Here is a 115,343-nt window from a genome sequence, read left to right on the forward strand (position 1 = left end):
GGCGACCACCACTGCTACTGCGGTCCGCAGCGTGTCCTTGCGTGCTCTGCTCACGGCCACTGTCCGATCGGGGTGTTGGCGACGGCGTCGAGCACTTCCGCCGACAGAGGCTCGGGAAGCGTCAGGGGCGCTCGTCCCCCTGCGGCGATCTCGACCGTCGACCGCGCCGACACCTGCACTCCGGACGGGCGAGTGACCGTCACCGATCGCGACAACAGCCCGGTGCCGTCCTCGGACGTCATCATCTGAGTGATGTCCGTGTCCAGAAACTCGACGACCGATCCGTCGGGCAGCGTTCGGAGAACCGGTAGTTGGCCGTAAAACGATGGATCGTACGGGTCCGGGGCAGTCGGAAGGGGTTGTCCGCCGGCAACCGACACCGCCAAGCGAATGGTGCCGTCCCCGACGCCCACGTCGGTGCAGATTCCCGACCCGAAACCGTCCGGGACCAATGATCCGATGGGGCGGTCCAACGCCGGCGCGCCCGGAATTGCCGCCCAACTCGCAGTGAATGCTGCGTTCGCTGCATCCACGGCCTCACGGCTCAGATCTTTCACCGTTCCGTCGCCCGGCGGATACACCGAGCAATCGACCTGGAGCACCGGGCTTTCCGCCGGAGATGGAGCCGACATCGCCAGCTCCGGTATCGAAGCAATGGCCGCAGCTTCTTGTTGCTCCAGCGGCATCGCCGGCGACGAACCGGCACTCTGATACACGCTGACGCGCGTGCCGTCCTCGCGATAGGCGGTGGCCGAGCGTGAGTAGGTCCGCACGCCGTCGATTTCGTACCATGAGTCACCACTGTCGACGACGGTTCCGTCGGCGTCGATATCGCGCCGTTCGAGAGCGCCTGCCACACATGGAGGTACGCCATCACTCGACGGCCCGACGTTGACCGAGACGAACGCCGTGACACCGTCACGCGTCAACTCCGCGTACGCGGTGGTCATAGGGTCGAACTCGCTGTCGCCGAAATCGGTGACAGGACCGAAGTTCAGCGAATTGGAGGGTGCTGCCAACTCGATCTCCACGTCGGCCGGCACTGCTGCACGCACAGCCTCGGACATCGCCGCGGCCTTGGCAGCGGTGAACCACGGGAAAGCAGGGTTGTCGTAGGTGCTGTCCCCTCCGAAGGTGGCCCGGGAGTACAACCCGCCCTCGTCGTCCGGCGGTTCGACGGTGTCGCACCCCGGGATGTCCGCGGACACGTCGACCGGCGCGCTGACGAAATCCAATTTCGTGGACGGGACGGTCTCCCCCGACGGGATGAAGCTCGCGACCACGACTCCCACCGCAACGATGGTGACGACCACCGAAATGGTCCTGATTCGATCGAGAAGCCCGCTGTCGGTCACCGTATTACAGTACCGACCAGTGCTACAGCGACACCGAGCGTGGTCCCACCACATCGCTCCCCCACGATGGCCTCCAGCGTTGCCCGACGCACGGCGCCGGAGACCTTCGCAGCACGGTGTGTCCACGCGTTTCCGTCACGGACCCTGCAAGTCCGGTTCATCGCCGGTGATCGGCTCGTACGCGAGAGTCGACACATCGCGGAGCAACTCGGACGCATCGACCATCCCGATGTTCGGGTTGGTGACGAATGCCTGGACTATCTTCTGCTCGGCCCACATAGCCGGGCTCGCCACGTTGAATCCAGGGAAAGCCAGGATGACAGCGACCGTGTCCTCGTCGACTCGCTTGCTGATAGAGATCTGCGCGCCCTTGTCCTGCGGTTCTTCGCGTTCCCACCCGAGCCGCTCCAACGCAAGCAATTGAGAAGTTGCAACCTTGGTGTTGTCCAACACCGCCAATCCCGAGGACACGTCGTCACGGAAGACGTCCCTGTCCACCTGCTCGAAAGGCTGCACCAGGTGAGCGTCAGCGAAGGCAAGTCGCCACAACTCGATCTCGACACCCATTGCGACGGGGTGGATGACGAATACGTCGTCGGCGTCATCGATGCTCGGGTCGGACCCATCCCGACGCACTGCGTTCCGTGAGGCCGAGAAAGCGAACTGGTCGCCGCTGTCGGTGGACCACACGAGCCGACCCACGATCTGCCATGCCACCGGGTGTCCGACGAGATGACGTCGAACCTGCCCGTAGGTCCACCTGCGGCCGGTGACCATGGCGCGTTCGAAGCGCTGGATCAACTCGCCGCGCGCTGCGTCGAGGTCCCGTCGCAACGTGGTGTACCGCTTGAACTCCTCAGCCGCTTCATCCGCATCGTCGGGACCTGGCCGCGGCATTCGAGCGCGCGTTTTCCCGTTGCTGTCGGTGATGGCGATCTTCAACGCATGGTCCAGCGACAACGTGAACGACCTCGACCCATAGTCGAACATCGTTGTGCCGTCGGCGTCGAGGCCCAGATCGGGAATGAGTCGGTCCGCGAGATCGGCCGGGGTGAGGGCCAGTTCGTCTGCGATCTGCCGAATCCGAGCGTCGGCTTTCGCGCGTAAAGCCGGGAACCGCAACCCCTGCGATATCGCCCAGATGTGTCCGAGCGCCGCATCGGTTCCGATTGCGGCGAGCACGTCCAACCCCGCCGCTGCTCGCCGGTGTGCGGACTGCAGCGGCCATTTCCGCACGAACGGCGCCAGACGCCGTGCAGTTTCGTCGTCTCCTACTATTCCGAGCGCGTCCAAGCACCACCGTTGCGCATCGGGACATCCAGCGCTGGACCAACGTTCGAACAGATCCCATGCAAGTGACTCGAGACTGCCGGGAGCGACGAGCGTGCGAACCACCGCAACGCCGGCATATACCTCGTCCAACTTCGACAACGCGAACATCGTGCAGATGTTCCCGACCGCCTCCGGAGGCAACGGCTCTTTCCTGTCGACTGAAGTGACAGTGGGTAGCAGAGCGGGATCCAGCCATGCGGGCAAGGTAGGTATTCGCGTCGGTAGATCGAACAGCGGGTCCGAGTCCACGAACGCGGTGACGGCAGTGGCAGCCGAGGAACCGAACTCGGTCGCTGCCGCAACCAGTGCGTCGCGGTGCCCACGCTTTGCGAGCGTGCGAAGTGCTGCGAGGGCAGCTTTCCTCGCATCACTCGATTTCCCCGATGCGGCCACGACTACGACTGGCGCTGCACTGTCGATATGCCGATCGAACCACTGCAAGGCGACCGGCCGCATGGCTTTCGAGCCGAGCCAGGTCGCCATAGTCGAAGCCACCGAAGACCCCGTCACCGGCAGCAGCACCGATGCGCTGAACGTCGGCCTGGCTACCACCACCCGGAAGACGTAATCCACTGCGTCGTCGCCGAATCGGACCAACAGCCGCCGGAGATCGGCCTCGGGGCGAAAAATCCAGCGCGGGATCGCGGCGTCGGCAAGCAGCGGTCGTAGTAGTTCTTCTGGACCGCGCGAGATCTCGTACAACTGGTAGGCGTCGGAACCTTCCGCGACGGGACGGAGAATGTCCGACCAGGTACGACGACCGAGATACATCGGGTAGTCCGGCTCAGGTTCTGCGAAGTGGTCTCGCTCGTCCTGAAGCCACGTGACGGTCAACGCATCGCGCGGAGCCTCCATGTCGAGGACGGGCATGCGGGCTTGTCTACGATCACCCGTCCACGGCGGTTCGGCAAGCAGGGTCGGCACGGGGCCCGCCTGCGGTACCGACGGCTCGTTCTCACCGCGGTCCCCGGAAAGGTCGGGGTGAAGCCGTTCGAGATCCAATTTCAGTCGCGCTGCCTTGGGTCCCGCTGTGGCACCGAGCAAACGGTGAGCGCGGAACGGCGCGGCCTCCATCGCTGCCAGGACAGCGGGCTCGACGTACTTGCGCCCGAGACGCTCGACCAGTTCGAGGAACCCGTCATCGGTGTCGAACTCGGCGAGAATCGCAGCACATCGCTTCTTGTTCTGCGAGGACAAGTTTCCGTCGAAAAGCTCTCCGACAAGTGGTTCGACGCCAGGGCCAAGATTCGCGCAGATCGCGTGCACGAGATTCATCCGCATCCCGAGACTCCACATCGCGTCGTCGCGTGTCCTGTGCGCGTCGAGTATTCGTTCGACATCACGGGCGGAAGTGACACACGCCAGCAGCGGCATGTGGTCTTGCTCGTGATACCGAGGGAGACCCGAAGCAGCAGCCAAGTCCTCCTCGACCCAGCTGGACTCGGTCGGCAGGAGGAACGAGATCGACAGGTCGCGTGAATAGCTGGCGCCTCTCAGCGTTGCCAGGACATCGACGACGCGCCGGTACTCGTCGTCCGGCAGTGCGGCGACCGCGGTCCGCACACGAGAGTGCGTGTCTCCTACGCCGAAGTTCAGCATGTCCATATCGCGGCGTTCGGTTACCCAGATCGTCAGGACGTTACCGCGAGAACTCCGCTCCGACCTCATGTCGACCCGCATACCGGCCGCGGCGACGATCACTTCGGCAGCGAACGCTGCTCCCCTGGTGACGATGACCTCGTCGACGAAAGGAACACTCTGCTTGTAGTTGGTGTGATCGATCGTGGCCCTGAACGCAAAAGCAATGGCGCGCGCTGTTGGCGCCGTGCCATGCGAATGCGCGTCGAGAAACTCCAGACCCGCTGCAGCCGAGACTGCGTCGGTATCGGGGTGGCGGATGGCGTCGCCGATACGCGTCGCATCTCCGACCAGCCCCTGCACGACCGATGACTCCCGCACCCGCACCTTGCTTCTCGCCACCGGAGTCCGGCCATGCACGGCCTCGCCGCGACGCCACCACGCTGGAGGGACTGCCCAGGGCCGTTCACCGATCGTCACGAACACACCCTAGTGTGCCAACTATCTTTATATGACCTCTCGACCGCCTGCAGCATACGTCGCCCGGAGGTACTGCTCGGCACGATCCGAGCCGATGATTCCCGGGCCCATTTTGTTCATCATGTACGAGAACGTCATTCGGGTATCCGGGTGCATGACGATGAGCGATCCGCCCCATCCTCCCCAGAAACAGATGCGCCCGTCCGGGATGTAGGGCACTGTGTCCAGTTGCGGGAGTCCGAAGCCGATACCGAATCTCAGGGGCACGCCGAGAGCGAGGTCGATTCCGTTGCTCTGCTCCTGGAAGATCAAATCGATCACGTCCGGCCCCAGCAGGCGCACGCCGTCCACTTCACCGCCCCGTGAGATCACCGACAGGATCCGGGCGACCGAACGAGCATTGCCATGGCCGTTGACCGCACCCATGTCCGCGCGTCTCCAGTCGGGCGTGTTCGCGGACGCAGCCTGAACGAGTGGGCCAAGGAATGTTCGACGCCTGATCCTCAACGGATCGGAGTACGTATCCGCGGCCGGTGGCGGCGGCGGTACGACGTCGGCGATGCGGTGCCAGTCTCTCTCATCGGCCCCGATCTGGAAGTCCGCGCCCAGTGGCCCTGCAATCTCGTCGGCGACGAACGAGCGCAACGACTTTCCGGTGACGCGTCGTATCAGCTCCCCGATCAGATGTCCCTGATCGGCGGCGTGATAGCCGGATGTAGTCCTGGAATCCCACCACGGCTCCTGAGCCGCGAGCTTCGACGTCGCCAAGTCCCAGTCGTACATGTCCTCGGTGGAGAACGGCCTATCCCACCCGGAGACGCCGGAGGTATGCGACATCAGGTGCCGTACCTCGATCCGATCCTTCCCCGCGGCCGCGAACTCCGGCCAGTACTGCGCAACAGGCGAATACGGGTCCAGCAATCCACGATCGATCAGCATCAGCGCCGCCAGGCTGGTGACGGTCTTCGTCGTCGACCAGACGTTGGTGATCGTGTCCTCGGCCCACTCCGTCGTTCGATCCACGTCGCGGTACCCGCCCCAGATATCGACGACGCGCCTGCCGTCGATGTCGACGACGACCGACGCACCGAGCTCGTCACCCGAATCGATGTTGGTGGCCAGAGCATCTCGCACACCGCTGAACTCGGCAAGGCACTGCCCGTGAACCGTCATGCGCGGGCACTTAGAAGGCGGCGAACAGCGAGTTCGACGTAGTTGTCCGCGACGTCCTCGATGCTCAGTTCACCGTCGTCGTGGAACCAGTTGCTGATTCCGTTCAGCATGTCCGTCACCGCGAACGAGGCGAGCCGCGCGTCGGGCACCGTGAATTCACCCGTGCGCATCCCCGCGGCCACCACGTCGCGCACTCGACGTTGATACTGACGGCGATAGTCCTCGACCACAGACCGATGTTCTGTTGTCAGCGAGGCCAATTCGTGCAAACCGACGATGTACTCGACGCGTCGAGAATTGAGATGCACCAGGTGTGCGCGAACCAGCGAAGACATTCGCTCGGTCGGTGTGCCCGGCGCGTCGAGCAGCGGAAGTGTCTCCTCCACCGGGACCTGCGTGACCGTCAGACAGATCGCGAACAGGATGTCTTCCTTGGACGGGAAGTGGTGATACAGGCTGGCACCCTTGATGCCCACGGCGTCGGCGATATCGCGCATTCCGACGTTCGCGTACCCGTCACGCGCGAAGATCTCGGCGGCTTTCGCCGCGATGTCCTCCTTGCGACGCCTGGTGCGGATCTGGCGAGGGACCACCACCTCCGCGTCGTCGGGCGCCGTCACACGACCTCCGTCGCAACAGTCATTTTCCGCAGCTCACGCTTGAGAATCTTGCCTTGCGCGTCGACCGGGAGCTCCTCGATGACGTGCACGGCCTTCGGCGCCTTGTACGAAGCCAGCGACGTCCGGCAGTGCTCGATCAGCGCGGCCGGATCCGGCGTCGACCCCTCTGCCGCGATGACGAACGCCGTGACGGCCTCGGACCAGTACGGATCCGGCATCCCGACGACGGCAGCACGCAGCACGTCCGGGTGCGCGTGCAGAGCGCGTTCGACTTCCTGGGACGACACGTTCATACCTCCGGATTTGATCATGTCCTTCATACGATCGTAGAAGAACAGATTTCCGTCGGCGTCGATACGCACCATGTCACCGGTGTGCACCCAGCCATCTGCGAAGACGTCGGCCGTCTTGGCCTCGTCCTTGAAGTACCCGAGCATCACCGACGGTGTCCGACAGAGCAGTTCACCGATCTCCGCCTCGTTGCCCTCCGCGTCGACCACTTTGATCTCGAGGTGCGTGACCGGCTTACCGATCCACGACGCATCGCCACCCGGAATGTCGTCGAGAGTGGTGAACCAGCCGACCGAACCCAGCTGAGACAGCTCCGACTGGCCCCAATACGTTCCCCAGATCGCCTCCGGCGCAGCCTGAGCCCACGCGGTGATGGTGTGCGGAGAGACCTGACCGCCGTAGGTGAGACAGCGTCGCACCTGCCCGACGGCGGCAGACCCGAAGCTCGCCTCCCGCGCCAGCGCCAGATAGAACGTCGGAGTCTGCGCGATGACGGAGATGTTCTCGTCGGCGATGATCTGCAGCGACCTCGTGGGATCGGCCGTCGCAGGCAGGACCAGCGTCGCCCCCATCAACGTCAACGTCGTCATCGAACCCAAGCCGGCGATGGTGTGGAACGGCATGACGAACAGCCACGTGTCCTCCGGCCCCGTCCGCAGTCCCCAACTCCACGCCGGTGCCGTCGAGATCAGGAAGTTCCGGTGCGGAATCATCACGCCCTTGGGTGCGGCCTCGGTGCCCGAGGTGTAGACGACCATCGCGACGTCGTTCTCGTCCATGTCGACGTCGGGTTCCGTGGTGGCCGTGTCCGCGGTGAGTTCGTCGTAGTGAGCCCCGAATCCGACGAGCGTCGCGGAATCCGGCTTCACCGATGCGATGACATCGAGGAACTCGGGATCGGCGACGATCACCGTCGGCTCGGCATGCTCGAGTTGGTGCTTCACCTCCGGCGCCCGGTAGAGCACGTTGATGCCCGTGAACGCGGCACCCACCTTGAGCGTGCCGTAGTACGCGACAACGACGTCGACGCTGTTGCGCGCCATCGACGCGACGCGATCACCGTGCCCGACACCGAGATCCAGAAGCAGGTTGGCGAATCGATTGGCGCGTGTATCGAGGTCCGCGTAGGTGGTGACCACACGGGCACCTGCTGCGTCGTAACTGATGAACGCCGTCTTGTCGGGCTGGGTGCGCGCGTGGCGACGAAGTTGATCGCCGATGGTCGCGCGGCCGATGGCGGATCGGTGTTGAGGGGCGGGTCCGGGCACGGTGGGCTCCTGAGATCTTTTTAGTGCGGGGAATCTCTACAGTGCGGGGGACAGATCGAACATCGGCTGCGAGAAGGTCTCCAGGGCAACGATTTCCTCGACCGGGCTGCGTGTCAGCTTCTTCGGGAAGTTCTTCTCCGGGTAGCCGACGGTGATGTGCGCGGCAGTGATGTACTCGTCCGGTATCTCCAGCATTGCGCGGACAGCTGGCTCCTCGTGGCACAGCAGCGTGGTGACGGCCGTCGCGACACCCTGATCTCGGAGCGCCAGGCACAGGTTCTGCACGGTGGGGTAGATCGATGCACCGCCGACGACGGAGAGTCGGCCGAGCTCGTGGTCCGTGGGGTGGAGCCCGTCCATCGCGGCGCAGACCACGACGATCGCGGGGACCTCGGCGAGGTGACGGGCGAAGTAGTCCGCGTCCTGCACGGTCTTCGGCAACGCACCCACCGCGACGGTGCCGCCGGTGATGCCGGCGAAGTAGGCGTCCCACATGGGTAGATACAGATCCGCGAGGGCCTGCTTGCGCGCGGCGTCACGGACGACGATCCATCGCACCGGCTGACGGTTGCCGCCCTGTGGACCGAAGCGGGCGACGTCGAACGCGCTCTTGAACACCTCGTCGGGTACCGGCTCGGTCGAGTAGCGCCGACATGTGCCGGTGGTGCGCATTGCCTCGGTGAGTTCCATGAGGAGTTCCCTTCGCCTGTCCGCTGTTAGATAGTGGTGACAGCATTGTGTGGCGCAAGCCACATTGTCAAGGGCTGAAATCCGACGTCGTGCGGCTATTGCGTCAGTTTGCCTAACTGTGGTTAGTTTGCGAGAGGCCCGTGCGACTCGTGCCCCGAAGGAGGTTCCGGTGACCGTCACAGCCCCGACTGCACTGAGAAGAGATCGGCTGGTCCGAGCACTCGACGCGGCCAACATGCCCAGTCTCGTCGCCGTGCTTTACCAACTCACCGGCGACCGCACATGGCTCCAAGACCCGTACCGCCCGACGCGCAGCCGCGGCATGGACGACAACGACGGCGGCGGATTCGCACCCGAGGTAGCCGACATCATCCGAGCCGCCGCACTGGACGCGATCACCAGCGGACGCCCCCCAGCACTACCGTCGCCCACAGGAGACGATCTGGTCGAGATGATCTCCGCCGCCGTCGGCGAATCCGTCCCACCCGAGTTCGCGGAGATGGTCGCCGAGGACATGGGGTTCACGCACGCACCTGCGCCGACGCAGACGCCGTGTGACTTCTCGGTCGTCGTGATCGGCGCCGGCGTGTCCGGCATGCTCGCCGCAATCAAGCTGCAGGAAGCCGGTATCGAGCACATCGTCCTCGAAAAGAACTCCGACGTCGGCGGCGGATGGTTCGAGAACACCTACCCCGGGGCGGGCGTGGACACCCCGAGCCACCTGTACTCGTACTCGTTCGCCCCGCGGTCCTGGTCCACGCACTTCGGCAAGCGCGACGAGGTGTGGCAGTACCTCAGTGACGTTGCGGCCGAGCATGATCTGAGGGATCGAATCAGGTTCGACACCGAGGTCGACTCCGCCGTGTATCAGCCGGACACACAATCGTGGACCGTCACCACGATGGACGGCGACACCCTGACGGCCGACATCGTCATCACCGCAACCGGCCAGCTCAATCGGCCGAAGGTGCCGAACATTCCGGGACTGGACACGTTCGACGGTCCCATCTTCCACACCGCCGAATGGCCCGACGACCTCGACCTGCAAGGCAAGCGGGTAGCCATCGTCGGCACCGGCGCCAGCGCAATGCAGGTCCTACCCGCCATCGCCGAAACCGTCGGGAATGCGACGGTGTTCCAGCGATCACCGCAATGGGTGGCGTCGAGCGACGTGTACTTCGAACCCATCGACGACGACGTCAGCTACCTCATGGAAGCCGTTCCGCTGTACCGATTGTGGTACCGAGTGCGGCTTGCCTGGAACTTCAACGACCGTGTTCATCCGTCCCTGCAGGTCGATCCCGACTGGGAGAACCCGAGCCGCTCGATCAACGCCATCAACGACGCGCACCGCCGCGTCTTCACGCGGTACGTCGAGAAGGAACTCGACGGCAGGCCGGACCTCATCGAGAAGTCTCTGCCCGACTACCCGCCCTTCGGCAAGAGGATGCTGCTCGACAACGGGTGGTACGCCGCGCTCAAACGCGACAACGTCACGTTGGTGACCGAAGGAGTCGCATCCATCGGACCGGACTCCGTCGTCGGGTCCGGCGGACACGTCGCCGAAGTCGACGTCGTGATCCTCGCAACCGGATTCGAAACTCACAAGCTGTTGAGCCCCATCGACATCCGAGGACGATCCGGCGTCTCGATCAAGGACTACTGGGGACCCGAAGACGCCCACGCACACCTCGGCATCACCGTCCCCGACTTCCCCAACCTGTTCCTCACCTGCGGACCGGGAACCGTACTCGGCCATGGCGGAAGCTACATCACCATCGCCGAATGCCAAGTGCGCTACATCGTCGACTTGCTACGCACCATGGCGGACAACAACATCGGCGCCGTCGAATGCAAACCAGAAGTGGAACAGGACTACGTCCGACGCCACGACGACGCCCACTCCCGCATGATCTGGACCCACCAGGGCATGGACAACTGGTACCGCAACGACGCCGGCCGAGTCGTCTCCACACTCCCCTGGCGCATCGTCGACTACTGGAACATGACCCGACACGCAGATCTCGACGACTTCGACGTCGAGAGCGCGAGGAGGTAGCGCGCACCGGTCCTGGTGTAACAGTTGCGCACGCGTGAGCCGGGATCCCGCCTGACGGGTACGCAATTGTTACGGCAGTCCCGGGCCGTTCGCTAGGGGTAGACCGACAGTCCCCGTCTGTGGTACCAATTTCCTATGACTTCATTCGACACGTCGAAAGGCGCATGAGCGCCCGTACGTTCACCACCTTCGGTCCCAGCGAACCGGGGTGTAGATCATGAAACTCGCAGAAGCCCTCGCAGAACGAGGCGAACTGGTACGCCACACCGAACAATTGAAGGTTCGGATTCTGGCCAACTCCCGGCATCAAGAAGGCGAAACACCTGCAGAAGATGCAGGCAGACTGCTGTCCGAGCTCAGTGCAGCGCTCGATCGGCTGGAAGTGCTGATCCGGGCGATCAATCGCACGAACAGTGCCGCACCCATCGGAGACGGAACCATCACTGATGCGTTGGCCCATCGAGATGTGTTGCGGATCAGACGCAGAGTCCTCACCGCCGCCGCCGACGCTGCGTCCGGTCAGGAACGAGAGCGCTACGGCCCGCGGCAACTGAGATCGGAGTTGACGTATGTTGCGGCACTACCAGTGGCCGAATTGCGCAGCACAGCAGACGATCTTGCTACCCGGATTCGACTGATCGATCTCACGATACAGAGCGCCAACTGGGAACACGATCTGCTGACGGACTGAGGAATTGTCAGGTAGTAGGTAGCTGTCGTTCGAAGCGAGCACGTCCCGCGGTCGGCGGCCATCCGACCACCCTCTTGCGTGACGAGCAACGCCTTGATAGACATTGCAGCTCAGTATATTTCACGCATCACGGTGTAAAGCGCACATATCATCACCGAGTGCTGGTCGAACGAAAGCGAGGGTGGGCATGGGGCCACCTGACAACAACAACGCGATCCAATCACCGGGCCTGCGTCTCCGTCATGACGCATCGACTATGACCCGCATACAGCACAGAACCAGACGACCACGCTCGAACAACGGGACGCTCGACTTGCTCGACCAGTGGCGTGGCTGCGTGGAACGCGTCGAGCGGCGCGTAGCTTTCGAGTCATCCCGTCCCACATCGAACTTCGATACTTATCCCGCCATCGTCGCGGGGCTGACCGGCTGTCCCGCATGTGACGGACCGTTCACGGGCAACGGAACCCGAGACCGCCTCGAACGGATAATGCGGGGCAACAGCCGCAAAGCCCACCGCCTCAGGGCAGCAGTCACTCACCTCGACGAAAGATACCGCGCCGCAACGGTAGAAGTCGACGCACCTGCCGGCTTGCAATGGTGGGACCGCCGCTTGCCATGGGCATGACGGCGCATCAAAAGTTTTGGAGTAACTTCATTTCGCTCGCGTCAGGATCGACAGCACATCGGCGGGGATTGCGCGGTAATACCCGAAACCGGTTGCACGTTGACAACCATCGAGCTCTAACGACACGAACGAGCTGCCAGAGCCGTCTGGACGGCGCAATTCGGTCGACGCAATGCGGTTACTTCGTCTGTCGCAGGCTGGCGCAAGGGGCGCGTTCGCCACGGATCTCACAGTCGACGCACTTTCCTCTCGGCTGAGCGTCATCGCCTGTCCGACCACCGACATAGAGGGATCGAGGGGCTGTTCGGTCGATGTGGGGACGGTGCACAACTGGAGTTTGTCCACATCGTCGATCGGCATCACCAGGGACGGCACCACAGTGCTGTCGGGTGACTGTTCGCGTTCCTCGGCGGCAGCTACGTCCTCAGGTGTTGTGTTCTCGAATTCCCATCCGTACGCACTGGCAGCGCACGTGGTGTCGTACCGGTCGGTGTAACCGGTCGGGTGGGAGGCGCGAGAGACTTCGGTGAGGTCGGCAAGAGCTTCGATCGGTGCGTTCTGAAGTCCGCACGGGCTCGCCGGCCATGCCGGTCGAAACGCCTTGCCGACGTCGTCGACGAACCACAGACCAACCGGAGGACTCATTGCATACGCACACGACGCCATCACGCCGTCGGGAAAGCGCTCCGATTTCGCAGAGAACGCAGCATCCACGGCGTCGATGTCACCTTCGAGCCGCACCGAATCCACCGTCATGAACCCAGCGTCGTCGGTGCCACGCTCACAGCGAACCACCGCAACAGGCACAAACGCAGCCGGCGGATATCCCGGAGGCGACGCATCGGACGTCAACGCCGGATCCCACGGTCCCAGACCGGTCAGGTCTGTGTAGATGTTCTCCGCCAGACAGTCCGGGGACGAGTCCACCGTTGCGGTCGGTGGTCGGTACGAGACGCTGTCGATGAACGGATTCAGACCCGATGAGCACGATGGAGACACCACCGCCAGAACAGCTGCAAGACACAGGAGAGACCTCACGCTGCTCATGATCGAAGGGTAGTCGCAGGCTTTCGTCTTGCCAGTCGTATGAGGGCGCTACAGGAGCACAATGAAAGGAAAGGAAGGACGAATACGGGTGCTCAACGACCGTTGATGTCCCAGATGTACAGCGTGGGTCCGAGGATGCTGAAGGGATTCAACAGATGCTTACGCCCCTGCGGGTCGAGCTGATACGCCGACGTCTGCCCGTGGAACGACGAGCAGCGGATGTCAGCGGTTCCGTACGGACTGATCACCGCACTGCGCTCTCCAGTCCACGCATCCAGCGACCAGGGGACCGCGAACTGGTCGCTGCATGGGTAGTCACTGAAACCCGCGTCCTGCGCCGACGCCGTCGGCGCGAAGAACACACCTAGACCTACAGTCAGTGCACCTGCGCCGAGTACAACCTTGATCCTCATACGACCTCCCGATGACGAGAACGACACGACTTCAGCTCGATCCGAACATGATCGGGAACGGGTTGACACCCTTGTCGGCGAGATAACCGAACCACCACAGCCACGACCACACCGGATAGAGGAAGTCGGGGAGCCACTCGTACTGCGGAGCCGACGGACTGCCGGGACTCGCATTGGCGGGTCCGGACGTGACGACCAGGATCACTCCGATGACACATGCAACAAACGTGGCGCGCACCGTACTCATACCCACGTATCGCCCAGTCCGAATCCGTGTTACGAGCGTCGCCGAACGCGAACGCGCGCTAGGCGAACCCCCAGCGCGGTGTGATCTGGAAGGGCACGGTTGCAGAGCGCCGGATTCGGTCCACGCATGTGCTTGTGGACGATCACTGCAGCCGAACTGGATGACAACCTCGGGGCCCTCCGAACTTCACTCCATGGATGGCTCCGTCGTGCACGACCCCAACGACTCCCCAGCGTCAGTAGTACCTCGGCGAGAACCTCAAGCTATGAGGCGCGGGCATTAGTAACGCGTGAGACCCAAGATTCATTTGCGTGAATGATGTTCGGCGGCAGCTACTTATGCCCGTCACTATACTGTCGGCCCAGTCTGATAAGTCTTTTTCCATGACACCAAAAGGTTGGTACCCAGACCCCGTTGATCCAACCATCGACCGATACTGGGACGGGAATCAGTGGACAGCGTCGACGCTTCCCAAGTCGTCGAATGGCGCGCCCAGGTTCGCCGCCCCGAACCCCCAGGTGGCCCCTGCCGCAGGAACGGACAAGAAGACGACAGGGACAATTTGGAAGGTGTGCGGTGCACTCGTTGCCTTCTTTGTCGTCGTCAACGTTGTATCTGGAACTGGGGACGACGACAATAAGAACTCGAACACGGCGTCGACGCGGACCACGTCCGAACGGACAGTGCCGAGGCCTCAGCCCACGTCATCGGCGGTGAAGCCCGCAGAATCGGTTGCACCCGCACCCGCACCCGCACCCGCACCCGCACCCGCACCCGCTCGGATTGTGGCACCGGCTGCTCAGGTGTCGGGGTTAGGAAAGCCAGTGCGAGACGGAAAGTTCGAGTTCTTGGTATCCACGTGGGATCCCGCGACCGCCACGGCTCATGTGCGGGTCACAAACATTGGAGACCGACCGCAATCGTTGGCGATGTCCGTTCAATATTTGTACGACAAGCAGGGTCGCAAGTTCGAACCCGAATTCGACTGGACATCGGACCTCGCATTCGCGGATCTCAACCCAGGCCAGTCAGTGTCCGGGAACCTCACCTACATCCTCAGTGGTGCCGTGCCAGACCGCCTCGAACTGCACGATTCGATCTTCTCGGGCGGCGCCGACGTCCCCTTGGGTTGAATCAACCAGCCGCCATCGGCCGTTCGGGCGTCCCTCGGCGTGCTTGAAGAACCAGGTACGCCCCCGCCGCGACCAGGACGGAACCGACGCTGATTGCCGTCGACGTCCACTCCCATCCGCTCGGAGAGAAGACAGGCTGCATGCTCGTCAGCGGGGTGTACGCCGTCCACCCGAACTCGGCGACGATCGGGACCGCCACTGCTATCGGGGTGGTCACGGCGATCACCGACGCCGGTGGGCTCGTCGGAAGCAGTGACGCGAAAAGGAGTCCAAGGGCGACGGGCAGGATCACTACGGTGGCTGCCGATTCGATGGGGTCGAGCTGAGAATCGGCGAGAAGTCCAACCGCTGCAACCAGCGCGACCAGCAGGAAACCGACCATGGGGAGCGGACGCCGCCACCCCACCACGACGCCCACGACCAACAACGCAACGAACACTACGGCAGAAGCGAATCCCATCGACCCCGTCGTCGGAGCCGCCACGTACGCCAACGCGGCGAGCACAACAGTGCCGGTCGTCCGGGGCAAGGCGAACGCCGCGCCGACGAGCAACGGCACCACAGCGATGCCCAGAAGCCAGCGATCCTGCATCGCTCCGTCCGCACCGAGCCGGTCCACCGAGCGCACGAAGAGCCAGTACAGAACCAGGCCGACGACGGGGACCAGCACGCCCACGGTCAGCACTCGCGTCCGGTGCTGCACCCGCTCGACAACCCCCTCGACATTCGAGGAAATCAACAGAACAGCCAACACCGCAAGGGCTACGAGAATGTAGTGCCCGGATGAATCGTTGGAAAGGTACTCGGCATAGCGGACCGGGCTCGATTCGATGTGCGGCACCAACACCATGCCGGAGAGCACACCGACTACCAACGCGCACTGCATGGTTCGGCGATTACCTGCACCGGCGAGCACCGCACAACCACCGAGAATCAACCCACCCGCGATCGCCCGCAGGTTCATCTGCACGTCGAACGAACCGAAAGACACAGCCGCGAGCAGCACGACGCCGATACCCGTTGTCGCGTACACAGTTCGACGGCCGGTCGCGAACACGGCCACCACAACGGCCACGACCGCTGCCAGTGTGGCCGCCGCAGCCGCACTTCCGACGAAGACGTCGAGGCGGTCCCCTCCCGCGACGTACGCGAAGTTACGCGCCGGCGTGACCACCACCGCCCACACTGCCGTGAACGCACCGACGAAAACGGTCAGGTGAGCGAGTACGCGGGCTGTCATCGCAAGGATCTCAGGCGACCGTGAATCTGACAGTGTTCGCCAGTGGGTTCAGATATGTTGTGCTCACCGCGTTGGGCGTGACGACGACCGAGGCTCCACCGGATGGCATCGGGAACGTGACTTCACCGGTCAACGGAACGAACGCCCGGGAGTCGAAGGGAAGCAGGATAGACGGATTTCCACTTCCGGGACCATCCGAACCAGCAGCGGACAAGTAGTTCACGGAGATTGCGTTGTGGCACGGACCGGTGAAGAACGGAAGCCACGTGACCCTTACGGTGACTTGGCCAGGCCTGTCGTGCGGGGTGTGCACAGAACCGGTCAGCTGCCCGCTGCACGGGACCGAGAAATTCTCGCCCAGCGAGTACGCCACCGGTAGTGGCGTGAACTCCTGGTGATGCGCGTGCGCCACGGCCGGTACACCGACAGCCGACACCACGACTGCGCCGACAATCGCCACCGCCCTCGCCACAGCTGTTCTGATCATGAAAGCGGACACTACAGCCTGGGCAAATCCGGCACACCCCGAACTTTGCCTACGCACGCTCGACAGACGGGCAGCTCGGGACCGGCCGGACGCAACAGAACGGCCGCCGGGAAACCGGCGGCCGAGGTTTAAAAAAAAGTCGATTCAGACCGTCACAACTACGCGGCTGCGACGTCGTCCGCATCGAGAGGCGGTACAACCGTGAGGGGCCTAGCTTCGGGAGCCAGCCCGAGAATGGATTCCCACCACGCCTGCCGCTGAACGTTTTCTTTCCATACCACTACGTCGTGCTCGTCATGCATACGTTTACTTGCCCTCCGCCGTCTTCGATAGCCGTGTCGCGCAAGTGCAGGAGTGCCCCGAAGGCGGCGATACCAAACCGGACCTCCGGTCGGATGTGATGTTTCTCCCTGCCATCCAGGGGTATAGCCGGAGTGCTGATGCATTCCCAGCACGCCTTCGAAGGCGGAATAGCGACAGTCAAGTCCCGGCGTCGCAGACAACCCGATCGTTCACGCTCGATGCACTGCTGTCCTAGGGAGAATCGTGTATCTACACACCGAACAATTGATCAACGACATCGCCGTCGACGAGCCGGATCCGGCCGCTGCCAACGCCCTTCAGGAGGGCCTCGGCGGACAGTTCGGCGAAATGCGCACCATGATGCAATACCTGTTCCAGTCCATGAACTTTCGTGGAGATCCGGCATCGAAACCGTACAAGGACCTCTTGCAGGGCGTCGGTACGGAAGAGATCAGCCACGTCGAACTCATCGGCACCACCATCTCCCGTTTGCTCGACGGATCCCCCGAATACAACGGCAAGAAGACGGACCCCGTCGACAAGCCCGGCGCCAAAGGCGCTACACCCCTGAAGATTGCTCTGGACACCAGCAACATTCACCACTATCTCGTCGGCGCACAGGGCGCCCTCCCGGTCGATGCTGCAGGAAACCCGTGGTCGGGCTCCTACGTCTACAACAGCGGCAACCTCGTGCTGGATCTGCTGTACAACCTGATGTTGGAATCGACCGGCCGCCTTCAGAAATGCCGCATCTACGAAATGACCGACAACAAGACGGCCCGCTCGACGATCTCCTACCTGATCGTCCGCGACCAGGCGCACGAGAACGCGTTCGCCAAAGCATTGGAAAGCCTGGGCGTGAACTGGGGCTCGGTGCTGCCGATCCCCAAGACCAACGCGGAGCGGTTCCCCGAGGTCAAGAAACTGCTGGACAAGGGCTTGCAGAGCATCCAGTACACCTTCAGCGCCGACGACAAGAGCCAGGCGGCCAAGCTCTACCGCGGCGCCTCACCGTCGAACGACGGAACCGAATTGTCCACGGCCATCATGCCGGAAGGCGTCCCCATCAAGATCTCGCCCGAGCGGCGTGAGGAGTTCTCACCGGGCCTCGACAAGGACCTGCTGGCGCTGATCCAGGCCACCGCCGAGGTGGAGATCGCCGCAGCGAACGACCCGAAGATCAAGTAACACAACCGAATCAAGGCAGGTGGAGGCGACGCGGTGACACCGCGTCGCCCTCCACGTGTTTCCCCACCACATCACGGAGGTTCGCATGCGACCGAGACGGACCCACGACGGAGCGATCGACGCGACGCACGATCGGCAGGAGACCACACCTCTCGCCCGTGCGATCAGCGGAAAGATGTTGTTCGTCTTCATCCTCGGCGATGTGCTGGGAGCTGGCATCTACGCCCTCGTCGGCGAAATTGCGGGAGAAGTGGGCGGGGCCGTCTGGGTGCCCCTCGTCGTCGCACTGGTGATGGCGATGCTCACCGCCGCGTCCTATGCAGAACTGGTCACCAAATATCCCCGCGCCGGCGGCGCCGCTGTATTTGCTCAGCGTGCCTACAAACTCCCGATCGTGTCGTTCATGGTCGGTTTCTGCATGCTGGCAGCCGGCGTGACCAGCGCGGCCGGGCTGGCACTCGCCTTCTCCGGTGACTACCTGCAGGTCTTCGTGGGCGTTCCCACCGTGCCCGCAGCACTGGCGTTCCTGGTCATCGTCGCCCTCCTCAATGCACGCGGCATCACCGAGTCTCTCCGCGCCAACCTCGTCATGACGGTCGTCGAGGTGTCCGGTTTGGTCCTGATCATCGCGCTCGCCGGGCTGGTACTCGGGCGCGGCGACGGCGACCCATCGCGCGTTCTCGAGTTCGACGGCACCACGACGCCTGCCCTGGCGGTGCTCGGCGCAGCGCTGCTGGCGTTCTACTCGTTCGTCGGATTCGAGACCTCCGCCAACATCGCCGAGGAAGTGAAGGACGTCCGTCGGGTCTATCCGCGGGCACTCTTCGGGGCACTCGCCGCAGCCGGAGCGGTCTACGCACTGGTCGGCCTCGCCGTCACCACCGTCGTACCGCCGGAGACCCTCGCCGAGTCGAGCGGGCCGCTCCTCGAAGTGGTCGACGCCGCCGACGCCGGCATTCCCGCGTGGTTCTTCAGCCTCATCGCACTCGTCGCCGTGGCGAACGGAGCGTTGTTGACCATGATCATGGCCTCACGGCTGACCTTCGGAATGGCTCGCGACGGCCTGCTCCCCTCCGTCCTCGCCAAGGTCCTTCCCGAACGCCGCACGCCATGGACGGCAATCATCGCCACCACCGTCGTCGCAATGGGACTCTGCCTCACGGGATCGGTGGCAGCCCTGGCGGAAACCGTCGTGCTGCTGTTGCTGTTCGTGTTCGTCAGCACCAACGTCGCCGTCCTCGTCCTGCGTCGCGACGACACCGGCGAGGACCACTTCCGTGCGCCGACGATCCTGCCGATCCTCGCGCTCGTGACCTGCGTGGTGCTGGCTACCCAGCAATCCGCCGAAACCTGGCTTCGTGCAGCACTACTCCTGGGCGTGGGCGTCCTGCTGTACGTCGTTCGCCGGTTCACCACCGATTCGACGACGAAGAACGTTCCCGCCGAGCGCGGCTAGGTCAGAACCGCCGACAGCTTGGGCACCAGCAGGTCGGCGAGCTCTTCGTGCGCGAGAGGGCCGACGGACCACGCTCGACCGAAGTGACCCGTGAAGTCCTGACGCTCACCGTTGTAGGTGACCGTGTTGTCGGCCGCCAGGTTCAGGACGACGGTCCGGTCCTCCTGCACGCTGGGGAGCCGCTGAAGCAGCGGGCTCGCGTACCAGGCGTCGAACTCCGCCTGGTCGGCAGCCTGGTTGGAGATGACCAGAACATCGCCGGTCAACGAGTCCAGCAGCTCGTCGCCCAGTTCTCCGTCCTGCGGCAGCACTGCGGCGTTGGTGTTCTCCGCGAATCCGAAGGAGGACAGCAGCGCCTCGGGCTCACTGTCGACGGTGTTCATGAAACCGGTGCCACTTCCGCCTCCCCAGTACACGAGGTAGTCGACGGTCTTGCCCTCGAACTCGGGGTGCTCGGCGCGGATGTTCTCGAAGGTGGTGCTGTACTCGTCGATGAACTGCTCAGCGCGGTCGGACAGGTCCAGCGCTTCACCCAGAAGACGAAGCCGGTCTTCCCACAGCGGCGCCTCGATGCCGGCCGGTGCGCCGACGACAGGCGCGATGTCGGCCAACTGCTCGGTGTCCACAGGGTCCGCCGCCAGGGTGTCGACGACGAGGTCAGGCGTGGTGTTGGCTACCTGTTCCGCCGGATACGCGGTGTCGCCGATGGGCCAGACCGTCTCGATCTCGCCCGGGATCTTCTCCACCGCCCACGGATAGAAGTCGATCTGCTCGTCGGTGCCCACCGGCGTAACACCCAGTGCAGCAAAGAGGTCCGCGTCCCAGGAACTCGCCATCACCACACGCTCGGGACGCTCTTCGATCACCGCTGGACCGGTTGCCGTGTCCAGCGTGAGCGGATATTCGGTCTTGCCCTCGGCGGCCGGCAGCAAGGAGTCCGCAGCCGCGGCGGATTCCGTCGTCGAGCCGCTGTTCCCGGAGCACCCCGCAAGAGCGATCACGGTAATCGACGCGACCGCAACGCCACGAAGGGCAGCAGACGTCCTGGTGGAAATGTTCATCGTGGGGGATCCTCTGGACTCGACGAGCGCCACAGCGGCACCCGAGAGGGAGGTTAGACTAACCTTCCCTTCGTGTCCAGATTGTCGGAGTCAGACCTCGGGTGGCTCGTACTGGCCGTACAGCCCACGGCGCTCACCACGAAGGAACGCCTGATGCTCGGCGTCGGCGCGTGACCGAAGATCTGCGCGGTGCCGCTCCTCGAGCTCACGTCGAGCCTGGCGCTGAACCGCACTGTCCTGAATCAACCACAGCGCAACAGCCAGAATTGCAACCGCACCGAACAACACCCAGAATCGCAGTACGAGACCCAAGGCCATGACCGCCACCAGCAGCGCAGTGACCACCAGCCTGACGTCGCCCACGCTCCATCGCCACCCGCCCGCGCCGTAGCGCGAACCGTCGTCGAAGGTTCCGCTGGCCATATCACCCACGGTACCGGCGCAGACCGGCGAGCACCGCCCGATCTCCGCATCGGCTATCGATCGAGCAACTCCTCCGAGAGGTCCCACAGGCGTCGGGCGTCGTCCATGTTCGTCATCGTCTTCCACATCGGCAGAAGGGCAGCAGGGCCGCCGACGACACGGGAAGGGCCGTAGAACTCGTCACCCTGTGCGGCGACACCCGCCGCGGCGACCACCGCAGGCATCGCTGCACTGTCCACACTGCCGGCAATACCCACGCGCGCCAACGCGTCGACCACCTTCCGCGCGAGCGTGTCCCTGTCCCGACCCATTCCTGGCTGAGCGGCAAGCAAATTCGTCGGAGACACACCCGGGTGCGCGATGTTGCTGGTGATACCCCACCCGCCCTGCTTGCTGCGAGCATCGAGTTCGCGAGCGAACAGCGCGACCGCGATCTTCGACTGGCTGTATGCCTTGCCGACGTCGTAACTGCGTTCCCAGTTCGCGTCGTCCCAGTTGATTCCGCCGCTGCGAGCAGCAATGGACGTCTGGTTGGTGACCCGGGCACCGCCGTCGCGCAAGAGCGGGAGAAGCCCGCGGGTAAGCGCGAAGTGACCGAGATGATTGGTGCCCATCTGCAGTTCCAGACCGTCCTGCGTGACCTGCCTGCTCGGTGGCTGCATCACACCGGCGTTGTTGACGAGGATGTGAATCGGCCTCGCCTCGACCGTCAACTCATCGACAAGCGCTGCAACGGATTTCAGAGACGACAGATCCAGCGTCCGGATCGAGACGTTCGCCCCCGGCACGGTTGCCCGAATCTGCTCGGCAACTCGCTCGCCCTTCGCCGAATTACGCACGGGTAAGAGCACTTCGGCTCCCGCGGCAGCGAGACGCGTCGCGATGACACTGCCGATACCGTCGCTGGCGCCGGTGACGACAGCCAGCTTGCCTGTCGAGTCGAGAAGTTCGGTGCTGATCTTGCGTGCCATGATGGGCTCCCGTCGAAGTGGATGTGTGAACACCAGTTTCGGCGCATGGAACCCGTCGAACCAGGACCTATCGATCCACCTCTATCCGTTCACAGACCGGGCTCGGCGCCGACGACCGCGAGGAGCTGCAGCTTCTCGTAACTTTCACTGCCGGGGACAGCGGTGTAGACGAGCAGGCGATGCGACTGATCCGGGTCCAGCAGCGTCTGACACTGCAGCTCCAGCCTGCCGACGGAGGGGTGATCGAAACGCTTGACGTCCGGCGGACGCAGCCCCACCTCGTGGGCCGCCCACAGCCGCGCGAACTCCTCGCTCTCCAACTCCAACATCTCCACCATCGTCGCGGCAGCCGACCCAGGGCCGCGCACCGCCACCACCTCACGCAACCCCGAAACGTAGAGCCGCGACAGGAATTCGCGCTCCTCGGGTGGATACAGCTCACGAGCAGCAGGATCAGCGAACCACCGGTAACCCAGACTGCGCGACGCCCCCGTGCGCAGCGAAGCATCGCCGGTCAACGCCACACCGAGAGGAGTTTGCCGCAACGTCTCACCCAGCTCGGTGATGACCTCGGCAGGAGTGTCCTGAAGCCGATCCATGATCCGCAGCAACCCGGGGCTGACGTGTTCGCTCGCCGACCCCCGCGCCGGCGGATTGTGTCCCGCCAGACGGAAGACGTGATCACGCTCCGCCAGCGTCAAGTGCAGCCCCTGAGCGATGGACGCAATCATCTCGGCGGACGGCCGCGGACCGGTCCCTCGCTCCAACCGCGCGTAATAGTCCGTGGACATGTGGGCCAGCTCCGCCACCTCCTCACGTCGCAGCCCAGCAGTTCTCCTCCGCTGGCCACGTCGCAACCCCACGTCCTCCGGCTGCAACAACGCCCGACGGCCGACCAAGAACGCCGCCAACCCTTCGCGATCGATCATGCCCTGTTCTTACCGTCAGCAGCCGGGCATTGCCAGGACTCGCGAATCCACCCATGCAGGATGGAGGCATCGACACACCCGAGGAGAGGACACCATGGCCAAACTGAGCGCTGGAATCATTCTGTACAGAACGGTGAACGGTGAGGTCGAAGTCCTCCTCGGTCACCCGGGAGGGCCGTTCTGGGCGAGGAAGGACGCCGGCGCCTGGTCGATCATCAAGGGTGAGTACGAGGACAACGAAGATCCCTGGGCCGCAGCTCAGCGCGAATTCCTCGAGGAAACCGGCTCACCGGTGCCGGCGGGCACGGACCCGATACAGCTCACACCCGTCAAGCAGCCCAGCGGAAAAATCGTGACAGCCTTCGGCGTCGAAGGTGACCTCGACGCCGCCGGCGCGCAAAGCAACACCTTCGAGATGGAATGGCCGAAGGGATCGGGAAACTTCAAGAGTTTCCCTGAAATCGACAAGCACGAATGGTTCACCTCCGACGACGCCGAAGCCAAACTGCTCAAGGGTCACCGCCCGATTCTCACTGAGCTGCTGGGCTATTTGCCCAGCTGACACGGTATGTGCGGATTGCCTAGGAACCGATTCGCTGGAGCAGGGTGGTGGCGGCGTCGAGGACCACGTCTCGGGCGTGGGTGAGTCGGTAGTCGTACATGGTGGTGCCGCCAGGTCCTACGCCGATGCGCAGGGCGACGAGCGCGACGGTCAGCACGGGCGACACGACGACGATCGAATGTTCCTCGGCCAGTGGCTCGTTGGGTCCGACGGCTACTTCACGATAGCGATGGTGTGCATCGCTAGTGTCTGGACGAACCGATTCAGGATCGCGTGTGCCGAAGACGACCGTCAAAGCGCTGTGTGCGGCAACGTCGTTCACGGCGGCAGCGTGAACGCGGCTGAGGGACAGCGATGATCCTGTCGTCACGAGAACGATCGTCGACGGCCCCGCCGTCATCGCACTGAGCAGCAGGCCCGATCCGAGTGCGCCGATCAGAGCTTCGTCCGCACGCCGCGGCCGCGTCGCCGCACTGACGACTCCGTACGGCGTCACGGCCGCCGGGGCGCGAACGGTGACGGCGACGTCGTGCGCCTCAGGGACCACCCGAGGTGCCCCACTGCCGAACGCCGGAAGCGGCGCGGGCGGACCGAAAAGATAGCCCTGCCCCCAGCCTGCACCCATGTCCAGCGCCGTCCGCAGGTGCTCTTCCGTCTCGATGCCTTCCGCGACGATCCGCGCGCCGGTCCGATCCGCTTCCGCGGCCACCGCCGACACCACCGCCGCGGTGTGTGCGGTGGGCCTGCTCTGCACGAGCCCCATGTCGAGCTTGATCACGTCCGGTCGCAGGAACGGCAGCAACGCCAAGCTCGACGAGTCCGCGCCCACGTCGTCAACGGCGACGCGCCAGCCCAGGTGCCGCGCATGTTCGACGGCCCGGAGCAGACGAGCAGGATCACGGAGCAGGTTCCGCTCGGTGATCTCGATGACGATCGACAACCCGCGGGCCTGCGCGAGAACCGTCGACGACCGACGAGGCGGCGGAGTCTCGAGCGCGACGGGCTCGGCGTTCACGAACAACATCACGCCGTCGGGCAGGCCTGCATCGAGTGCTCCGCGCAGGGCCGTCAACCGGCATCGCCAATCGAAGTCGACGAGCACGTCGTGCGATTCCGCTGCCATCAGCAAGTCGGGTGTCGTCGACCACGGGCTACTGGGGCCGACGCGGGTGAGCGCCTCGAACCCGACGATGCCGTTGCCGTCGAGCTCGACGATCGGCTGATACACCGAACCGATGTCCACCGTGAGGGGTGACGCCGCAGCCGTGTCGTGGCGGTGGTTCAACTGCGCGCCTCCTCGTCCGAACACGACAATTCCACCCCACCCGGCCATCATCATGCCCTGCGCGGCCACCGGTCACCGCGTGCGGGCAGGACACACGACGATATGGTTCGACGTAATCGCACACTCGGATCGGACGGACACATCGATGGTCGGATCGGATCGGCACCGTCCATCGGACGAGCAGTTCCTGTTCGCCGGGCGGTATCGACTCGGCGAGGTTCTCGGCCGCGGCGGCATGGCCGAGGTGGTCACGGCCGTCGACGACGTGCTAGGCCGATCGGTGGCAGTGAAGATCTTCGCCCACGCCGGGCCGCAGGACACGTCGGGACGCATCGACGCCGAGAAGCGCACACTGGCCTCGCTCACCCACCCGAACCTCGTCGCTCTGTACGACGCGGGCGAGGCAGCAGATCCCGGCGGCGTGGTCGTTCCGTACCTGGTGATGGAACTCGTCGACGGCCCCACCCTGTCCGCATTCCGCGTCGGCCGCGCACTACCGCCGCAGGTCGTAGCACGCATCGGAGCGGAGATGGCCGCCGCGCTGACCTACATCCACAGCCGCGGCGTCGTACACCGCGACATCAAGCCCGCCAACATCCTCATCGCCCGGCCCGACGGCCCGGACGACAACCAGTTCACCAAACTCACCGACTTCGGAATCGCCCGCATCGTCGACGGCATCCGCCTGACCGACCACGGCACCACCGTCGGAACCGGGCATTACATGAGCCCCGAACAGGCAACCGGCACCGCCGCCGGACCGGCAACCGACATCTACAGCCTGGGCCTGGTCCTCATCGAATGCCTAACCGGACGCATGGCGTTCGAAGGCAGCGCCGTCGCCGCCGCGATCGCACGCTTGCACCGCGACCCGGTGGTCCCCGACGACGTCGGACCCGAGTGGGCAGCGTTGCTCACCGCCATGACGGCACGCGATCCCCAGAACCGTCCCGACGCCGCCCAACTCAGATCGCGGCTGCGGGACCTCACCCGCACCGGACCCGCAGCCGGCGCCACCGCCGCACTGGACCCGCAGTTCTTGACGGCCTCGGTGACCACCGATCAGATGGCGGTCCAGCCAGTGACCACCCGACGACGCACGTTCTGGATTCCGATCGCTGCCGCCGTGACTGCCCTCGCGGTCGCCGTTGCCGTCGGATGGGCGAGCTTCGGCAGCGACGACACCCCTGTACCCGACGCCGTGCAGACATCCCCTGCGACATCCCCTGCGACTCCCACCGAGCCGACGCCGCCCCCGACCACCGTTCCTCCGGAACTGCCGTCCACCACGCCACCGGCCGCAGTGATACCCGCACCCGCTCCCCAACCTCAGGCGCCCGTCGAACCTTCCGCGCAGAACGGCAACGGTAACGGCAACAACGGAAATGGGAACGGGAACAGCAACTCCGGAAACGGAAACTCGGGCAACGGCAACAACGGCAACAACGGGAATTCCGGCAACGGCAACAGTAACGGCAACGGCAACGCTGGAAACGGCAGGAACTGACCGATTCCTCGTCGCCTGACGAGGGTCGACCGACCCGAATACTTCGGATACCCCCCCAGGGTACTTGCATACCCCCCTGGGTATGTGTCACAGTGAGCATCGGCAGAGCATGTCGCCCCAACCCTCGCGACTCACCCCCGAGAGACAAGTGGGCCCATGTGTATACCCCCACCCGTATCAGGAGAAGTTATGGCCGAGTTCGACACCGCGCCGGCGCCCAGCCGCGTCGCCCCTGATCGAGCCCGCACCCTCGGTGCGCTCGGTCGCCTCGGAAGTGTCATGGTTGCACGCCGCCGATGGGTGTTCGGGATCTGGCTCATCGCGCTCGTCGCACTGGGTTCTGCAGCGCCGTCCGTCTTTTCGTCGCTCGCAGGTGCCGGTTGGCAGGCCAACGGGTCCGAGTCGGTTCAGGTCCGCGAACTCGCCCAGCACCATTTCGGCGGAAACTCCTCCGCCGCGGTCCAGGTCGTCGTTCACTCCGACACCGCAGCCATCGATGACCCCGCGGTGCAGCAGACACTCACCGACGTTGCGGCTGTGTTCGACGGCGACACCCGCTTCGGCGACGTCATCGCCCCACAGCCGGGGATGACCATCAGCCCCGACCGGCACACCGCGATACTCATCGCCGGCGCCAACGCAAGCACCGACGATATGGTGAAAGCCGTCGACGACGTCAAAATGCAGCTCACTGCACTGTCCGGGGACGGTATCGAGGTCTACCCCACCGGATCCTCGGCGCTCTGGTCGGACTTCAACAAAGCCAACCACGATGCGATGATTCAAGCCGAATTGTTCTCGTGGCCGGTCACATTGGCGATCATGGTGCTCGCCTTCGGCTCGCTCGTCGCCGCAGGTTTGCCACTGCTGCTCACCGTCGCCGGTCTCGTCGCCTCCGCAGGCGGATTGGTGCTCCTCAACGAGGTGACGCCCATTTCGGTATGGGCGATGAACTTCGCGATGATGTTCGCCCTCGCACTCGGTATCGACTACGCCCTGTTCATCGTCGCCCGTTTCCGCGACGCTCTACGTGCGGGCGATCCACGCGCCGCGGTCGCCGAGACCATGGACACCGCAGGCAAAGCAGTGGTCCTCTCCGGACTGACCGTGCTGGTCAGCCTCTCGGCAGTGTTGCTCGTTCCCGCGCCGGCCGTCCGCACCATGGCCGTGGGAATCATGCTCGCCGTCGGCTTCGTCCTGGTCGCGACCATGACACTGCTGCCCGCCACACTGGGCGCGCTCGGCACCAAGGTCAACTCCGCCTCGTTGCCGTTTGCCAAGCGTCAACACCATCGCTCCCCGAAATTCGCTGCATGGGGCGAACTGCTCCACAAACACCCCTGGCCCTTCGCACTCGTCTCCGTCGGCATCCTTGTTGCCCTCGCACTGCCGGTGCTGGGACTGAAGGTCGCGATGCCGTCGATCGCTGTCGTCCCCGAAGACGCACCGGTCAGGCAGGGGTACGAACTGGTGCAAGCGCAGTTCGGCAACGGCGCACCCGGTGCACTGCAGATCGTCGTCCCGACCACCGACGCAGCCACGACGGCGACCACAGCGAGCGAGGTGGACGGGATCTCGATGGTCACTCCACCTCAGCTCGCAGCGGACGACTCCGATTACGCACTACTCCAAGCTCTTCCCGACGTGGACCCCTCCGACGCTGCCATGGGCACGATCCTCGGCGACCTCCGCGCACAGCTGCCGGACTCCGCGCTCGTCGGCGGCGCACCGGCGGAGAACCTGGACCTACAACAGGCCCTGAACACCTACCTCCCGCTCGTCATCGGGATCATCCTCGTGCTCGGCTTCCTCCTGCTGCTCGTTGCTTTGCAGGCACCACTGATCGCGATCCTCGGCACCGGAGTCAGCCTTCTCTCGACCGCTGCGGCATTCGGCGTCGCGAAGTCGATATTCCAGGACGGGCACGGCGCGTCGCTACTCGGTTTCACGCCGCAGGGCTTTCTCGACGGCTGGGGACCTGTGTTCTTCTTCGCGATGATCTTCGCCATCGCCATGGACTACACCGTGTTCCTGCTCGCTACCGCCAAGGAGCATTACGAACGTTCCGGCGACCCGAAGAAGGCCCAGGTCGACGGTCTCGCTCACTCCGGACGTGTCATATTCGCCGCCGCCGCGGTCATGGTCGCAGTATTCTTCACCTTCGCGCTCTCCGATCCACTCCCACCGAAGGAGATGGGCATCATCCTCGGGGTCGCGGTTCTGCTGGACGCGTTCTTGATCAGGCTGATCCTGCTCCCGGTCCTGTTGCGGCTGAGCGGCCACGCCGCCTGGTGGTCACCCTCGTGGCTCCGCAGGGTCCTGCCGTCGATCCATTTCTCGCACTGAACACATACTCGAAAGGAATCTCAGCCATGAGCATCGCACTGTCCACCACGTTGGCCGACACCGACTTCGGCACCGTCGTCCAATCGGTCAAGGCAGCATTGTCGGACCAAGGATTCGGCGTATTGACCGAAATCGACATGCAAGCCACCTTGAAAGCCAAGCTCGGCGAAGACATGGAGCAGTACCTGATCCTCGGTGCGTGCAATCCGACACTCGCGCACCGCGCCGTCGGAGTCATGCCACAGATCGGTTTGCTCCTGCCGTGCAACGTGGTCGTCCGCGCCGACACCGCAACGCCAGGATCGGTGATCGTCGAGGCAATGAACCCGGACATCATGGTTCAGGCCACCGGCGAACCCGGGCTCGCCGATGTCGCCGCCGAAGCCACCACCAAGTTGCAAGCAGCAATCGATGCACTGGGGGCATGCCCCCGGGGGTAACCTGGGACGCACTTCGCTACACCGCACCACGAGGAGCCTCACCATGATCGGCGACGAAGACAGCATCGCACTGGTACTGAACCGCCTGCGCCGCGCCCACGGACAACTCGCCGGCGTGATCGGCATGATCGAGAACGGGCGCGACTGCAAAGATGTCGTCACCCAACTTGCCGCCGTATCCCGCGCGCTCGACAAGGCAGGCTTCAAGATCGTCGCAACGGGCCTTCGCGAGTGCATGACCGGTGAGACCGCCGACAACAGAGAGCCGATGACCGAAGCCGAACTGGAAAAACTCTTCCTCGCACTGGCCTAGATTCACGCGGGCCTTGACGCCTGATTCGACAGCAGTCAATATAGACGAATGTCGAATCAGCCCCTGCCGATCGAAGACGTCTCCGCCGGAGAATGCTGCTCACCGCTGGTTCGCGAACCGCTGACGGTCGATCGGTCGGTAGACCTGGCTCGGATGTTCAAAGCCTTGGGTGACCCGGTGCGGTTGCGCTTGCTCAGCCTGGTGGCCAGCCACGACGGCGGGGAGGCATGCGTCTGCGACATCTCGCCGCACTTCGATCTGTCGCAACCTACGATTTCCCACCACTTGAAAGTGCTTCGGGAGTGCGGCCTCCTCGACTGCGAGCGACGCGGAACCTGGGTGTACTACTGGGTGATTCCGACTGCGCTGGATGAACTGTCGACGGTCCTCGGCACAACGACGCCGGTCGCCTCGTGAGCAGCACGACCGTCGTCGGCAAGCTCTCCACGCTGGACCGGTTCCTCCCGGTCTGGATCGGCGTGGCGATGGTCGTCGGCCTGCTGTTGGGACGGTCGATTCCCGGATTGAACGACGCTTTGGCCGCTGTGTCGATCGACGGCGTCTCGCTGCCCATCGCGGTCGGCTTGCTGATCATGATGTATCCGGTGCTGGCGAAGGTGTGCTACGACCGGCTCGACACTGTCACCGGAGATCGGAAGCTTCTCGTCGGTTCGCTTGTGCTGAACTGGATCCTGGGTCCGGCGTTGATGTTCGCTCTGGCGTGGATCTTCCTGCCCGATCTGCCGGAGTACCGAACCGGACTCATCATCGTCGGCCTCGCTCGCTGCATCGCCATGGTCATCATCTGGAACGACCTCGCGTGCGGAGACCGTGAAGCCGCCGCCGTGTTGGTCGCGATCAACTCGGTGTTCCAGGTGGTCATGTTCGCCGTTCTCGGATGGTTCTACCTGTCGGTCCTGCCCGGATGGCTCGGGCTCGAGCAGACCACCATCGAGGCGTCACCGTGGCAGATCGCGAAGTCGGTGCTCATCTTCCTCGGCATCCCGTTGGTCGCGGGCTTCGCATCGCGCTACTTCGGCGAACGCGCCAAGGGCAGGGAGTGGTACGAGTCGACATTCATCCCCAGGATCGGGCCGTGGGCGCTGTACGGTTTGCTGTTCACGATCGTCGTTCTCTTTGCGCTGCAGGGTGATCGGATCACGTCACAGCCTCTCGACGTCGTACGCATCGCACTTCCGCTGTTGGTCTACTTCGCGGTGATGTGGGGCGGCGGCTACGCCCTCGGCGCCGCGATGGGCCTGGGGTATCAACGCACCACCACACTCGCATTCACCGCTGCGGGCAACAACTTCGAGCTCGCCATCGCCGTCGCGATCGCCACCTACGGCGCCACGTCCGGGCAAGCACTCGCCGGCGTGGTCGGACCACTCATCGAAGTACCGGTCCTCGTCGGACTGGTGTACGTGTCCCTGGCTCTACGCAAGCGGTTCACACCCGAAAGGACGTACCCATGACGAGCGTGCTGTTCGTATGCGTGAAGAACGGCGGCAAGTCGCAGATGGCTGCCGGACTGATGCGCAAAGCCGTCGGCGATTCCGTCGAGATCCACTCCGGCGGAACCGCGCCCGGAAGTGCCGTCAATCCGCTGTCCGCGCAGTCGTTGCTGGAAGTGGGCGTCGACCTCACCGGCGAACGCCCCAAGCCCATCGACCCCGAACTCCTCGCCCGAATGGACTACGTCGTCACTCTCGGCAGCGAGGCGAAAGTCGATGCCGTAGAAGGCCCGACGTTCGAGAACTGGGACACCGACGAGCCGTCGGAACGCGGAATCGACGGCATCGAACGCATGAGACTCGTGCGCGACGACATCGCCACCCGCGTCGACGATCTCGCCCGACGCATACTCCGTTAGGCCTCGACGAAAGGACGTCACCGTCATGTCCGCTCACCCTGTAGTCGTCATCGGAGCAGGACCCATCGGTCTTGCCGCCGCAGCTCACCTCACCGAAGCCGGCACTCCCGTCCTGGTCCTCGAACGTGGACGCTCGGCCGGTTCTGCTGTTGCACAATGGAATCACGTCAGATTATTCTCGCCGTGGTCGGAAATCGTCGACCCGGCCGCCGCACGCCTCCTCGAACCCACCGGATGGTCTGCCCCGGACGGCAAAGGCTACGCAACCGGAAGTGAGTGGGTCGAGAAGTACCTCGCACCGCTGGCCGCAGTTCTCGGCGATTCGGTGCGGTTCGGCTCCGAGGTCGTCGGCGTCGCCCGCCGGGGGCGCGACCGTGTCGTCGACGCCGGTCGTGACACCGAACCTCTCACCGTTCACATCAGAACAACCGACGGCACCGAGGAACGCCTCCTCGCCAGGGCAGTCATCGACGCATCGGGAACATGGGGAAGCCCGAATCCGCTCGGGTCCGAGGGACTCCCTGCAATCGGGGAACATGCTGCCGGCTATCGTATTTCGTATCGAGTCCCCGACCTCTCGGACGAGTCGGTACGCGGCCGCTTCGCCGGCACACACGTCGTCATCGCCGGAAGTGGTCATTCTTCGTTGACCGCGATCATCGCATTCGCCGACCTGGCCGCGGCCAACCCCGGCACGACGCTGACGTGGGCCGTGCGGCGCGCAGTCACCGAATCGGTGTTCGGCGGAGGCGAATCCGACGAACTCGCCGCACGCGGTGCGCTCGGCCTCCGCGCGAAGAAGGCCATCGACGACGGCCTTCTGCAGGTCGTGTCCGGTTTCCGGACAGAGACGATCCTGCACGACGACGGCAGACTCGCGCTCGTCGGCGACAACGGAACCCGGATCGACGGCGTCGACCACGTCGTCGCGTTGACCGGGTTCAGGCCCGACCTGAGTTGGCTGTCCGAAGTTCGTCTGGACCTCGACCCGACACTGCAGGCACCACGGTCGTTGGCGCCGTTGATCGATCCCAACGTCCACTCCTGCGGCACCGTCTACCCGCACGGCGTGGACGAGCTCACCCAACCCGAGCCAGGGTTGTACCTGGTCGGCATGAAGAGCTACGGCCGGGCGCCGACGTTCCTGGCGATGACCGGGTACGAACAGGTTCGCAGCATCGCTGCCGAACTGTCCGGCGACCCCGAGAGCGCTCGCACCGTCGAACTACGTTTGCCGGATACCGGCGTCTGCGGCGGTGCAGGGTTGTTCGACGATCCCGAAGCCGACGCCTCGGTGGTAGGCGGATGCTGCGGCACGCCGCGACCCGTCAGCGTCGGACTGGGATCAGGATCCGGTCGCTGAGTCCACGTCGGAGTCGATGTCCGGCACGGACATACCGAGATGCTCGATGTGATAGACCGCCTCGTCGAGCAGCATGGCGACGTGATTGTCGTACAGACGGTAGATGACGCTGCGGCCCGATCGCGCGCCGGTCACCAACCCCATCGCGCGGAGCAATCGGAGCTGATGGGAGACGGCGGACTGTTCCATCTCGACGGCGTCGGCGAGGTCGTTGACGCCGCTGGGCCCCTGGCGGAGCTGGGTGAGGATGCGTAGCCGACTCGGCGTCGCCAACGCCTGAAGCGTCGCTGCCACCGTCGCGGCGGATTCCGCATCCAACTGCGCCGGAGGAGTGGTGCGTCCCTCGACTCCATGTCCCATTCGACGATCATAGTTTATGTTCACATGTATAGGTCTTCATGTGATGAGGTAGCGTGACGTCATGACTTCCATCGGGACCGCCCCGTCTCCGTCGATCGACAGCCCTCGGACCGGGACCGCCACCCGCACCCGGTTGCTCGCCGTCGCCGAAGTCCGGTGGGCACTCGCCGCCACCGCACTGTTCGCGGCAGGGCTGCTCGCGCAGATCACCGGTGGGCCGACGTGGCTCTACTGGGCGCTGTACCTGGCGTGCTACGCCGTCGGCGGCTGGGAATCTGCACTCGAAGGTTTACGCGCGCTCCGCAACAAGACACTCGACGTCGACCTGCTGATGATCGTCGCCGCCATCGGAGCTGCGTCGATAGGGCAGGTGTTCGACGGGGCACTGCTCATCGTCATCTTCGCGACGTCCGGCGCGCTGGAGGCAGTCCTCACCGAGAGAACCGCGGACTCCGTCCGAAGCCTGTTGGGCCTGACGCCCGACACCGCGGTCCGGCTCGACGCCGGCGGCACTGAACACCGAATCGACGCAACGGACCTGACCGTCGGAGACATCGTCGTCGTCCGTCCCGGCGAGCGCCTCCCCGGTGACGGAACCGTCGTCGACGGTGGATCCGACATCGACCAGTCCTCGATCACCGGCGAATCCGTCCCGGCCTTCAAGACCGTCGGCGACGACGTGTTCGCCGGGACCATCAACGGCACGGGCGTGCTGCGAGTCCGAGTCGACGTCGACCCGTCGGACACCGTCATCGCGCGAATCGTCACGATGGTCGAGCGCGCATCCGAGACCAAAGCGAAGAAGCAGCTGTTCATCGAGAAGGTGGAGCAGTACTACTCGACCGGTGTCGTGGCCGCCACGGCAGCGGTGTTCACGATTCCACTACTGCTCGGCAGCGACCTGCAGTCGGCGTTGCTGCGCGCGATGACCTTCATGATCGTGGCGTCGCCGTGCGCGGTCGTCCTCGCGACCATGCCGCCCCTGCTCGCCGCGATGGCAACCGCCGGCCGCAACGGAGTCCTCGTCAAGTCGGCCGTCGTGATGGAACAGCTGCGCCTGACCGACGTCGTCGCCTTCGACAAGACCGGAACCCTCACCGAGGGAACACCTCGCGTCGAACGGGTCGACGCACTGGGCGGATTCGATCACACCGACGTCCTGCGATGGGCCGCGGCCGCCGAAGTGGGAAGCGAGCACCCGGTAGGAGTCGCAATAGTCGACCACGCCCGTAACCGCGGGCTTACGCTACCTCCGGCATCGGATTTCGAATCGACACCGGGCGTCGGCGTACGCGCACAGGTCGACGGACGGCACATCAGGGTGTCCAAACCCGATGCCTCTCACACGTCTTCGTTCCCGTCGGACATCCGAACGCACGGAACGACCGCCGCCGTCGTCACCGTCGACGACGTTCCCGCCGGAGTGATCGCTCTGGTCGACACCATACGCCCCGGGGTGGACGGCGCCGTGTCCGAGCTCGAGCGTCTGACGGGCGCCCCGTCGGTGCTGATCACCGGCGACAACCTCGGATCGGCGCAGGACATCGCCCGCCGCGCCGGAATCTCCGACGTGCGAGCCGGATTGCTGCCGGAGGGCAAGGTCGACGCCGTGCGCGGACTGCAAGCACGCGAACAGCGGGTCCTCGTCCTCGGCGACGGCATCAACGACGCACCTGCTCTCGCTGCCGCCGACACCGGGGTTGCCATGGGCCGCAAAGGGTCCGACCTGGCACTCGACACCGCCGACGCCGTCCTGGTGCGCGACGACGTCGCCGCGCTCGCCAAGGTGATCGAACTGTCGCGCCGGGCCCATCGCATCGTCGTCGCCAACCTCGTCATCGCCGGCACGTTCATCGTCGTCCTCGTGGCCTGGGACCTGATCGGAACCCTGCCCCTCCCAATCGGTGTCGCCGGGCACGAGAGCTCCACCGTCCTCGTCGCTCTCAACGGCATGAGACTTCTGTCCTCACGTGCGTGGCGAGGGACGAAACAACCTGCTTGACGGCCGAATCCGGAACTTGTCGGTGGGTCGCGGTACCTTTCCCCGCATGCAGAAGTTGGGGGACTCGAGCACCGCAGCGGAACTCTCGGACCGAGACGTCATCGCCGCCATCACCGAGCTCACCCACGCCCAGAATCAGACTGCCGCACGTAAATACGTTCTGCTCGACGAGTTCGCCCGCCGTGGCCTGAACCTGAAGACAGGGCATTCGACGCCACAGCATTACATCGCCTCGGGTACCCGTGTCACCCTCGCCAACTCGACCCGGCAGTTCGTCACTGCCAACTGGCTCAGCCGATGGCCTTCGGTTGCCGAGGCTCTCGCCACCAGCGACATCTTCGTCGACCACGTCAAGGAAATCCACGACGGCTACACCAACATCAGCGGCGCGGACTCCACGCTCTCCGAGGAAAGCCTGGCCGCAGCGGTCGCAGACCTGCTCGCGACCGCCATGGACGGCACAGCCCACCAGGTCAAGCAGCGCGCTCAGGTGTTGATGCACGCAGTCATCGACGACGCCCGCGCCCGATACGACAGCGCACTCGGACGACAAGAAGCACGCAAACAGAAAGAGCGCGAAGCCGAAGAGCAAGGACAGCCCCTGCCCGACGACGATCCTGACGACGATCCCGATCCTGATCCTGATGCCGATGTGTTGAAGAACCCTCCGCCACAACCGGTATCGGAGAACACTGCGCTCAACAAGCTCGAGCTGTTCCTCCTGGCCAACGGACGCCTTGGCTTCAAGGGGGATGTGGACAAGGTTCTCGGCGAGAAGCTCCGGTCAGCACTGTCCCCGCTCTCGCGGCCACAACCGGCACCCGACGGCACCCGCGATCCCCGCAGTGCATCGAGGCGTCAGGCCGACGGGTTGTCGCGGCTCCTCGACCTCGTCGGCGGCGGCACGCGCTCCGCCGGGCCGGGAACACCACCGGCGACGGTCAACGTCACCGTGAACCTCAGTGACCTTCTCGCCGACAGAGCCCGCTCGGCATCGCCGGACACCACAAGTGGAACAGTCACTTCCGGCGCCACACACAGGTCGCCGAAGATGGGCGACCCGGACTGGCCTTTCCAGCTCGAATGGACGGGCCCCTTGAGTCGCAGCCTCGCGCGCCTGCTCGCCTGCGACGCGAACCTCAAGCCAATCATTTTGGACAACAACGACGTTCCCCTCTCGATGGGGAAGGAAGTCCGGCTCGCCACTCCTGAGCAACGCGCAGCCGTGGCCGTCCGCGACAGATGCTGCGTCCGATGCGGCCTCCCCGCGCAGTGGTGCCAAGTGCACCACATCGTCTTCTGGGAAGACGGCGGGCCGACCGACCTCACCAATCTGGTCCTGATCTGCGGCGACTGCCACCGCCTCGTTCACAATCACGGCTGGGACATCGACATCGGCGCCGACGGCCACCCCCGCGTCATCCCACCCGCCGCCATCGACCCCGAACGAAAACCGATACCCAGCTTCCACCGACAACGACGCCCCGCTGCCTGACCGGTCAAGTTGGCCACGGCACCCAGCCGCCCCGGACCACCCGGGCAGGGGCTGGGTGCCAGAGGTGTTGGGCAAGCACCGCGGCGTCCGCGCAGAAATCGCTAGGCTGGCCAGGTGTTCTTCCTCTTCGGTTACGGCAGCAAGCAAAAACACCTCGGCGCAGGCCAGACCCGAACGTGCCCTCGGTGCAACAACACCACGCAGTGGTCGCGGATCCGGACGTACACACAGTTCACGGTGTTCTTCATCCCCATCGCGAGGTGGAGCCGCCGACAACTCGAACAGTGCAGCATCTGCGGCACCGCCGTCGAGGCCTGACCACCCAACAACCCGGATGTAACTGCGCCTTCCAGGTCAACCGTCCTCGGGCACAGGGTCACCATGCGGACCCCACTCACTCCCGGGGAGCACTTGCTCTCCTTCACCCGTGCCTGCGGCGGTACTCCGCCTCGGCTCCCGGATGGAGAGGGATCGTGCCGGTCATGACGAGAGACCGGGCGTCGAGGAACTGACTGCCGATCGCCTGGCGAGGAACCAACGCCGACGACCTGTCCAGCAGCACGCTCACCAACGCTGCGACCGTCTCGTCCGGCACATCCGGGCGGACCAGCAGCAGATTCGGGATGCCCACCGTCGTGACCTCGGGGTGCTCGCCGTACACACCCGCCGGCACCGGCACCGCCTCGTACGCCGTCCCGAATTCACTCCTCAGACCCGCGACCACCCCGCCCAGATCGAGTAACCGCACCGGCACCGGCGGATCGGCGAACGCAGGCGTCGGCAACCCACCCGCCCACATCACCGCGTCGACGTCGCCGGCGTACAACGCATCGGCCGCCGCGTTCATCGACATCTGCACCTCGCGAACAACGTCGGGCAGCCCCGCTGCATCGAGCACCCGGCGCGACACCAGCGTCGCGCCGGAGCCGGGAGCGCCGATGCTGACCGACCGTCCGCGCAGGTCGGCGACGGACTCGATCCCGGAATCGGCACGCACGGCGATCTGGAAGTAGTTCTCGTACACGCAGCCCACCGCCGTCAGATCCCGGCCCGGATGGTCGTACGCCGCGTCCGCGAGCGTCATCGCCAACTCGGCCCGCCCGGACTGCAGCGCATCGAGATTGTCGACGGAACCCTCCGTCGTCAGCGGGACGATGTCGGCTGCTCCGGCGCCCGCGGCCGCGTCGGCGAGCAGTCCGCCGAACTCCCAGAAGAAGCCGCCGATCTCACCGGCCGCGAGACGCACCCGAGGGGACGGCTCCGACGAGCACGACACCGAGGCCCCTGTCGCCGCACCGACGGCGAGAACGCCGGCAGCCCGCAGAACTGCTCTTCGCGAGAGCAGCACTGCGGGCTTGACCATGGTTCTCACCTTAAGGCGAGGTCGCTCACTGGAAGGCGCGACCCTGTTCGCGGTCAAGAACCGTCTCGGACTTGTTCCGCAGAACGAAGATGTAGACCACCAGCGACACCGCGATCACCACCGTCACGTAGAGGATGAACCACGAGACGTGGCCACCGTTCTTCGCAGCCTGGTAGATCAGCGGCGCCGTGCCACCGAACGCCGAGTTCGCCAACGCATACCCGAGGCCGACGCCCAAGGCACGCACGTGCGACGGGAACAGCTCCGCCTTCACGATCGCGTTGATGGAGGTGTAGCCGGTCAGGATGACGTAACCCACGCACACCAGCGCGAGCGACTCCACCACCGACGTCGCGGACGGCAGGTACGTGATGAGCACGTAGGTGTACAGGACACCGCCGATACCGAAGAACACGAGCAGCGGCTTGCGACCGACCTTGTCGCTGATCATTCCGCCGATCGGCTGCAGCAACATCAGGAAGATCAGGCCGAAGAGGTTGATCCACGTCCCGGTCATGCCGCGGTCCTCGTACGCCGTCTTGATCATCGACGGAGCGTTGACGCTGTACGTGTAGAACGCGATGGTGCCGCCGATCGTGACCATGAAGCACACCAGCAACGGCCGCCAATGATTCAGCACCAGCTCCTTCATCGATCCCGACGCCCGATCGGCACCACTGCGCACGGCCGCGAGCTGATCCTTCGTCAACGATTCGTCCATGCTGCGACGCAGCCAGAACACCACCACCGCAGCGACACCGCCGATGAAGAAGGCGATGCGCCAACCGAACTCCTCGATCTGCCCCCGGTCCAGGAACGCCTGCATGATCAGCAGCGTCACCTGTGCGAGCACGTGTCCACCGACGAGGGTGACGTACTGGAACGACGAGAAGAATCCCCGACGCTCCCGCGTGGCGGCCTCGGACATGTACGTCGCCGACGCGCCGTACTCGCCGCCGGTCGCGAAGCCCTGCACCAGACGGCACAGGATCAGGATGACCGCGGCCCACACACCGATGCTCTCGCGTCCCGGCGTCAGCGCGATGACCAGCGAGCACGCGGCCATCATCGAGACGCTGAACGTCAGCGCAGCACGTCGGCCGTTGCGGTCGGCGTAGCGGCCGAAGAACCACGACCCCACCGGACGCATCAGGAACGTGACGGCGAAGATCGCGTACACGTAGACGGTCGAGTTCTTGTCCGCCGAATCGAAGAACTGATTCTCGAAGTACGTCGCGAAGACGGTGTAGACGTACACGTCGTACCACTCGACGAGGTTGCCCGACGACCCGCGGAGCGTGTTGAACACCGCACGCCGAGTCGCCGCGGGAGACGAAACGGGGGCGGACCGCGGTGAGTCAGCGGTCGAGGTGGCCTCGTTGGCCATGGGCAGTCCTTCCACAGGGGGCTCGTGCTGGTCGCCGCGAGCTGTGCGGCAACCGTCGTGCCCCTACTGTGACCCCAGGCACAGCCTCCGACAAAACCGTTTCCGATTTCCTAACACTCTCTTAGGAAAGGACCGCCGGTACTGCCAGCTCGACGCGCAGACCCGATGGCACACCCGCGCTGACCTGCAAGGACCCTCCTGCTCGCTCGGTCAAGGCGTGGACGATCGACAAGCCGAGCCCGGTGCCCTCACCGCCGACCCCCGGCGCCCGATAGAACCGGTCGACCACCTTCGGCAGCTCGCTCGTGGGTACTCCCCCACCCGAGTCCGCCACCCACACCAGCACGTGACCGTCGCTCTCCCGGCACCCGATCTCGACAGACGAACCCGCGCCCGCGTACTTCGTGACGTTGCTCAGCAGCGCATCGAGAATCCTGATCATGTCGTCCTCCGGCAACGCCGCGCGGGGCACGTCGTCCGCGACGGCGAGCGAGTAAGACATCCCCGCGACAGTCAGTGTGGTCGACCAGAATTCGACGCGGCTCAGTATCGCCGCCCGGGCGTCACACCCCGTCGTCCGCGCGCCGGCCGGCGTCTCCGCAGCCGCGAGGACCAGAAGATCCTCGACGACGATGCTCAGCCGATCCACCTCCAGAGTCGTCTTCAGGTGCGCCTCGGACGCCGACTCCGGCACCCTCATACCCAGCACGTCCAGCCGAATACGCAGTGCAGCCAACGGATTACGCAACGCATGGGCAGTGTCCGCGACCAGCCGACGCTGAGCCGCGGTAGCCGCCTCCACGTCGTCGGCCATGGCGTCGAACGCACCGGACAGCTCACGCACTTCCGGCGGCCCGACGTACTCGGTCGACTCGGGCCTCGACGTCTCCTCCGCCGGCAGCTCGGCGTGGAACTTGTCACCGAACGACTGCACCCGCGACGACAACGCCGTCAACGGCCGAACCACCCAGCGCGACAACGCAGCAGCGATCACTGCCACGGACACCAGGATCAGCAGCGCACCGGCGCCGATGACCACCCACGCCACCGCCACGTCTCTACGCGCCGCATCGGTCGACGCATCGATCACCACCGCACCGTCCACCTGGGTTCCACCGCCGACGGGAGCCGCGACCAACACCTCGGACTGAGCCCACGGCGTCAAACTCGAAGGGACGTCGCCGCGTTGGTTACGTAACGCTCCCGACACGGCCTCTTGCACATCCGGCCGGTCGACGTCGATACCCGCCGACGCACGCACCACACCGCCCCGGTCGACGATGGCGAGGCCCTCGCCGTACAGAGAGTGGTAGCGCTGCACGGACTCTCGCAACCTCGGCACCCCGGACTCGTCCTCCCGCGAGGACAACTCCGCGAAGAACGTCGCTGCCGCGGCGCGGTTCTCGCCGAACCTCTGCACACGTTCCCGCCCCACCAACACCGCCAGAGGCACCGCAAGCGCGAGCACGACGACGATGGAGTAGATCATCAGCACGACCAGCACCCGGCGTCGCACGTCAGGTGTCCCAGCGGTAACCGAAGCCGCGGATGGTGACGATCGCCCCGGGGCGCCCGAGCTTGGCCCGCAGCGCAGTCATGTGAACGTCGAGCGTGCGCGAGATCGCCACGTACGCATCACCCCAGATGGCGTCCATCAACTGCTCGCGGCTCACGGCTTCGCCCCGCCGCGTCACGAGGTGCGCCAGCAGTTCGAACTCCTTGGTCGTCAGCCCGATGTCTCTGCCGTCGACCTCGACACCGCGTCCCACGAGATCGACCACGACATCGCCGAGCACCACCCGGTCCGCCGAGGACTCGGCCGCTGCACTGCGACGCCGCGCCGCGACCTCCAGCCGCGCATGCAGTTCACCGAGCCGAGCGGGCTTCACGACGTAATCGTCGGCACCGCCGCGGAGAGCCCGCACCACCGACCGCTCGTCGTCCCGCGCCGTCAACACCACCACCGGCACGGCACTGAGGGTTCGGAGCTTGCGCAGCACCTCGAGCCCGTCCATGTCCGGCAACCCCAGGTCCAGCAGCACGACGTCCATGTCGTGGTATCCGAGCAGTACATCCGCTCCCCGGCGCATCCGAACGGGCGCGTGGCCGACTTCGGTCAGCGCCTCGACCAGCGCCTCACCGACTCCGTCGTTGTCCTCCACCACCGCGATACGCATCCACCACAAGATATATCCGACGTGGGCGCAGCGGCCCGGGGACACCGAAACCGGTCACAGCGGCGGAAGCGCCTGGGGTGCCTCGGGGCCGTCGTACCGGGCGATGGGCCGGATGATCTTGCTGTCCGCGGACTGCTCGACGATGTTGGCGCACCACCCGACGATCCGGCTGCACGCGAAGGTCGGCGTGAACATCGACCTGGGTATCCCGCACAGCTCCATCAGCACGCCCGCGTAGTACTCGACGTTCGCGTAGAGCTTCCGGTCCGGTTTCAGATCCGCCAGCGCCGCGGCGATCACCTTCTCCACCTGTGCGGCTTTGTCGATCAGTTCACCTCCCAGCTGCTGCGCAGTCTCACGGAGCATCACCGACCGGGGGTCCTCGGTGCGATACACCGGGTGCCCGAACCCCATGATGCGTTCACCCGCAGTGATTTTCGACCGTGCCCAGGAATCCGCGTCCGCCAGGTCGGCAATCTGGTCCAGCCCGTCCAACGCCCGATCCGGTGCGCCTCCGTGCAGCGGTCCGGCGAACGCGCCGATCGCCGCACACACGGCGGAGGCGATGTCCGATCCCGTCGACGCGACCACCCGCGCCGTGAAGGTCGACGCGTTGAACCCGTGATCGATGGTCGCCGTCAGGTACCGGTCGACGGCCCTGGCACGAGCGTCGCTCGGAACGTCGCCGCTGATCATGAACAGCCAGTTCTGCGCCGTCGTCAGATCCTCCCGCGGTTCGATCGGCTCCTGACCCGACCGAAGGCGATGAACCGCAGCCAGAACGGTGGGCGTCACCGCACACAGGCGCAACGCCGTCGCTCGTTTGTCGGCGTCGGTGGATTCGTACAGCGGAACAGCACCGGGCAGGCCGGACAGAACCGTGCGCAGCGCCAGAAGCGGCTGCTCCGGGCCGGTCGCGGCAACCGACGCCACCGCCTCGCGCACCTCCGCCGACAGGACCCGCAGCGGCGCGACCGTACGGCTGAACTCCGCTCGCTCGGACAGGCTCGGCAGACGACCCTCCACCATCAGGAACCACGCATCCTCGAAGGTGCGGCTCTCGGCGATGTCGATCGCCGAATACTGACGGTAGTGATAGAAACCCTCGTCGCCTCGGACGTCACCGATCGACGTGGACGTGACGACGACGTTGTGCAGCCCACGCGGGGCCTCGAGAACGCTCATGACATCTCTCCTCTGCTGGTCACCCACCACGATCCGCGTTAACATTGATCGTTGTCAATGTTGATCGAGTCAATGTTCAGCACGCCGAACCGAGAGGCGAAGATGCCATCCCCCGACGGCCGAGAACTCCTCACCACCGCACAGGCCGCTGCCCGGTTGGGGGTCAAACCCGAAACCGTCTACGCCTACGTCAGCCGGGGGTTGCTGACCAGCAGTCGTCTCCCCGGCGTCAGGGGCAGCGTCTTCGACGTCGACGAAGTCGAAGCACTCGCGGGTCGAGACACCGCTCGCCGCACCGACATCGGGACGGTGGAACGGATCAGAACTCGGATCACTCTGCTGGACGACGATCACTTGTACTACCGCGGCCGCAACGCCGTCGACCTGACCGCCTACTCGTTCGAGTCGGTAGCGCACTTCGTGTGGACAGGGCAAATGGACTCGGATCGCAGGTTTCACGTCGATCCCGTTGTGGCACAGAAGTGCCGAGATGCCGCCGCGTCACTGTCGCCGGATTGCCGATTCATCGACCGTATCCGCCTCGCCGTCGACGTCGCCGCGACCCACCGTCCGATGCGTGTCGACATCAGCCCGAAATCGGTTGTATCCGAGGCCGGCCAACTGTCGGCGACCGTCGCTGCCTCTCTCACCGAAGCTGCGCCCGACACCTCCGTCGCGGAGTCGATGTGGGCTGCAGTGCGATCGGAGGCATCCGACCCTCGCGGACTGACCGTTCTACGAGCCGCCCTCGTGCTGATGCTCGACCACAGCCTGGCGGCGTCGACGCTCGCCGTTCGGGTCGCGGCCAGTACACGAGCCCACCTCTACTCGGTCGTCGCCGCGGGCCTGGGGTGCATCGACGGTCCACTGCACGGATCCGCGGCCGAGCCTGCCTACCGGTTCATTACGTCTGCGCGCGTCGACCCGATTTCGGCTCTGGCACAGCATCTTCGATCCGGCGAGCGAGTCCCCGGGTTCGGCCACGTGATCTACACCGACCGGGACCCTCGCGCCCAGGAATTGCTTCGGCTGCTCCGCGACCCGGCGAGCGGCGCGAACGCCGCCGTGATGGCAGCCGCGGACATCGTGATCGACGAGATGCGCGATCGGTTCGACACGTTCCCCAACTCCGATTTCGCGCTCGCCACCTTCACGTGCGCCTTCGATCTCCGGCCCGACACCCCGGAGGCACTGTTCGCGTTCGCCCGTATCGCCGGGTGGACCGCGCACGCCCTCGAGGAGTACGACGAACCGCCCCTTCGCTTTCGAGTGCCCGGTATCTACACTGGCATCCGGCCGGGTACCTGAACAGCTCCCGCAAGTCCTGTGTAGTTTCCGCCGAAACGGGCACACTCTCCTCGACCCAGCTTCGAACCCCAGGAGATCTCATGACGATGCCCAGCGACGCCGACGCCGCAGTGGAATCCCACGGCACCAACGACGGCCCCCGCGACCACCCGGCGGACGAGAACACTGCCGTGGGCGCACACGTCGACGACGAGAACGTGCCACACCCTCCGCGCGACGACGAGTCGACGGGCTAGTTCGACAGTCGAACTACGGAACGTAAAAGGTGGCGAACCCGGGAACCGTCGTAATGTAAGAGGAAACGGCGACCAGAGCGACCTGCCCCGGCCCGGTCCGCAGTACCGCCTCGCGCGGCGCGCCGCCCAGACCGTCGGACATGCGGGCCGCACCTGACGCCCCGGTGGAGAGGTTCACCCAGCGCACGTCGGCGACCTGATAGCACCCAGGCCTGCCGTCGGCCGGGCTGGTGACCCTGGCGACCCCCGGTTGCTCGCCGAGTACCGCTACGCAGCGGACCTCGGGCGAATCGAAGCTGCCGTTGGTGTTACCGTACGGCGCCGGGTCGATCTGAAACGGCACCGTGACCTCCGCGGACGCGACTGCAACCGGACCGAGAACCGCCCCGATCGCGACCGCCCCACACACCGTCAGTCTCCGTACGAACGTCTTCATGGGTTCGATCCTCCACCCGATGACGGCACGGCGCGCCTTATTGGACCCAAATGCCGTGCAATCCCGCGGGAACACGGATGGGCAGCTCGATCGTCGCCAGCGGCCCGTCCGCCGGGTTGTCGGCGTCCAGGATGTAGAAGCGGGATTTCAGATCCTCGGGATCGGTGCCGATCGCACCCCAGTAATCGTGCGTCTCACCCGGAATGTAGATGGGTTCGCCGATCGCCACCCCCGGAGACCACACCTCGTCGCGCCCGGAGTGCACGTCGTGGAAGAACAGTGATTCGAGGAATCCGTCGTCGACCTCGGATTTTCCGACGGTGGCGATGCGGCCGTGATCGAGCGTCAGCAACCTGTCGTCGACACGAGGGAACTCGATTCCGAACCGGTCACTGATCTGCGTACGGCTCACCGCACCGGTGACGGGATTCAGCAACGCCCGCGTCAACGCCGGGTTGTTGACGCCCGTCGGCTTCGTCAGACCACCGGGAAACAGGTGTTCGACGTAGTCGACGGTGACGGTGCCGTCGGGATTGTCGAAAGCGTTGGCGAAGTGCCACACCCAGAACGCCTCCGTGTCGATCCACCGAATCGCGCCACCGTCCCGGGGGATCAGCGCGATGCGGGTTCCTCGGTCCGGCTGCCACGACAGCAGCGCTCCACCGGTCATCGCGGCGGCGAGATCGAACGCCAACGGATTGACGAACAGCACCACGTACTTCTGCGTCAACGCCATGTCGTGAATCATGTAGGGCTTGTCGAGACCGTCGACGGGAGTCGGCGACAGCAACACCCTGCCGTCGGCGCCGACGATCGACCACGTCAGATACGGCGCCTCCAGCGAGTAGTTGAACAGGACCATCTCCCCGGTGTGCGGATCGATCTTGGGGTGCGCCGTGCTGCCGACCCGCATCGCGCCGTCACAATCCTCCTGCGCGAGCGTCGCGAGCTTCTCACGGTCCAGCAGGTACGGCCGGTCGCCTTCGGCCATCGCCAGGAGCTTGCCCGCGTGATCGACGATGTTGATGTCCGGCAGTTGACGCGTGGTGCCGGCGAGGGCATCGCCGACGACCGACGCCGGCGGCGTGTATCCGTCCATCACGCCGGACCAGATCGCCTCTCCCCGTTGCTCTTCGAGCTCGACCATCGGCGTCCGAACGAACCGATTGGTGTACGACGCTCGGCCGTCGGCGATGCCGACCCGGTGGACCATCCCGTCGCCGTCGAGGGGAAAGACGAACGATCCGATCGGGTCGAAACGCGGATTGGGTCCGTTCCGCAGGTAACTGCCCTTCAGGTCGGCCGGGATCTCGCCGACGACGTGCAGGTCGGCGACGTCCACCTCCTCGCGCTGCGGTGCGAACACACCGTTCAGGTGGGTGTGGTGGACGACGTCGACGGGCGCCGGCCGGTGCGGGTCGGTGGTGAGCGTGTCGTTCGTCATGAGGGGACTCCCGTTCGTCGGTGCGATGCTTCGATCCTGGTCTTCGGGACCGTGGAGGAACATCGGTCAGAGCACGTAGATATCCCTGCCAGTCACTCCCGGCGGCCGGCGACGAGGGCGGCGAGTTCCACTCGGGTACGCAGGCCCAGCTTGGCCAGCGCGTGCGAGACGTGCGTCTGCACGGTGCGCTGGGAGATGAACAGGCTCTGCGCGATCTCCGGGCCGCTTCGACCGCTCGCCACCATGTCCGCGATGGTCGTCTCGGTCCGGGTGAGGCTGTCCCACCCCGTCCGCGGACGCTCCCGGACGGTCCGCGGATCCAACCGCACTCCCAGCGGACGCAGGCGCATGGCGATTCGCGAGGACAACGCGGTGGCGCCCATGTTCTGGGTGATCAGCAGCGCCGTCCGTGCATGTTCACGCGCAGTCACCTTGTCTCCCGATGCCGCGAGCTCGCACGCTGCTTCCTCCCAGGCTGCGGCCTCGGCGATGACGTTGCCTTCCCGGCGAGCGCTCTCCGCGCTCCGAACGGCCTGCGCGACGACGGACTCCGAATCACCCGCGCACAGGGCCCGAGCGAGAGCGACCGGTCCGACGCTCGCCACGGGCAGTGGATCGGAGATCTCCGCGAGGGTGTCGACGATCTCCGCGGCGAACTCACCGTCGTCGGTCCGCCGAGCCAGACGAGCGCAGTCGACGGCGAACGACGGAAGCCACCCGTAGATCCCCAACTCCCTGGCGCCACCCCAATACCTGCGGGCTGCGGCCACCGCAGGCAACAACTTGCGGCCGGACTCGAGCAACGACACCCGCGTCATACCGCAGATCGGCAGTCCGAACTGATGCGGCTGTCCCGAGTTCTCGAACGCATCCAACCGCGCGAGAGCCGCCTCCACGTCGCCTCGGTACACGTCGATCTGAGCGCGGGTGCCCTCCGCGATCGACGTCCACCCCATGTCCGCCGAGCCCGCACGTTCCAACCCGGCGTCGATGTGCGCGGCCGCGTCGTCGAGACGGCCTCTCTTCATCGCGATGCCTCCGCGGGTGAAGTCCTGGTACGCCGTCATCCACGCGGCACCGCGGTCGGTCCGCAGCTGCTGAGCGCGGTCCATCAGCGCTTCCGCCGCGAAGGGCCCGTGCGCGTACAGCTCGATGAACGGCGGCCACACGTCCGCCGACGTACTGAGCTGAAACCCTGCGCCCACCGCGCCTTCCTGCTGGGACGCTTCGAGCGCCAGGTTCAGCCCACTGTCGACAGCACCGGAGAGAAACCGTCGCAGAGCCTCGGTGACCAACACGCTGACCGGTCCCTGAACGGCCCCCAGCTCCCCGCCTGGCACCGGAGTGATGCCCTCCAACAGGGAGACGTACCGCTGCGTGTCCAGCAGACCCGCGCGGGTGGCGTCGTCGACGGGCATCTGCAGCGTCGACGAGATCAACCCGAGCGCGTGCTGCGACTTTCCTTGCGCGATCGAGGTGAACAGCAGCGTCCGGTACAGCAACGGCACGACGGCGGGATCGGTCGCGTTCGACAGACCCTGCGTTGCAACCTCGGCCGACCGGGCGAGCTGGCCGCTGCGCGCCAGTGCCGTCGCCAGGTCCAGCTCGAACGACCCGGCGACGGTGGCCGTCGCAGTCCCCAACAGGTCGACGGCGACCGCGGGAACGTACTGCAATTCCTCCTGCGCCCGGCTCACCGCCGCACCGAGCACCGACTCGTCCCCGCCCGCCGCGAGCAGGTGATGCGCCACCATCTGCCGGTTGCCCGCGGCCTCGTGGTGACGCGCGACCTCCGTGTGCAGGATCGCCCGAAGCGGCGGCGCCAGACCGTCGTACGCCACGTCGGCATAGACGTCGTGCGTGAACGTCAACTCCCCGCTCGGCGACGCGTCGATCATGCCCGCGTCGATCACCGTCTGCGCCGCCCCGACCATCACCGCGGCCGACGTGTCTCCGAGGTCGGCCAGCTCGGCCAGTGTGGCAGGCCCGCCCCACACCGCGAGCTTGCGAACGAGATCACGTGAGGATGCGTCGAGCAGCGAAAGCTGTTCCGCAATAGCGGATTCCAAGCTGCTGGACGCCGACGCGTCGAGCATGCTCGGCGCGGTTGCCCTGCCGTCCTTCACGACGACGGTGCCGTGCGCACGCAGCTCCGTCAGCATCGTCAACGCGTGCATCGGGTTACCACCCGACCGCGCCAGAAGCGTCGACAGCGCGGCGTCCGGCCACGCACCGAGTACCTCGTGGGCCAGCACCTCGAGATCCGCGGCGTCCATTGCCGGCAGATTCCACTCGCGGACGGTCGGACGGGCCAGCATCCGAGTCAACAGCTCACGGGTGGGCAGGTGGCGCCGCGCGACGAGCACCACCAACGGCAGATCCTTCGCCGCCGCGGCGAGGTGGGACAACACTTCCAGGCTGCCCGCGTCCGCGTTGTGCGCATCGTCGACGACCAGCAGCTGCGGCCGAACCGCGCACAGCGAGTCGACCGCTGCATAGAGCTCGGTGTCGAACCCGGCCGGAGCCGTCGTCGGCACGGCGACGCCGATGAGAGCCGCGGCCACCGCATAGGGCTGACGCCAGGACAACTCGTCGGCCGTCGCCCACCGCGTTTCGATGCCCCGGCCGGACACGAGTCGACGCAGCGTGTACGACTTGCCACTGCCCGGCCCGGCGGTGACCACCAGCGTCCGCGGACCGATGCCGTTCATCGCCAGGTCCAGCGCGGAGTCGATCTCGTCGACGATCGACCTGCGCGCCCCGGTGGACGGCAACTTCATGCATACGACGGTAACGCCGAGGCGGCGCCGACCTCGGCGGAACGCGTCGATTCATACATATCGGATGAGTGGCAGCGAATCGTGCGTGCCTACACCGATGATCTGCCACGCCGATCGTTGGAAGCTGATCTCATCGAATTCCGCTAGTCCGACGCAGTGCTGTCGAAAGGCTCCCACCATGCACGGCAAAATGATGATCCTCGGCCTGGCGCCTTGGGCGCTCTTCGCCATCCTTACCGAGAGAATGGGTGCGAGCGCTGTCGGGATCGCCGCACTGCTGGCCTGCGTGAGTTCGCTGGCGCTGGCGTTCGTCGGCCGCAGCAAGTCCGTGGCCAGGGGCAACGGCGGCATCAAGATCATCGACGCGGCCGGCATCGTGACCTTCGGGATCATCGCGTTGCTCGGGTTCCTCGGCAACAGCGGCCTGAACGACGCCCTGGCCGACTTCGGCCGCGGCGGCGCGACGTTCGTGCTGGCCGCCGTCATGGCCGTCTCGGTCGTGACGGTGCCGTTCACCGAGCAGTACGCCCGCGACTCGGTGGACCCGCAGTACTGGGGCACCCCGCGATTCCACGAGAAGAACAAGTCCATCAGCGCGATGTGGGCGGGCGTCGTGTTCGCGATGGCCGTCTGCCACGTCATCGCCGGTGCACTGGCGTCGTCCACCGAGATGACCAACAACCACCCGGGCAATCTCCTGCTCAACTGGGTCGTTCCCATCGCGTTGATCATCTGGGCGGTCAAGCGCACCGGCAGGATCGCCGGCGATCACTCCGCGACGCCGAACAGCGCGACGCCTCAGGCCACCTGAGCGGCGCACGACAATGCCGCGCCCACCGCCCGTGTCGATTCGAGGGCAGTGAGCGCGGCAGAGTCGGTAGCTACGTCAGGCTGACGCCGATCAGGTTGTCGCTTCCGCGTCCAGCAGGGACAGGGTGCTGTTCAACTGATCTTCCGTGACCAACGGGAACTTCACTTTCTCGAGAAGCTTCTTGTCCGTCACCTTCGACCAGTCGTACGTGTGGCGCACCAGCGTCTCGTTGGGACCCTGAGACTCCAACTCCCACAGCCACTCCCACCCGGGAGGCTCGGTGCCCGCAGGCGCGGTGGTCCATGCGAGCAGCTTGTCCTTGGCGTAGCCGGTGACGTGATTGTCGGTCTGGTACTCGCCGCCCATGTGATCGCCGGCCATGTTCATCGTGAACACCTCACCGACCTTCTGGATGCGATCCGCATGATCCACCCCGCGGATGAAGCCGGAAGCATCGATCTTCTGATGCCGCTCGGGATTGGAGAGCACATCGAACACCGCGTCGACGGGAGCTTCGATGGTGCGTTCTACGGTGACCTTCGTTGTGTCGCTCATACAACTACGGTGCCCGACGATGAGGCCGCCTAAACGTTCCCCGGCCGATGGACGGCGCTGAGTAAGCAAAGGCTAACCTGAAGGTCCGCATTGTTCGACGTACAGGATCCTCATGAAGCTTCACATCACCGCAGTCACCGTCGCTGCGATCGCATCCCTCGCACTGGCCGGGTGCAGCAACTCCGACACCGCGGACGACAACGCCGCGACACCCGCAGCCGAAGGTTCGTTCCCGGTCACCGTCGACCACATGTACGGCGAGACCACAGTCGATGCACTACCGGAACGCGTCGCCACCTGGGGATTCGGCACCACCGACGCCGTCCTCGCCCTCGGCGTCGTACCCGTCGCCATTCCGTCGGCCGAATACGGTGGAGGCGACGACCTGATGTACCCGTGGGTGTCCGACGCCATCGAGGACCTCGGCGGACAGACCCCGGAACTGCTCGACAACTCCGCGTACGAACTCCCCGTCGAACAACTCCTCGCCACCGATCCGGATGTACTGATGGCACCGCACTCCGGACTCACCCAGGCCGAATACGACGCAGTGACCGCGGCAGGCATCCCCGTCGTCGCGCCACCGGAAGAACTGTGGTCGACGCCGTGGCGTGACGTCATCACCACCACCGGGGACGTCCTGGGCCGCGCCGACGAAGCCCGCGAACTCGTCGCCGACCTCGATCGACAGGTCACCGACGCCGGTGATCAGCACCCCGAATTCGACGGTCGATCCATCGCCTACGTGTCCGAGGCAGCAGACGTCTACTACCTGCTCCTGCCGACGGATCCTCGCGTCGAACTGCTCGAGAATCTCGGATTCACCACGCCCGAATCGGTGACGTCCCTCTCGAACGGTGAATCGCCGTTCTCCACCACCGTCTCGGCGGAGAACATCTCGAAGATCGACGCGGACGTCGTGTTCACCCAGGTCGACACCGACCAGGCCTTGCAGGAGTTCCTGACCTCGGACGTGTCGCGACAGATTCCGGCCGTCGCGAAGGGCGCCGTCGCCGGATTCGTCGGCCAGGAGGCCGGTTCCGCGATCGGGCCGACGGCTCTGTCCATCCCCTTCTTCCTCCCGACCCTCGTCGACGGTCTGGCCGACGCAACGGAAGTCGCCGGTAGCTGACGCAGCCGCGGGTGTACGGTTACACGCACGGTGACCCGACGCCCGTGACGCTTCGCCGCACGGTTCCCCTAGTGCGTCGGGACTGACATGAGCAAGCCAGGAGTGGAGCCCGCCGAACGACCGAAGGCTCTGCGTATATTCGTCGCAGGCTGGGTCATCCAAGACGGGTCGTTCCCACGTGCATCGGTGGGCGACGTTGTCGACGTCGCCCTCGAGCACCACTCGGCGGGCCCCGTCCGCTCGGTGCTCGACGACAAACGCAGAGCCACAGCCCGTCCCGCCTTCGGAGCCGGTCCCCGAGGGCGGGACGGAGAACTCCGGTGGTTGCACCTCGTCCACGGCGACGGCTGGAGCGGTCAGTGGTGGGCGGATCGCCCCACGAACGGGTCGGTGATGCTCGACGGGATACTCAGCGCGGTCCTCGACGACCGGGCGATCGACCGACCCGCTCGGGTGCACGGCCGAATCGAGCGAATGCACCTCGTGCACAAGCAAGTCGAGAAAATCGACAACGGCTGGCGCGGAGTCGACGGAACCGAGCGCCTCGACGAGATCGACGCCGTCCCCACGGGTGATCCTTGGTGGGAGCGCGAGCCCATCGAGAACGGCCACGTGCAGACGACAGGAATCCTCGTCGAACTCGATCTCGATATGCTCTCACCACCAACGCCTTTCGCCGCGGGAGCCGTGTCAGCCGACGGCAGCAACGTCTGGGTCATGCATGCGTCGGACCCCGTCCTGTTGCGTGTCGAGGCAGCAGGCGCCGTTTCCGCGATCACCCGGTTTCTGTTGCCGCTCACCATCGAGCCCACCGACGACCGCTGGACCCGACGCCTCCACGCCGTCCCCGGCGGGTGTTGGATCACGTCCGAACACGATGTCCACCGATGCACTGTCGTCGACGAGAACTCCGTGACCATCGACCGCTACGCAACCTCGGGCGCCTGGGCCTCGGCCATGGTCGACGGGTCCCTCTATCTGATCGACGCGTCCGGATCGCACATGATGCACAACCGTCGACACGGGGTGATCCGAACCTGGCCGAGCACGAAGGTCCAGGTCCTCGACGAGCACCACCGACGCACAGTCGATGTCGCAGAGCAGGATCGGCCCGACATGACGTTCTCCCGAGCAGATCGCGCCTTTGGCCCGCACGGAATCGAATGGCAGGTACACGAAACCGACGAGTTGCTGAAGCTCGACTTCGAGGCGGGAACGACGACGCGGATCGACCTGAACCGAGGCGTGGCCGATGGGCAGGTACGAAGCATCACCCCCAGCGCCTGGGACGACCCCGCCAACGCGGCACTCATCGCCTCCATCACGGTGCCCCGGCCGAAACGCGCGTGAACTCGGCGCCGACGTGGCACAGTGTCGTGGATGACCGACAGGCCCAGGGGGGCGCCGTGGTGGGTTGGACTGACGATCGTGGTGGCGGTACTCGCCGCTCTCGTGTGTCTGCTCGTGCTGTGGGCGTACGTACCGCCCGAACGTAACTACCTGTACTTCGCAATCGCGCAGGATGCCGCGCTCGCCGTGGCCGCGATGTGGCTGCTACTGGGCCTGATCGGGTGGGTGAAGTATCGGAGGCTACGGCTGACGGCAATCGCACCGGTGTTCGCACTGGTCACCGCCGTCCTCGTGGCGTTGTCCCTACCGTCGTCGTTCGCCTTCGCCGTGTCCGAGGGCGCGCTGACGGCGACCGCTGAGGAGTGCCCCGACGTCGACACCGCCGAACGACGGGTCGGCCTGTACCGCGTCTGGCACACGATGCCGGTCGATTCAGACGCGACAGGGCAGGGCGGCTGCATGCTGTACGTACGCGGCGGTGGCCGAGTCGACGGCGTGGGCCTGGCCTACCTCCCGCTGGGAATCCCGAACTCGTACACGCACTATGCCGGACGGCCGGACATCGAGTACTCCCACTACGAAGGTGAGTGGTACCAGTTCACGCAGGTGTTCTGAACAGCTCCGCCAGCGCCGCGTCGGCGCCCCGAAAAGCATTGGCGTCGATGAATTGACCGGCCACCGAGGCACTCTCGGAGAACTGCAGAATCTGCACGGGCTTGCCTCCCATGTCCGCCCAGCCACCGAACCTGCCGGCGCCGCGCGCCGGCGCCCAGTTGTCCCCGGGATACAACCGCGAGGCGAAGTCACGCCCGGAGACGTAATCGCTGTTCCAGACCCCTACCGGCAATCGGTCCAGAGGCGCACTGCCCATTCGCGTTTCCCAGAACCAGCGCGGAAGATACACCGGAAGGAACCGCTGGAACCCCACCGCGCGGTAGGCGTCGAACCGCCGGAGAAGATCGTCCACCGACCCGCCGTTCGTCGTGTCCTCGTAATCCACTTGCAACGGAAAATCAACTCCACCAGCGTGATTGCGCAGTGTCTCCGCTTCGGAAGCCGGGTCGGTGTTCGTTCGACAGAACACGTACCCGCCCCACCGTCCGGGAAAATGCGTCGCCATCTCCGCAGCGGCCCGCGGCCAGAACGGATCGCGATACCCGGACCCCTCGGTGACTTTGTGCGTCGCGAACACGAACCCTTCGGCCTTGGCCGCGGCAAAATCGAAGTTGCCCTGATGATTGCTGACGTCGATACCGAACAGTGTCACACCGACCACGGTGCCACACACCTACGACACGGACCCTCGAGCTCGCCCTCGCCCGAAGCTGAGTTAGGGTTCCCTGACCAAACAAGCGGAATCACGGATCGGGTGGATGAGTTCGATGAGAATCGGTGCAGCGATAGTCGGCGCGGTACTGCTCGCAGGCGTCCTGACAGGGTGTTCCAGCTCGGAAAGCGAGACGACCTCCACCGTCCCCACCGGCGAGTTCCCTGTGACGATCGAGCACGTCTTCGGGAGCACCGAAGTGCCCTCGACGCCGGAACGCATCGTCACCCTCGGGGTCTCCGACGCCGACGTCGTACTCGCCCTCGGCCAGGTTCCGGTCGGAAACAGTGGTTTCGCGTTCTACGAAACCGGGCTCGGCCCGTGGGCCCAGGAACAAGTCGGCGACGCCGAACTCACCCGCATAGAGTCGGACTCGGAACCCAATCTCGAGCAGATCGCCGAGCTCGCACCCGACCTGATTCTCGGCCTCAACGCCGGGTTCGACGAGGCGACCTACAACAAGCTCAGCGAGATCGCACCCACCGTCGCGCGGCCGGTTGGCACTGCGGCGTACGCGGTCCCTCGCGCCGCTGCGACCGAGACCATCGCCACCGCAATGGGCATGAAGGACGAGGGGGTGCGGCTCAACGAGGAGACCGACGCCCTACTCGCCGACACCGTAGCCGCGCATCCCGAGTTCGCAGGCAAGACCGGAGTCGCCGTCATGTCCTACAGCGGCGTGTACGCAGGCTTCCTCCCCGGTGACGGACGTGGCCAGTTCCTCACCTCCCTCGGTTTCGCGACGCCGCAGCCCGTGCTCGACGGCGACACCGGTGACACGTTCTACGTCGAATTCTCGGCCGAGAACACGAACATGCTCGACGCCGACGTCATGCTCGTTCTCGGACCCGACGAGAACTTCGACATCGTCGCCGAGAACCGTGCGTTCGCCAACACCACAGCCGGTCGCAACGGTGCCATCATTCCCGCCACCCTCGATCAGCGTGGCGCGATCACCTACAACTCGGTGCTGTCCATTCCCTACGCCATCGACACCCTGGTCCCCCGCATCGCGGACGCGCTTCGCTGAGTCCGGATTGACCGGTTCCACAACGGGGTAACACCCTGCATGCCGTCGCTACGACACCTGTCCCTCGCACCCCTCGCCGCCGTCGCCTGCGCACTCGCAGCCGCGGCACCGGCGTCGGCGCTCCCCGGTCCCGAGAACTTCGCCGACGTACCCGCTCGGACCTCGATCTCCTTCGAGCATTCGCCCAGCGGTCTGCGCGTGGGAACCGCCAACGAGAACGACGCCCGACCGGGCTTGTCCACGGTCAAGCTGTACCTGGCGGACTACGCACTACGCCACGGAGACGGGTCGGCCGGCGACCGCGATCTCGCGGCACGGATGATCCAATCCAGCGACGACGGCGCCGCGTCCGCACTGGACTCCAAGTACCCGAACGCGATCGACGCCACCGCCGCCGAATTCGGATTGCCGTCGACCTCCCGCGGAGGTTTCTGGGGTAGTTCCTACACCAGCACCGCGGATACCGTCCGCTTCCTGGAAGCGAAGAAAAGAACCGACCCGGCGAGCCCGATCCTGGGATGGATGAACTCGTCGAGCCCCGTCGCCACCGACGGCACCCAGCAGGACTGGGGCACAGGCGAGCTCGCCGACGTGACCGGAACCAAATGGGGCTGGGCCGACGACGCATCCAGCGTCGTCGCCTCCGCATCCATCGGTGACGGTTTCTCGGTCGCGGCCAACACTTACGGCTCGGCCGCAGCACAGACCGACGACGTCCTCGGCGCCCTCGGCGGCATCGACCTGTCCCCGGGAGTCGTAGCACCTCCCGCAGTACCCACCCTGGAGCAGTTCCTCGAAATGTTCGGGCCCTAGATCGAACCTCTCGACCGAAGTTCAGCCGCCTGCCACAGCGGGGGCCTGCACCGCACCGAAGCGGGTCGATCTACATGTGGACCCGAGGCCAACAGCGCCTATGGCCTTCGCGCGGAGTGGAATCAAGTAGGGTCGGCGACCATGCCTGCATCCGATCGGACCTGGTGGAACTGGGCGTCCGCCGTCACCACGGTGCTGGTAGCGCTCGGGTGTGGCCTCGTTCTGTGGGCCTTCACGCCTCCCAGTCCCAATGGCCTGTTCCTCGGTCTCGCGGTGGTCCCACTCGTGGTGTTCGCAGTGCTGTGGTCGGCCTTCGCCCTCATCGGCTGGTCCAAGTACCGGGCACGGGGGTGGAGTGTCGTCGCACCCGTACTCGTACTCCTCACCGTCGGCGCAGTGGCGTTGTCGCTGCCCCGGACCGTTGCATTCGCAATATCCGAGGACGCGCTGACGGAGACTGTCTCGCAATGCCGTTCCGCATCCGGGGGTCAACGAATCGGCGTCTACACCGTGGTGGCCGTCCGCCCACTGGGGACGGGGTGCCTTGTCTTCGTCGACAGCGGACTGGGCGATTCCATCGGCTTCGGCTACCTCCCCGACGGTCCCCCGGCGCCGGGCCGGCCGCTGTACGACGAGGCCATCGACTTCTACGACTGGAGCGGCGACTGGTACCGATTCGAGCAGGACTTCTGACCGGTCACTTCGGAGACCACCGCTTCCATCGCCCATCCTCGGGCATCGCGACACGTAACTCGGGAATCGGGCCACGACCCGAATTGCGCCAATTACCGCCTTCCCACACGTGCTCGACCATCGAATCGACAATGCGCTCGTAAAACTGCCCCGAGACGAGAGCGGAGAGGTACCTGTTCAGGTGGCCGATCAGATTCTCGACATCCTCTTCGCACGCATCGCACCCGCACGCGGGCAACGCAATTCGCTGTGATGCACCCACATCGAGAAGCACTCCGGGAAACGACGTGAACGAGACGATCAACGGCGCCTGATCGTCCTGCGCTGGTACGAAGTGAACGGCCTCGACCACCTGCGAACCCGCGTCACCGGCCACACGAGTGACATCGACGTCGAACCGTGTCGCCACATCGTCCGCAAATTCTTTCGCCGCAGTCACCAGCGGCGCGAACCGCTCTGGATTGGTCACCCGTCCGTACGCCTCGTCCGACACGACTCGTTACGATACGCACCGTGCGTTCACTCGTGCTGCTGCTGAGCCTCACCGGTGCTGTTGTCGGTCTTCTCCCTGCGGTTCTCGAGTTCGTTCAGCAGGCATACTTCGCCTCCGAGGTCGAGTACAACGGTGTGTACGAACCGCTGCGGGGAGTGCAGATGAGCCACGCCTCCGAGACCTCGCAGGACATCTCGTTCCGGGTTCGATCGGGGCTGTTCCTGCGACGGGCCGTCTGGTTCGCCCCTCTGACAGGTGCGGCGCTCGGGGCTGTCGCAGGGATCATCGCGTACCGATTCGGATTCCGGCTTACCAGGGGTGCCTGACGCTCCATTCTGTGGCCTCATATGCCCGGATCTGCCCGTCAGCACCGAACAATGGAGCATCAGGCCCGGCCCCGAGCCCTCAAGGGAGGCTCCTCAGCACGAGGCGGATACCGAGGACGCTGGCGAGGGGGAAGGCGGCGGCCACGAGCCACGGCGTGCTCGATCCCCACCCCGTCGATGGAGCAGCGTCGATGACTGCCCCGATGGCGACCGAACCGATCAGAACGCCGATGCCTCCGAGGGATGCCATGAAGCCGTAGTAGGCACCCAGCCTGCGCTCACCGGCCAAGCGCGGCACGATGTCACGGGCCTGCGGCATGGCGATCATCTGCCCGAGTGCGAGCAGGGCGACGAAACCTGCCGCCGGGAGCAGCCCGACGAACCCGCTGAGCCCGAGGGGAGTCGTCAGTGCCACGACCACGAACGACAGTGCCATGACTGCCAATCCGGCCGGCAACGTGACCCGGGGTGATCGTGCGCCGACCATACGGGTGATGCCCATCTGCGAGGACACCACGAACACCGCGGAGATCGCGAAGAACCACCCCAGCACTGCCTGAGATCCCCACGCCCGTTCGACCTCCAGGGGCAGCAGCAGATACAGCTGGTTGTATGCGACCAGTTGGCTGCTCATCGCGACCGCGAACAACACGAAAGTCTTGTTGCGCACCACGTCGTTCCACCCGGAGAGCCACGACTCGCCTCGGTGCTCGCCCGGTTCGTTCGGCAACCATCTCAGATGTGCTCCGATCACGCCGACGAAGATCACGGCAGCGACCGTGCAGGCAACGCGGAAGTCGACGACCAGCAGTACCGATCCGATCAGCGGGCCGGTGAACGAGCCGATCTGATTGCACACCGACAGCAGCGCGAAGGTCTCGACCCGGCTGGGCCCGTCGTCGCGCTCGCTTCTTCCCGCCTCGATGGCGATCGCGGACTCGACGGCAGGCGAGAACAATGCGGCTGCGAAGCCGATGGCCACCGTCGCCGCGACCACACCGGCCAGAGAACCTGCTACCGCCATGCCGAGGAATCCGAGCACCCGGATGCCGCATCCGACGAGGACGACAGGCTTGATACCCCATCGATCGGCGAGAGTCCCGCCGATGAAGAACAGTCCCTGCTGCGAGAACGTGCGGACGCCGAGGACCACACCGACCACCGCCGCACCGAGCCCCAGGTCGGACGTCAAGTGCACCGACAGGTACGGCAGCACCATGAAGAACCCGATGTTGAACGTCATCTGGGTCAGCACGAGAAGCCGGATCGTGGGGGTTGCCCGCGCCAACTCGGTGATGAACGACCAGCGCCATCTCGAATGTCGGCCGTCGACGCCCGCCGCCACGATCAATCCCCTCGCTCGTTCAGTAGTCCGACCACGATATGACTTCGGGGATCGGCATAGGTTAGCCTATCCGCGTTCGTCGCCTCGTACGTTCTGCGCGAGTGGATCGCGCAGACATGCCGTGTTCACTCACGCATTGTGCCGTCCCAGAAAGTGTTCATCGTGAGTGCATTGCTCAGGCGCGTCGGCGCCATGGCCGTCGTCGCTGGACTTCTCACCGCGTGCGGTGAGTCCGAGGCCGTGACCGATTCCGATGCCGTCGGCGGCAACGGCGACACGGCTTACCCACTCGTCCTCGACAACTGCGGCGAGTCCGTCACCGTCGACGCTCCCCCGCAGCGTGTGGCGTCGTTGGATCAGAATTCGACCGAGATCCTGTTGTCTCTCGGGCTGCAGGACCGCATGCTCGGCACCGCATCGTGGACCGACCCGGTGCGAGAGAACCTCGAAGCGGCGAACTCCGACGTGCCCCGTCTCGCCGACAACGCACCCACCTACGAGGTGGTGCTCGACGCCGACCCCGACTTCGTCACCGCGTCGTTCGGCCGTCACTTCAAGGAAGGCGGCGTCGCCGAGCGTGCCCGCTTCGCCGAGACCGGCGCCCAGACCTACCTGTCGCCGACGGACTGCGACAACGGCCTCAGCATCAACGGCGGCAACACCAGAACCAACCCGTTGACAGTCGACGCGCTCTACCAGGAGATCACCGAGCTCGCCGAGATCTTCGACGTGCAGGACCGCGGCGCCGCCCTGGTCACCGAACTGCAGGACCGCATGACCGCCGCGACCGCCGAACTGGCCGAGACCGGTGAGACCATGGCGTTCTGGTTCGCCGACACCAAGAGTCCCTACGTCGCCGGCGGACTCGGCTCCGCCAACCTGATCGCAACGACGGTCGGCGCCACCAACGTCTACTCCGACCTGGACGACGACTGGCCGGCCGTCGGTTGGGAGACGATGGTCGACCGCAGCCCGTCCGTGCTCGTGCTCGGCGATCTGCTTCGTGCGCGCTTCCCCGGCGACCTCCTCGCCGACAAGATCGCGTTCCTGGAATCGGACCCGGTCACCAACACCATGCAGGCCGTACAGGACAAGCGCTACATCTCTCTCCACGGAGCCGAGATGAACCCGTCCATCAGGCTCGTCGACGGTGTCGAGAAAGTCGCCGCGGGCCTGCGTGAGATGGGCCCACAGTCCTGAACACCACAGTCCTGAACACCACGGCACCTGCAGTACGTCGCGGGCTGGGTCTGCCCGCCGTTCTGGCGGGCGGCCTCGTCCTGCTCGTGGCATCGGTCGCCGTCGCGATGACGCTGGGGCCTGCGAGTGTGTCGCTGGTCAACGTCCGCGACGTCGTCACCAATCATCTGGGTCTGACCGACATACCGGTCAAGGTGTCCAAGAACGCGATCGTCTGGGAAGAACGACTGCCTCGCAGCCTCGTCGCCGCCGCATGCGGAAGCGGCCTGGGTATCTGCGGTGTCATCATGCAGTCGCTGCTGCGAAACCCGCTGGCGGACCCGTTCGTGCTCGGCATCAGCTCGGGAGCCTCGACAGGAGCTGTAGTCGTCGGCATCCTCGGAATCGGTGGTGCCGCACTGGGCCTGTCCGGTGGCGCGTTCGTCGGTGCCCTCGTCGCGTTCGGGCTCGTCCTTCTGCTCGCCCACCTGTCGGGCGGAAACAACGACCGGGTCATTCTCGCGGGTGTGGCCAGCACACAACTCTTCTCGGCGTTGACTTCGCTCGTGATCTTCGCGTTCGCCGACTCCGACGAGACCCGCGGAGTCATGTTCTGGCTGCTCGGATCACTCGAAGGCGTTCGCTGGGACGACGTGGTCCTGTGCGTCGCGGTGGTCGCCGTGGGCGTCGCCCTCTGCTTCTACTACGCCTTCGTCCTCGACGCCTTCAGCTTCGGCAACGAAGTGGCGTCATCCCTCGGCATCAACGTCCGCGCGGCGCGTACCGCACTGCTCGTCGTCACCGCGCTCATCACCGCGACGCTCGTCAGCGTCGCAGGCGCCATCGGCTTCGTCGGCCTCGTACTGCCGCACGCCGCACGGTTTCTCATCGGATCACGACACAACCGGCTGATCCCCGTGACCGCGCTGATGGGCGCGGTGTTCATGGTCTGGGTCGACGCCGTCTCCCGTGTCGCCTTCGCGCCGACGCCTCTGCCCGTCGGCGTCGGCACGGCGCTGGTGGGAGTTCCTGCATTCATCGCCATCCTGGCCAGACGGAAGAAGTCCGCATGACACTCGCAGCGTCCGACGTGCGGTGGCAGCGCGGGGGTGCTCTCGTCGTCGACGGGGTGACTCTGACACCGGCGCCCGGCGATACCGTCGGACTGATCGGCCCCAACGGATCCGGCAAATCGTCACTGCTGCAACTGATGAATGGCGCCGTCAAGCCGACGTCCGGCGTCGTCACGCTCGACGACGCGGAACTGGCCGGCATGCGTCGACGCGACATCGCGAAAGCCGTTGCCGTGGTGAGTCAGCACGCCGACACGGATTTCGACATCACCGTCGCAGACGTCGTCCGGCTCGGCCGCATCCCGCACCGTGGCGCATTCGGCGGTAATGCGTCGGCGGACCAGAAGGCAGTCGACGCTGCGTTGAAACACACCGGGTTGACCGACAAGGCGCACCGGTTGTGGCACCAACTGTCCGGTGGCGAGCGACAGCGGGCGCAGATCGCGCGCGCCCTAGCCCAGGAACCGCGCGAGCTTCTGCTCGACGAACCGACCAATCACCTCGACATCCATCACCAGCTCGAACTACTGTCCCTCGTCTCCCGGCTGCCCATCACCAGCGTCGTTGCGTTGCACGATCTCAACCTCGCAGCGATGTTCTGCACCCACATGGTGGTGCTGTCGCAGGGCAGAGTGGTCGCTGCGGGCACCCCGGCTGCGGTACTGACCGAGGATCTGATCTGGGAGGTGTATCAGGTGCGAGCCCACGTGAGCACCCACGGGCCGAACGACACGGTGTTCATCCGTTTCGACTACCGATAGGCCCCGAGCCGAACCCCGGAACACGACGCGGCCCACTACTGTGACGAGTATGCACACCTGGCTCGAGAGGCACCAGATTCCCTTGTATCTGGCTGCTTTGACGGTCGGAGCCGTGGTGGGGTCGGCGTCACCGGAGTCGGCGCCGGTGTTCGAACACGCCATCAACCCGGTCCTGATTGTGCTGTTGTACGCGACGTTCCTCGCAGTCCCGTTCGCCTCGATCGGAAAGGCGCTGAAGGACACTCGGTTTCTCGCCGCCGCGGTGCTCTTGAACTTCGTGGCGGTGCCGATCGTGGTGTTCGCTCTGACGCGGCCCGTGTCCGGCAACGAGGCGGTTCTCGTCGGGATTCTGCTGGTGCTGCTGGCGCCCTGCATCGACTACGTCATCGTGTTCAGCGGACTGGCGGGAGCCGCGTCACAGCGTCTGCTTGCCGCGGCTCCACTGTTGATGCTTCTTCAAATCGCTTTTCTGCCACTGTATCTGTGGATGTTCGTCGGCTCCGATGTGGTGTCCGCCATCGATGTGACGCCGTTCGCCGAGGCATTCTTCCTCCTCGTCGTCGTTCCTCTCGGATCGGCGGCTGTGACACAGGCGGTGGCGCGCCGGCACACGATCGGCCGGAGAATCATGGACGTCGCGGCGGCAGCGATGGTTCCGTTGATGATGGCCACCCTGCTGGTGGTGGTCGCGTCGCAGATCGATTCCGTTCGTGGCCGCGGAACGGAACTGGCCTCCGCGGTAGCCGTATTCATCGCGTTTCTCGTGGTCATGGCTTTCGTCGGTCTGGCCGCGGGACGGATCGCCCGTCAGGACGTACCGGCGACGCGTGCGCTGGTCTTCTCCGGCGCTACCCGTAACTCGCTCGTCGTGCTGCCGTTGGCGCTCGCTCTGCCGGATTCTCTGTCGGTAGCCGCGGTGGTCGTGGTGACGCAGACGTTGGTGGAGTTGGTCGGCATGGTGGCGTACGTTCGACTCGTCCCGCTACTCGTACCCTCCCGAAAGCGAGGTCGCCGTGTATGACGTGGTGATCGTCGGCAGCGGTCCGACGGGGTTGATGCTCGCCGCCGAACTGAAATCGGCCGGGGTGGACGCCCTTCTCCTGGATCGACGCTCGTCCCAGGACCTCGTGGGTTCCCGAGGCGGCGGAATACACTCCCGCACAATCGAACTACTCGATCAGCGAGGGATAGCCCAACGGTTCCTCGACGAGGGCACTACCGTACAGGTGGCGTCGTTCGCCGGCACGCGGCTGGACATCGGACAGCTACCCACCCGCCACCCGTACACCCTTGCGCTGTTCCAGAATCACATCGAGCGTTTACTGCTGGAACACGCCCTCGAACTCGGCGTGACCATCAGACGGGCCAGCGAGGTCACCTCGGTCGACTGTTCAGCCGTCGACAACGCTGCAGTCGTTCTCGATTCAGGCGAGAGACTGGACGCGCAGTACGTCGTCGGCGCCGATGGAGGCCGGAGCGTCGTACGTCGGGAGTCCGGAATCGACTTCGTCGGACCCGACGCCACCCGCAGCAGCCTGATCGCCGACGTATCCGTCACCGAAGAACTTCCCACTGCCGGGAAAATCGACGAACGCGGTGTTCACGGCCTGCACGCCATGGGCGACGGCACGGTGAGAGTAGTGCTGACCGAAAAGGAACTACAGCGAGGCACCGAGCCCTCGCTCGACGATCTCCGGCGCGGTCTCGTGGAGGTGTTCGGCACCGATTTCGGCGTTCACTCACCCACCTGGCTGTCCCGATTCACCGACGCCACGCGCCAGGCGGCGTCGTACCGGAAAGGTCGAATCCTGCTCGCCGGCGATGCCGCACACGTGCATTCGCCGACGGGAGGCCAGGGCATCGGTCTCGGACTGCAGGACGCCGTGAATCTCGGCTGGAAGCTGGCTCAGGTAGTGCGAGGCATCAGCAGCGACGCACTGCTGGACACCTACCATTCCGAACGGCACCCCGCCGGCGCACGAGCATTGAAATACACGATGGCGCAATCGCTCTTCCAGAAAGCCGACCCACGGCAAGAGGCAATGAAGGATCTGCTCGACGAGATAGTCGTCGGCGATGCAGCAACTCGTATGGCAGCGTTGATCTCCGGACTCGACGTGACCTACGAGATGGGCGTCGGACATCCGCTTCTGGGGCGGCGCATGCCGGACCTGGACCTCGTCACCGATACCGGGCCGACCAGGGTGTTCGAATTGCTGCACTCTGCCGCGCCGGTACTGCTCGAATTCTCCGGGCCGTCGGTGAACGGAGTGCGCGCGCGATGCAACGGGCCGTGGGAACTGCCCCTGATCGGCGAAGTTCCGGCGCCGACAGCCGTACTCGTGCGGCCGGACGGTTACGTCGCCTGGGTGGGAGAGGGCACCGACGACGGATTGTCCGCCGCACTGACCACCTGGTTCGGGGGAACTCTCCCCGGCTGACTCACCCGCCGGAGGCGGGCGTCAGCACCGCGTCCACCGCGAAATACAGTGTGGCGGTTTCGGTGTGCAGAACCGAATGGTCGATGGGCATCGCCCGATCCAGCGACAGGCCGGTGACGACGGTGTTGAGGAACGTCGCCTGCTGAGCCAGGTCGCCGTCGGCGCGGGCTCCCTCCTTGTCCAGGACGCCCAGCCAGTGTTCGACCCTGCGCCTGCCCTCGTCGGTGATCGCCGCGTACGAGGCGCGAAGCCGGTCGGTGGGTTCGGGTTCCACGAACGATGCCATGAAGTTCAACCACGCCTCCCGTGCCTTGTCGCCGACGAGCGGGCTCAGAATCAGACGCAGGCACTGCACCAGACGGTCCCGCGCCGGCACCGTCTCGTCGTGAATGACCTGGTCGTCCGTCGTCACCACGTCGTAGATGGTCTCGAGAACAGCATCGCGCAGGGCGCGCTGCGTCGGGAAGTGGTGCCGCAGCGACCCCATGCTCACTCCGGCGCGCGCGGCCACCGAGCGCACGCTCAGCGTCGACGCCTGATCCTCGCCGATCATCTCGCACGCCGCGATGATGATCTTCGCTCGCGTATCGAGCACCTCTGCCATCGTGTCCCTCTTTCCACTTGACTAGCACGCCGTGCTAGCACAGTGTGCTAGTGTCGGCTCATCGCTTACGACAGTACAGCGTGCTAGTGCTTCTACCAGGAAAGGAAGAGCAGTGTTCGACGAATGGAAACAGCACAGGGCCACCCGCCGGGTGCGAGTGGGCGACGGACGCGCACTACAGCGATTTCGCTGGTGGCAACTGCCCGGCCGCGCGCTGTTCTACCTGAAGCGCGAGAACACGGAGTACGCGATCGACGTCAGGCACTGGCAGAACCAGAGCTCGGGAGACGTCAAGGCAGACCTCTACCGGGACGGGCACCACCTCGCAGAATCGACACTGCCGGCGGCGTTCACCGTCGACGGCGGCATCATCGACGTCGCGATGAGCGGCTTCGGCCTCAAACGCTGCCACTTCATCGCCGACGACGGTACCGAGCATCAGCTCGTGCCGGACCCCGCGTCGGCAGAGGGGCGTCGGGCACGCCTCGACCGCCACCACCCGATCGCCAGCCGCGCCATCGGGGCGGTATCGGCAACGATGCTGATCGTCGGTGTCGTGCTGCTGCTTCTGCAGCTCGCTGACGCGTTGTCGAAGGCGCCGCCCATCGCCGATTCCCTCGGAGTCTTCACCTCACCCGTCAGCTTGCCGGTGTGGCTGAACATCACGCTCACCCTTGCCACTGCCGTCGCCAGCATCGAGCGCGGCCTTCGCCTGCGCTACCACTGGCTGCTCGACGCAGCGGCCAACTGAACCGAAAGGAAACACCATGAAAGTGATTCGCCCAGCATTGATCCTCGCGGTGTCCGGAACGGTGATCGCCGGTTGTTCGGCATCCTCCACCCCGGACACGGACGCGCACCCACCTCCCGCCACGGCCGCATACGACTGGACCGCACACAACCAACCGATCACGTGGACGGCCTGCCCCGATGACGTCGACAGCACCGGATTGCAGTGCGCCACAGTACCGGTACCTCTGGACTACGACGACCCGGACGGCGAACGAATCGACCTCACCATCTCCAAGCTCGCGTCGACGAACCCCGACGAGCGGCGCGGCTCGCTCATGCTCAATCCCGGCGGCCCCGGCGGCACCGGACTGGACCAACCCACGTTCCTCGTCGAACGCGGAATACCGCAGGAGACACTGGACACTTACGACCTCATCGGCATCGACACACGCGGAATCGGACACTCGTCGCCCATCAACTGCGGAATCACCGACGACATCCAGTACCGCGGAGCTGTTCCACCGTATGCCTACGACGACAGCGCATTCGACGAGCAGAACACCGTAGCCAGGCGCGTCGCGGAGAACTGCGCCGAGGGCGACGACGGCCGCATGAAGCACGTGACGACGGCCAACATGGCACGCGACCTCGACAGCATCCGTCAAGCACTCGGAGACGAGAAGGGCAATTTTCTCGGGTACTCCTACGGATCCGCACTCGGAGGTGCGTACGCATCGTTGTTCCCGGACAAGACCGACCGAATAGTGTTGGACAGCAACATCGGTGACACACACCTCGACCGCGACGGTATGCGTAGTTACTCCGAAGGCATGGAGGACACCTTCCCCGATTTCGCGAAGTGGGCGGCGGGGCGCAACGAGCAGTACCGATTGGGCAGTACGCCGGAGGAAGTACGGCAGACGTACTTCACCATCGCCGACAAGCTGGATCGCGAACCGGTCGAGGGACTCGACGGCCGCAGCTTCCGGCTCGGAATGTTCGTGGCGCTGTACAACCCGGCTTCGTACGACGCGACGGCACAGACATGGAGGGCAGCGCTGGACACACTCCCCTCCGAGGGCCCACCCGTCGGACACGGAGCGTCCGCATTCGACAACACCTGGTCGGTCTTCCTGGCGGTCACCTGCAACGACGTCGAATGGCCCCGTGACCCGGAGGTCTACAAGCAGGCGATCGAAGAAGACCGCGAGAGGAACCCGCTGTTCGGCGCCGCAGCCGCGAACATCATGCCGTGTGCGTACTGGCAGCTCGAGCACACCGAACCACCCGTGCCCGTGGAGGCCGACGGCCCGACGAACATCCTCGTCGCACAGCACCGACGCGACCCGGTGACACCGCTCGCCAACGGCGAACGAATCAACGAGATGTTCGGCGACCGCTCGCGACTCCTCACCGCCGACGGAAGCGGTCACGGCGTCTACGCTCTCGGGCAGAACCAGTGCGCCCAGGACGTCATCACCGACTACCTGGTCGACGGAGTCATGCCGAACGACGACGTCAGCTGCTGACTCGGGCTACGAATCCCCACGCGCGGTTCACGGACCCGACCTACGCGTCGCACCCACTGGTACCGGTGCGACGCGTAGGTCCTTGGTGCGTACGTGAATTGCGCGTCAGTATCTTCGCGCGAACCAGCATCAGAACCACCAGCGCCGCAAGCCAGCCGACCTGGGACAGCAACACTCCCACGCCCGCCTGCCCTGTCGAATCGGTGCTCGCGCTGACCGCAAATGCAGTCGTGAATCCCCCTGCGGTGCCCAGTGCAGCGGCCAACCCGCCGGCACGGACCCACCTGGACAGCCGTGCTGCGCCGAAACACACTCCGACAACCGTTGCGCCGCAGGCTACTACCTGCCACGTCGGAAACTGGTTCGGCGCGGGCAATCCGGGCCCTCGGACCTCTCCCCTGTAGTCGGCCGACCAGCTCAGCCATCCGGCGCACGCCACGAACCCACCGACGAACGCAATCGAACCGGTGCCCCACACTCCCACTCGTCCACTACCCGTCTGCCCGGCGAACCGTGCCCTCTCCGACCACAGCGCTGACCATGCCGCGCATCCGCCGATCACGGTCGGCACACCGACGAAGATCAGCACGATCGACGAGAACTGCGACCACGTGAACTCGTCTGCCATCTCACGAGTATGCATCCTGACGCAGCGTTTGACCTCGAGTGCACTCGAGCTTCTACCGTCGAGTACATGAACACGACACGAGACATGCAACCGCCGGAAAAGCAACCCATAGGATTCTGGACCGTCCGCGCAGGTGAAGCGATCCGCACCCGGACCCAGGGCGCGCTCCGCGACATCGATGTGGCACAACCCGAATGGTGGCTTCTTCACCAACTTTCGCTGCACCCGGGAGGCGTCGATCGTGATGCGACCATCGAGCTGATCGGCCACAACGACACCCCGCAGGCGATCGTCGACGCCATCGACTCCGCAACGCACAAGGGGTGGGTGACGCAAACAGACTCCAGGCTGACGTTCACCGACGCGGGCGCCGAGAAGTTCCGCGACGCCGCGGACGTCCAACGCGACCTGCACGCCGAACGGATGCAGGGGATCAGCCCGGAGGACTTCGCGACGACCATTCGCGTGCTGCAGCAGACCGTCGAGAACGTCGGCGGTGACGCCTGGCATTGGTAGCATCACCGACAGTTCGCGGCACGGAAAGTCGAGAATCCGCGCCGGGTGCGCTCCTATCGTTTCGGTCAGAACGAAGGAAGGCAGGGACGGCATGCTGGGTCGGTGGAACGATGCCCTCGGCTACATCGAGGACAACTTGGCGGGTGAGATCGACGCGACGGAACTCGCGCGGATCACGCTCACCTCGGAGTACCACTTCCGACGCGTCTTCTCGGCGCTGGCAGGCATGTCGCTGTCGCACTACATCCGAGCGCGTCGAATGACGTTGGCAACGGCGGAGATTCTCGACGGCGTCGGGGTTCTCGACGTCGCCTCCAAGTACGGATACTCGTCGTCGGACGCCTTCACTCGGGCGTTCCGCCAGATGAACGGCCTGACGCCATCGGCGGCACGCAGGCCGGGTGCAGTCCTTCGTTCGCAGCAAGCGGTGACATTTCACCTGACCATCGAAGGACGGAGCACCATGCGATACCGAATTGTCGACCTGCCGGAGTTCCACATCGTCGGTAGAAAAACGCGAATCCCCTTGAAGTATCAAGGCGAGAACACCGCGATGACGGAGTTCCACCAGAGCCTTGAACCCGGAACCGGGCAGGCGCTCACAACGGTCGCCGACGTCCCGGAGTTACCCGAGATCCTCTTCGTCAGTGACGGATTCGAGCCGGAGCGAGAAGACGGGAGCCTGTTCGATTACTACTTCGCGGTGGCGTCGACGACGCACCATCCGGAGTGGGACTCGCTCCCGGTGGCGCCGTCGAAGTGGGTGGTGTTCGAGGCGCAGGCGTCGGAGAACTTTCAGTCTGCACTGCAACAACTCTGGGCCGACGCGTTCAGCGAATGGTTCCCTTCCAACCCCTACCAAGTGGTCCCGGGGCCGGAACTGCTGACCGTCACCGAGAAGAGCGCCGACTGGACTTCGGGAACCGGCGAGCTCTGGATCCCCGTCGAGCGACGCTGAGTACCGGAGTGGCGCGGAGCTGGGTACCGGGGCGCCGCCGGCCACCTCCGTATGCCGGAAAGGCTACCGTTGCTCGGTGACCGCCTACTCCGATCGTGTCGCCGAATACGTACGCCTGCTGGACTCGATGGGCGCGGTGCACCCGTCGGATCGGCAGTTGGTCACCGAGTGGGCGACGTCGGTGTCGGGACCCATCGTCGACGTCGGCTGCGGCCCTGGGCACTGGACGGACCATCTCGCGTCCCTCGGCCACGACGTTCGGGGGATCGATCCGACGCCCGAATTCGTCGAACATGCGTCTCGCAGATATCCAGGGCGAAAGTTCGACGTCGGGGTCGCCGAGAAACTGCAGGGGCCGGTCGGCGGGATCCTGGCCTGGTACTCCCTCATCCACCACACACCGGACGAGATCTCCGCGCCGCTCCAGGAGTTCGCCCGGGTACTGGGACCAGGTGGAAGCCTGCTGATCGGGTTCTTCGAAGCGCCCGAACTGGGCCCGTTCGATCACGCGGTCACGACGGCCTATCGGTGGCCCGTACCTGCGCTGACGGACCGGCTGGGAGCGTTCGATGTCGTCGAAACGCACACCCGAACGGGCGTCGGCTGTCGACCACACGGGGCGATCGTCGCTACGGTGAAGACGTGAACACACACATGGTGTGGGGTTTCGCGATCGCCGCGGCGCTGGCGTACGTCATTCCAGGGCCCGACTGGTTCGTGGTGCTCAGACACTCGTCGCGATCACGAGCCGACGGTCTCCGCGCCGCTCTGGGCGTTCAGAGCGGGCTGATGGTCCACCTGACCGTGGCGGCGCTCGGGCTGTCCGCGGTACTGCTCGCGAGCGCCCAGGCGTTCACCGTCGTCAAGCTCCTCGGGGCCGCGTATCTCGTGTACCTCGGTGTCCAATCCCTGCGCGACGCCGTACGCGGCAGACCCGCGCCGGACACCACCGACCGATCCGGGCGGATTTGGGCTCAGGCATTCCTCGCCAACGTTCTCAACCCGAAAGCCGCCCTGTTCTTCGTTGCCGTACTGCCCCAGTTCATCGACCCGGCCGCGGGCGTGACCCTGCAGATCGTCGTGCTCGGAGTGTTGGACATTGCCCTCGGTGCACTGTGGTGGCTGCTGTTCGTCGTCATCACCGTGCACCTGCAGGGCCTTCTCCGACGCAGGCGCGCCCGGATGGCCATCGACGGCACCGCGGGCATTGCGCTCTGCGGCCTGGGCGGGGCGCTCGCCTTCACCTCCCGCCCATGACTGCGCTGTGGGTCCTGTGAGCACCGGGGTTTCATGAACTTCGTCGAGGACCTCGCCCCCCAACGACCCAGGTGTGAGGCGCATCAACTACGCCTTCGTCCCCGACGACGACCGTCGAACACCGTGGCTGCACCGCGGGAGAACCCACAACGCACGTACCCGCTACTTTCTCAGCCCGCTGCCGACGATCTATCTCGAATTCACTGTCTCCTACCCGAAACAGGAATCGACCAGGCAATGACAGTGGCGGTGCGCGACCCGATTCACGTCACGGGAACATGAAAACAGCTGTCAGTTGGCGGCTTCGTACGCCTCGACGATTTCCGCTGGAATCCGGCCGCGGTCGTTGATTTCGTAACCGCTGTCCGCGGCCCACTGCCGGATCGCACGAGTCTGTGCCGGATCACGCTTGGTGGTCGGGGCGGACACTGTGGGCGCGCTCTGTGCCGCACCGGCCGGTGCGGCCTTGCGCTTACGCCCACCGACACGAGTGGCGTAGTCGACGTAGAATTCGACCTTCTTGCGAAACTCGTTGGCGTTCTTGTTCTTCAGGTCGATCACGTAGTCGACACCGTCGAGCGAGAATTCGATGGATTCCCCTTGGCCCTCGTCGATCGACGTGCCATCGATGTCATCGATCAATTCGTAGATAACCTGCTTCGCCACGGTGCGAGGCCTTTCGTATCGAGGGATTTGTCTTCAAGGCTATCCAATAGCGAATGGAAAAGCAGAATCGGGTTAGGAATCGTTATTCGAGATGACCGCAGTGGAGACCGTTCGGTACGCCGGCGCGTGAAATGCGAAGGATTGATTCCGATGAAAATGGGGAACAAGTGTCGCGGACAAGAAGGGACCTTCACCGATGACGCTCGACCACACCGCGCACGCCGAAAACAGCACTGAACCCGAGGAGTCGATTCTCCTCGACGCACTCCCGACGAAGATCGTGCTCGACATCGTCGGCGCGACGACGCTGTTCACCGCCATCGCACTCGCTCTCGACGTGTCCGACGGGGTCCTGGTCACCGCCATGGTCGGGGCGCTCGTCGTTGCCTCACGCCTTCTACGACGGCGTGTGCCCGACGAAGTGTGAAACGGATCCCCGGTGGGTAGTACAGGGCGTATCTATCCAGCGAAGGAAGTTCCGCATGCCCACCTCACGTGAGACCACCGCCAGCTGCGACGACGTGTGGGAAGTGCTCGCCGACGGGTGGAACTACGCCACGTGGGTTGTCGGAGCCAGCCGCATCCGCGCCGTGGACGAGAAATGGCCCGCCGAGGGATCGAGAATTCACCACTCCGTCGGAGTATGGCCGGCAGTGTTGAGCGACGAGACCCGGTCTGTCGGAATGCACGAGGGACGCGAATTACAGCTCGAAGCCCGCGCACTCCCTTTCGGAAAAGCCCACATCACGCTGCGTCTTCATCCTCAGGCGTCGGGCTGCAGAATCGAAATGATCGAGCACGCCGCAACGATGCCTGCAAGCATCGTCCCTGATTCGGTTCAGCACCTGTTGGTGCACCCGCGCAATTCCGAAGCATTACGACGCCTTGCCCTGCTTGCGGAGAAAAGAAGCAACTGAGGGAGTCGGCTAGGACGGCCGGCCTCGCGACACGAATCCGCGCCGGAGGAACGACCGCGCCGTGTCCGAGATGGTTCTCTTACGCATCGGCGGACTGTCTCCGAACGCTCGGTCCTGCATTCCACGCACCGTATCCCGCAGAACCGCCGGGCCGTCTTTGCTTGCCTGCCATCCTAATTCGTTGCGAGCCCGCGCCGCGTTCAACAGCGGTGTCTCGAAAGCCAGTTCAACCCACCCGTGATGGATCGACAGCACATGCGCCGTGAAACCCACTCGAACGGCGGTCGACAGCACCCTCTTCGGGGTCGGAACTATTCGAACACCGAACGCATCCGCGACCGTATCGGCCCGAACCGGTGTCGGCGCAGCAAGATTGAACGGTCCCGACGCGCGACGCTGCAGAACCCTGACCACCGCGTCGGCGACGTCGTCGCTGTGCACAGCGGGAACGACGAAGGATCGGTCGATGGGTAGGAACGGAACGACGTCCACGATCGAGGACGGTACGAGATCCGGGAGCGCGTAGCGCAACAACGCACTTCCGAACGAACACTGACTGATCAGCCCGGGACGAAGACGAGCAACACGCATTCGAGTGGACAGACCGTCCAGAACATCCTCGGCAGCGGCCTTGTCCATGCTGTACGTCGACGCCTCGACCCCTGTTCTTGGCCAGGATTCGTCGACCTCGACGCCGTAGGCGCCGGGCGCGTAGATACCGCCGGACGACAGATGAACCAAATGTCCGACGCCTGCAGCCTCACAGGCCCGCGCCACGCGCTCGGTGCCGTCGACGTTGACTCGCCGAAGATACCGACGGTCCCGCATGGGCTGGAATGCAATGGCGAGATGAACAACCGCGTCGACCCCACTGAAAGCGTTGAGCAGGATTGTTTCGGAGTCCTCGGATGCAAGATCGACCTGAACCCAGGTGACGCCGTCGAAGGGCGGTTCCTGAGGCGGTCGCCGTCGCGACAAGCCGACGGCCTGCGCATCCGGGTACGCAGCGCGGAGAGCCCGCAGAACAGCGGTGCCCACGTTCCCGCTCGCCCCGGTCACCGCGATGCGCACAGCGGTCCTCGTATTGCGTTCACACAGCGTGGAATCCCCGGACTGGAAGAACCCAAACGCCGTGAGTGGAGACACATCGACGTATCTCCACTCACGGACGTGGACTAGCGGACGTCGAACCGATCGTTGTCCGCGACCTTGACCCAGGCCGCAACGAAATCGTCGACGAACTTCTTACCGTTGTCCGCCTGGGCGTAGACCTCGGAGATGGCGCGCAGCTGCGAGTGCGATCCGAAGTTCAGATCGATGGCGCTGGCCGTCCACCTCTGCTCACCGGTCTTGCGCGTCTTCCCGACGTAGGACCCGTCGTCCGCCTTGCTCCACTCGGTGTCCGAATCCAGCAGGTTGACGAAGAAGTCGTTGGTCAGCGCACCCGGACGATCCGTGAACACGCCGTGCTTGCTGCCACTGTGGTTGGCGCCCAGTGCACGCAGGCCGCCGACCAGAACCGTCGCCTCGGGCGCGGTCAGGTTCAGCAGGTACGCGCGATCGAGCCACAGAACTTCCTCCGGCGTCTCCTCGTCGCTCTTGTAGAAGTTGCGGAAACCGTCGGCGCGGGGCTCGAGGTATCCGAACGACTCGACGTCCGTCTGCTCCTGCGAGGCGTCGGTGCGACCCGGAGTGAACGGAACCGTCACCTCGTGCCCGGCGTCCTTGGCAGCCTTCTCGATCGCCGCGGATCCGGCCAGAACGATCAGGTCCGCAAGCGAAACCTGATGTCCGTCAGCACCGTTGAAATCGTGCTGGATCTGCTCGAGCTTCGGCAGTACCTCCGCGAGCACGGCAGGCTCCGATGCCTCCCAGCTCTTCTGCGGTTCGAGCCGAACACGTGCGCCGTTGGCGCCGCCACGGAAGTCCGTGTGGCGGAACGTGCTTGCCGACGACCATGCAACCGACACGAGCTGCTGCACCGTCAGTCCCGAGTCGAGGATCTTCGACTTGAGCGAGGCGATGTCGGCATCGTCGATCGGCTCGGACGTCGCCGCCGGAACGGGATCCTGCCACAGCTGCTCCTCGGGAACCCACGGACCGAGGTAGCGGGAGATGGGGCCGAGGTCGCGGTGCAGAAGCTTGTACCAGGCCTTCGCGAAGGCGTCGGACAGCTCCTCCGGGTGATCCAGCCAGCGTCGGGTGATCTCGGCGTAGATCGGATCCTCACGCAGCGAGATGTCGGTGACGAGCATGGTCGGTGCGCGTCCGGGACCACCGAAGGGGTCGGGGATCTCACCGGCGCCCGCGCCGTCCTTGGCCACGAACTGCCATGCGCCCGCAGGGCTCTTCTGCAGTTCCCACTCGTAGCCGTACAGGTTCTCGAGGTAACCGTTGCCCCACTTGGTCGGCGTCTTGGTCCACACGACCTCCAGACCACTGGTGACCTGATCCTCGCCCTTGCCGGTGCCGTGGCCGTTCTTCCAGCCGAGACCCTGCTGCTCGATCGGTGCGCCCTCGGGCTCCGGTCCGATCTTGTCCGCGGGACGAGCGCCGTGCGTCTTGCCGAAGCTGTGACCACCGACGATCAGCGCAGCCGTCTCCTCGTCGTTCATGGCCATGCGGCCGAACGTCTCGCGGATGTCGTGCGCGGCCTTCACCGGATCCGGCTCGCCCTCGGGCCCTTCGGGATTGACGTAGATCAGACCCATAGTGGTCGCGCCGAGCGGCTTCGCGAGCTCACGCTCACCGGTGTACCGCTTGTCGGTACCCAGCCAGCTGTCCTCGGGACCGTAGAAAACTTCCTCGGGCTCCCAGATGTCCTCACGGCCGAACGCAAAGCCGAACGTCTTGAATCCCATGGCATCCAGTGCGACGTTGCCGGCGAACACCAGCAGGTCGGCCCACGAGATCTTGTTTCCGTGCTTCTGCTTGACCGGCCACAGCAAGCGGCGAGCCTTGTCCAGGTTGGCATTGTCCGGCCAGCTGTTGAGCGGTGCGAAACGCTGCGCGCCCTGACCGCCACCACCTCGGCCGTCGAACACGCGGTACGTACCGGCCGCGTGCCAGCTCAAGCGAATGAACAGACCACCGTAGTTGCCGTAATCCGCAGGCCACCAATCCTTCGAATCGGTGAGCACAGCCGTGACGTCGGCCTTCAACTCGTCGACGTCCAGCTTCGCGAATTCTGCCTTGTAATCGAACTTTTCACCCAACGGCGTCGACTTGGACGTATGCGCATGCAGGATCGACAGGTCGATCTGGTTGGGCCACCAGTCCTTGTTGGTCAGCGGAGCCCCGCTCTTGGGCTTCGGCGACTCGATAACCGGGTTTTCGCTCTCACTGGTGCTGTCGGTCTTCGTGTCGGAGTGGGGTGGGCGGGCGTCGGAGGTCACGCGTGGTCCTTTCCGGTGGGCTACATTTTTCGGGCTGTGATCAACGCCTGGCGATGATCAAGATCTGGTCGCGCAATCGGGACAGAAGCCCCAGAACGTGACCTCGGCCTCGTCGACGACGAAACCATGACTGTGGGACGGCGTCAGGCACGGAGCCTCACCGAGCGCACAATCCGCGTCGGCGATGAGACCACAACTGCGACACACGACATGGTGATGATTGTCGCCGACGCGCATCTCGTACCGGGCCACATGACCCGCCGGTTGAATGCGACGCATGAGGCCGACAGCCGTCACCGCATCGAGAACGTCGTAGATGGCCTGACGGGACACCGCAGGCAAAACTGTACGAGCCAGCGTGAACACGGTATCCGTGTCGACATGCGGATGACTGTGCACAACGTCCATGACGACAGTGCGGGGCTGCGTGACCCGTAGACCGGCTGCACGTAGCCGATCCGCATTGCTCAGGTCCGTCGTCATGACACCGACGATAACCAGATCCAACCCAAAAATCTCGTGTTTTCTGGAATTAGTCAAAATTTCATCGCGCGGTTTCCGTACCGAACGTGGCGTTCGGTCACTTGAAGTGACCGAACGTCACGTTCGGTCCCACGCGTTCGGTCCCACGCGTTCGGTCCCACGCGTTCGGTCCCACGAGTTCGGTCCCACGAGTTCGGTCCTGCGAGGGGGTGACGCAGTCAGCCGAGGCGGCAACCGCTGGCAAGGGGTACGTCGTTGAGCCGGTCGGTGATGTAGTTCAGTGCCAGTCCGGTGCCGTAGCCGTCGATGAGGTCCGGGCCGAAGTGGTTCGGCAGGACGGCGCCGGGGAGGATCGGCGGCAGGTCGTTGCTGACGAAGTCGACGGTGGCACCGTTGTCGCACCAGTCGACGGCGAGCTGTCTGGCCTGTTCATAGGGGACGGTGTCGTCGTTGCGTCCGCTGGTGACCAGCACGGGGGTCGTCGGCGTCAGGGTGCCGATGCGCTGTTCGTCGAAGATCGGCGCTGCTTCCGGAATCGTGCGCAGGTTGGCCAGCAGGGGCTGGTGGTCGGCGGTGAACGTCTCGGTCCGCAGGAAGGGGTGGCGGAGGATGACGTCGCCGATGCAGGCGTTGCTCAGCTCGGCCATGACGGCTTTGCCTTCGGGGGTGAGTCGCGCATTGAAGGGTTCCAGCAGTTCGGGCCTGCGTGCGACGAATCCGTTGACCGCGAATCCGATGACACCGCCGATGAGTGTTCCGTCGACCTGCCCGAGGGTCGCCAGCAGGTCCGCCGGAGGCGCACCCGCCCAGGTGCCCTTGATGTTCAGTTCCGGTGCATACGACGGCTGCATCTCCGCGGCCGCGGCGACGGCGCCACCGCCTTGCGAATATCCCCACAGCGCAAGCGGAGTCGACGAGCCGGTACCACTCAGGACGTTCGCGACGCGGGCTGCGTCGAGCACCGCGTGCGCTTCTTCGATGCGGTTGACGTACGTGTGCACACCGGGCGTGCCGAGACCGACGTAGTCGGTGACGAATACCCGCGCACCGCGGGCGATCCAGACGGACGCGGCGAGCTGTTCCTGGTTGGCCGAGAACGAGACCGGATCGAGTGTGGCGTTCAGTCCCGTCTGGAACGCCTTCGACGGTGCACACTGATCCCCCTGCCCGACGGTTCCGGGCGCCACGACGATCGTGGGGCGCTCGCCGGTGCCGCGCCAGGGCTGACTCGCCTCGATGTACGTTCCGGTGACGGCGACCGGCGAATCGTCTTGCAGCCGTGAGGAATACATGATGCGTTGAGCCTTGCCGGGCCACGTGCCGTCCGCGCCGGGGAACGACGCGAGGAGGGGGAGCGGCTCGGTCCGGACGAGCGAGCCCGGCGTCGAATCGAATTCTGCGGGTGGAGAATAGAAGTCCGATCCCGGATCGGCCGACGCGGTCGCCACCGGAATCAGCACCGCGGCAGCTAGAGACAGTACGACCGTGACGACGCGCAGATTCACCGTATCCCCCAAGGATGACCCAGTCGCGGGTGGCTTGGATCACACGCGAGGTGGGCTAAACCTAGACAGAAATGGCGAGGAGTGTCAAGTTCCGCAGAACGTCTGGAACCCACTCGCGAAGACCGCAGGCGCCGGTCCCGCGAACTCCGCCCACTCGGGACGAACCTCGAACGGATGAGTGACGACATCGAGAAGCGTCGAGAACTGGCTCATGTCCCCGCCCGTCGCAGCCACGAGGGCCGCGTCGACCAGATGGTTTCGCGGGATGTACACCGGGTTCACACGATCCATCGCATCGGCCACGGCCGCGAGATCGCCGACCAGCGCCGAACGCCACCGCGACTCCCACCCCGCCAGCCACGAGGGAACGACTGGCCCTGCCCCCACGGTCGTTCCTGCCGGCTCCACTCCTGCCCCCACGGTCGTTCCTGCCGGCTCCACTCCTGCCCTCAAAGAGTCCGCCAGCGTTCGGAACGTCCCTGTCCAGTCCGCACCCTCGGCCTGCAGGACCGCCAGGAAGTCGTCGATCAGACTTCTGTCCGGCGAGGCCAGGCCGAGTTTCGACGCCATTCCAGCCGTGAAGTAACCGTCGTACCGCGTGTCGAAGCTTTCCAGCACCGCGGTGACCTGGGCGATGGCGTCGTCGGGAACGTCACTGATCAGCCGCAGCAGGGTTTCGCCGAATCGCGCGAGATTCCATTTCAGAACCGCGGGCTGGTTGCCGAACGCGTACCGCCCGCCCTGATCGATGGAGCTGAAGACGGCGGCCGGGTCGTACCCGTCGATGAACGCGCACGGCCCGTAGTCGATGGTCTGGCCGGAGATGGTGGTGTTGTCGGTGTTCATGACGCCGTGCACGAACCCAGCGAGCATCCACTTCGCCACCAACGATGCCTGCGCGTCGACCACAGCCTCGAAGAACGCCAGGTAATCGCCCGTCGCGGCCGGGTAGTGACGCTCGATCGCGTAGTCCGCCAACGGTTGAACGAGGCCGTCGCGACGAACGGCGAACTCGAACGTTCCCACCCGAATGTGGCTGGCCGCGATGCGCGTCAGCACCGCACCCGGCTCCGGCCCGTTTCGGTACACATCCCGCCCGGTGGCCGTCACGGCCAGCGAACGCGTCGTGGGAATCGCCAACGCGTGCATGGCCTCGCTGATCAGGTACTCACGCAGCATCGGGCCGACGACGGCGAATCCGTCGCCTCCGCGGGAGAACGGCGTCGGGCCGGATCCTTTGAGATGAACGTCCACCCGCCCGTCGCCGACGGGCACTTCTCCGAGCAGCAGTGCGCGACCGTCGCCGAGAAGCGGTGCGTAACCGCCGAATTGGTGACCCGCGTAGGCCATGGCCACCGGGTTGGACCCGGCCGGAGCGGTGGCGCCGGACAGAACGTCGACGCCGACGTCGGGAATTCTCAACTCGCCGGCGAGGGCGTCGTTGAACACCAGTAACTGCGGACTCGGCGCCTCGGCTCCCTGCCACGGCAGCACGAGCGCATCCAATCGATCGGCGTAGGTGCTCTCGAAGGTCATACTTCGACAGTAACCTCGAGCATTGTCGACCTCGGACTACTGCGACACCGATTCGACGGCGACGAGTTCTGCGGCGACGTCGTGGAGTCGCTGGTTACGTTCTTGGGACAGCTTGACCAGCAGGTCGAAGGCACGGAGTGCGTCGATCGAGTACCGCTCCATCAGCATGCCCTTGGCCTGGCCGATGATGTCCCGCCGCGCGAGCGCCGACTTCAGTTGATCCCGTTCGCGCGCGGCGAGGAGAGCCAATGCTGCGTGCGTCGCGACGGCTTCCCCGACGATCAGATCGTCCTCGTCGAACGCATCGGTGCTCTTGCTGTAGAACACCAGTGCGCCGAGGTCGCCGTCACCGGAGTACAGCCGGAACGCAGCCAGGGATCGCACCCCTTCGGCCACCGCGATCTTCGCGAACTGTGGCCACCTCTGCTCGCCGTCGAGCTCCCCGGACACCACAGTGTCGAGGTGCTGGAGTTCGTTGTCGATGGGCCCCTCGTCCAGCTCGTACTGCAGCCGGCACATCTCCTCGGCGACGGAATCCGTCGACGCGACCACGGTGCGTTTCCCCTTTTCCAGGGTGGTCACGCATCCGTGGTGGACATTGCCGATCAGTTCGATCGACAGCGCCAGGATCTGCTGAACGGTTTCCTCGACCGTGCGGTTGCCCTTGCGCAGGTCACGCGCGAAGTCCGCGAGTCCCAACAACGTCGGCGAATTGTCCGACGCTCGCGCGGTGGGTTCTGCCATCGTTCACCTCAGTCCGAGCTGCATGCAATCAACGTTGATGCAGGTAGCAGCGCGGAACCATGGCGTGCACCTGCTCCGGGTGACAACGCCGCTGCTCGACGGATGACCCTCCGGGTCGACCGCGAACTGCAATCGACGACGCATAGTGTATCCGGCGCTCTAGAGATCCTCGTCCTCGTCGTCCCAGTTGCCGATCGATCCCAGCCCACGGCTGATGCGCAGAGCGAAGATGAGCGCTATCACGATCCACAGCGCCAGGATGCCCAGAATCCACCACCACATTTCGTCAGTGTGCAGGGAAACCAAAAGGTTTGTCGGCGGAAGAGTCCAAGTGATTCGGTTCCGCCATCGCGGGGTATCCGACGGCTCTTGTGCGCTCCCACGGATCCAGTACTTTCGGCTGGGCCAGGCCATACGATGTGTTGTCGACTGTCAGTTGGCCTGAAAGGACGGCTATGCCGGATCCGACCGATGACCTGGCCGTACTGCAGGCGATACTGGACCTGTCGCCCGATTTGATCGCATTGTCCGAATTCTCGGGCGCGGTGCTGTACGTCAATCCAGCCGGACGCGCACTCGTGGGCCTCGATTCCCTGACGGACGACGAGGTCCTCACCACGGACATGTTCTTCACCGTTCGCGGCCTCCTGGTGGCCGACGAGGTCGAGGCGAGCCTGAGAAATCACGGTCACTGGCGAGGGCTGAGCGAACTTCGCCACCACCGCACGGACGTGGCGATCCCCGTCGCCGTATCGGCTTTCGTCCTCGAGAACCACGACGGTGTGCCCGGAAAAATCGCGACGATCATCCGCGACCGAACGGCCGGGCATCACCGCGACGAGGAACTTCAGGCCGTGGCCGCGACTGCCCGGCAGCATGCCGCCGAGCAGCAGGCGCTCGCCGAACTCAGCCGCCTTGCGGTACATGCGGACCTCGCACAGTTGATGTCGGCCGCAGCGCTGGCCGCCGCGACGCTTCTCGGCGTCGAATCCGCAGCGGTCGTCCACCAGGCGCACACCGGCGACAGCACCCTCAACGTTCTCGCTGCCAGCAGAACCCTGTCCACTCGCGCGTCCATTCCGGCCGGCAATCACTCCATGGCCGGTTACGCACTGCAGCACAACATCCCGGTGATCTGCCCGGACATCACCACCGAGGATCGCTTCGACACCTCGACCATGGAAAGCCTCCAGATGCGTAGCGGGGCAGCGGTGCCGGTGCCCTTCGCCTCGTCCGAACACTGGGGAGCACTGGCCGTGTACGGGTACGAGCCGCGCATTTACAGCGCCGACGAGATGAGCTTCCTCGCCGCCGTCGCCAGCGTCGTGACATCGGCACTCAAACGAGTGGAGCTGGATCGACAGCTGTGGCTCAAGAGCATGCACGACGCTTTGACGTCGCTCCCCAACCGGACGCTGGCGTACGAGTTCATCGACGACGCGCTCATGCGCAACCATTCGGAACGCAGTCACGTTGCGCTCCTGCTGCTCGACATCGACGATTTCAAGATCATCAACGACAGCCTCGGACACGAGAGCGGCGACCGTGCACTCGTCCGGTTCAGCGAGCGCCTCACCGACGCCGTCGGAGAACGCGGCACCGTGGCCCGGCTCGGCGGCGACGAGTTCCTCATCATGTACCAGAACATCGACGGACCCGACCAGGCAGAAGACTATGCTCGTCACATCATTTCGAAGCTGAGCGCACCGCTGCGTCCGGGCGACGGCCCGATCCCGATGAGCGTCAGCATCGGCATCGCCCTGTCGGAACCGTCGATGTCCCGGCGCGATCTCATTCACCGAGCCGACCTGGCGATGTACCGCGCCAAGGACAGCGGCGACGGCGGGTACGCGCTCTTCGACCGAGACGACCTGTACGACGCGGACCGCGTCCGCTCGTTGTCCATCGACCTTCGAAATGCACTGGCCGCAGGGGATCTCAGGCTGCATTATCAACCGCTGATACAGATCTCGACCGGCAAGATCGTCGCAGTCGAGGCACTGGCACGCTGGAACCATCCGGAGCGAGGGCCGATCGAACCGACCGAGTTCGTCGCCGTAGCGGAAAGAACCGGCCTGGCCACAGCCCTCGGCTCGTGGGCGCTCCGCACTGCCTGCGCGCAGGCAGTGCAGTGGAGAACGTTCTCCGACATCACCATCCGCGTCAACGTCAGCGCTCTTCAACTGCGCAACAGCGCTTTTCCCGACGACGTCGCCGCCGTCCTACGCGAGACCGGGCTACCGCCGGAGGCCCTCGGCCTCGAAATCACCGAAACCGTATGGGTCTCCGACACCGCCCGCGTCTCCGCGACCCTCGCAGCCCTCGGCGCGATGGGCGTCGCACTGCTGCTCGACGACCTCGGCAAAGGCTACGGTTCCATCGCCTACCTCGACCGCTACCCGACGTTCGAGTGCCTCAAGATCGACAGGTCCTACATTGCCGAACTGCCCGGGGAACGTGCCGAAGCAGTCGTCTCCGCGATCGTCATGCTCGCCATCGCATTCGACGTCACCGTCGTCGGCGAAGGAGTCGAGAACCAGGCGCAGTACGACGCACTCGCAGCCGCCGGATGCCATCTGGCACAAGGATTCCACCTGGGCCGTCCCGTCGATGCGGAACGCACGACCGCGCTACTGCGACAAGCGTGAGAACGCCGCGTGCCCGAAGGTGACTCCGTCTACCGCCTCGCCCGACGCCTGAGAGCGGCGCTGGACGGGCAGACACTGCGCCTCGGCAGGTTGAACGTCCCGGCGCACGCGACCGTCGATCTCGCCGGGCGGGTGATCACCGGGCACCGCACCCATGGCAAACATCTGTTCACCGACTTCGACGACGGGGCCACGCTGCACACCCATCTGAAGATGACCGGTTCCTGGACCGTCACGCGTCCCGGCCGCCGACTACCCACGCGGTTGAACCCCGATGTCCGAGTTCAGCTGTCCTGCACGGACGGACCCACCGCCTACGGTCTGACGCTCCCCGTCGTCGACTACGGCTCCCGCCCCGACATGAACCGACTTCTCGCGCACCTCGGGCCCGATCCACTGCACGACGATTTCGACGCCGCGCTGGCCGCATCGAACGTCAGGGCGCAAGGCAGCGTGCCCATCATCTCGGCACTGCTCGATCAACGCGTCGTCGCCGGGCCCGGAAACCTGTGGGCCAACGAACTCTGCTTCCTGCGTGGCCTGCACCCGCAGCGACCGGCCGATTCGGTGGATGCACCCGCGCTCGTCGCGTTGCTGCACCGGGCGATGACGCATTCCGCCACAGTCGACGGAGCTCACCAGGTCACCACGGGTGACCGCCGAAAAGGACGGCAGCACTGGGTCGCCGGCCGTGCAGGCAAGCCCTGCCTTCGATGCGGGACCACCATCGCCGTCACCGCCGAAGTCCCCGGCGATCCCGCGCGACGCCGAACCTGGTGGTGCCCAGCGTGCCAGCCGGCGCCGACGGGTTAGCGCATCAGGACAGACGCGCGATCGCGTCCTTCTCCACGAACAGCGGCACGAAATCTCGAATCGACCCGCCGTCGAACTTCCGATGCGCCTCCGCCACGGCCGCGTCGACATCGGCCTCGGGGAATTGGAGAGCAAGCCTCGAACGGATCTCGTCGAGGGCGCGCTGTTCTTCTGTGGTGATGGTCTGCTGCATGCCACAGATGATGCCCGTGCGATGCTCGGTTTTCAACGGCCAGGCGGACACTAACTTTACATTCGTTCAGCTCAGCGGCGCTGTGCGCTGCAGCGATGCGTCGAACGTCACGTTCGACGCGTACATCCTGCCTGTCCCACACTGAGCAAGACTTGAGGGTAGCGTAGCCTAACCTGTTGTCCGAATTGTCTACTTAGAAGGGGATCTGTCCATGCACTCCACCACTGCGAGGCGACGCTGGTCGCGCCTGATACCCGTTGTCGCCGCCACGGCCGCGCTGGCGCTCGTCGGATGCTCGTCGTCCGAGAACCCGGAGGGAAGCGGTACCGACTCCCCGGCGTCCGGACTCCTGCCCGATGCCGAAGGCACCACGCAGTACCCCCTCACAGTGGACACTTGGGCGGGCGATTTCGTCATCGCCGAGCGTCCCGAACGCGTCGCAGTGATCGGCTTCAACACCGGCCTCGACGCCCTCCAAGCACTCGACGTCACGCCGGTGTACGCGCTGACCGAGGATCCGGTCTGGGAATGGCGAGACACCGACTACTTCTCGCAGATCGAATTCGTCGACGGAGCGACCCGCAGCGACCCGGTGAACTTCGAGAACATCGCCAACACGAACCCCGACGTCATCATTTCGCTGAACTACGGTCTCGAACAGACGGACGTGGATCGACTCACCGACATCGCACCCTACGTCGACCTGTCCACCCTCCCGGGTGACAAGGCGGACTGGCGCGAGGGCCAGCGCATCGTCGGCGAGGTCCTCGATCTTCGAGCCGCCTCGGAGGCCGTCATCGACGAGGCCGACCGCAGAATCGCCGACGTCGCCGCCGCACATCCCGAGTACGAGGGCAAAACCGTCACGATCGCAACGGATTACGGCGCCGACAGCGGCATCGACTACTACTCCGTCGCAGGCGGCACCGCCGAATCCTTCATGACGGATCTGGGATTCACACCCAACCCCATCGCCGCCGAATTCACCGACGATCCCGCCGTCGGGGACGAAGCACTCGAGAAACTGGACGGCGACATCCTGATCGTCTCGTACTTCGACGACGCCACCCAGCAGGCCCGGGAGTCCTCCGGACTCTTCCAGCGCCTCCCGCCCGTCGTCGACGGCCGCTATCACGCCGTCAACGACGCCCAGCCGAACTCGGGATCGCAGGCCACCTGGGTCCTCCGCCGCGGCGCCAGCGCCCTCAGCCTCCCCTGGGCCGCAGAAACCATCTCCGACATCTGGCTCGCCGATGTCGTGAAGTAACCCTCCGTCACCCGTGCGCGCCGAACCGCCTCATCCGGCCCGCACGGGTGCAGCGGGTGCACTCTCGATCAGATGTCGGGTGTACTCGTGGTGCGGGTTCCGGAACACCTCAGCGGCGCGCCCCTCCTCCACCACTGTCCCGCGCCGAAGTACGACGACCCGATCGGCGACGCTGTCCACCACAGCCAGGTCATGGCTGACGAAGAGGCAGGCGAAGCCGAATTCTTCCCGCAACTCGGCGAACAACTCCAGTACGTGAGCTTGCACCGACACATCGAGCGCACTCGTCGGCTCGTCCGCTACCAGCAGCTTCGGCGACAGCGCGAGAGCCCGAGCCAGTGCGACGCGCTGACGCTGCCCACCCGAGAGCTCCGACGGTCTGCGGTCCACGAAGTCCGCTGGTAAACGGACCGATTCGAGCAGTTGCTTCGTCCTCGAGCGCAACTCGGCGCCGGTGGCCACTTTGTGCACCACCAAAGGCTCACCGATGCTCTGCCCGACGCTGCGGCGCGGGTCCAGCGAGGCCGCAGGATCCTGATGCACCAGCGCGACGCCTCGCCGAAGCGCCCGCAGTTCCGACGCACGCAAGTGTCCGACCGTCGCCCCGAGTAGCTCGACTCTGCCGGTGGTCGCAGGCACCAGCCCCAGCGCGAGTCGGCCTAGAGTCGTTTTTCCCGAACCGGATTCACCGACCAATCCGACAACTTCGCCGGCCGAGAGCGTCAAGTCGACGCCCTCGATCGCGGTGAAGGACGCCGCACCGAAGCGACCCGGATACACGACGGAGACGTCGCTCAGACGGAGGACCTCGGTGGATCCTTTCTCGTGCAGGCGATCACGGACCTCGTGCAGTCGTGGAACCGCGTCGAGTAGATCGCGGGTGTACTGGTGCGACGGATCGGAGAACAACCGGTCCACCGGCTGCCTCTCGAGCACTCGGCCCTCGCGCATCACCACGACCGAATCGGCGATCTCCGCGACGACCCCCATGTTGTGAGTGATCAACAGAATGGCTGTGCCACGAGTCTTACGCAGCCGCTGCAACAGGTCGAGTATCTCGGCCTGCACGGTGACGTCCAGCGCTGTGGTCGGCTCGTCGGCGATCAGAAGGTCAGGTTCACCGGACAGTGCGAGGGCGATGACGACACGCTGCTTCTGGCCCCCGGACAGCTGATGCGGATACCAATCGACTCGGGATGCGGCGTCGGGAATCTCCACCAGTTCCAGCAGTTCGATCGCCCGGGAGCGAGCCGCGGACTTGGATATCCTGCCGTGTGCCTGCAGAGCTTGCGTGATCTGCCACCCGATCTTCTGGACCGGGTTGAGAGCGGTCTGCGGCTCCTGGAAGATCATCGCTGCTCGCACGCCTCGGACGGACCCGAGCAGAGCCTCGTCCGCGCCGATCAACTGTGTGTCTCCGAGAGTCACCGAGCCGGTCGCGGCGGCACCGTCGGGTAGCAACCCGAGAATCGTTCGGGCCGTGAGCGACTTACCGGAACCGGACTCACCCACCAGTGCGACTATCTCACCGTCGTCGACGCCGATGCTCACTGCGTCGACGACCGGGGCAGCCGTCCCGAACGCGATGGTGAGATCTTCGATCTTCAATAGGGTCATGACCGGCGCTCCCGTCCGATGCCCTGGGCGATGAGGAGAAAGCCGAGGACGAGCAGTGCGACGACGACGAGCGGTCCGACAGCGAACGCCGCGTTGATGTCCAGATTCGGGATGGAGTCGGAGATGATCGACCCGAGCGACGGTTCCGGCGGCCGGACGCCGATACCGATGAAACTCATCGCACTCTCGACGAACACAGCGAGGGAGAGCGACAGCGCTACCTGAACTCCGATGGGCTCCAGCGAGTTCGGCAGCACGTGCGTGCGCAGGACGAACAGCTTGCCCGCTCCGATGACCTCGGCCGCTTCGACGTACGGTTGTTCCCGCACCTTCAGCACCGATGTTCTGATCAACCGACCGAAAATCGGCAGCTCGGCCAGGACGATCACCACGCCGACGGTGAACGCACCAGGACCGATGATGGCGGCGAGCGTGATGGCGAGGATCAAGGCGGGGAAGGCCAGCACGACGTCGAAGATTCGTTGTGCGGCAGTGTCGGCCGCCGGATGCAGCGTCGACACCAACCCGACGAGACCACCGATGATCGCACCGATCGGCACCGCGAGAAATGCGATCTCGAGATCGATTCTGATGCCGTACAGCACTCGCGAGAGCACGTCGCGGTTGACCTGGTCGGTTCCCAGCCAATGATCCGCGTTGGGCGCCAGCAAGTTTGCGCTGGAGATCTGTTCCAGCGGATCGTACGGAGCCAACAGCGGAGCGAAGATACCGGCCAGCGCAATGACACCGACGATGATCACTCCCACCAGCCCCTGACCACTCGTCAGGCCACTCCACCTGGTCCGCGTCCGTACTGGTTCGTCGAGGACGGTCATGACGGTGCTCCGATGCGAATCCGGGGGTCGAGGTAGGCGTGCACCACATCGGTCAGGAGCTGGACTGCGACGAACACCGTCACGGACAACAGCAGCAAGACCTGCACGACGGGGTAATCACGCCGGCTGATGCCCTGCTCGATCAACTGACCGATACCTGGCCACGCGAAGATCGCCTCGACCAGAACAGCACCCCCGAGCAACTGCCCGGTCTGCAGACCCAACGCGGTGACCATCGTGGGCAGTGCGTTTCGCAGCGCCGAGCGCGACACCAGATTCCACTGCGACACTCCCAGGGACCGAGCTGTGGTGATGTAGGGCTGTTTCAGTTCGGTGCGCAGGGACTCCGTCAGAAACCGCGTCAGAGCGGCCGCCACCGGTAATGCCAGGCACACGGCGGGGAGAAGCAGATACTGCACGGTGATGTCGGGACGAGCGAGGAACCCGTCGGGCGGTACCCCGCCCGCCGGCAGTACCGGCAGCAACACAGCGAAGAACAGAACGAGCAGCACACCGGACACGAACGGCGGCAACGCCACGGCAACGGTGTTGGCACCGTTGACCAGCGCGGTGAGCCAGCGTCTCGGCCACGCCACGGACGCAACCGAAAGCCCGACCGACACCACGACCGCCAGCAGCAGCGCCGTCACCGACAGCACGACGGTGTTGAGCAGGCCGTCGAACACCAGGTCCGCAATGGTTCCGCCGATGACGTACGAGCGCCCGAGGTCGAACGTGACCACGCCCCAGAGCCAGGTCGAGTACTGCACCGGGATCGATTTGTCCAGTCCCAGTTGCGCTCTGATCGCGGCGATGGATTCCTCGGACGCGTCGGGCCCGGCCAATGTCGTCGCGGCGTCACCCGGTACCAGGCGGAGCACCAGGAAGATCACGACGGACGCGAGGAACAGTACGAGCAGTGCCGACGGAATCTTGTGCAGCAGGTAGCGCGTCATGACAGAAAGACATCCGTCAGCAGGACTTCCGATCGCTTCGTCCAATCGAGACCGTGCACGCTGTTGGCAGTGACAACCTGGTTGAACGTCACGCCGATCTCGATCAGGAACAAGCTTTCGAGCAGCTCCTGGCTGACCGCCGAGTACTTCTCCTTCGCCTCGTCGCCGGTGCCGTCGGCCACTTGCCACGCCGCGTCGGCAGCAGCCTGATACGAGGGCGACTCGTACCGTGACGCGTTCTTCAGTGCATTGAACGGATACGCGCTGACCGTCAGCGTCGACGGCGTGTACTGCGCCCAGGAATGGAACGTCACCCACAGCGCGGGGAACTGTTGCCCGATCAGCTGTTTCACGAATGCGGCACTCTCGACCGGATCGAGTTCGACCGTGACGCCGATCTCGGCCAGGTTCGCCTGCACGATCTGCGCGGTCGCCTCGTAGTACGGGTTTCCCGCCTGATAGGTCAGCGGCAGGGCGGGAATGTTTCCGACCTCGGCGACCAACGCTTTCGCGCGGTCCGTATCGAGGGTGAAGGTCGCGTTGAGGTCCTCGTCGTACGCGGGTGACGTTTTCGGCCACGGGACATTGATCGGGTATCCGGCACCCCGGAATACCTCGGCGATGATCCGGTCACGGTCCAGCGCGAACGCGATCGCCCGACGCAGCCGGACGTCGGACAGTGCCGGGTTCTGCACGTTGGTGCCGACGTAGATCTGCAGTTCGGCACCTTCGAGGTTGTTGCTCGTGTGTGCCCCGCCGTTCGCGAGCGTCTCCGCGTCGCGGTAGTTGATGTTGGTGACCGCCTGCACCTGACCCGACCTGATGGCGTTCGTCAACGCCTGGGCGTCGGGGATGATCGACACTTCCACGCGATCCAGATACGGGCGCTCCGGCACCCGGTAACTGTCGTTGCGGACGAAGGTGAGCGACTGGTTCGGCGTGCGTTCGGTGAGAACGAAAGGACCGGTACCGACGAACTTCTCACCCGTCCTCAGCTGGTCGATCGATTCGCTGTCCAGGATCGGGACGGTGTCGAGGAGATCGAAGATGTTGCCCAGGGGGTGCGCGAACGTCAGTACGAGCCGGTGCGGATCGGTGGTGTCGAAGGCCGTGATCGCCGCCGCGGTACTGCGCAACTGCGCCGTCCACGTGGGGTCCGCATAGGTGCGAATCGAGAACTCGGCATCCGTCGAGGTGAACGGCCTCCCGGAATGGAACGTGACATCGTCTCGCAGTTCGAGCGTGAGCGACAGGCCGTCGTCGGCCAGTGTCCACGACTCTGCAAGCAAAGGCGTCGGCGATACCTCGTCGTGCGGATACCGGATCAAGCTTTCGTAGACGAGGCCGATGACCGTTGTCGCACCCGCAGTGTTGGTCAGGAAGTTCGCCGGCACCACGTCCTGCGTCACCGCACTTTTCAGCGTCCCGCCGCGCACCGGGGTCGCGTCGGACGAGCCTGCGTCCTGCTGCTCACCCACCGCGGACGAGCACGCGGCCGCACCGAAGATGGCCAGCGCGCTCAGGCCCGCACCGCGCAGCAGAGTGCGCCGGTCGAAAGACATGTTTGTACTCAAGACGATTCGCTTTCAAGGAGAGACGCAAGTGTGCAGCGAAGCTAGCACCGGCACCTCCGGAACCACAACGTTTCGAGGCACTTGCAATCTTCGTGATCCAAACTGTGGATTGCTCGACGGTTCTATGGTGCGGTGATGCAATCCCGTACTGCGCCTCTATTTTTCGTGCAGTGCACCTCCGACGGAAAGGCTCGCTCCATGTCAGTAGACACCGTTACCGCGACATCCCTTCGGGCAGTGAAGGTCGGCGGCAAGATCGGCGCGCGTATCGAGGGTGTCCGCCTGGGCGGTGACCTGGACACGGAGACCGTCGACTTCATCCGGCGCGCACTGCTCGAACACAAGGTCATCTTCTTCAGCGGACAGGACCACCTCGACGACGAAGGTCAGTACGCGTTCGCCGAGCTTCTCGGTTCTCCGACGACGCCGCACCCCACCGTGACATCGCGGGGCACGAAGACTCTTGCCATCGACTCCGAGTACGGCAAGGCCAACAGCTGGCACTCGGACGTCACGTTCGTCGACCGCATCCCCAAGGCATCGATTCTTCGCGCCGTGCAGCTCCCGGAATACGGCGGAAACACCACCTGGGCATCGCAGGTCGCAGCCTACGAGAGCCTCCCGGACTCGCTGAAGGCTCTTGTCGACAATCTGTGGGCGACGCACTCGAACGCCTACGACTATTCCGCGACGTCCGCAGAGAAGATCCAGAACGAGAAGTCGGCGGAGTATCGAAAGGAATTCCAGTCCACGTACTTCGAGACCGAGCACCCTGTGGTGCGCGTCCACCCTGAAACCGGTGAGAAGACCCTCGTTCTCGGCCACTTCATCAAGGGATTCATCGGCCTGCCGACCAAGGAATCACAGGTGCTGTTCAACCTTCTCCAGGACCGGGTGACCAAACTGGAGAACACCGTTCGGTGGACGTGGTCACTCGGCGACGTTGCGATCTGGGACAACCGCGCCACCCAGCACTACGCCGTGGCCGACTGGGACGACCAGTACCGACGACTCGAGCGCATCACCCTCGCCGGTGATGTCCCGGTCCACCCGAACGGGCAGAAGAGCCGCGTCGTCGCCGGCGACGCAGAGCACTACTCGGTCATCGACGAGCCAGTCCTCATCTCTCTCTGATGTCGATTCCGCCCTACGCGCGGGGGTACGACGGATTCGAGGGTCGAGTCGGCAGAACGGCTGCCGAATCGACCCCGGCCTGGACCTATCCTCCGTCCGCACCCCCCGGTGCCCCCAACATCGTCGTCATTCTGATCGACGACATGGGCTTCAGTGACACCGGTCCTTACGGCTCGGAGATCGACACTCCTCACCTCGACCGGCTGGCCGCGTCGGGTGTGCGTTTCACCAATTACCATACGACTCCGCTGTGTTCACCGTCCCGCGCGTCACTTCTGACCGGCATCAACGCTCACCGCGCGGGCTACGGTTACGTATCCAACGCCGACCCCGGTTTTCCGGGTCTACGTCTCGAGCTCGCGGACGACGCTCTGACACTACCGGAGATGTTGCGTGACAACGGGTATGCAACCTATGCCGTCGGAAAATGGCACCTCGTGCGCGATGCGAACATGGGTCCTGGCCGAACCAAGGATTCGTGGCCGACGCAGCGCGGATTCGACCGCTACTACGGGTCGCTCGAAGGGCTGAACTCGTTCTTCCACCCCAATCAGTTGACCTCCGACAACGGCGCGGTCGAAACCGAGGAGTACCCCGAGAACTATTACCTCACGGACGATCTGACCGATCACGCCGTCGGCTACATCAAGGATCTACGAGCACACTCGCCGAAGCCGTTCTTTCTGTACTTCGCGCACGTGGCGATGCACGGCCCACTGCAGGCCAAGCAAGCAGATCGCGCGAAGTACCGGCGCAAGTACGCCGCCGGGTGGGACAGGCTGCGCGAAAGTCGATTTGCCCGGCAACTCGCGGACGGGCTCTTCCCCGAGGGAACACGGCAAGCACCGCGCAACAGCGAACCCGGATACGACGTCGAACCATGGGACTCGCTCACCGAGGACCAGCAACGACGCTTCGCGCGCTACATGGAAGTCTATGCAGGCACGGTCGACAGCATCGACCAGAGCATCGGACGTGTACTGCAGGTCATCGAGGACCTCGGTGAACTCGACAACACCATCGTGGTGTTCACCTCGGACAACGGAGGGACAGCGGAAGGCGGGCCGGAAGGGACACGGAGTTACTTCGCGGAGTTCGCAGGTGTGAAGGATCCGGACTGGGTCGGTGACGTGCCCCACGACGAAGATCTCATCGGGACAGCACGGTTGGGAGTGCACTATCCGCGTGGGTGGGGCCAGACGTCCAATACGCCGTTCCGGTTCTACAAGGGTCAGACATTCGCCGGCGGTGTGCGCGTGCCCTTCGTGCTGTCGTGGCCGGCAGGGCTACCCGCGCGCGGAGAAATCCGCCATCAGTACGCGTACGTGACCGACCTGGCGCCGACGCTACTCGACCTCGCAGGACTGAACGTGCCCGCCGAACGGCAAGGTCGTCCTGCCCTGACGTTCGACGGTGTGTCGTTCGCCGAAGTACTACATTCCAACGGCCCGTCGCGACACCTCGAACAGTATTCCGAGATCACCGGACATCGCGGCTTCTACCGAGACGGCTGGAAGCTGCTCGCCCTCGCGGGAGAGGACGTCGGCGCCCCGCAGTGGCAACTGTTCGACGTGCATACCGACCCGACCGAACTACAGGACGTATCCACGGACTTCCCGGACAAGGTCGCCGAACTCGCAACTGCTTGGGAGCGCGCTGCGTGGGAGAACACGGTATTCCCGTTGATCACGCGCGCCGACCTCGCACGGCGCAGGCCCGAAGAAGCGCAGCTGTCCCACCCTGTCACGCTCCTTCCTGGAACGCCCACCCTGGAGCGCTACCGGTCGTCGAGGCTGATCGCCTACCGAGACTTCTCGATCGACGTTGCTCTCGGAAGTGTCGCCGACGGGGTACTCGTGGCGCACGGCGATCCGCAGGGCGGGTACATCCTCTACGTGGAGGATGGACAGATCGTGCTCGGCTTCAACAGTTTTGGACGCTACAGATCGGTGAGTGCATCACTGCCGCCGGATGCCTCCCTCGTCACCCTCGACGCCGCAGTGGCACCGGGATTGCGATGGGACTTCGCCGTATCGGTCGACGCTGTGCACGTAGCAGCACTCCCGAACCAAGTCCAACTGGTCGCGATGGCACCGTGGACCGGCATCTCCGTCGGAGTCGACTCGAGAGGACCGGTGTCCTGGGACCTGCGCGAACGCCGAGGAGTCTTCCGATACACCGGTGCACTGAAGTCGGTCACCTACCGCCCAGGACCGGTACGGGTTCCCCCGGTGACAGTCGACCGCATCGAGACCGAGGCAGAGATTCTCGCGGACTAGGACATTCACGGCTTCGAACAGAAAGGCTCACATGATTTCCCGCAGAGGATTCCTCACCGGCACAGCGGGGGGAGCAACGGCACTGCTCCTCGCCGCGTGCTCGTCGGCGGTCGAGGAAGCGAAGAGCGGATCGGGAGAGGCAGGCGGCACACTGGTGATCGGATCACTCAGCGACCTCAACCCCGCGACCATCTTCTCCCAGTCACTGACCTCCATGACCATCGGCGGACTCGTCTTCGACACACTCGTCCGCCTCGACCCCGATACGCTCGAACCGACTCCGCGCGTCGCCACCTCATGGGAGGTTTCCGACGACGGCCTCACCGTGACCCTGCAGCTCCGCGACGACGTCACATTCCATTCGGGTCGACCCTTCACGTCCAAGGACGTCGAGTACGCGTTCACGAACCTCGCGAAGGACACAGCCGGTTCGCAATTGCAGGCAGCCGCGCGCACGATCGAGGCGGTTGACACCTCCGACGACCACGTCGCCGTACTGACCTTGACGCATCCCCTGGTCAACCTCCACGACCTCCTCGAGTTCACCCTCCTCACCGACTCCGACACCGAAGCAGCACTGCTCGCGGGCGAACAGTTCGTGGGCACCGGCCCCTTCGTCTTCGATTCCTGGCAGCGTGGCCGGCAGTCGGATTGGAGTCGCAACGGGAGCTACTGGGACACCCCCGCATTGCTGGACAAGGTCACCATCCGAGTGGTACCCGACAACTCCGCACTCCTGTCCTCGGTGCGCTCCGGGCAGACCAACGCCGTCATCGGTGTCTCCGCCCAGGACGCCAGGCCCTTCTCGGGCGACGGATACCACGTCGAGAACGAAGACGTGTTCGACGTGGCGTACTACGTCGGGGCGAACGTCGCGGACCCGGCGTTGGCCGACAAACGAATCCGACAAGCAATCTCCTACGCAGTCGACCGCGAACGAATCCTCGACGAGGTCCTCGGCGGCGTCGGCATCGCCTCCAGCGCCCCCTGGCCGGAGTCCTCGCCTGCCTACGACGAGGCCGCCCGCGACTTCTATTCCCGCGACCTCGACAAGGCACGCCAGCTGCTCGCCGACGCAGGAGGCCCACCGTCACAACCCGTATTGCTCTCCTACGGAACCGGTCTCGCACCGGCACGGAACATCGCCGCGATCATCGAGAACAATCTCGCCGACATCGGATTCACCGTCACCCTCGACCCACGCGAACAAGCGACACTGTCACCGTTCCTGAACAGCGGCCAACACCAACTGTGGATCAACCCACACGGATTCGCCCAACTCAACCCGTCGACCCTCGCCACCGGCGCTGCACCGTTCAAGCCTGCAAAGAACCTGTCGGGCTACACCTCACCCGAATACACCGCCATCGTCGACCGCCTCTGGACGCAAGCCGACCCGGAAAGCGACACGGCCGCAGCGTCGTACACGGAGTTCTCGGATCTTCTGCTCGACGAGCAGTTCGTCATCGACCTCGCCATCACCACGAACACCAACGTCTACTCCGCCGGTGTCTCGGGCATCGAATGGAATCGATACAAGAATCTGATTCTGAACCGCGCAACAGTCTAGGAACTCGGCGCCGATGGACAACGCGGGAGTGATGTAACAATTGCGTCGATTACAGGCGGTTTCCCGGCTGAGATCGACGCAACTGTTACACCACGCCCGACCACAGCTTCGATGAGATGGCTTCGAAGATCCGGCCGAGCGACGCTGTTTTCAGATGGAGCTGAATGCCGTCCACATGCGTGAGCCCAGGTCACGCTGCCCCGCGGCGTTGTAGTGGATTTTCTCGGTTTCGGTGTTGTAGAGGCCCTCCGGGCCGGGGACGAAGACGACGCGGGGCCGACGATCGGGGGTGTCTCGGTGCACGGCGTCGATGACGGGATAGTCCTGGTGTCCCGACGCTATTTCGTCGGGAACCATCTGGCCGATGACGAAGGGTATGTCGCCGAATTCTTCGCGGATGGTGTCGATCACGCTGTCCAGTTTCTGTGCGTACACGGGCCCTGGTGTCAGCGGTACGTCGGATTCGCCTTGGTGCCACAGCACTGCGGCCAGTTCGTTGCCGGGGTGCAGGGCGAGGGCGGATCGGATGCGCTCCATCCCGTTCCAGAACAGGTTGAGTCGGGCGGCGCGGTCGGCGGGGTCCCAGGTCACTCCGTTGACGCGCGCGAATGCCGAGTCGCCCCGTGCGTACGGGACCAACAGCACGGGCCGGCCCGTCGAGTCCGCGAGCTCCCTGGCGAAGACAGGTGCGAATCCGACTGCTTTGGAGGGTACTTCGTGGAACAGGGGGTCACATCCTGCGACGATGGTGTTCTTCGACTTCCCCGACGCAGCCCACTGGTGGACTCTCGGATGCGGCGCGTCGAGTCCGCTCATGTCCAATCCCATCCCGGCGCCGTGCGCGTTGGACTGCCCCAGGACCGCGACGAGCAAGTACGGCTCGTCGAACACCGTGACGGGCAGACCCGTTCCCAGGCGCCGCTTGACCACGTCCTTGGCACGCACTTCGAGGTTCTTCAGACGTCCCATGGCCCCACCTTCAGTTGCAATCGTCGACGGCGGGAGTGCCGGCGAACCGTTCACCTATCCAGTCGTTCACTGCACCGCCGTCGACGTCGCCGTGCCCTTTGCCTGGTTGACGGTCGATGGTGATCACATCCCCCATGGAACATGCCTCGGCGAGCGCCGCATCCGTCCATTCGTCGTCGATGTAGGTGTCCGCGTCTCCGTACACCACCAGCATGGGCGCCGACGCCTTCAGCTGCGGTACCGCCATCTGCTCGAGGTAGTAGCGCAACAAGAATTCCGCGTCGGGCGTCTTCGGCGCGAAGTCACGAGCACCGATCCGTTCCGCCGCGTCCGCACGTGCCGACGCCTGCGCCGGGGTGCAGCCGCTCAGCGCGGCCCAGTCCTCGGCCGCCGATCCGCTACGGTACTGATCACGATCGAAGCCGGTGAACCTCCTGGCCAGAGATTCGATCACCCACTGCATCAACGGGGCTTGGTCGGCAGTCAGAGTGCCCTGTATAGCCTTGTCCACCAGGCCCACCATGTTCGCTGCCGGTGCCAGGCTGACCGATCCCAGCAGTTCGAGTTCCGGTGCGTATCCGGATTGTTCGTTCGCTGCCCACGCTGCACCGCCGCCCTGGGATCCACCGAAAGCAACCCACCGGGCGGACACGTCGGGGAACGTATGCCTCAGTGCCCGAACGGCATCGATCATGTTGTAACCGGCAGTCGGGTTGTCCAGATAGTGGTGGACACCCTCATGGCCGAGGCCCTGGTAGTCGGTGATGGCCACGGCGAACCCCGCCGAGGTGAATCCAGCTGCCAATGCCGCACTTCCGAGCAGATCCCGTGAGAGCGACGGCCCGCACGCGTTCTCGATTCCCGTGGTACCGTGACCGAACGAGATGACGGGCCAACCGCCCTCGGGTGCATCCCCGTCGGGCACGAATACGCTCGCCGAGACCTCGGTGGCGCCGCCGTCACCGGATTGGGTGGACCGGTACACCACGCGGGCTGCCTCGGAACCACGCTGCACCGCCGACGGCAGATTGGGCATGGTCTCCGCACTGATCACCGACCCGGCACCGGTACCGGGATCGGCAACGTCGATCGGCTCTGCGGGCCGAAGCTTCTGCGATTCCGCGAAGATCGCGGGCATGCTCGTCACCAGCGGTCCCGCCGACGAACAACCCGTCAGCAGGACGGTCCCGAGTACCCCCACTGTCCACGCCGAGCGAAAACGCACAAGCCTCATCTCGACTCCACCGTCGCACCGGACTCGGGAGACCAACGGATACTGCCGAATTCGAAATCCGATACGAGCAATCCGCCGTCCTGGTATTCGTCGCTCACCGGGAAACCGAACTCGGCAGTCCACGCCTCCAGAATGGCTCCGCGTACGACGAACGTTCCGGTTCGGTCGCTGTGGAACACTCGTGCCCCGCCGTCGACGTCCAGTTGCTGCATCCCTTGCACGTACGGGCCCGCAGGGAGATACCCGGATGCGAGTACCGCGCCGGACACGTTCGAGGGCGATGCGACGTAGCCCCGATGGGTGCCGAAGAGAACGCCACCGGCGAACTCCTGCGCGAGGTACTTTCGTCCGATGTCGTCGTGTGCCGGATACACCGGCGTCAGCGCTTCACCGAGGAAGCCGAACTCCTTCGACACCGCATGCATGACAAGATGTTCCGGGTCCCAACTGAACCCCGCCTTCATGGCTGCCACCACTGCCTCGTATGCGGGCTTCGCAGTGAAATCTCGGTGCAGCACCCCGAAATTGTCCTCCGGATTCGACGAACCCGCCAGCCGATCACGAATCTCGTGCACGTACATCGGACCGGCGAACGGCAGCTGACTCCACTCGTGCACGAACGTCGTCAGCAACTCTCCTTGGCGGGCCTCGTCGATTCCGGCCCCCTCGTCGGTCGGCGATCCGAATTCCGTTGCCCACAGGTCCTTGTCGTCGTCGCCCCGCGCAATCATCTCCCGCCGCATGTCCGCGATCATGTGCAGGGCACCATCCGGAAACTGCTCGGTCCCGACGAGCGTCCCCGGGTACGAGTACGGATGCACCGACAACGCGTCGAAATACCCATGAGCCCCTGCGTCGTACATGCGCTTCAGAAACGTGAGCCCGTTCATGGTGTTGTGGTTGTCGCCCACGGCACCGATCGCACCCCCGATCACCAACGCATCGGGATCGGCGGCACGAATTGCGCCGAACGCCTCACGAAGCATCTCCGCGTACAGCTCCGGATCGGCCCACGGACCGAAGAACACCGATCCGTTCGGCTCATTCCAGATCTCGTACGCCGAGACCCGACCGGCGAAGTGGGCGGCGACACTGCCGGCGTATCGACCGTATTCCTCCGCCGACGCCGGCTTGCTCGTCAACCCGAGGGCCGGGTCCGCTGCGGCCCAGTCCGGTGAATAATCGAGAATGGCCAGCACGTCGATACCCCGGTCGAGCGCAGCGTTCACCACCCGATCCGTCGGTGCCCAGACTTCGAGTCCCCGTTCGGGTTCCAGTAGTGGCCACGCCACATCGAGCCGTAGGCGCGTCGAACCGGAGGCAGCGACGGCGTCGAGGCTACGCGCGAGGTCGTCGTCGGTCGCCCACAGCAGTGGCGCGCCGCCGGTGAAACCGATGGGACGCAGCGGAAGTGGATCGAGCGACGCAGGATCCGGGCCCTGCACGAAACCGCCGACGAGCGAGATGTCCACCGGCCGCGGCGCTGCCACGTCCGGTGCACCGCAGGCGGTGAGCAGTAGCGCCGCAACGGACAGCGCCGCCCACGATCTGGGCACTACTTACCGGACTTGTACTTACGCGCCAACATCAACGCAGGCTTCTCGACGAGCCGGTAGGTGATGGTGCCGAACAGTACGCTCACCGCCGTCACGACGACGAAGTTCCACAGCATCCCCACCGGGCTGTCCCCGGCCATCCAGCCGAAGCGTCCCACCATGATCAGGACCGGAAAGTGCCACAGATAGACACTCAACGAGATGGTGCCGACATATTCGAGCGGCTTCCAGTCCGCGCGCTCGGCGAGCTTCGACCTCTCGCCTCGCGCAAGGGGAGCGATGATGAACAGGATCAGCAATGCGGATCCGAGGGAAACGAACGTGGTCTGCCACCGAGAGTTGTCGTCGACGAGCTTCAGCGAGATGGCCGCAACGGGCAGCATCGCCAGGCCCGTCCACCACCGCATGTTCTTCGCGATCCAGCCTGTCAACACTCCGGTGTCGACGGCGACGAAAATGACAGCAGCCGCCATGCCGAACGTGAAGTTGTCCGCCAGGGAGAAGAAGCTTCGGCTCAGAACGGCAACCTCGTTCGGTCCCCAGTCCAACAGCAGCGGATCGGTGATTCCCGACGGCTCCACCCGGCTCGCGGTGTAGAGCTTTCCTGCAACACCGATCGCGAACATCACCACGACGGGGATAAGCACGAGTACCGGGGCACTGATGCTCGTCCGGCGTGCGAGATAGAACGCGATGCCCGCCAGCAGTGGCAAGGCGATGTAGAACATCAGCTCCAGCGTCAGCGACCACGATGGATTGATACCGGTCTGCAGCATCGACGGCACATAGGAGTGAACCAACGTGAGGTTGCCGAGCAACGTCACCGGATCGGTGATCATGCCGAGCCCGGCGTCGGTGAAGTGTTCCTCGGCCACCGCCGCGTTCTCGGTGAACACCGCCCGCATCACGAAGTTCGCGAACAGGAAGATCACGATGTACGCGGGGAACACTCGCAGAATCCGGTGTACCGCGTAGCTCTTGTTGTCCGGCATGGGTTTACCGGCGAACAGGCGCCTGACCATCGGCAGGAAGATGAGGAAGCCGGACAGGGCGAAGAAGAAGATCAGACCTTGGCCGAGCAGTCCCAGCTTGTAGTCGGCCACCGTCACGGGGCTGTTGTGCCCTCCCACGTGCACGGCAAGGACGCACAGGCACGCGAAGCCCCGCGGGCCGTCCAGACCGAGGATCCTCGCCGGTCTCTTCGATCCGGCCGTCGAACTCGGCGCCGTCGCTGCGGCAGCGGTGCTGTCCGGGGTTGCTGTCATGGTGAGCCTTCACATCAGGGTGCGGCGGGCGGAGGGCAGTAGCTGACGGCGGGTTCGCCCGCGAATCTGTCGTTCAGCCACGGAAACGCAGCAGCACCGTCGATGTCTGCGTGGCCGGCCTCCGGCTGGAGTACCGACTGGATGGAGTCACCGCTCGCGCAGCCGGCTGCGACAGCGCCGTCCGTCCACGCCTGCGATACGAGTGTGTCCTTGCCACCGTAGAGCACCAGCATCGGTGCGGCAGCGCGTGTCTGCGGAAGACTCATCTCGCGCAGGTAGCCTTCCAGTGCGCGTTCGGCTTCCGGAGTCGACGGCTTCAGATCCTCGTCGTCGATCTGCGCGGCCAGCTCCGTGCGGTCGGCCGCCAGGGGTCCGCCACAGGCGGACAGTTCGTCCCATCGTTCCTCGACGATACCGCGCCGGTAGTCGGCCAGGTCGATCTCCGGGTGGGACTGCGCGAGCCCGACGAGCACCCACTGCAGCAGCGGCTTCTGATCGGCGGTCAGCGTGCCCGCCGCAGCTGCCCGGGCGAGACCCGAGATATCGGCGGCAGGAACGAGACTCACCGATCCGACCATGTCGAGCCCCGAACCGTACGTGTTCGCGAGTTCGTTGGCTGCCCAGGCCGCCTGTCCACCCTGCGAACCCCCGAACGACGCCCATCGATCCGACGTGTCCGGAACCAACTTCTGTGCAGCGCGCACCGAGTCGATCAGGTTGTTGCCTGCCGTCCGCGCATCGAGGTACGGGTGGTAGTTCCCTTCGATCCCCAGACCCTGGTAGTCCGATACCGCAACCACGTACCCGGACCTCACCAGCGCCGTGACGATGGGAGAACTGCCCAGCAGTTCGGGATCGGTCGACGGCCCGCAGTCCGGCAACACTCCCGTGGTTCCGTGGCCGTAGGCAATGATCGGCCATCCGCCCTCCGGCGCGGGGCCCTGCGGCGTGAAGACGGTCCCGGACACCTCCGTTGGGGATCCGTCGACTCCGGACGTCGAGGTGTAGACGACCCTGGCGGCCAGAGAGGAGATCGCGCTGACTCGCCTGTCGATGGTGAGCAGTTCCTCTGCACTCTTCAGACTGCCAGGACCTGCGTCGGTGAAGTCCGCCTCGATCGTTCCGCCGAAGGCCACCGAATTCGGTTCCGGCGACGTATCCTGACCCCCGCACCCGGAGGCCAGGAGAATCGACACGAATGCAACAGTCCCCACTGTCTTCCTCATCGAACCGCTCCCCCTGTGTAATGCACCTTGTCGGTCACACCCTCGCCCGCGAGAAGGTCGGTGACCTGTCGCCGCGAGACGATCGAATCGCGTCGCACCCCCGCTCCGACGACCAGCACTGCGGCAACAGTAGCGCCCATCGCCCCACCGAGCACCAGAGCAGACATCAACGTCGACGGCGGCGACGGCACGCCCGCGGCGTCGATGAGCGTCACCTCGGACACGGGCCCGTTCGCACCGAGGTCGATCTCCTCGGCGAGCTGGATCAATTTCAGCGCAACGGAATTGGCCACGTCACGCGCACGCGTCGGATCGTCCTGCGTTGCACTGATGTCGATCAATGCGGACCCGGGGGTCGACACGACGAGCAGATCGGCTTTCAAGTCGTCGGGAGAGACCGGCAGACCCACGTCGACGATGGTGCGCCTCAGGACTTGCTCGGACGTGGCCAGACCTACATAGCTCTCCACCCGTACGAGCGAACTGCGGTTTCCCTCCATCGCCGCACGAGGTGACGACGGACCGGGCGCAGTCAGGAACACGCGCGAGGTCGCCGTGTACTTCTCTGCGACAACGGAATCGGCGATCCACGCGGCAGCGACCGAGAGTACGGTGGCCGCGAAAATCAAGGCCCACCCGCGGACCAGCATCCTGCCGTAGTCGCGCAGCGTGGGAACACCGACAGGAGTGATCATTCGACCTGCTCACACGTGTTCACCGCGCGCTGCCCGGCGAACCGAGACTTCACCCACGGCACCGATCGGCTGCTGTCGAGGTCGCCGTGCCCCTCGCCGCTGTGCAGCTCGTACTCCACCACATCTCCCGCGTCGCATGCCCTGGAGAGTGCCTTCTCCGTCCACGACTCGAGAATCAGGTCGTCCTCCGACCCGTACATGACGAGAAGCGGTGACGTGGACTTCTGCGCCGGAAGAGCCATGTCCGCCAACCACCCTCGCAGCCGATCGGTGGCCTGCTGATCGACCGGACGCAAATCCGACGCCTGCAGCCGAGCCACGAGCTCGGGAACCTGATCCGACCCAGGCGGAACGCACTGCATGAAATCGTCCCAGCGTTCCCGCGCCAGACCGGAACGGTAGTCGTCCAGGTTCATCTCCGGGTGCGTGATCGCCAGTCCGTGCAGCGCGTACATCAGCAACGGATACTGGGCGCGCGTCAGGGTTCCCGACGCCGCCGCGTCGGCCAGCCCGGCCATGTCCGACACCGGCACGATGGCCGCCGTCCCCACCAATTCGAGGCCACCGCCGTACTCGGCGTTGCGATCGCTGGCTGCCCACGCGGCCATCCCGCCGAGCGATACGCCGTACGCAGCCCACCGGGTACTCAGCGTGGGGAGGAAATTACGGGCAGCACGTACAGCATCGATCATGTTGTAGCCGAACGTCTTCGAATCCAGATACGGGTGGTAGTTGCCGTCCAGGCCGAGACCCTGATAGTCCGTCATCGTCACGGCGTAACCGTTCAACACCAGAGCCGCGACGATAGGAGCACTCCCGAGCAGGTTGACGTACTCCGACGGACCGCAGTTGTTCAGAACCCCCGTCGTACCGTGGCCGAAGGACACGACCGGCCATCCACCCTCCGGGGCGACACCGCCCGGAATCACGACAGTGCCCGACACATCCGTCGGCTCACCCGTGACACCCGACGTCGACCGATACACCACACGTGTTGCGGCAGCTCCCAGTTCGGTGATGTCCACCGCGATGTCCTCGATCGGCTCGGCCGATATCAACGAGCCGGGCGCCGTCCCACCGAGTATCGGAGCCGGGCTCGGCTCCGGAGGTATCGCCGACGCCGTCACAGGCGTCGTCGGAGCATCAGGAGCGAGCACCAGTTCCTGATCCTGGGCGCAGCCCACGAGCATCACTGCAGCCGCGCACACTGCACCCACCCGCACCGACCACGTCCGAAGCCCCGAACCAGGTCGTTCCGCAGGCTCCACTCCTGCCCCACCGGGTCGTTCCGCAGGCTCCACTCCTGCCCCACCGGGTCGTTCCGCAGGCTCCACTCCTGCCCCACCGGGTCGTTCCGCAGGCTCCACTCCCATCCTTAGCCTCTACCGACTGTGGCCGCCGAGGACTCTCGCCCCTCGACCTCGATCTTCGGCTTCGCCACCGGCCCAGCAGAACCCGGCTTGGTCCGTCGGCGACGATGGGGTTCGAACGTCGTGACGACACCCAGAACCTTCCCGCCGACTCCGCCCAGAGTCTTGATCGCCTTGCGCAGTTGATCCCGCGTGGTGCTGCCGACACGGGCGAGCACAAGACTGCCGTCGGCGAGAGCGGTGAGGATTGCTCCGTCGGAGACCGACAGGAGTGGCGGCGTGTCGACGACGACGTAGCGGTAGTCGCCGCGCACTGCTTCCAGCAGGATCTGAGCGCGATCGGAACCGAGGAGCTCACTCGGGTTCGGCGGCACGGGACCGGCGGGCAGAACGTCGACCCCGTCGATGACGTCGGGCTGAACCGCGTCGCCCAGTCGGTGTTCACCGGACAGAACCGTGCTGAGTCCGTGTTCCTGCGTGATGTCCAAACGCTCGGCCAAGGCGGCCGTTCTGATGTCACCGTCGACGAGCAGAACCTTGTGACCGGCCTCGGCGAGGACGGCTGCCAGGTCGATGGCCGTGGAGGTGCGGCCTTCACCCGGCTCGGCGCTGGTGACGGTGAGCACTCGCGGCGGTGATCCGCCGCCGAGGAAGCGAATGTTGGTCCGCAAGGTGCGGAGCGGCTCACCCATCTTGGAAAACGATGCCACCGGAGTCTTCGGCCGCTCGGCGTCGATCGGGAGCCCGCCCAGGACTGCGTTGCCGGAGATCTCCTCTGCCTTGGGGCGGTCACGAATCGAACGGTCGACGAGCCCGCGAGCGAGAGCGATCACGACACCGAGAGCAAGACCTGCCACCGCGCCCAGCCCGAGAAGAGTCACCAGGCCCGCGCCGAGCGGAGACGTCGGCACGTCGGCCTGATCCACGATGGTTGCTCCGGCAGCCGGGCTACCGCCCCGCTGCGACGTCTCGAGTTCCTGAACCAACTGCGTCAGCTGTCCGGCGACCGCATTGGTCAGCGCTCGTGCGACGTCGGGATCGGAATCGGTGCCGCACAGGTCGAGCAGAACCGTGCTCTCGATCGGTGTTGCGGTGATCTTGGCACGCAAGTCGTTCGCGGACAACGGCAATTGAAGCTGATCGACAGCCCGCTGTGCCACCTGAGTACTGGTGGCCAGCCCCGCGTAGGACGTGACGCGTTCCTGCGAGAACAGGTTGTTCTGATAGGCCTCACCCACGGAACTGCCACCTTCGGTGGTCACGAACAACCGAGCGCATGCCTGATACTGAGGCGTCGAGAAGAACGAGTAGGCCCACCCCCCGACGATGCCGAGCACCGTCACCACCGCGACGATCCACCAACCTGCACGGAGAATCCGTCCGTACTCTCGAATCTCCACGAATGCTCCAATCGAAAAATCCTGGTTCGCCGATGAGAATAAAGTGCCGTCATCGATTCGGCATCACTTAGCAGTTGCAGAGGTGTGAAAGCGTGACAACATCAGTGCCCATGAGCATCTCGAAACGAGTCGACGCGGCGGTCATCGTCGTCGTCCCGATAATCGTTACATTGTTGATGATTCTCGGCGGAACACCCGGAAAACTGGGCGCGTTCGCACTCGTCGGACTGACCGTTGGAGCCTACATCGGCCTGCGCCACCCACTCTATTTGACTCGTGCTCTTGCATTTTCGTTGGGCGCATTGCCATTCGGTTACGTTCCGGGGGTGCACGCTCCCCTGGTGTTCACCTTGGGCGCAGCAGTCATCCTCGCGTCGGTGATTCACCGCACAGCCGTGACTCGCGTCACAGTCGGTGAAATGGCCGTCATCGCCTTGATCGTCACTTCGGCGATTTCCGTCTTCGCTACGGCCGGCACGACAGTGGATTATGCAGAATTCGGTAAATGGCTCGTTTCGACACTAGTTGCGGTGTCACTTCTCCGACTCCCACGCGAAGAATTGGAACTGTTCGGGCGGATCTACGTCTATTCCGCGTCGGCAGCGGCCGCGTTCGCACTCGTCATCCTCGTCGCCGACCCGTCGGGCAGATTGATTCGGTATCTGTCGCCGTTCGGATACGGCACCGAGGAGGAAAGCACCCGCTTCGTCTACACCGACGGCGCCGCCACGGTCCGACTCGCCGGTACCTACATCGACCCGAACGCCGCAGGTATCGGCCTGTTCGTTGCCCTCATGCTGTGCGTTCTGCTCATCCGCGGGCGTCTACGGATCGCCCTGTCACTGCTGCTCTTCGGGTCGATCGTGCTGACGCTGTCCCGTGCGGCGCTCTTCTCCGTGGTCTTCGGCGTGCTTCTGATGCTGTTGTTCCAGAACCTGCGCACCCGGGAACGCGTGGTTATCATCGGCGGTTTCGCCCTGGCGTCCGTCGGCGCCCTTGCCGTTCCCACCGTCCGGAACCGCGTGTTCTCGTCCTTCGGCAGCGGCGACGCCGGGTCCTCGGCTCGCGGTGACGCGCTCGTCGATTTCCCAGGTCACATGGCAGGACACTGGCTCTTCGGGCTCGGCTGGGGGCGCGAGGAATTCAAGGATCCCGGCACCGCGTTCGACGTCAACTACGTCGCGAATGCTCCCCTGCTGTCGGTCTACCGCGGCGGAATCTTCACCGGACTCGCATTCCTGGCCATCATCGTCGTCGGGGCGTACCTGGGTTACCGCTGCCTGCGTTCGCGCAACTGGGAACATGGATTCATCGGCGGCGGATTCATCGGATTCTCCGTCGTCGCGCTGCAGTTGGATTTCCCCGTCGTCACCATTCCGGCCACGACGATGGCATTTTCCGTACTGATCGTTTTTCTCGTCCTGGCGCGCGAAAAGGCAACGGATAACCTGCCCGACGACGGGGAATCACCCGCATTCTCATCTCCGAGACTGGATACAGCAAAGACAGCTTGACCAGCAGTTTCGTCCCGTCAAGCATGATTGTTTTCGTTTGTACAAAACTCCCTGTCGGGTGTAATGATTTCCCACAATCGGCTCGCGACTCCCCTCCGACGAGCCCCTTGCGGAGAGATTCACCATCATGAAAAGGACTCGAATCGGCTCGCTGATTTCTGCCGCGACCGTCGTTCTGGTCACTGCCGCTCTGACGTGGAGTGGACCGTCGCTGATCGCGTCGTCCGAAGGATCCGTCGGGCCTGGTCTCGCGCACGCGCAGACAACGCAGCCTCCACTCGGGGTCTCCGACAGCGGCGCGCTTCTCTGGTCGTCCGATGCCGAACTGAACACCACCCTGTCCATGCTCTCCGCAGCCGGAATCAGCTCGATTCGACTGTCCATCCCCTGGTTCAACGTCGAATACACCCGAAATCAGCTGGACTGGTCCTCCGTCGATCGCGTCGTGAACGCCGTCCACGCACGCGGTATCTCGATCCTCGGAATCATCGCCTACACACCGCCGTGGGCAACCTCACCCGCTGGTCAGCCGCTCAACACCCGACCGGCGTCACCTGCGACGTTCGGGCAGTTCGCCGGCAAGGTCGCCGCGCGATACGCCGGAAAGATCAGTGCCTACGAGATCTGGAACGAGCCCAACGGGGCCATGTTCTACGGACCGTCACCCGACGCCGCCGGCTACACCCAACTCCTCAAAGCCGCCTACCCGGCGATCAAGGCGGCCGACGCGTCGGCGACAGTCATCGGCGGTGTGCTGGGAGCGGTCGAGGACGGACCGGGGATGGTCAACCCCGTCGGATTCGTGAACCAGATGTACACGGCGGGCGCGGCCGGCTACTTCGACGCCTTCTCCTACCACCCGTACCAGTACTCGTTGAAGTTCGGCGACGGCGTGTACGTCGACCACTCACCTGCCCGTCAGGCCATGGACATCCACGCGGCCATGGTCGCGAACGGCGACGGCAACAAGAAGATCTGGGCCACCGAGTACGGCGTCCCGACGGCGTACGCGTCGGAGACCGCCCAGAGCGACATGATCACGAACTTCATCACGAAGTGGCGAGAGCTGCCCTACGCAGGGCCGATTCACCTGTACCAGCTCCGCGACCAGCAGACGGGCAGCAGTGACCCGGAAATGACGTTCGGCCTCCTGCGTACCGACTGGAGCGGCAAGCCGGCTCTGTGGGCCGTGATGTCGCAGATCATGAGCGGCTTCCCGACGTCGGCCGAACACACCCGCTTCCAGAGCGTCCCCGCCTCGTCGGGCGCCGCCCTCTCACCGGTGTTCCTCGTCCGCGACACCTGGGCACAGATACGTCAGAACGCCGTCGTCTTCGAGATGCCCGGCGGATTCGTCACCTCCCCGAGAGCCGTCGCCGACGCCGTGCGCTACAGCGGATTTCTCCCCACCACCGGCTTCAACGGCACCTACCAGGACTTCGACAGCCCCTTCGGGCTCCGCGTCTTCTCGACGCAGCTCGGTGGAACAAGGCTCATCGGCGGCGGCATCGTCGCCGCCTGGGATCCCACGCTCGGCCCTGCCACCTCCGACGAAACACCACTCCCCGGCGGGGGCGTTCGCGTGAACTTCCAGTACGGCAACATCACCTGGATTCCCGGCTCGGGAACAACAGTCATCCGCTGATTTCCATCGCTTCAAGAAAACATTCTCAGTGAATGTTTCTCCGTCTTAATTCTCGACCGAAAGACTGATACTCGGTACGCTTTTCATCGGGCTGCCCACCCATTCGTCGTCGGACATGAAATTCCATCGATGCCGGTCGGTTTCCATTCACATCGCCCGTGTAAAGCACCGTGAACCGGCCCGCTCGGAGCAAATATTTCGCCGATGTTAAATCTGGACGAATGACGAGTATCCCTACATGCCTCGTGCCGAATTTGCACTGTGAACCACCTCACTTAGCGCTACCAATTACGGCACTTGACGGATACTTATAGAGCGAACGAATGACACGGAATTTCTTCCGTCGACTACAGTTCCATCCCAGTCGGGGGATGCACGAAGGATCGCCGCACCAATGTTGGTGTGGCGTTTCTGGATTAACCAGCACTGCAAAGTTCAAGCACCGCTGACTGATTCACGTTCTTCTGGGGGCTCGACCACTGTTCAGTGCACGGTTCGACACGACGGGTTGAAGATGCAATTAGCAACAATCGCTCCACGGCATTGCTCCGCCCATTTCGCGGATACCGAGAAGGAGCGCGAATGACCGAGGCAGAGCCCACGATTCGCGTCGCGATCGCCCATGACTACCTGACGCAGCGAGGCGGTGCCGAGAAAGTCGTGCTGGCCATGGCCCGCGCGTTTCCGGACAGCCCCATCTACACCACACTGTTCGAGCCGTCGACGACGTTCCCTGAGTTCGCCGACCTGGATGTGCGACCGTCGCGGCTCAACAACATCGGATTCCTGCGCAAGAACCACCGCGCTGCCCTTCCGCTCCTCCCGTTCGCATCGGAGTCCATCACCATCGACGCCGACGTCGTGCTCACCAGCACCAGCGGGTGGGCACACGGCTTCAGGACGCCGGGTCGCAAACTCGTCTACTGCTATTCACCTGCACGTTGGCTCTACGAGGCCGAGATGTACCTGGGCGAGTCCAGCAGCCTCGCGAAGCGAATCATGTTGAAAGTTCTCACATCTCCGCTGCGACGCTGGGACAGACGGGCAGCGAAGTCGGCAGACCGATATCTCGCCATCTCCACCGTCGTGCAGAAGCGGATCACCGCCGCATACGGGTTCTCGTCCACCGTCCTTCCTGCGCCGTTCACCGTCGACAGTGCACCCGAGGAACCGATCGCCGACGCGCAAGCCTGGCTCGGCGAGGATTCTTTCTACCTGTGCATCTCGCGTCTGCTTCCGTACAAGAACGTGGACAAGGTGATCGCTGCCTTCGCCGACGGATCTCGTAAGCTCGTCGTCGTCGGACGAGGGCCGGAGGCCGAACGACTACGAAAGATCAAGTCCGACAACGTTCTCATGCTCAGCGACCTGTCCGCGGGCCAGATGACCTGGCTCTACCGTCGCTGTAACGCCGTCGTCGCCGCGAGCTATGAAGATTACGGACTCACTCCCATCGAAGCCGGCTATCACGGCAAACCGTCGGTCGTTCTTCGCTGGGGCGGATTCCTCGACACCGTCGAGGAAGGTGTCACCGGAGTCTATTTCGACCAGCCCGATCCCGAATCGATTCGAGCCGCAGTACACGCACTCGAGGCAACAACCTGGGTGCCACCCAAGATTCAGGCTCACGTGGAGCAGTTCAGCGAGGAACGCTTCGCGGCAGAACTGATTTCGGCAGTCACCGACATACACGAACACACAATCGAGAGGACTTTGTCGCGATGACGAAGCGGGCATTGATCACAGGAATCACCGGACAAGACGGCCTCTACCTTGCCGAACTGCTACTGAGCAAGGGATACAAAGTTTTCGGACTGCTTCGTGGACAGAACAATCCGAAGGCAGCAATGCTGGACCGAGTCCTCCCCCAGGTAGAGGTCCTCACCGGTGACCTGCTCGACCTCTCCAGCCTGATGCGTGCCTTCGCAGTCGCCGACCCGGACGAGGTCTACAACCTCGGCGCAGTCTCCTTCGTCGCATACTCGTGGGAGAACGCACGCCTGACCACCGATGTCACCGGCGGCGGCGTGCTGAACATGCTCGAGTCCACCCGCCTCTACCAGGATGTCGCAGGCAAGCAGGTCCGCTTCTACCAGGCCTCGAGCTCGGAGATGTTCGGCAAGGTCCAGGAGGTCCCGCAGCGCGAGGAGACCCTGCTGTGGCCCCGGTCGCCGTACGGCGTCGCCAAGGTCTACGGCCACTACATGACCATCAACTACCGCGAGTCCTACGGTATGCACGCCAGCTCCGGCATCCTGTTCAACCACGAATCCCCGCGTCGCGGAATCGAATTCGTCACCCGCAAGGTCACCCAGTCCGTCGCCAGGATCGCCCTGGGCTTGCAGAGCGAGATCGCACTCGGCAACCTCGACGCCAAGCGAGACTGGGGATTTGCCGGTGACTACGTCGAAGCGATGTACGCGATGCTTCAGCAGGACGAAGCCGACGACTACGTCATCTCCACCGGCGAAACCCACTCGATTCGCGAACTGCTCGATCACGCGTTCGCGGCCGTCGACATCAAGGACTGGTCGCAGTACGTCCGCATCGACCCGCGGTTCTTCCGCCCCGCCGAGGTCGACCTACTCGTCGGCGATTCCACCAAGGCGCACGCACAGCTCGGTTGGAAGCCCAAGGTCACGTTCGAAGAGCTCGTGAAGATGATGGTGCAGAACGACCTGGCGGAGCAGTCGCCTCACGCCATCAAGATCGCGTGACCGAGGGGCAGGAGAGAAGCCTGCAGGAACGATTCCGAACAGGGGCACCGACGGCTCTGGTCACGGGGGTCGCGGGACAGGACGGTAGTTACCTGTCGGAGGCTCTCGTCGAGATGGGCTGGGCCGTACACGGTGTGGCCAAGCCGGGGTCGACGGAGGTCGTCGACGATGTCACGATGCACGCGACCGACCTCGGTGAGCCGGGAGCGGCCTCGACGCTCGTACGTGCGGTGGACCCGGACTACGTCTTCCACCTGGCGGGCATCTCCTCGGTATGGAGGTCGTGGAACGATCCCGTGCTCACCACCCGGGTCAACGGTGTCTCGGCGGCGTCGCTCCTCGATGCCTGCTTCTCGCATCAGGAGGCGTCGGGCAAGCGTGTGATGGTGATCAACGCGTCCAGCGCGGAGATCTTCGCGGGCTCGGGTATCGCGATGCAGAACGAGGAAACACCGATCGCTCCCACCTCGCCGTACGGCGCATCGAAAGCTCTGAGTCACAACATGGTCCAGGTCTATCGAGCGCGCGGGCTGGAAGCGACCAACGCAATTCTGTACAATCACGAGTCGCCGCGTCGGCCGGAAACGTTCGTCACCCGCAAGATCACCAAAGCAGCCGCAGCGATCGCTCGAGGAACGCAGAGTGTCATCGAACTCGGCAGCACGTCCGCACAGCGCGACTGGGGTTGGGCGCCGGATTACGTGGCAGCCCTGGTCAAGATGGCGGAATACGGCAAGGGCGACGACTTCGTCGTGGCGACGGGTCTAGCTCACTCCGTCGCGGACTTCGTCGCCGCCGCGCTGTCGACCGTCGGAATAACGGACTGGCAGAGCTACGTACGCGGAGATCCCGACATGCTGAGACCGGCCGATTCGGCGAGAATGGTCGGCGACGCGTCCAAGGCGCGCGAGATTCTGGGGTGGGGGCCGACCATGAACTTCGAGCAGATCGTCGAAGCCATGGTCCAATTCGACATGAGCGAGGAGTTGGCAGCATGACAGCGGTAGAGAAGCCCGAGGTCCACGGTGAGGTGCAGGGTGAGGTTCACCATGTCTCGGACTACAAGATGCAGGACATCTCGCTGACGCGCAAGATCCGAAATCGGATCGGCACGTTGGGTTTCAACATGATCGTGACCTACATTCCGTCGCACTTCGTTCGCCAGAACTTCCTTCGGGCCTTCGGCGCGACGATCGGCAAGGACACCTCGATCTTCCGTGGAACGACCATCCTCGACATCGAGAACCTTGTCATCGGTGAGGCGTGCTCCATCGGCTTCCGGTGCATGTTCGACGCTCGCGGCGGAATCACCATCGGCGACAACGTCGTCATCGCCAGCGACACCCACATCATCGGCGGCTACCACGATCACAACGATCCCACGTTCAAGCCGATTCTCGAACCGTGTGTGATCGGCGATTACGTGTGGATCGCCAGCCGCAGCACGGTGCTCAGCGGTGTGACCATCGGCCGAGGCGCTGTCGTCGGTGGCTGCTCGATGGTACGCAAGGACGTCGGGGAGCTCGAGGTCGTCGCTGGGGTTCCTGCGCAGGTCCGCGGCGCCCGCGATCCCGATGCTCTGCAGTACCGCCCGAAGTATCGTCCACTCTTCTACTGACCCCTCCCTTGTGAGTGGAAATGTAGGCCAGGAACCACATTTCCACTCACGAGGCTCCGAAGGAGCACCCACCGTTGATGCTGAGCGACTACCGCCTCGTCTACGTCGCCCCCCGGTCCGGGGTGGGCGGTGTGGGCGACTACGCCGACGACTTCGTCGACGCCGTGCGTCCTCACTTCCGGGATGTCGTGGAGCATCGCCACGAAGGTCCAGGACACGACTCGGTACGCGACATCCTCCGTCACCGCAGAGCAATCGACGAACTCGTCGACGACCCGGAACGCACCATCGTGCACTGCGAACTGAGCGGGGGATCCGTGGTGCCCTTCTGGGCGACGTGGAAGCTCGACGGTGATCCGGTCGCGACGGCGACGGTGCACGATCCTCCCGGTTTGGTCTGGTGGCCTGCGCGCACCAAGTTCCTCGCCGGACAGAAGGTGCTCAACCACGGGTTGCACTACCCGCTGCGTGCGTTGTGGCGAAGGCTCGAGACAGCGGTGGCGGGCGAGCGCACGTTCTTCGCTCTCACCGCGGCAGGCGCGGACTCGCTGGCACGCGAATACCCCAGGGCCACCGCCGCAGCGAGCACGCTGTTCGTCCCCGAACGCGCCGACCTCACCCCCGCCGAGGAGCGCCCCCTCGCCGTGGGATTGTTCGGTCTCGTGTACCGCGGCAAGGGCTTCGATCAGATCCAACAGCTGCGCGATCGACTTCCTCGCGAGATCGCCATCCGCGTCGCCGGTCGCGGCACCGAGCAGCTTTCCCCGGTCGACGGTGTCGAGATCGTCGGCGAGGTGAACGGTCCCGACGAGGATGCCTTCTTCGCCTCCATCCGCGCGCTCGTGGTTCCGTACGGCCGACGGACCATCTACGGCGACGCCTTCCCCGCCTCGTCCGTCGTGACCAGGGCAATCGCCTACCAGACACCGATCGTGTGCATGAAGTACGGAGCACTGGCCGAATCCGACGGCGGCGCAGTGGTCGTCGACGGTGACATCACCGACGTCGCCGACGCCGCCGCGGGACTCGTCGCCGACGAGATGGCCCTCGCCGCACTGCGACGCGAAGTCGAGGCACTGCGCCGGGCCAACACACCGGAGTTCGTCGTCCAGGACTTCCTGGCGGAGTGGAACAAGGCCGTCGGCGCCGCCGCGACCAGGTCGGGTGCGCAGTGAACAGCAATCTGGTCAAAGCAGGCGTCGCGGCACTGTGGACGTATGGCGGGCGTGGGATCGGTCTGTTGTGGACGGTAGCGCTGATCGCCCAGCTCGGAATCGCGGACTACGGCCACTACGCAATGGCCTTCGCGCTCGCCGCGATCGTCGCCGCACCCCTCGATCACCCGTTCGGTGTCCGCTCCATCCGCGTAGCCGAGGACGACTATCTGGGTGAGCGCACCACTCGCTCCTTGATCGGCGTCGGACTCGTCGTTGTCGGTCTGTGCCTGATCGAGGTCGACTACATCGCCTGGTTCGCGCTCGTCGTCGCCGGCGGCGAGATGACGTTCAACGCGTACAAGAGCCGGGCGCTGCGGGACGGGCATCCGAACATCACCCAGCGGATGGACACCGCGCGTCAAGCTGCGAGTATTGCACTCGCGACCGCGTACCTGTTCCTCGTCGCCGAGCCGACCCTGTTCGTCGCCAGCCTGCTCTACGTCAGCCCGTACCTTCTCATCTCCGTTCTTGCACTCGCACAGTCCAGAACCTCTCGGCCACGAGTTCCCGGGTCGCGCCGTGAGATGTCGCTGCTGTTCTCGGAGAACCTGGCCAACGCCGTCTACATCCAAGGCGATGTCCTGCTGCTCGGGTACCTCACCGACAGCACCATCGCCGGGTACTACTCGGTCGCGTCGGTGACGGCGTGGGCCGTGGCCTTCGTCGGCCAGTCGTTCGGCCACACCTTCCACGAAAGACTGCGTGAAGCAGGTGGACTCGTCTCCGCGGGACCGGCGCTGAAGCATACGGTCCTGCTTGCCTCCGCGGCCGGTTCCTTGCTCCTCGTCGCAGGTGTCGTGCTGTTCTTCACCCCCGCTCCGCCCGAAGTCGCCGGCGCCCTGGCCGTCATGAGCGTCTTCGTCGTCATGCGCGTCGTGAACTACGTGTTCACGACGGTGCTCTATCTGCAACACCGCGATCGGACCCGCGTCCTCGCCGCCGCCACGCTGGCACCGTTGAAGATGGTGCTGATCCTGTGCCTGTTCCCGCTCGGCGCCGTCGGCGCGGCGGTCGCGTCGGTGATCACCGACGCAGTGCTGCTTCTGTGCTTCACCCGAGCGCTCTACCGCGTACCCGTCGAAGAAGAGGTGCTGTCGTGAGACGAGCGACATTCCTGCTGTCCAAGGACCCTGTCACCGAACACGGTGGCGACATCGCGTTGTCGCGTTTGATGATGCAGCTCGCTCGTGAAGCGTTCGAGGTCAGGTCGCTGTGCCTGTCCCAGGAGTCCGAACCGTCGCCGGACCCCGACGTCACACGGGTGGCCAAGCCGGCCGTCGATGCGCGACTTCTGCTGAAATCGCTGCGCCCCAATCGAAGTGTGGTGCACGGACGCTACGACGTCGACGCATTCGTCGACGCCATCGACGCGTCCGAGTCCGATGTCTATGTGGCAGAACACAGTTACATGGCCGAACCGTTCATTCGGTCGGCGAAGTTCGGATCGCCGTTCGTCATCAACACCGTCAACACCGAGTCGCAGGTGTGGAAGGTGACGCGCGGGCTCACCGGACGGATCGAAGCGCCACGCATCCTGCGCGACGAGATCAGGGTGGCCAGGAAAGCCGACGCCGTCGGCACCTACGACGCCGAGGAAGCCGAGATGTACCGCGCCAACGGAGTCGGTGACGCTCGCTGGATCGATCTGACCCTCGAGCCCGCACCGAGGCTCGATCTGAGCGACACCGCAAAGCGACTGGTGTTCATGGGAACCCGCGGCTGGCCGCCCAACCAGGAGGCCTTCAAGCTCGCCCTGCAGTACTGGCCGCAGATCTCCGACGGTATCGAGGGCGCCGAACTGTGCATCATCGGCGCCAAAGCCGACGGCGCCACCGACCCCGACTATCCCGACGGTGTCCGCGATCTGGGCTTCGTCGACGACCTCCAGGAATTTCTGGGCACCTGCCGCGCACTCATCGCGCCGGTCGCCACCGGCGGTGGCGTGCGCGTGAAAATCCTCGACGCCGCCAGCAAGGGACTGCCCGTCGTCGGAACATCGGCCGCCGTCGGATCTCTCGGCTCGATCTTCGAACTGCCCACGTTCGACGACCCGGAACAGTTCGTCGCAGAATGCAGGCGGTACCTGCTGGACCGCAACACGGCCGTCAAAGCCGGAGAGCGACTGTACGACCTCAACGCCGAACGGTGGGAACAACGCGCACCGCACACCTCGGTCGCATCACTGGTGGGCGCGTCCCTCCCCGGCACCTTAGGATCATCGTCATGACGCTCAGAACCCGCCTGATCACCGTCGCCGCCGCTGTGGCGCTCGCACTGGGCGTGACGGCACCGGCCGCGCAGGCCGC

110 protein-coding genes (2 of these 110 cut by a window edge) are annotated in these 115,343 nt (G+C 64.8%); 57 read left to right on the forward strand and 53 right to left on the reverse strand.

Annotated features, from left to right (window positions below; all coding sequences use genetic code 11):
- The 7 genes from CH289_RS05740 to CH289_RS05770 form a co-directional block, all read right to left on the reverse strand.
- On the reverse strand, positions 1-54 hold the beginning of the coding sequence (locus CH289_RS05740) for a hypothetical protein (RefSeq protein WP_256977051.1). It extends 1,059 nt beyond the left edge of the window; the window shows 54 of its 1,113 coding nt (coding positions 1-54); it begins with the start codon at positions 52-54; its stop codon lies beyond the left edge, outside the window.
- Positions 51-1,355, reverse strand: a complete 1,305-nt coding sequence (locus CH289_RS05745) for a hypothetical protein (RefSeq protein WP_256977052.1) — start codon at positions 1,353-1,355, stop codon at positions 51-53. Before CH289_RS05745 ends, CH289_RS05740 begins: the two co-directional genes overlap by 4 nt.
- Positions 1,356-1,490: 135 nt before the next feature.
- Positions 1,491-4,745 (reverse strand): DUF4132 domain-containing protein, encoded by a 3,255-nt coding sequence (locus CH289_RS05750; RefSeq protein WP_143545047.1) that lies wholly within the window; start codon positions 4,743-4,745, stop codon positions 1,491-1,493.
- Positions 4,746-4,772: 27 nt separating this feature from the next.
- Complete coding sequence (locus CH289_RS05755; protein WP_094727550.1) at positions 4,773-5,918, reverse strand: serine hydrolase domain-containing protein; 1,146 nt, start codon at positions 5,916-5,918, stop codon at positions 4,773-4,775.
- Complete coding sequence (locus tag CH289_RS05760; RefSeq protein WP_094727551.1) at positions 5,915-6,538, reverse strand: TetR/AcrR family transcriptional regulator; 624 nt, start codon at positions 6,536-6,538, stop codon at positions 5,915-5,917. Before CH289_RS05760 ends, CH289_RS05755 begins: the two co-directional genes overlap by 4 nt.
- Positions 6,535-8,097: a class I adenylate-forming enzyme family protein gene (locus CH289_RS05765; protein WP_020110595.1), complete on the reverse strand. Its 1,563-nt coding sequence runs from the start codon at positions 8,095-8,097 to the stop codon at positions 6,535-6,537. The genes CH289_RS05760 and CH289_RS05765 overlap by 4 nt, the downstream gene beginning before the upstream one ends.
- 36 nt (positions 8,098-8,133) lie before the next feature.
- Positions 8,134-8,787, reverse strand: a complete 654-nt coding sequence (locus CH289_RS05770) for a nitroreductase family protein (protein ID WP_020110594.1) — start codon at positions 8,785-8,787, stop codon at positions 8,134-8,136.
- A gap of 169 nt (positions 8,788-8,956) precedes the next feature.
- On the opposite strand from CH289_RS05770, the gene CH289_RS05775 reads away from it, so the two are divergent.
- Together CH289_RS05775 and CH289_RS05780 are read left to right on the forward strand one after the other, a co-directional pair.
- Positions 8,957-10,846, forward strand: a complete 1,890-nt coding sequence (locus CH289_RS05775; RefSeq protein ID WP_037158660.1) for a flavin-containing monooxygenase — start codon at positions 8,957-8,959, stop codon at positions 10,844-10,846.
- 217 nt (positions 10,847-11,063) lie between these two features.
- Positions 11,064-11,537, forward strand: a complete 474-nt coding sequence (locus CH289_RS05780) for a DIP1984 family protein (RefSeq protein WP_019665737.1) — start codon at positions 11,064-11,066, stop codon at positions 11,535-11,537.
- A 655-nt stretch (positions 11,538-12,192) separates the two neighbouring features.
- Here the strand turns inward: CH289_RS05780 and CH289_RS05785 are convergent.
- The 3 genes from CH289_RS05785 to CH289_RS05795 form a co-directional block, all read right to left on the reverse strand.
- Entirely contained in the window at positions 12,193-13,212 is a 1,020-nt protein-coding gene (locus CH289_RS05785; protein WP_094727552.1) for a hypothetical protein, read from the reverse strand.
- Between the two features lie 92 nt (positions 13,213-13,304).
- A complete protein-coding gene (locus CH289_RS05790; protein WP_094727607.1) occupies positions 13,305-13,625 on the reverse strand; it encodes a hypothetical protein in 321 nt (106 codons plus the stop codon).
- A gap of 31 nt (positions 13,626-13,656) precedes the next feature.
- Positions 13,657-13,872 (reverse strand): hypothetical protein, encoded by a 216-nt coding sequence (locus tag CH289_RS05795; protein WP_019665734.1) that lies wholly within the window; start codon positions 13,870-13,872, stop codon positions 13,657-13,659.
- A 383-nt stretch (positions 13,873-14,255) separates the two neighbouring features.
- Between CH289_RS05795 and CH289_RS28190 the strand changes: the two genes are divergently transcribed.
- Positions 14,256-15,005 carry a DUF4352 domain-containing protein gene (locus CH289_RS28190; protein ID WP_256977063.1) on the forward strand — a complete coding sequence of 250 codons (750 nt, stop codon included), beginning with the start codon at positions 14,256-14,258 and terminating at the stop codon, positions 15,003-15,005.
- Between the two features lies 1 nt (position 15,006).
- Here the strand turns inward: CH289_RS28190 and CH289_RS05815 are convergent, their stop codons facing one another.
- Together CH289_RS05815 and CH289_RS05820 are read right to left on the reverse strand one after the other, a co-directional pair.
- Positions 15,007-16,245 (reverse strand): hypothetical protein, encoded by a 1,239-nt coding sequence (locus CH289_RS05815; protein WP_019665731.1) that lies wholly within the window; start codon positions 16,243-16,245, stop codon positions 15,007-15,009.
- Between the two features lie 10 nt (positions 16,246-16,255).
- Positions 16,256-16,732, reverse strand: coding sequence for a hypothetical protein (locus CH289_RS05820; RefSeq protein ID WP_230593983.1), 477 nt, complete (start codon positions 16,730-16,732; stop codon positions 16,256-16,258).
- Between the two features lie 546 nt (positions 16,733-17,278).
- Here CH289_RS05820 and CH289_RS05825 point away from each other — a divergent pair.
- Positions 17,279-18,223 (forward strand): manganese catalase family protein, encoded by a 945-nt coding sequence (locus CH289_RS05825; protein ID WP_019665728.1) that lies wholly within the window; start codon positions 17,279-17,281, stop codon positions 18,221-18,223.
- A gap of 85 nt (positions 18,224-18,308) precedes the next feature.
- Positions 18,309-19,679, forward strand: a complete 1,371-nt coding sequence (locus tag CH289_RS05830) for an APC family permease (protein WP_231383754.1) — start codon at positions 18,309-18,311, stop codon at positions 19,677-19,679.
- Here CH289_RS05830 and CH289_RS05835 read toward each other — a convergent pair.
- The 4 genes from CH289_RS05835 to CH289_RS05850 all read right to left on the reverse strand — a co-directional run bounded on the left by CH289_RS05835 (position 19,676) and on the right by CH289_RS05850 (position 23,063).
- Positions 19,676-20,740, reverse strand: a complete 1,065-nt coding sequence (locus tag CH289_RS05835) for an ABC transporter substrate-binding protein (protein ID WP_019665726.1) — start codon at positions 20,738-20,740, stop codon at positions 19,676-19,678. The two genes, CH289_RS05830 and CH289_RS05835, sit on opposite strands and share 4 nt — an antisense overlap.
- A gap of 90 nt (positions 20,741-20,830) precedes the next feature.
- The gene (locus tag CH289_RS05840; RefSeq protein WP_019665725.1) at positions 20,831-21,163 is read right to left on the reverse strand and encodes a hypothetical protein; all 333 of its coding nucleotides are present in this window, start codon (positions 21,161-21,163) and stop codon (positions 20,831-20,833) included.
- A gap of 53 nt (positions 21,164-21,216) precedes the next feature.
- Positions 21,217-22,134 carry an SDR family oxidoreductase gene (locus tag CH289_RS05845; protein ID WP_019665724.1) on the reverse strand — a complete coding sequence of 306 codons (918 nt, stop codon included), beginning with the start codon at positions 22,132-22,134 and terminating at the stop codon, positions 21,217-21,219.
- 89 nt (positions 22,135-22,223) lie between these two features.
- Positions 22,224-23,063 (reverse strand): helix-turn-helix transcriptional regulator, encoded by an 840-nt coding sequence (locus CH289_RS05850; protein ID WP_019665723.1) that lies wholly within the window; start codon positions 23,061-23,063, stop codon positions 22,224-22,226.
- A gap of 94 nt (positions 23,064-23,157) precedes the next feature.
- On the opposite strand from CH289_RS05850, the gene CH289_RS05855 reads away from it, so the two are divergent.
- Positions 23,158-23,625 (forward strand): NUDIX domain-containing protein, encoded by a 468-nt coding sequence (locus CH289_RS05855; RefSeq protein ID WP_020110592.1) that lies wholly within the window; start codon positions 23,158-23,160, stop codon positions 23,623-23,625.
- Positions 23,626-23,644: 19 nt separating this feature from the next.
- On the opposite strand, the gene CH289_RS05860 is transcribed toward CH289_RS05855, so the two are convergent.
- Positions 23,645-24,979 (reverse strand): EAL domain-containing protein, encoded by a 1,335-nt coding sequence (locus tag CH289_RS05860; RefSeq protein ID WP_020110591.1) that lies wholly within the window; start codon positions 24,977-24,979, stop codon positions 23,645-23,647.
- A 76-nt stretch (positions 24,980-25,055) separates the two neighbouring features.
- On the opposite strand from CH289_RS05860, the gene CH289_RS05865 reads away from it, so the two are divergent.
- From CH289_RS05865 to CH289_RS05900, 8 genes are all read left to right on the forward strand, one after another.
- Positions 25,056-26,417, forward strand: coding sequence for a serine/threonine-protein kinase (locus tag CH289_RS05865; RefSeq protein WP_020110590.1), 1,362 nt, complete (start codon positions 25,056-25,058; stop codon positions 26,415-26,417).
- Positions 26,418-26,606: 189 nt separating this feature from the next.
- The gene (locus CH289_RS05870; RefSeq protein ID WP_020110589.1) at positions 26,607-28,763 is read left to right on the forward strand and encodes an MMPL family transporter; all 2,157 of its coding nucleotides are present in this window, start codon (positions 26,607-26,609) and stop codon (positions 28,761-28,763) included.
- Between the two features lie 26 nt (positions 28,764-28,789).
- The gene (locus CH289_RS05875) at positions 28,790-29,203 is read left to right on the forward strand and encodes a DUF302 domain-containing protein (protein ID WP_020110588.1); all 414 of its coding nucleotides are present in this window, start codon (positions 28,790-28,792) and stop codon (positions 29,201-29,203) included.
- A gap of 43 nt (positions 29,204-29,246) precedes the next feature.
- The gene (locus CH289_RS05880) at positions 29,247-29,516 is read left to right on the forward strand and encodes a metal-sensitive transcriptional regulator (protein ID WP_019665717.1); all 270 of its coding nucleotides are present in this window, start codon (positions 29,247-29,249) and stop codon (positions 29,514-29,516) included.
- Between the two features lie 48 nt (positions 29,517-29,564).
- Positions 29,565-29,933 carry an ArsR/SmtB family transcription factor gene (locus CH289_RS05885; protein WP_020110587.1) on the forward strand — a complete coding sequence of 123 codons (369 nt, stop codon included), beginning with the start codon at positions 29,565-29,567 and terminating at the stop codon, positions 29,931-29,933.
- The gene (arsB, locus tag CH289_RS05890; protein WP_020110586.1) at positions 29,930-30,991 is read left to right on the forward strand and encodes an ACR3 family arsenite efflux transporter; all 1,062 of its coding nucleotides are present in this window, start codon (positions 29,930-29,932) and stop codon (positions 30,989-30,991) included. The genes CH289_RS05885 and arsB overlap by 4 nt, the downstream gene beginning before the upstream one ends.
- On the forward strand, positions 30,988-31,389 hold the full coding sequence (locus tag CH289_RS05895) for an arsenate-mycothiol transferase ArsC (RefSeq protein WP_019665714.1): 402 nt from the start codon (positions 30,988-30,990) through the stop codon (positions 31,387-31,389). The genes arsB and CH289_RS05895 overlap by 4 nt, the downstream gene beginning before the upstream one ends.
- A gap of 25 nt (positions 31,390-31,414) precedes the next feature.
- On the forward strand, positions 31,415-32,752 hold the full coding sequence (locus CH289_RS05900; protein ID WP_020110585.1) for an FAD-dependent oxidoreductase: 1,338 nt from the start codon (positions 31,415-31,417) through the stop codon (positions 32,750-32,752).
- Here the strand turns inward: CH289_RS05900 and CH289_RS05905 are convergent.
- Positions 32,735-33,112 (reverse strand): ArsR/SmtB family transcription factor, encoded by a 378-nt coding sequence (locus CH289_RS05905; RefSeq protein WP_019665712.1) that lies wholly within the window; start codon positions 33,110-33,112, stop codon positions 32,735-32,737. The genes CH289_RS05900 and CH289_RS05905 overlap by 18 nt on opposite strands.
- A gap of 61 nt (positions 33,113-33,173) precedes the next feature.
- Between CH289_RS05905 and CH289_RS05910 the strand changes: the two genes are divergently transcribed.
- The 3 genes from CH289_RS05910 (at position 33,174) to CH289_RS05920 (ending at position 36,927) form a co-directional block, all read left to right on the forward strand.
- Positions 33,174-35,114, forward strand: a complete 1,941-nt coding sequence (locus tag CH289_RS05910; RefSeq protein ID WP_231383753.1) for a heavy metal translocating P-type ATPase — start codon at positions 33,174-33,176, stop codon at positions 35,112-35,114.
- 46 nt (positions 35,115-35,160) lie between these two features.
- Entirely contained in the window at positions 35,161-36,609 is a 1,449-nt protein-coding gene (locus CH289_RS05915; protein ID WP_020110583.1) for an HNH endonuclease signature motif containing protein, read from the forward strand.
- 114 nt (positions 36,610-36,723) lie between these two features.
- Complete coding sequence (locus CH289_RS05920; protein ID WP_020110582.1) at positions 36,724-36,927, forward strand: zinc-ribbon domain-containing protein; 204 nt, start codon at positions 36,724-36,726, stop codon at positions 36,925-36,927.
- Between the two features lie 103 nt (positions 36,928-37,030).
- Here CH289_RS05920 and CH289_RS05925 read toward each other — a convergent pair whose 3' ends face one another.
- From CH289_RS05925 to CH289_RS05945, 5 genes are all read right to left on the reverse strand, one after another.
- Entirely contained in the window at positions 37,031-37,972 is a 942-nt protein-coding gene (locus CH289_RS05925) for a TAXI family TRAP transporter solute-binding subunit (RefSeq protein ID WP_020110581.1), read from the reverse strand.
- Positions 37,973-37,997: 25 nt separating this feature from the next.
- Positions 37,998-39,359 (reverse strand): MFS transporter, encoded by a 1,362-nt coding sequence (locus CH289_RS05930; RefSeq protein WP_020110580.1) that lies wholly within the window; start codon positions 39,357-39,359, stop codon positions 37,998-38,000.
- Between the two features lie 121 nt (positions 39,360-39,480).
- On the reverse strand, positions 39,481-40,863 hold the full coding sequence (locus CH289_RS05935; RefSeq protein ID WP_020110579.1) for a sensor histidine kinase: 1,383 nt from the start codon (positions 40,861-40,863) through the stop codon (positions 39,481-39,483).
- A 13-nt stretch (positions 40,864-40,876) separates the two neighbouring features.
- Positions 40,877-41,536 (reverse strand): response regulator transcription factor, encoded by a 660-nt coding sequence (locus CH289_RS05940; RefSeq protein ID WP_019665705.1) that lies wholly within the window; start codon positions 41,534-41,536, stop codon positions 40,877-40,879.
- Positions 41,537-41,590: 54 nt separating this feature from the next.
- Positions 41,591-42,721, reverse strand: a complete 1,131-nt coding sequence (locus CH289_RS05945; protein WP_094727553.1) for a citrate/2-methylcitrate synthase — start codon at positions 42,719-42,721, stop codon at positions 41,591-41,593.
- A gap of 102 nt (positions 42,722-42,823) precedes the next feature.
- On the opposite strand from CH289_RS05945, the gene CH289_RS05950 reads away from it, so the two are divergent.
- Together CH289_RS05950 and CH289_RS28195 are read left to right on the forward strand one after the other, a co-directional pair.
- Positions 42,824-44,029, forward strand: coding sequence for a citrate synthase (locus CH289_RS05950; protein ID WP_256977053.1), 1,206 nt, complete (start codon positions 42,824-42,826; stop codon positions 44,027-44,029).
- Positions 44,030-44,109: 80 nt separating this feature from the next.
- Positions 44,110-44,265: a hypothetical protein gene (locus CH289_RS28195; RefSeq protein WP_167336912.1), complete on the forward strand. Its 156-nt coding sequence runs from the start codon at positions 44,110-44,112 to the stop codon at positions 44,263-44,265.
- A 13-nt stretch (positions 44,266-44,278) separates the two neighbouring features.
- Here the strand turns inward: CH289_RS28195 and CH289_RS05955 are convergent, their stop codons facing one another.
- From CH289_RS05955 to CH289_RS05965, 3 genes are all read right to left on the reverse strand, one after another.
- Positions 44,279-44,701 carry a hypothetical protein gene (locus CH289_RS05955; RefSeq protein ID WP_094727555.1) on the reverse strand — a complete coding sequence of 141 codons (423 nt, stop codon included), beginning with the start codon at positions 44,699-44,701 and terminating at the stop codon, positions 44,279-44,281.
- Positions 44,702-44,738: 37 nt separating this feature from the next.
- Entirely contained in the window at positions 44,739-46,145 is a 1,407-nt protein-coding gene (locus tag CH289_RS05960) for a carotenoid oxygenase family protein (RefSeq protein WP_019665700.1), read from the reverse strand.
- A 92-nt stretch (positions 46,146-46,237) separates the two neighbouring features.
- A complete protein-coding gene (locus tag CH289_RS05965) occupies positions 46,238-48,925 on the reverse strand; it encodes an ATP-binding protein (RefSeq protein WP_094727556.1) in 2,688 nt (895 codons plus the stop codon).
- Positions 48,926-49,103: 178 nt separating this feature from the next.
- Here CH289_RS05965 and CH289_RS05970 point away from each other — a divergent pair, with 178 nt between their 5' ends.
- Positions 49,104-49,736: a hypothetical protein gene (locus CH289_RS05970; protein WP_094727557.1), complete on the forward strand. Its 633-nt coding sequence runs from the start codon at positions 49,104-49,106 to the stop codon at positions 49,734-49,736.
- Positions 49,737-49,826: 90 nt separating this feature from the next.
- Here CH289_RS05970 and CH289_RS05975 read toward each other — a convergent pair whose 3' ends face one another.
- On the reverse strand, positions 49,827-50,291 hold the full coding sequence (locus tag CH289_RS05975) for an SRPBCC domain-containing protein (protein ID WP_020110572.1): 465 nt from the start codon (positions 50,289-50,291) through the stop codon (positions 49,827-49,829).
- A gap of 112 nt (positions 50,292-50,403) precedes the next feature.
- Here CH289_RS05975 and CH289_RS05980 point away from each other — a divergent pair, with 112 nt between their 5' ends.
- The 3 genes from CH289_RS05980 (at position 50,404) to CH289_RS05990 (ending at position 53,388) form a co-directional block, all read left to right on the forward strand.
- Complete coding sequence (locus CH289_RS05980) at positions 50,404-51,423, forward strand: ABC transporter substrate-binding protein (RefSeq protein ID WP_094727558.1); 1,020 nt, start codon at positions 50,404-50,406, stop codon at positions 51,421-51,423.
- 87 nt (positions 51,424-51,510) lie between these two features.
- Positions 51,511-52,773 carry a hypothetical protein gene (locus CH289_RS05985; protein ID WP_256977054.1) on the forward strand — a complete coding sequence of 421 codons (1,263 nt, stop codon included), beginning with the start codon at positions 51,511-51,513 and terminating at the stop codon, positions 52,771-52,773.
- A gap of 30 nt (positions 52,774-52,803) precedes the next feature.
- Complete coding sequence (locus tag CH289_RS05990) at positions 52,804-53,388, forward strand: phage holin family protein (protein WP_256977055.1); 585 nt, start codon at positions 52,804-52,806, stop codon at positions 53,386-53,388.
- Here CH289_RS05990 and CH289_RS05995 read toward each other — a convergent pair.
- Complete coding sequence (locus tag CH289_RS05995; RefSeq protein ID WP_256977056.1) at positions 53,372-54,040, reverse strand: glycoside hydrolase family 25 protein; 669 nt, start codon at positions 54,038-54,040, stop codon at positions 53,372-53,374. The two genes, CH289_RS05990 and CH289_RS05995, sit on opposite strands and share 17 nt — an antisense overlap.
- Positions 54,041-54,146: 106 nt before the next feature.
- Here CH289_RS05995 and CH289_RS06000 point away from each other — a divergent pair, with 106 nt between their 5' ends.
- The 3 genes from CH289_RS06000 to CH289_RS06010 all read left to right on the forward strand — a co-directional run bounded on the left by CH289_RS06000 (position 54,147) and on the right by CH289_RS06010 (position 56,636).
- The gene (locus CH289_RS06000; RefSeq protein ID WP_094727562.1) at positions 54,147-55,130 is read left to right on the forward strand and encodes an ABC transporter substrate-binding protein; all 984 of its coding nucleotides are present in this window, start codon (positions 54,147-54,149) and stop codon (positions 55,128-55,130) included.
- Positions 55,131-55,169: 39 nt separating this feature from the next.
- Complete coding sequence (locus tag CH289_RS06005) at positions 55,170-55,943, forward strand: serine hydrolase (protein WP_020110566.1); 774 nt, start codon at positions 55,170-55,172, stop codon at positions 55,941-55,943.
- 141 nt (positions 55,944-56,084) lie between these two features.
- On the forward strand, positions 56,085-56,636 hold the full coding sequence (locus tag CH289_RS06010) for a hypothetical protein (protein ID WP_094713882.1): 552 nt from the start codon (positions 56,085-56,087) through the stop codon (positions 56,634-56,636).
- A gap of 4 nt (positions 56,637-56,640) precedes the next feature.
- Here the strand turns inward: CH289_RS06010 and CH289_RS06015 are convergent, their stop codons facing one another.
- Positions 56,641-57,129 carry a DUF6226 family protein gene (locus CH289_RS06015; RefSeq protein WP_037158741.1) on the reverse strand — a complete coding sequence of 163 codons (489 nt, stop codon included), beginning with the start codon at positions 57,127-57,129 and terminating at the stop codon, positions 56,641-56,643.
- A gap of 20 nt (positions 57,130-57,149) precedes the next feature.
- On the opposite strand from CH289_RS06015, the gene CH289_RS06020 reads away from it, so the two are divergent.
- Positions 57,150-57,455, forward strand: coding sequence for a hypothetical protein (locus tag CH289_RS06020; RefSeq protein ID WP_037184273.1), 306 nt, complete (start codon positions 57,150-57,152; stop codon positions 57,453-57,455).
- Between the two features lie 79 nt (positions 57,456-57,534).
- Here CH289_RS06020 and CH289_RS06025 read toward each other — a convergent pair whose 3' ends face one another.
- Entirely contained in the window at positions 57,535-58,800 is a 1,266-nt protein-coding gene (locus CH289_RS06025; protein ID WP_256977057.1) for an MDR family MFS transporter, read from the reverse strand.
- 138 nt (positions 58,801-58,938) lie between these two features.
- Here CH289_RS06025 and CH289_RS06030 point away from each other — a divergent pair, with 138 nt between their 5' ends.
- The 5 genes from CH289_RS06030 to CH289_RS06050 are packed head-to-tail and all read left to right on the forward strand — an operon-like array spanning position 58,939 to position 64,254.
- On the forward strand, positions 58,939-60,000 hold the full coding sequence (locus CH289_RS06030) for an ABC transporter substrate-binding protein (protein WP_094727564.1): 1,062 nt from the start codon (positions 58,939-58,941) through the stop codon (positions 59,998-60,000).
- Between the two features lie 11 nt (positions 60,001-60,011).
- Positions 60,012-61,052, forward strand: coding sequence for a FecCD family ABC transporter permease (locus CH289_RS06035; RefSeq protein WP_462052395.1), 1,041 nt, complete (start codon positions 60,012-60,014; stop codon positions 61,050-61,052).
- Positions 61,049-61,813, forward strand: coding sequence for an ABC transporter ATP-binding protein (locus tag CH289_RS06040; RefSeq protein WP_037184267.1), 765 nt, complete (start codon positions 61,049-61,051; stop codon positions 61,811-61,813). Before CH289_RS06035 ends, CH289_RS06040 begins: the two co-directional genes overlap by 4 nt.
- Before the next feature lie 49 nt (positions 61,814-61,862).
- Positions 61,863-62,834, forward strand: a complete 972-nt coding sequence (locus CH289_RS06045; protein ID WP_020110558.1) for an arsenic resistance protein — start codon at positions 61,863-61,865, stop codon at positions 62,832-62,834.
- The gene (locus CH289_RS06050) at positions 62,827-64,254 is read left to right on the forward strand and encodes an FAD-dependent monooxygenase (protein ID WP_094727565.1); all 1,428 of its coding nucleotides are present in this window, start codon (positions 62,827-62,829) and stop codon (positions 64,252-64,254) included. Before CH289_RS06045 ends, CH289_RS06050 begins: the two co-directional genes overlap by 8 nt.
- Position 64,255: 1 nt before the next feature.
- Here CH289_RS06050 and CH289_RS06055 read toward each other — a convergent pair whose 3' ends face one another.
- Complete coding sequence (locus tag CH289_RS06055) at positions 64,256-64,858, reverse strand: TetR/AcrR family transcriptional regulator (protein ID WP_094727566.1); 603 nt, start codon at positions 64,856-64,858, stop codon at positions 64,256-64,258.
- Positions 64,859-64,970: 112 nt separating this feature from the next.
- On the opposite strand from CH289_RS06055, the gene CH289_RS06060 reads away from it, so the two are divergent.
- Both CH289_RS06060 and CH289_RS06065 read left to right on the forward strand, forming a co-directional pair.
- On the forward strand, positions 64,971-65,609 hold the full coding sequence (locus CH289_RS06060; RefSeq protein WP_179276748.1) for a hypothetical protein: 639 nt from the start codon (positions 64,971-64,973) through the stop codon (positions 65,607-65,609).
- A 16-nt stretch (positions 65,610-65,625) separates the two neighbouring features.
- The gene (locus CH289_RS06065) at positions 65,626-67,119 is read left to right on the forward strand and encodes an alpha/beta hydrolase (protein ID WP_094727568.1); all 1,494 of its coding nucleotides are present in this window, start codon (positions 65,626-65,628) and stop codon (positions 67,117-67,119) included.
- A 40-nt stretch (positions 67,120-67,159) separates the two neighbouring features.
- Here the strand turns inward: CH289_RS06065 and CH289_RS06070 are convergent, their stop codons facing one another.
- Positions 67,160-67,747 carry a hypothetical protein gene (locus tag CH289_RS06070; protein ID WP_037158764.1) on the reverse strand — a complete coding sequence of 196 codons (588 nt, stop codon included), beginning with the start codon at positions 67,745-67,747 and terminating at the stop codon, positions 67,160-67,162.
- Positions 67,748-67,813: 66 nt separating this feature from the next.
- Between CH289_RS06070 and CH289_RS06075 the strand changes: the two genes are divergently transcribed.
- The 5 genes from CH289_RS06075 (at position 67,814) to CH289_RS28200 (ending at position 70,719) form a co-directional block, all read left to right on the forward strand.
- Entirely contained in the window at positions 67,814-68,263 is a 450-nt protein-coding gene (locus CH289_RS06075; protein ID WP_019665675.1) for a MarR family winged helix-turn-helix transcriptional regulator, read from the forward strand.
- Between the two features lie 91 nt (positions 68,264-68,354).
- A complete protein-coding gene (locus tag CH289_RS06080) occupies positions 68,355-69,221 on the forward strand; it encodes an AraC family transcriptional regulator (protein WP_094727569.1) in 867 nt (288 codons plus the stop codon).
- Positions 69,222-69,297: 76 nt separating this feature from the next.
- Positions 69,298-69,867, forward strand: a complete 570-nt coding sequence (locus tag CH289_RS06085; protein WP_020110551.1) for a class I SAM-dependent methyltransferase — start codon at positions 69,298-69,300, stop codon at positions 69,865-69,867.
- Entirely contained in the window at positions 69,864-70,478 is a 615-nt protein-coding gene (locus CH289_RS06090) for a LysE family translocator (RefSeq protein ID WP_019665672.1), read from the forward strand. The genes CH289_RS06085 and CH289_RS06090 overlap by 4 nt, the downstream gene beginning before the upstream one ends.
- Before the next feature lie 73 nt (positions 70,479-70,551).
- Positions 70,552-70,719 (forward strand): hypothetical protein, encoded by a 168-nt coding sequence (locus CH289_RS28200; protein ID WP_179276749.1) that lies wholly within the window; start codon positions 70,552-70,554, stop codon positions 70,717-70,719.
- A 50-nt stretch (positions 70,720-70,769) separates the two neighbouring features.
- Here the strand turns inward: CH289_RS28200 and CH289_RS06095 are convergent, their stop codons facing one another.
- A complete protein-coding gene (locus CH289_RS06095; protein ID WP_019665670.1) occupies positions 70,770-71,144 on the reverse strand; it encodes a histone-like nucleoid-structuring protein Lsr2 in 375 nt (124 codons plus the stop codon).
- 196 nt (positions 71,145-71,340) lie between these two features.
- On the opposite strand from CH289_RS06095, the gene CH289_RS06100 reads away from it, so the two are divergent.
- The gene (locus CH289_RS06100) at positions 71,341-71,571 is read left to right on the forward strand and encodes a hypothetical protein (RefSeq protein ID WP_019665669.1); all 231 of its coding nucleotides are present in this window, start codon (positions 71,341-71,343) and stop codon (positions 71,569-71,571) included.
- A gap of 55 nt (positions 71,572-71,626) precedes the next feature.
- Positions 71,627-72,061, forward strand: a complete 435-nt coding sequence (locus tag CH289_RS06105) for an SRPBCC family protein (RefSeq protein ID WP_019665668.1) — start codon at positions 71,627-71,629, stop codon at positions 72,059-72,061.
- A 9-nt stretch (positions 72,062-72,070) separates the two neighbouring features.
- On the opposite strand, the gene CH289_RS06110 is transcribed toward CH289_RS06105, so the two are convergent.
- From CH289_RS06110 to CH289_RS28675, 7 genes are all read right to left on the reverse strand, one after another.
- Positions 72,071-73,132 carry an NAD-dependent epimerase/dehydratase family protein gene (locus CH289_RS06110; RefSeq protein ID WP_094727570.1) on the reverse strand — a complete coding sequence of 354 codons (1,062 nt, stop codon included), beginning with the start codon at positions 73,130-73,132 and terminating at the stop codon, positions 72,071-72,073.
- 104 nt (positions 73,133-73,236) lie between these two features.
- On the reverse strand, positions 73,237-75,456 hold the full coding sequence (gene katG, locus CH289_RS06115; protein WP_019665666.1) for a catalase/peroxidase HPI: 2,220 nt from the start codon (positions 75,454-75,456) through the stop codon (positions 73,237-73,239).
- 57 nt (positions 75,457-75,513) lie between these two features.
- Entirely contained in the window at positions 75,514-75,939 is a 426-nt protein-coding gene (locus CH289_RS06120) for a Fur family transcriptional regulator (protein ID WP_026347871.1), read from the reverse strand.
- A 218-nt stretch (positions 75,940-76,157) separates the two neighbouring features.
- Positions 76,158-77,444 carry a lipase family protein gene (locus CH289_RS06125; RefSeq protein WP_094727571.1) on the reverse strand — a complete coding sequence of 429 codons (1,287 nt, stop codon included), beginning with the start codon at positions 77,442-77,444 and terminating at the stop codon, positions 76,158-76,160.
- An 84-nt stretch (positions 77,445-77,528) separates the two neighbouring features.
- A complete protein-coding gene (locus CH289_RS06130; protein ID WP_094727572.1) occupies positions 77,529-78,980 on the reverse strand; it encodes a protein adenylyltransferase SelO in 1,452 nt (483 codons plus the stop codon).
- A gap of 36 nt (positions 78,981-79,016) precedes the next feature.
- Entirely contained in the window at positions 79,017-79,724 is a 708-nt protein-coding gene (locus CH289_RS06135) for a GAF and ANTAR domain-containing protein (RefSeq protein WP_019665662.1), read from the reverse strand.
- A 159-nt stretch (positions 79,725-79,883) separates the two neighbouring features.
- Entirely contained in the window at positions 79,884-80,006 is a 123-nt protein-coding gene (locus CH289_RS28675; protein ID WP_019665661.1) for a hypothetical protein, read from the reverse strand.
- A 173-nt stretch (positions 80,007-80,179) separates the two neighbouring features.
- Between CH289_RS28675 and CH289_RS06140 the strand changes: the two genes are divergently transcribed.
- Complete coding sequence (locus CH289_RS06140) at positions 80,180-82,372, forward strand: putative bifunctional diguanylate cyclase/phosphodiesterase (RefSeq protein WP_094727573.1); 2,193 nt, start codon at positions 80,180-80,182, stop codon at positions 82,370-82,372.
- A 9-nt stretch (positions 82,373-82,381) separates the two neighbouring features.
- Positions 82,382-83,185 (forward strand): DNA-formamidopyrimidine glycosylase family protein, encoded by an 804-nt coding sequence (locus CH289_RS06145; RefSeq protein WP_020110544.1) that lies wholly within the window; start codon positions 82,382-82,384, stop codon positions 83,183-83,185.
- A 4-nt stretch (positions 83,186-83,189) separates the two neighbouring features.
- Here CH289_RS06145 and CH289_RS06150 read toward each other — a convergent pair whose 3' ends face one another.
- Positions 83,190-83,378, reverse strand: coding sequence for a three-helix bundle dimerization domain-containing protein (locus tag CH289_RS06150; protein ID WP_176458720.1), 189 nt, complete (start codon positions 83,376-83,378; stop codon positions 83,190-83,192).
- A 211-nt stretch (positions 83,379-83,589) separates the two neighbouring features.
- Between CH289_RS06150 and CH289_RS06155 the strand changes: the two genes are divergently transcribed.
- Entirely contained in the window at positions 83,590-84,645 is a 1,056-nt protein-coding gene (locus CH289_RS06155) for an ABC transporter substrate-binding protein (RefSeq protein ID WP_020110542.1), read from the forward strand.
- Between the two features lie 30 nt (positions 84,646-84,675).
- On the opposite strand, the gene CH289_RS06160 is transcribed toward CH289_RS06155, so the two are convergent.
- From CH289_RS06160 to CH289_RS06175, 4 genes are read right to left on the reverse strand one after another with little or no spacing between them, the layout of a single operon-like run.
- Positions 84,676-86,262, reverse strand: a complete 1,587-nt coding sequence (locus CH289_RS06160; protein WP_094727574.1) for a dipeptide ABC transporter ATP-binding protein — start codon at positions 86,260-86,262, stop codon at positions 84,676-84,678.
- Positions 86,259-87,098 carry an ABC transporter permease gene (locus tag CH289_RS06165; protein ID WP_033188915.1) on the reverse strand — a complete coding sequence of 280 codons (840 nt, stop codon included), beginning with the start codon at positions 87,096-87,098 and terminating at the stop codon, positions 86,259-86,261. Before CH289_RS06165 ends, CH289_RS06160 begins: the two co-directional genes overlap by 4 nt.
- Positions 87,095-88,054, reverse strand: a complete 960-nt coding sequence (locus CH289_RS06170; protein ID WP_019665654.1) for an ABC transporter permease — start codon at positions 88,052-88,054, stop codon at positions 87,095-87,097. Before CH289_RS06170 ends, CH289_RS06165 begins: the two co-directional genes overlap by 4 nt.
- Complete coding sequence (locus CH289_RS06175; RefSeq protein WP_094727575.1) at positions 88,051-89,616, reverse strand: ABC transporter substrate-binding protein; 1,566 nt, start codon at positions 89,614-89,616, stop codon at positions 88,051-88,053. The genes CH289_RS06170 and CH289_RS06175 overlap by 4 nt, the downstream gene beginning before the upstream one ends.
- A 210-nt stretch (positions 89,617-89,826) precedes the next feature.
- On the opposite strand from CH289_RS06175, the gene CH289_RS06180 reads away from it, so the two are divergent.
- From CH289_RS06180 to CH289_RS06190, 3 genes are read left to right on the forward strand one after another with little or no spacing between them, the layout of a single operon-like run.
- Positions 89,827-90,762 (forward strand): TauD/TfdA dioxygenase family protein, encoded by a 936-nt coding sequence (locus CH289_RS06180; protein ID WP_179276750.1) that lies wholly within the window; start codon positions 89,827-89,829, stop codon positions 90,760-90,762.
- Positions 90,762-93,041, forward strand: coding sequence for an arylsulfatase (locus CH289_RS06185; protein WP_094727576.1), 2,280 nt, complete (start codon positions 90,762-90,764; stop codon positions 93,039-93,041). Before CH289_RS06180 ends, CH289_RS06185 begins: the two co-directional genes overlap by 1 nt.
- 31 nt (positions 93,042-93,072) lie before the next feature.
- Positions 93,073-94,611 carry an ABC transporter substrate-binding protein gene (locus CH289_RS06190; RefSeq protein ID WP_094727577.1) on the forward strand — a complete coding sequence of 513 codons (1,539 nt, stop codon included), beginning with the start codon at positions 93,073-93,075 and terminating at the stop codon, positions 94,609-94,611.
- Positions 94,612-94,761: 150 nt separating this feature from the next.
- On the opposite strand, the gene CH289_RS06195 is transcribed toward CH289_RS06190, so the two are convergent.
- From CH289_RS06195 to CH289_RS06230, 8 genes are read right to left on the reverse strand one after another with little or no spacing between them, the layout of a single operon-like run.
- Complete coding sequence (locus CH289_RS06195) at positions 94,762-95,580, reverse strand: sialate O-acetylesterase (RefSeq protein ID WP_094727578.1); 819 nt, start codon at positions 95,578-95,580, stop codon at positions 94,762-94,764.
- Between the two features lie 10 nt (positions 95,581-95,590).
- Entirely contained in the window at positions 95,591-96,814 is a 1,224-nt protein-coding gene (locus CH289_RS06200; RefSeq protein WP_256977058.1) for a lipase family protein, read from the reverse strand.
- Complete coding sequence (locus CH289_RS06205) at positions 96,811-98,370, reverse strand: cellulase family glycosylhydrolase (RefSeq protein ID WP_094727580.1); 1,560 nt, start codon at positions 98,368-98,370, stop codon at positions 96,811-96,813. Before CH289_RS06205 ends, CH289_RS06200 begins: the two co-directional genes overlap by 4 nt.
- Positions 98,370-99,635: an acyltransferase family protein gene (locus CH289_RS06210; RefSeq protein WP_037139757.1), complete on the reverse strand. Its 1,266-nt coding sequence runs from the start codon at positions 99,633-99,635 to the stop codon at positions 98,370-98,372. Before CH289_RS06210 ends, CH289_RS06205 begins: the two co-directional genes overlap by 1 nt.
- A gap of 14 nt (positions 99,636-99,649) precedes the next feature.
- On the reverse strand, positions 99,650-100,861 hold the full coding sequence (locus CH289_RS06215) for a lipase family protein (RefSeq protein ID WP_256977059.1): 1,212 nt from the start codon (positions 100,859-100,861) through the stop codon (positions 99,650-99,652).
- Positions 100,858-101,556, reverse strand: a complete 699-nt coding sequence (locus CH289_RS06220) for a YveK family protein (protein ID WP_094727582.1) — start codon at positions 101,554-101,556, stop codon at positions 100,858-100,860. The genes CH289_RS06215 and CH289_RS06220 overlap by 4 nt, the downstream gene beginning before the upstream one ends.
- Positions 101,553-102,929 (reverse strand): lipase family protein, encoded by a 1,377-nt coding sequence (locus tag CH289_RS06225; protein ID WP_256977060.1) that lies wholly within the window; start codon positions 102,927-102,929, stop codon positions 101,553-101,555. The genes CH289_RS06220 and CH289_RS06225 overlap by 4 nt, the downstream gene beginning before the upstream one ends.
- 2 nt (positions 102,930-102,931) lie before the next feature.
- Positions 102,932-104,326 (reverse strand): tyrosine-protein kinase domain-containing protein, encoded by a 1,395-nt coding sequence (locus CH289_RS06230; RefSeq protein ID WP_037184216.1) that lies wholly within the window; start codon positions 104,324-104,326, stop codon positions 102,932-102,934.
- 110 nt (positions 104,327-104,436) lie between these two features.
- Here CH289_RS06230 and CH289_RS06235 point away from each other — a divergent pair, with 110 nt between their 5' ends.
- The 10 genes from CH289_RS06235 to CH289_RS06280 all read left to right on the forward strand — a co-directional run.
- Entirely contained in the window at positions 104,437-105,840 is a 1,404-nt protein-coding gene (locus tag CH289_RS06235; RefSeq protein ID WP_094628746.1) for an O-antigen ligase family protein, read from the forward strand.
- Between the two features lie 127 nt (positions 105,841-105,967).
- Positions 105,968-107,485: a cellulase family glycosylhydrolase gene (locus CH289_RS06240; RefSeq protein WP_094727583.1), complete on the forward strand. Its 1,518-nt coding sequence runs from the start codon at positions 105,968-105,970 to the stop codon at positions 107,483-107,485.
- Positions 107,486-108,067: 582 nt separating this feature from the next.
- Positions 108,068-109,210, forward strand: a complete 1,143-nt coding sequence (locus tag CH289_RS06245; protein ID WP_094727584.1) for a glycosyltransferase — start codon at positions 108,068-108,070, stop codon at positions 109,208-109,210.
- Positions 109,207-110,202: a GDP-mannose 4,6-dehydratase gene (locus tag CH289_RS06250; RefSeq protein WP_019665629.1), complete on the forward strand. Its 996-nt coding sequence runs from the start codon at positions 109,207-109,209 to the stop codon at positions 110,200-110,202. The genes CH289_RS06245 and CH289_RS06250 overlap by 4 nt, the downstream gene beginning before the upstream one ends.
- Entirely contained in the window at positions 110,199-111,200 is a 1,002-nt protein-coding gene (locus tag CH289_RS06255; protein WP_094723934.1) for a GDP-mannose 4,6-dehydratase, read from the forward strand. The genes CH289_RS06250 and CH289_RS06255 overlap by 4 nt, the downstream gene beginning before the upstream one ends.
- Positions 111,197-111,820: an acyltransferase gene (locus tag CH289_RS06260; protein WP_020110524.1), complete on the forward strand. Its 624-nt coding sequence runs from the start codon at positions 111,197-111,199 to the stop codon at positions 111,818-111,820. Before CH289_RS06255 ends, CH289_RS06260 begins: the two co-directional genes overlap by 4 nt.
- 77 nt (positions 111,821-111,897) lie before the next feature.
- The gene (locus CH289_RS06265) at positions 111,898-112,995 is read left to right on the forward strand and encodes a glycosyltransferase (protein WP_094727585.1); all 1,098 of its coding nucleotides are present in this window, start codon (positions 111,898-111,900) and stop codon (positions 112,993-112,995) included.
- Positions 112,992-114,137: an MATE family efflux transporter gene (locus CH289_RS06270; protein WP_094727586.1), complete on the forward strand. Its 1,146-nt coding sequence runs from the start codon at positions 112,992-112,994 to the stop codon at positions 114,135-114,137. Before CH289_RS06265 ends, CH289_RS06270 begins: the two co-directional genes overlap by 4 nt.
- Positions 114,134-115,264, forward strand: a complete 1,131-nt coding sequence (locus CH289_RS06275) for a glycosyltransferase (RefSeq protein ID WP_020110521.1) — start codon at positions 114,134-114,136, stop codon at positions 115,262-115,264. Before CH289_RS06270 ends, CH289_RS06275 begins: the two co-directional genes overlap by 4 nt.
- On the forward strand, positions 115,261-115,343 hold the start of the coding sequence (locus CH289_RS06280; RefSeq protein WP_094727587.1) for a beta-galactosidase. The gene runs 946 nt beyond the window's last position; 83 of the gene's 1,029 nt are visible here — the first part of the coding sequence; its start codon is at positions 115,261-115,263; its stop codon lies off the right edge, out of view. Before CH289_RS06275 ends, CH289_RS06280 begins: the two co-directional genes overlap by 4 nt.

It is taken from the genome of Rhodococcus sp. RS1C4 (assembly GCF_002258225.1).
In the GTDB taxonomy this organism is placed as follows: domain Bacteria; phylum Actinomycetota; class Actinomycetes; order Mycobacteriales; family Mycobacteriaceae; genus Rhodococcoides; species Rhodococcoides fascians_E.

Bases quoted from the DNA above. Each gene is read 5' to 3' on its own strand.
- CH289_RS05755 (WP_094727550.1), bottom strand. From the start codon at position 5,918: ATGACGGTTCACGGGCAGTGCCTTGCCGAGTTCAGCGGTGTGCGAGAT.
- CH289_RS05770 (WP_020110594.1), bottom strand. From the start codon at position 8,787: ATGGAACTCACCGAGGCAATGCGCACCACCGGCACATGTCGGCGCTAC.
- CH289_RS05780 (WP_019665737.1), top strand. From the start codon at position 11,064: ATGAAACTCGCAGAAGCCCTCGCAGAACGAGGCGAACTGGTACGCCAC.
- CH289_RS05785 (WP_094727552.1), bottom strand. From the start codon at position 13,212: ATGAGCAGCGTGAGGTCTCTCCTGTGTCTTGCAGCTGTTCTGGCGGTG.
- CH289_RS05790 (WP_094727607.1), bottom strand. From the start codon at position 13,625: ATGAGGATCAAGGTTGTACTCGGCGCAGGTGCACTGACTGTAGGTCTA.
- CH289_RS05795 (WP_019665734.1), bottom strand. From the start codon at position 13,872: ATGAGTACGGTGCGCGCCACGTTTGTTGCATGTGTCATCGGAGTGATC.
- CH289_RS28190 (WP_256977063.1), top strand. From the start codon at position 14,256: ATGACACCAAAAGGTTGGTACCCAGACCCCGTTGATCCAACCATCGAC.
- CH289_RS05815 (WP_019665731.1), bottom strand. From the start codon at position 16,245: ATGACAGCCCGCGTACTCGCTCACCTGACCGTTTTCGTCGGTGCGTTC.
- CH289_RS05820 (WP_230593983.1), bottom strand. From the start codon at position 16,732: ATGATCAGAACAGCTGTGGCGAGGGCGGTGGCGATTGTCGGCGCAGTC.
- CH289_RS05830 (WP_231383754.1), top strand. From the start codon at position 18,309: ATGCGACCGAGACGGACCCACGACGGAGCGATCGACGCGACGCACGAT.
- CH289_RS05835 (WP_019665726.1), bottom strand. From the start codon at position 20,740: ATGAACATTTCCACCAGGACGTCTGCTGCCCTTCGTGGCGTTGCGGTC.
- CH289_RS05840 (WP_019665725.1), bottom strand. From the start codon at position 21,163: ATGGCCAGCGGAACCTTCGACGACGGTTCGCGCTACGGCGCGGGCGGG.
- CH289_RS05845 (WP_019665724.1), bottom strand. From the start codon at position 22,134: ATGGCACGCAAGATCAGCACCGAACTTCTCGACTCGACAGGCAAGCTG.
- CH289_RS05850 (WP_019665723.1), bottom strand. From the start codon at position 23,063: ATGATCGATCGCGAAGGGTTGGCGGCGTTCTTGGTCGGCCGTCGGGCG.
- CH289_RS05855 (WP_020110592.1), top strand. From the start codon at position 23,158: ATGGCCAAACTGAGCGCTGGAATCATTCTGTACAGAACGGTGAACGGT.
- CH289_RS05865 (WP_020110590.1), top strand. From the start codon at position 25,056: ATGGTCGGATCGGATCGGCACCGTCCATCGGACGAGCAGTTCCTGTTC.
- CH289_RS05870 (WP_020110589.1), top strand. From the start codon at position 26,607: ATGGCCGAGTTCGACACCGCGCCGGCGCCCAGCCGCGTCGCCCCTGAT.
- CH289_RS05875 (WP_020110588.1), top strand. From the start codon at position 28,790: ATGAGCATCGCACTGTCCACCACGTTGGCCGACACCGACTTCGGCACC.
- CH289_RS05880 (WP_019665717.1), top strand. From the start codon at position 29,247: ATGATCGGCGACGAAGACAGCATCGCACTGGTACTGAACCGCCTGCGC.
- CH289_RS05885 (WP_020110587.1), top strand. From the start codon at position 29,565: ATGTCGAATCAGCCCCTGCCGATCGAAGACGTCTCCGCCGGAGAATGC.
- CH289_RS05895 (WP_019665714.1), top strand. From the start codon at position 30,988: ATGACGAGCGTGCTGTTCGTATGCGTGAAGAACGGCGGCAAGTCGCAG.
- CH289_RS05900 (WP_020110585.1), top strand. From the start codon at position 31,415: ATGTCCGCTCACCCTGTAGTCGTCATCGGAGCAGGACCCATCGGTCTT.
- CH289_RS05905 (WP_019665712.1), bottom strand. From the start codon at position 33,112: ATGGGACATGGAGTCGAGGGACGCACCACTCCTCCGGCGCAGTTGGAT.
- CH289_RS05910 (WP_231383753.1), top strand. From the start codon at position 33,174: ATGACTTCCATCGGGACCGCCCCGTCTCCGTCGATCGACAGCCCTCGG.
- CH289_RS05915 (WP_020110583.1), top strand. From the start codon at position 35,161: ATGCAGAAGTTGGGGGACTCGAGCACCGCAGCGGAACTCTCGGACCGA.
- CH289_RS05925 (WP_020110581.1), bottom strand. From the start codon at position 37,972: ATGGTCAAGCCCGCAGTGCTGCTCTCGCGAAGAGCAGTTCTGCGGGCT.
- CH289_RS05930 (WP_020110580.1), bottom strand. From the start codon at position 39,359: ATGGCCAACGAGGCCACCTCGACCGCTGACTCACCGCGGTCCGCCCCC.
- CH289_RS05940 (WP_019665705.1), bottom strand. From the start codon at position 41,536: ATGCGTATCGCGGTGGTGGAGGACAACGACGGAGTCGGTGAGGCGCTG.
- CH289_RS05945 (WP_094727553.1), bottom strand. From the start codon at position 42,721: ATGAGCGTTCTCGAGGCCCCGCGTGGGCTGCACAACGTCGTCGTCACG.
- CH289_RS05950 (WP_256977053.1), top strand. From the start codon at position 42,824: ATGCCATCCCCCGACGGCCGAGAACTCCTCACCACCGCACAGGCCGCT.
- CH289_RS28195 (WP_167336912.1), top strand. From the start codon at position 44,110: ATGACGATGCCCAGCGACGCCGACGCCGCAGTGGAATCCCACGGCACC.
- CH289_RS05955 (WP_094727555.1), bottom strand. From the start codon at position 44,701: ATGAAGACGTTCGTACGGAGACTGACGGTGTGTGGGGCGGTCGCGATC.
- CH289_RS05960 (WP_019665700.1), bottom strand. From the start codon at position 46,145: ATGACGAACGACACGCTCACCACCGACCCGCACCGGCCGGCGCCCGTC.
- CH289_RS05965 (WP_094727556.1), bottom strand. From the start codon at position 48,925: ATGAAGTTGCCGTCCACCGGGGCGCGCAGGTCGATCGTCGACGAGATC.
- CH289_RS05970 (WP_094727557.1), top strand. From the start codon at position 49,104: ATGCACGGCAAAATGATGATCCTCGGCCTGGCGCCTTGGGCGCTCTTC.
- CH289_RS05975 (WP_020110572.1), bottom strand. From the start codon at position 50,291: ATGAGCGACACAACGAAGGTCACCGTAGAACGCACCATCGAAGCTCCC.
- CH289_RS05980 (WP_094727558.1), top strand. From the start codon at position 50,404: ATGAAGCTTCACATCACCGCAGTCACCGTCGCTGCGATCGCATCCCTC.
- CH289_RS05985 (WP_256977054.1), top strand. From the start codon at position 51,511: ATGAGCAAGCCAGGAGTGGAGCCCGCCGAACGACCGAAGGCTCTGCGT.
- CH289_RS05990 (WP_256977055.1), top strand. From the start codon at position 52,804: ATGACCGACAGGCCCAGGGGGGCGCCGTGGTGGGTTGGACTGACGATC.
- CH289_RS06000 (WP_094727562.1), top strand. From the start codon at position 54,147: ATGAGTTCGATGAGAATCGGTGCAGCGATAGTCGGCGCGGTACTGCTC.
- CH289_RS06005 (WP_020110566.1), top strand. From the start codon at position 55,170: ATGCCGTCGCTACGACACCTGTCCCTCGCACCCCTCGCCGCCGTCGCC.
- CH289_RS06010 (WP_094713882.1), top strand. From the start codon at position 56,085: ATGCCTGCATCCGATCGGACCTGGTGGAACTGGGCGTCCGCCGTCACC.
- CH289_RS06040 (WP_037184267.1), top strand. From the start codon at position 61,049: ATGACACTCGCAGCGTCCGACGTGCGGTGGCAGCGCGGGGGTGCTCTC.
- CH289_RS06045 (WP_020110558.1), top strand. From the start codon at position 61,863: ATGCACACCTGGCTCGAGAGGCACCAGATTCCCTTGTATCTGGCTGCT.
- CH289_RS06055 (WP_094727566.1), bottom strand. From the start codon at position 64,858: ATGGCAGAGGTGCTCGATACGCGAGCGAAGATCATCATCGCGGCGTGC.
- CH289_RS06065 (WP_094727568.1), top strand. From the start codon at position 65,626: ATGAAAGTGATTCGCCCAGCATTGATCCTCGCGGTGTCCGGAACGGTG.
- CH289_RS06070 (WP_037158764.1), bottom strand. From the start codon at position 67,747: ATGGCAGACGAGTTCACGTGGTCGCAGTTCTCGTCGATCGTGCTGATC.
- CH289_RS06075 (WP_019665675.1), top strand. From the start codon at position 67,814: ATGAACACGACACGAGACATGCAACCGCCGGAAAAGCAACCCATAGGA.
- CH289_RS06080 (WP_094727569.1), top strand. From the start codon at position 68,355: ATGCTGGGTCGGTGGAACGATGCCCTCGGCTACATCGAGGACAACTTG.
- CH289_RS06100 (WP_019665669.1), top strand. From the start codon at position 71,341: ATGACGCTCGACCACACCGCGCACGCCGAAAACAGCACTGAACCCGAG.
- CH289_RS06105 (WP_019665668.1), top strand. From the start codon at position 71,627: ATGCCCACCTCACGTGAGACCACCGCCAGCTGCGACGACGTGTGGGAA.
- CH289_RS06120 (WP_026347871.1), bottom strand. From the start codon at position 75,939: ATGACGACGGACCTGAGCAATGCGGATCGGCTACGTGCAGCCGGTCTA.
- CH289_RS06130 (WP_094727572.1), bottom strand. From the start codon at position 78,980: ATGACCTTCGAGAGCACCTACGCCGATCGATTGGATGCGCTCGTGCTG.
- CH289_RS06135 (WP_019665662.1), bottom strand. From the start codon at position 79,724: ATGGCAGAACCCACCGCGCGAGCGTCGGACAATTCGCCGACGTTGTTG.
- CH289_RS28675 (WP_019665661.1), bottom strand. From the start codon at position 80,006: ATGTGGTGGTGGATTCTGGGCATCCTGGCGCTGTGGATCGTGATAGCG.
- CH289_RS06140 (WP_094727573.1), top strand. From the start codon at position 80,180: ATGCCGGATCCGACCGATGACCTGGCCGTACTGCAGGCGATACTGGAC.
- CH289_RS06150 (WP_176458720.1), bottom strand. From the start codon at position 83,378: ATGCAGCAGACCATCACCACAGAAGAACAGCGCGCCCTCGACGAGATC.
- CH289_RS06155 (WP_020110542.1), top strand. From the start codon at position 83,590: ATGCACTCCACCACTGCGAGGCGACGCTGGTCGCGCCTGATACCCGTT.
- CH289_RS06160 (WP_094727574.1), bottom strand. From the start codon at position 86,262: ATGACCCTATTGAAGATCGAAGATCTCACCATCGCGTTCGGGACGGCT.
- CH289_RS06165 (WP_033188915.1), bottom strand. From the start codon at position 87,098: ATGACCGTCCTCGACGAACCAGTACGGACGCGGACCAGGTGGAGTGGC.
- CH289_RS06170 (WP_019665654.1), bottom strand. From the start codon at position 88,054: ATGACGCGCTACCTGCTGCACAAGATTCCGTCGGCACTGCTCGTACTG.
- CH289_RS06175 (WP_094727575.1), bottom strand. From the start codon at position 89,616: ATGTCTTTCGACCGGCGCACTCTGCTGCGCGGTGCGGGCCTGAGCGCG.
- CH289_RS06180 (WP_179276750.1), top strand. From the start codon at position 89,827: ATGTCAGTAGACACCGTTACCGCGACATCCCTTCGGGCAGTGAAGGTC.
- CH289_RS06185 (WP_094727576.1), top strand. From the start codon at position 90,762: ATGTCGATTCCGCCCTACGCGCGGGGGTACGACGGATTCGAGGGTCGA.
- CH289_RS06190 (WP_094727577.1), top strand. From the start codon at position 93,073: ATGATTTCCCGCAGAGGATTCCTCACCGGCACAGCGGGGGGAGCAACG.
- CH289_RS06195 (WP_094727578.1), bottom strand. From the start codon at position 95,580: ATGGGACGTCTGAAGAACCTCGAAGTGCGTGCCAAGGACGTGGTCAAG.
- CH289_RS06200 (WP_256977058.1), bottom strand. From the start codon at position 96,814: ATGAGGCTTGTGCGTTTTCGCTCGGCGTGGACAGTGGGGGTACTCGGG.
- CH289_RS06210 (WP_037139757.1), bottom strand. From the start codon at position 99,635: ATGACAGCAACCCCGGACAGCACCGCTGCCGCAGCGACGGCGCCGAGT.
- CH289_RS06215 (WP_256977059.1), bottom strand. From the start codon at position 100,861: ATGAGGAAGACAGTGGGGACTGTTGCATTCGTGTCGATTCTCCTGGCC.
- CH289_RS06220 (WP_094727582.1), bottom strand. From the start codon at position 101,556: ATGATCACTCCTGTCGGTGTTCCCACGCTGCGCGACTACGGCAGGATG.
- CH289_RS06225 (WP_256977060.1), bottom strand. From the start codon at position 102,929: ATGGGAGTGGAGCCTGCGGAACGACCCGGTGGGGCAGGAGTGGAGCCT.
- CH289_RS06235 (WP_094628746.1), top strand. From the start codon at position 104,437: ATGAGCATCTCGAAACGAGTCGACGCGGCGGTCATCGTCGTCGTCCCG.
- CH289_RS06240 (WP_094727583.1), top strand. From the start codon at position 105,968: ATGAAAAGGACTCGAATCGGCTCGCTGATTTCTGCCGCGACCGTCGTT.
- CH289_RS06245 (WP_094727584.1), top strand. From the start codon at position 108,068: ATGACCGAGGCAGAGCCCACGATTCGCGTCGCGATCGCCCATGACTAC.
- CH289_RS06250 (WP_019665629.1), top strand. From the start codon at position 109,207: ATGACGAAGCGGGCATTGATCACAGGAATCACCGGACAAGACGGCCTC.
- CH289_RS06260 (WP_020110524.1), top strand. From the start codon at position 111,197: ATGACAGCGGTAGAGAAGCCCGAGGTCCACGGTGAGGTGCAGGGTGAG.
- CH289_RS06265 (WP_094727585.1), top strand. From the start codon at position 111,898: ATGCTGAGCGACTACCGCCTCGTCTACGTCGCCCCCCGGTCCGGGGTG.